111 protein-coding genes (2 of these 111 cut by a window edge) are annotated in these 109673 nt (G+C 71.9%); 49 read left to right on the top strand and 62 right to left on the bottom strand.

The features are described from left to right. Both ACIBH1_RS23700 and ACIBH1_RS23695 read left to right on the top strand, forming a co-directional pair. Nucleotides 1-1084, top strand: the 3' portion of a protein-coding gene (locus tag ACIBH1_RS23700) for a hydantoinase B/oxoprolinase family protein (protein ID WP_397316057.1). The gene continues 758 nt to the left of window position 1, outside the view; the window shows 1084 of its 1842 coding nt (coding positions 759-1842); its start codon lies off the left edge, out of view; it ends in the stop codon at nucleotides 1082-1084. After that, nucleotides 1081-1701 (top strand): isochorismatase family protein, encoded by a 621-nt coding sequence (locus tag ACIBH1_RS23695; RefSeq protein WP_397316056.1) that lies wholly within the window; start codon nucleotides 1081-1083, stop codon nucleotides 1699-1701. The genes ACIBH1_RS23700 and ACIBH1_RS23695 overlap by 4 nt, the downstream gene beginning before the upstream one ends. Here ACIBH1_RS23695 and ACIBH1_RS23690 read toward each other — a convergent pair. Continuing rightward, a complete protein-coding gene (locus ACIBH1_RS23690; protein WP_397316055.1) occupies nucleotides 1674-2369 on the bottom strand; it encodes a FadR/GntR family transcriptional regulator in 696 nt (231 codons plus the stop codon). The two genes, ACIBH1_RS23695 and ACIBH1_RS23690, sit on opposite strands and share 28 nt — an antisense overlap. Before the next feature lie 59 nt (nucleotides 2370-2428). Between ACIBH1_RS23690 and ACIBH1_RS23685 the strand changes: the two genes are divergently transcribed. Further along, a complete protein-coding gene (locus ACIBH1_RS23685) occupies nucleotides 2429-4009 on the top strand; it encodes a class I adenylate-forming enzyme family protein (RefSeq protein WP_397316054.1) in 1581 nt (526 codons plus the stop codon). Further along, a complete protein-coding gene (locus ACIBH1_RS23680) occupies nucleotides 3993-5252 on the top strand; it encodes a DUF4437 domain-containing protein (RefSeq protein ID WP_397316053.1) in 1260 nt (419 codons plus the stop codon). The genes ACIBH1_RS23685 and ACIBH1_RS23680 overlap by 17 nt, the downstream gene beginning before the upstream one ends. Nucleotides 5253-5320: 68 nt before the next feature. Here ACIBH1_RS23680 and ACIBH1_RS23675 read toward each other — a convergent pair whose 3' ends face one another. The 7 genes from ACIBH1_RS23675 to ACIBH1_RS23645 all read right to left on the bottom strand — a co-directional run bounded on the left by ACIBH1_RS23675 (nucleotide 5321) and on the right by ACIBH1_RS23645 (nucleotide 12766). Further along, nucleotides 5321-6052 carry an ABC transporter ATP-binding protein gene (locus tag ACIBH1_RS23675; RefSeq protein ID WP_397316308.1) on the bottom strand — a complete coding sequence of 244 codons (732 nt, stop codon included), beginning with the start codon at nucleotides 6050-6052 and terminating at the stop codon, nucleotides 5321-5323. 2 nt (nucleotides 6053-6054) lie between these two features. Beyond that, nucleotides 6055-7971, bottom strand: coding sequence for an ATP-binding cassette domain-containing protein (locus ACIBH1_RS23670; protein ID WP_397316052.1), 1917 nt, complete (start codon nucleotides 7969-7971; stop codon nucleotides 6055-6057). After that, a complete protein-coding gene (locus tag ACIBH1_RS23665) occupies nucleotides 7971-8840 on the bottom strand; it encodes a branched-chain amino acid ABC transporter permease (RefSeq protein ID WP_397316051.1) in 870 nt (289 codons plus the stop codon). The genes ACIBH1_RS23670 and ACIBH1_RS23665 overlap by 1 nt, the downstream gene beginning before the upstream one ends. Nucleotides 8841-8855: 15 nt before the next feature. Further along, nucleotides 8856-10046 carry an ABC transporter substrate-binding protein gene (locus tag ACIBH1_RS23660; protein ID WP_397316050.1) on the bottom strand — a complete coding sequence of 397 codons (1191 nt, stop codon included), beginning with the start codon at nucleotides 10044-10046 and terminating at the stop codon, nucleotides 8856-8858. 100 nt (nucleotides 10047-10146) lie between these two features. After that, the gene (locus ACIBH1_RS23655; protein WP_397316049.1) at nucleotides 10147-11586 is read right to left on the bottom strand and encodes a dihydroorotase family protein; all 1440 of its coding nucleotides are present in this window, start codon (nucleotides 11584-11586) and stop codon (nucleotides 10147-10149) included. Then, a complete protein-coding gene (locus ACIBH1_RS23650) occupies nucleotides 11528-12394 on the bottom strand; it encodes an IclR family transcriptional regulator (RefSeq protein ID WP_397316048.1) in 867 nt (288 codons plus the stop codon). The genes ACIBH1_RS23655 and ACIBH1_RS23650 overlap by 59 nt, the downstream gene beginning before the upstream one ends. A gap of 27 nt (nucleotides 12395-12421) precedes the next feature. After that, complete coding sequence (locus ACIBH1_RS23645; RefSeq protein ID WP_397316047.1) at nucleotides 12422-12766, bottom strand: hypothetical protein; 345 nt, start codon at nucleotides 12764-12766, stop codon at nucleotides 12422-12424. Nucleotides 12767-12872: 106 nt separating this feature from the next. Between ACIBH1_RS23645 and ACIBH1_RS23640 the strand changes: the two genes are divergently transcribed. The 4 genes from ACIBH1_RS23640 to ACIBH1_RS23625 all read left to right on the top strand — a co-directional run bounded on the left by ACIBH1_RS23640 (nucleotide 12873) and on the right by ACIBH1_RS23625 (nucleotide 16975). After that, on the top strand, nucleotides 12873-14084 hold the full coding sequence (locus ACIBH1_RS23640; RefSeq protein ID WP_397316046.1) for a CaiB/BaiF CoA transferase family protein: 1212 nt from the start codon (nucleotides 12873-12875) through the stop codon (nucleotides 14082-14084). After that, nucleotides 14084-14884, top strand: a complete 801-nt coding sequence (locus ACIBH1_RS23635) for a cyclase family protein (RefSeq protein ID WP_397316045.1) — start codon at nucleotides 14084-14086, stop codon at nucleotides 14882-14884. The genes ACIBH1_RS23640 and ACIBH1_RS23635 overlap by 1 nt, the downstream gene beginning before the upstream one ends. Beyond that, nucleotides 14881-16287, top strand: coding sequence for an MmgE/PrpD family protein (locus ACIBH1_RS23630; RefSeq protein ID WP_397316043.1), 1407 nt, complete (start codon nucleotides 14881-14883; stop codon nucleotides 16285-16287). The genes ACIBH1_RS23635 and ACIBH1_RS23630 overlap by 4 nt, the downstream gene beginning before the upstream one ends. Before the next feature lie 82 nt (nucleotides 16288-16369). Beyond that, nucleotides 16370-16975: a LuxR C-terminal-related transcriptional regulator gene (locus tag ACIBH1_RS23625; protein ID WP_397316042.1), complete on the top strand. Its 606-nt coding sequence runs from the start codon at nucleotides 16370-16372 to the stop codon at nucleotides 16973-16975. A 66-nt stretch (nucleotides 16976-17041) separates the two neighbouring features. On the opposite strand, the gene ACIBH1_RS23620 is transcribed toward ACIBH1_RS23625, so the two are convergent. From ACIBH1_RS23620 to ACIBH1_RS23565, 12 genes are all read right to left on the bottom strand, one after another. Further along, nucleotides 17042-17947 (bottom strand): alpha/beta hydrolase family protein, encoded by a 906-nt coding sequence (locus ACIBH1_RS23620; protein WP_397316041.1) that lies wholly within the window; start codon nucleotides 17945-17947, stop codon nucleotides 17042-17044. 99 nt (nucleotides 17948-18046) lie between these two features. Then, entirely contained in the window at nucleotides 18047-18868 is an 822-nt protein-coding gene (locus ACIBH1_RS23615) for an HpcH/HpaI aldolase/citrate lyase family protein (protein WP_397316039.1), read from the bottom strand. Continuing rightward, nucleotides 18865-20019, bottom strand: a complete 1155-nt coding sequence (locus ACIBH1_RS23610; protein ID WP_397316038.1) for an acyl-CoA dehydrogenase family protein — start codon at nucleotides 20017-20019, stop codon at nucleotides 18865-18867. The genes ACIBH1_RS23615 and ACIBH1_RS23610 overlap by 4 nt, the downstream gene beginning before the upstream one ends. A 1-nt stretch (nucleotide 20020) precedes the next feature. Further along, nucleotides 20021-20374, bottom strand: a complete 354-nt coding sequence (locus ACIBH1_RS23605) for a Zn-ribbon domain-containing OB-fold protein (protein ID WP_397316037.1) — start codon at nucleotides 20372-20374, stop codon at nucleotides 20021-20023. Next, nucleotides 20371-21495, bottom strand: coding sequence for an acetyl-CoA acetyltransferase (locus tag ACIBH1_RS23600; RefSeq protein ID WP_397316036.1), 1125 nt, complete (start codon nucleotides 21493-21495; stop codon nucleotides 20371-20373). The genes ACIBH1_RS23605 and ACIBH1_RS23600 overlap by 4 nt, the downstream gene beginning before the upstream one ends. After that, the gene (locus ACIBH1_RS23595; RefSeq protein WP_397316034.1) at nucleotides 21492-21857 is read right to left on the bottom strand and encodes a MaoC/PaaZ C-terminal domain-containing protein; all 366 of its coding nucleotides are present in this window, start codon (nucleotides 21855-21857) and stop codon (nucleotides 21492-21494) included. The genes ACIBH1_RS23600 and ACIBH1_RS23595 overlap by 4 nt, the downstream gene beginning before the upstream one ends. Beyond that, nucleotides 21848-22282 carry a MaoC family dehydratase gene (locus tag ACIBH1_RS23590; protein WP_397316033.1) on the bottom strand — a complete coding sequence of 145 codons (435 nt, stop codon included), beginning with the start codon at nucleotides 22280-22282 and terminating at the stop codon, nucleotides 21848-21850. The genes ACIBH1_RS23595 and ACIBH1_RS23590 overlap by 10 nt, the downstream gene beginning before the upstream one ends. Next, nucleotides 22279-23265, bottom strand: coding sequence for a RidA family protein (locus tag ACIBH1_RS23585; RefSeq protein ID WP_397316032.1), 987 nt, complete (start codon nucleotides 23263-23265; stop codon nucleotides 22279-22281). The genes ACIBH1_RS23590 and ACIBH1_RS23585 overlap by 4 nt, the downstream gene beginning before the upstream one ends. Then, a complete protein-coding gene (locus ACIBH1_RS23580; protein ID WP_397316031.1) occupies nucleotides 23262-24545 on the bottom strand; it encodes an MmgE/PrpD family protein in 1284 nt (427 codons plus the stop codon). Before ACIBH1_RS23580 ends, ACIBH1_RS23585 begins: the two co-directional genes overlap by 4 nt. Then, nucleotides 24542-25741 carry a CaiB/BaiF CoA transferase family protein gene (locus tag ACIBH1_RS23575; RefSeq protein ID WP_397316030.1) on the bottom strand — a complete coding sequence of 400 codons (1200 nt, stop codon included), beginning with the start codon at nucleotides 25739-25741 and terminating at the stop codon, nucleotides 24542-24544. The genes ACIBH1_RS23580 and ACIBH1_RS23575 overlap by 4 nt, the downstream gene beginning before the upstream one ends. After that, a complete protein-coding gene (locus ACIBH1_RS23570) occupies nucleotides 25738-26724 on the bottom strand; it encodes an LLM class flavin-dependent oxidoreductase (protein WP_397316029.1) in 987 nt (328 codons plus the stop codon). The genes ACIBH1_RS23575 and ACIBH1_RS23570 overlap by 4 nt, the downstream gene beginning before the upstream one ends. Beyond that, entirely contained in the window at nucleotides 26721-27239 is a 519-nt protein-coding gene (locus ACIBH1_RS23565) for a MaoC family dehydratase (RefSeq protein ID WP_397316028.1), read from the bottom strand. Before ACIBH1_RS23565 ends, ACIBH1_RS23570 begins: the two co-directional genes overlap by 4 nt. 103 nt (nucleotides 27240-27342) lie before the next feature. Between ACIBH1_RS23565 and ACIBH1_RS23560 the strand changes: the two genes are divergently transcribed. The 3 genes from ACIBH1_RS23560 to ACIBH1_RS23550 are packed head-to-tail and all read left to right on the top strand — an operon-like array spanning nucleotide 27343 to nucleotide 30200. Beyond that, the gene (locus tag ACIBH1_RS23560; protein WP_397316027.1) at nucleotides 27343-28368 is read left to right on the top strand and encodes a nitrilase-related carbon-nitrogen hydrolase; all 1026 of its coding nucleotides are present in this window, start codon (nucleotides 27343-27345) and stop codon (nucleotides 28366-28368) included. Nucleotides 28369-28373: 5 nt separating this feature from the next. Then, entirely contained in the window at nucleotides 28374-29732 is a 1359-nt protein-coding gene (locus ACIBH1_RS23555) for an aldehyde dehydrogenase family protein (protein ID WP_397316026.1), read from the top strand. Nucleotides 29733-29747: 15 nt separating this feature from the next. Next, a complete protein-coding gene (locus tag ACIBH1_RS23550; RefSeq protein WP_397316025.1) occupies nucleotides 29748-30200 on the top strand; it encodes a DUF3598 family protein in 453 nt (150 codons plus the stop codon). On the opposite strand, the gene ACIBH1_RS23545 is transcribed toward ACIBH1_RS23550, so the two are convergent. Both ACIBH1_RS23545 and ACIBH1_RS23540 read right to left on the bottom strand, forming a co-directional pair. After that, nucleotides 30197-32125 (bottom strand): FAD-dependent oxidoreductase, encoded by a 1929-nt coding sequence (locus ACIBH1_RS23545; protein WP_397316024.1) that lies wholly within the window; start codon nucleotides 32123-32125, stop codon nucleotides 30197-30199. The two genes, ACIBH1_RS23550 and ACIBH1_RS23545, sit on opposite strands and share 4 nt — an antisense overlap. A gap of 43 nt (nucleotides 32126-32168) precedes the next feature. Then, nucleotides 32169-33380, bottom strand: a complete 1212-nt coding sequence (locus ACIBH1_RS23540) for an MFS transporter (RefSeq protein ID WP_397316023.1) — start codon at nucleotides 33378-33380, stop codon at nucleotides 32169-32171. Nucleotides 33381-33479: 99 nt separating this feature from the next. On the opposite strand from ACIBH1_RS23540, the gene ACIBH1_RS23535 reads away from it, so the two are divergent. Continuing rightward, nucleotides 33480-34556 (top strand): DUF5937 family protein, encoded by a 1077-nt coding sequence (locus ACIBH1_RS23535; RefSeq protein WP_397316022.1) that lies wholly within the window; start codon nucleotides 33480-33482, stop codon nucleotides 34554-34556. A gap of 75 nt (nucleotides 34557-34631) precedes the next feature. Here the strand turns inward: ACIBH1_RS23535 and ACIBH1_RS23530 are convergent, their stop codons facing one another. Beyond that, nucleotides 34632-35300 carry a TetR/AcrR family transcriptional regulator gene (locus tag ACIBH1_RS23530; protein ID WP_397316021.1) on the bottom strand — a complete coding sequence of 223 codons (669 nt, stop codon included), beginning with the start codon at nucleotides 35298-35300 and terminating at the stop codon, nucleotides 34632-34634. 91 nt (nucleotides 35301-35391) lie between these two features. Here ACIBH1_RS23530 and ACIBH1_RS23525 point away from each other — a divergent pair, with 91 nt between their 5' ends. The 4 genes from ACIBH1_RS23525 (at nucleotide 35392) to ACIBH1_RS23510 (ending at nucleotide 38831) form a co-directional block, all read left to right on the top strand. Continuing rightward, nucleotides 35392-36306: an SDR family oxidoreductase gene (locus ACIBH1_RS23525; protein WP_397316020.1), complete on the top strand. Its 915-nt coding sequence runs from the start codon at nucleotides 35392-35394 to the stop codon at nucleotides 36304-36306. Between the two features lie 157 nt (nucleotides 36307-36463). Beyond that, a complete protein-coding gene (locus ACIBH1_RS23520; protein ID WP_397316019.1) occupies nucleotides 36464-37009 on the top strand; it encodes a hypothetical protein in 546 nt (181 codons plus the stop codon). Nucleotides 37010-37316: 307 nt separating this feature from the next. After that, nucleotides 37317-37898, top strand: a complete 582-nt coding sequence (locus ACIBH1_RS23515; RefSeq protein WP_397316018.1) for a cysteine hydrolase family protein — start codon at nucleotides 37317-37319, stop codon at nucleotides 37896-37898. Nucleotides 37899-37928: 30 nt separating this feature from the next. Next, a complete protein-coding gene (locus ACIBH1_RS23510; protein ID WP_397316017.1) occupies nucleotides 37929-38831 on the top strand; it encodes a GlxA family transcriptional regulator in 903 nt (300 codons plus the stop codon). A gap of 101 nt (nucleotides 38832-38932) precedes the next feature. Here ACIBH1_RS23510 and ACIBH1_RS23505 read toward each other — a convergent pair whose 3' ends face one another. The 4 genes from ACIBH1_RS23505 to ACIBH1_RS23490 all read right to left on the bottom strand — a co-directional run bounded on the left by ACIBH1_RS23505 (nucleotide 38933) and on the right by ACIBH1_RS23490 (nucleotide 41693). After that, nucleotides 38933-39277 (bottom strand): STAS domain-containing protein, encoded by a 345-nt coding sequence (locus ACIBH1_RS23505; RefSeq protein ID WP_397316016.1) that lies wholly within the window; start codon nucleotides 39275-39277, stop codon nucleotides 38933-38935. Nucleotides 39278-39388: 111 nt separating this feature from the next. Continuing rightward, nucleotides 39389-39802, bottom strand: a complete 414-nt coding sequence (locus ACIBH1_RS23500) for an ATP-binding protein (RefSeq protein WP_397316015.1) — start codon at nucleotides 39800-39802, stop codon at nucleotides 39389-39391. A 289-nt stretch (nucleotides 39803-40091) separates the two neighbouring features. Next, nucleotides 40092-40970 (bottom strand): phosphotransferase, encoded by an 879-nt coding sequence (locus ACIBH1_RS23495; protein WP_397316014.1) that lies wholly within the window; start codon nucleotides 40968-40970, stop codon nucleotides 40092-40094. An 84-nt stretch (nucleotides 40971-41054) separates the two neighbouring features. Next, a complete protein-coding gene (locus tag ACIBH1_RS23490) occupies nucleotides 41055-41693 on the bottom strand; it encodes a TetR/AcrR family transcriptional regulator (protein ID WP_397316013.1) in 639 nt (212 codons plus the stop codon). Nucleotides 41694-41754: 61 nt separating this feature from the next. Here ACIBH1_RS23490 and ACIBH1_RS23485 point away from each other — a divergent pair, with 61 nt between their 5' ends. From ACIBH1_RS23485 to ACIBH1_RS23475, 3 genes are all read left to right on the top strand, one after another. Continuing rightward, complete coding sequence (locus ACIBH1_RS23485) at nucleotides 41755-42381, top strand: class I SAM-dependent methyltransferase (protein WP_397316012.1); 627 nt, start codon at nucleotides 41755-41757, stop codon at nucleotides 42379-42381. Nucleotides 42382-42462: 81 nt separating this feature from the next. Continuing rightward, nucleotides 42463-42933, top strand: coding sequence for an SAM-dependent methyltransferase (locus ACIBH1_RS23480; RefSeq protein WP_397316011.1), 471 nt, complete (start codon nucleotides 42463-42465; stop codon nucleotides 42931-42933). A gap of 25 nt (nucleotides 42934-42958) precedes the next feature. After that, complete coding sequence (locus tag ACIBH1_RS23475) at nucleotides 42959-43330, top strand: DoxX family protein (RefSeq protein WP_397316009.1); 372 nt, start codon at nucleotides 42959-42961, stop codon at nucleotides 43328-43330. Nucleotides 43331-43410: 80 nt separating this feature from the next. Here ACIBH1_RS23475 and ACIBH1_RS23470 read toward each other — a convergent pair whose 3' ends face one another. Beyond that, nucleotides 43411-43968 carry a TetR/AcrR family transcriptional regulator gene (locus tag ACIBH1_RS23470; protein WP_397316007.1) on the bottom strand — a complete coding sequence of 186 codons (558 nt, stop codon included), beginning with the start codon at nucleotides 43966-43968 and terminating at the stop codon, nucleotides 43411-43413. Between the two features lie 83 nt (nucleotides 43969-44051). Between ACIBH1_RS23470 and ACIBH1_RS23465 the strand changes: the two genes are divergently transcribed. Next, nucleotides 44052-45017, top strand: coding sequence for an SDR family NAD(P)-dependent oxidoreductase (locus tag ACIBH1_RS23465; protein WP_397316006.1), 966 nt, complete (start codon nucleotides 44052-44054; stop codon nucleotides 45015-45017). Here ACIBH1_RS23465 and ACIBH1_RS23460 read toward each other — a convergent pair. The 3 genes from ACIBH1_RS23460 to ACIBH1_RS23450 all read right to left on the bottom strand — a co-directional run bounded on the left by ACIBH1_RS23460 (nucleotide 44959) and on the right by ACIBH1_RS23450 (nucleotide 46986). Further along, nucleotides 44959-45486 (bottom strand): hypothetical protein, encoded by a 528-nt coding sequence (locus tag ACIBH1_RS23460; RefSeq protein ID WP_397316005.1) that lies wholly within the window; start codon nucleotides 45484-45486, stop codon nucleotides 44959-44961. The two genes, ACIBH1_RS23465 and ACIBH1_RS23460, sit on opposite strands and share 59 nt — an antisense overlap. A gap of 33 nt (nucleotides 45487-45519) precedes the next feature. After that, nucleotides 45520-45975 carry a RidA family protein gene (locus ACIBH1_RS23455; RefSeq protein ID WP_397316004.1) on the bottom strand — a complete coding sequence of 152 codons (456 nt, stop codon included), beginning with the start codon at nucleotides 45973-45975 and terminating at the stop codon, nucleotides 45520-45522. 78 nt (nucleotides 45976-46053) lie between these two features. Continuing rightward, on the bottom strand, nucleotides 46054-46986 hold the full coding sequence (locus ACIBH1_RS23450) for an NADP-dependent oxidoreductase (protein ID WP_397316003.1): 933 nt from the start codon (nucleotides 46984-46986) through the stop codon (nucleotides 46054-46056). A gap of 75 nt (nucleotides 46987-47061) precedes the next feature. Here ACIBH1_RS23450 and ACIBH1_RS23445 point away from each other — a divergent pair, with 75 nt between their 5' ends. After that, nucleotides 47062-47457 (top strand): winged helix-turn-helix transcriptional regulator, encoded by a 396-nt coding sequence (locus tag ACIBH1_RS23445; protein WP_397316002.1) that lies wholly within the window; start codon nucleotides 47062-47064, stop codon nucleotides 47455-47457. A 4-nt stretch (nucleotides 47458-47461) separates the two neighbouring features. Here ACIBH1_RS23445 and ACIBH1_RS23440 read toward each other — a convergent pair whose 3' ends face one another. After that, nucleotides 47462-48349 (bottom strand): LysR family transcriptional regulator, encoded by an 888-nt coding sequence (locus ACIBH1_RS23440; RefSeq protein WP_397316001.1) that lies wholly within the window; start codon nucleotides 48347-48349, stop codon nucleotides 47462-47464. Nucleotides 48350-48465: 116 nt separating this feature from the next. On the opposite strand from ACIBH1_RS23440, the gene ACIBH1_RS23435 reads away from it, so the two are divergent. Next, nucleotides 48466-49146, top strand: a complete 681-nt coding sequence (locus ACIBH1_RS23435) for an NADPH-dependent F420 reductase (protein WP_397316000.1) — start codon at nucleotides 48466-48468, stop codon at nucleotides 49144-49146. 30 nt (nucleotides 49147-49176) lie between these two features. On the opposite strand, the gene ACIBH1_RS23430 is transcribed toward ACIBH1_RS23435, so the two are convergent. Further along, the gene (locus ACIBH1_RS23430) at nucleotides 49177-49479 is read right to left on the bottom strand and encodes a helix-turn-helix transcriptional regulator (protein ID WP_397315999.1); all 303 of its coding nucleotides are present in this window, start codon (nucleotides 49477-49479) and stop codon (nucleotides 49177-49179) included. Nucleotides 49480-49692: 213 nt separating this feature from the next. Between ACIBH1_RS23430 and ACIBH1_RS23425 the strand changes: the two genes are divergently transcribed. Beyond that, complete coding sequence (locus ACIBH1_RS23425) at nucleotides 49693-50082, top strand: STAS domain-containing protein (protein ID WP_397315998.1); 390 nt, start codon at nucleotides 49693-49695, stop codon at nucleotides 50080-50082. Nucleotides 50083-50187: 105 nt separating this feature from the next. Here the strand turns inward: ACIBH1_RS23425 and ACIBH1_RS23420 are convergent, their stop codons facing one another. Genes ACIBH1_RS23420 through kduI form a run of 7 tightly spaced genes read right to left on the bottom strand, consistent with a single transcriptional unit; the run spans nucleotide 50188 to nucleotide 57766 of the window. Continuing rightward, nucleotides 50188-51654: an aldehyde dehydrogenase family protein gene (locus ACIBH1_RS23420; RefSeq protein WP_397315997.1), complete on the bottom strand. Its 1467-nt coding sequence runs from the start codon at nucleotides 51652-51654 to the stop codon at nucleotides 50188-50190. Nucleotides 51655-51666: 12 nt separating this feature from the next. Beyond that, on the bottom strand, nucleotides 51667-52641 hold the full coding sequence (locus ACIBH1_RS23415; protein ID WP_397315996.1) for an ABC transporter permease: 975 nt from the start codon (nucleotides 52639-52641) through the stop codon (nucleotides 51667-51669). A 1-nt stretch (nucleotide 52642) separates the two neighbouring features. Beyond that, complete coding sequence (locus ACIBH1_RS23410; RefSeq protein ID WP_397315995.1) at nucleotides 52643-54130, bottom strand: sugar ABC transporter ATP-binding protein; 1488 nt, start codon at nucleotides 54128-54130, stop codon at nucleotides 52643-52645. Next, complete coding sequence (locus tag ACIBH1_RS23405) at nucleotides 54127-55080, bottom strand: ABC transporter permease (RefSeq protein ID WP_397315994.1); 954 nt, start codon at nucleotides 55078-55080, stop codon at nucleotides 54127-54129. Before ACIBH1_RS23405 ends, ACIBH1_RS23410 begins: the two co-directional genes overlap by 4 nt. Next, the gene (locus tag ACIBH1_RS23400) at nucleotides 55077-56156 is read right to left on the bottom strand and encodes a sugar ABC transporter substrate-binding protein (protein WP_397315993.1); all 1080 of its coding nucleotides are present in this window, start codon (nucleotides 56154-56156) and stop codon (nucleotides 55077-55079) included. The genes ACIBH1_RS23405 and ACIBH1_RS23400 overlap by 4 nt, the downstream gene beginning before the upstream one ends. A gap of 42 nt (nucleotides 56157-56198) precedes the next feature. After that, complete coding sequence (gene kduD, locus ACIBH1_RS23395; protein ID WP_397315992.1) at nucleotides 56199-56957, bottom strand: 2-dehydro-3-deoxy-D-gluconate 5-dehydrogenase KduD; 759 nt, start codon at nucleotides 56955-56957, stop codon at nucleotides 56199-56201. Next, a complete protein-coding gene (kduI, locus tag ACIBH1_RS23390; protein ID WP_397315991.1) occupies nucleotides 56954-57766 on the bottom strand; it encodes a 5-dehydro-4-deoxy-D-glucuronate isomerase in 813 nt (270 codons plus the stop codon). The genes kduD and kduI overlap by 4 nt, the downstream gene beginning before the upstream one ends. Nucleotides 57767-57869: 103 nt before the next feature. On the opposite strand from kduI, the gene ACIBH1_RS23385 reads away from it, so the two are divergent. Then, entirely contained in the window at nucleotides 57870-58637 is a 768-nt protein-coding gene (locus ACIBH1_RS23385) for an IclR family transcriptional regulator (protein WP_397315989.1), read from the top strand. A gap of 17 nt (nucleotides 58638-58654) precedes the next feature. Beyond that, on the top strand, nucleotides 58655-58882 hold the full coding sequence (locus tag ACIBH1_RS23380) for a tautomerase family protein (RefSeq protein ID WP_397315988.1): 228 nt from the start codon (nucleotides 58655-58657) through the stop codon (nucleotides 58880-58882). A gap of 63 nt (nucleotides 58883-58945) precedes the next feature. On the opposite strand, the gene ACIBH1_RS23375 is transcribed toward ACIBH1_RS23380, so the two are convergent. Next, nucleotides 58946-59539 carry a MerR family transcriptional regulator gene (locus tag ACIBH1_RS23375; RefSeq protein WP_397315987.1) on the bottom strand — a complete coding sequence of 198 codons (594 nt, stop codon included), beginning with the start codon at nucleotides 59537-59539 and terminating at the stop codon, nucleotides 58946-58948. 258 nt (nucleotides 59540-59797) lie between these two features. On the opposite strand from ACIBH1_RS23375, the gene ACIBH1_RS23370 reads away from it, so the two are divergent. The 4 genes from ACIBH1_RS23370 (at nucleotide 59798) to ACIBH1_RS23355 (ending at nucleotide 65014) form a co-directional block, all read left to right on the top strand. Further along, nucleotides 59798-61261, top strand: a complete 1464-nt coding sequence (locus ACIBH1_RS23370; protein ID WP_397316307.1) for a SulP family inorganic anion transporter — start codon at nucleotides 59798-59800, stop codon at nucleotides 61259-61261. A gap of 635 nt (nucleotides 61262-61896) precedes the next feature. Next, a complete protein-coding gene (locus ACIBH1_RS23365) occupies nucleotides 61897-63114 on the top strand; it encodes a Cmx/CmrA family chloramphenicol efflux MFS transporter (protein ID WP_397315986.1) in 1218 nt (405 codons plus the stop codon). A 225-nt stretch (nucleotides 63115-63339) separates the two neighbouring features. Next, a complete protein-coding gene (locus tag ACIBH1_RS23360) occupies nucleotides 63340-63942 on the top strand; it encodes a helix-turn-helix domain-containing protein (protein ID WP_397315985.1) in 603 nt (200 codons plus the stop codon). Between the two features lie 136 nt (nucleotides 63943-64078). Further along, on the top strand, nucleotides 64079-65014 hold the full coding sequence (locus tag ACIBH1_RS23355) for a phosphotransferase family protein (protein WP_397315983.1): 936 nt from the start codon (nucleotides 64079-64081) through the stop codon (nucleotides 65012-65014). 508 nt (nucleotides 65015-65522) lie between these two features. Here the strand turns inward: ACIBH1_RS23355 and ACIBH1_RS23350 are convergent. Then, nucleotides 65523-66080, bottom strand: a complete 558-nt coding sequence (locus ACIBH1_RS23350; RefSeq protein WP_397315981.1) for a GNAT family N-acetyltransferase — start codon at nucleotides 66078-66080, stop codon at nucleotides 65523-65525. A gap of 656 nt (nucleotides 66081-66736) precedes the next feature. Further along, on the bottom strand, nucleotides 66737-67129 hold the full coding sequence (locus ACIBH1_RS23345; protein WP_397315980.1) for a hypothetical protein: 393 nt from the start codon (nucleotides 67127-67129) through the stop codon (nucleotides 66737-66739). A gap of 216 nt (nucleotides 67130-67345) precedes the next feature. Between ACIBH1_RS23345 and ACIBH1_RS23340 the strand changes: the two genes are divergently transcribed. Next, nucleotides 67346-71284: an AAA family ATPase gene (locus tag ACIBH1_RS23340; RefSeq protein WP_397315979.1), complete on the top strand. Its 3939-nt coding sequence runs from the start codon at nucleotides 67346-67348 to the stop codon at nucleotides 71282-71284. Between the two features lie 41 nt (nucleotides 71285-71325). On the opposite strand, the gene ACIBH1_RS23335 is transcribed toward ACIBH1_RS23340, so the two are convergent. From ACIBH1_RS23335 to ACIBH1_RS23325, 3 genes are all read right to left on the bottom strand, one after another. Next, nucleotides 71326-71850, bottom strand: a complete 525-nt coding sequence (locus ACIBH1_RS23335; RefSeq protein ID WP_397315978.1) for a hypothetical protein — start codon at nucleotides 71848-71850, stop codon at nucleotides 71326-71328. A gap of 284 nt (nucleotides 71851-72134) precedes the next feature. Next, on the bottom strand, nucleotides 72135-74975 hold the full coding sequence (locus ACIBH1_RS23330; protein ID WP_397315977.1) for a BTAD domain-containing putative transcriptional regulator: 2841 nt from the start codon (nucleotides 74973-74975) through the stop codon (nucleotides 72135-72137). A gap of 735 nt (nucleotides 74976-75710) precedes the next feature. Continuing rightward, nucleotides 75711-76919, bottom strand: a complete 1209-nt coding sequence (locus ACIBH1_RS23325) for an acyl-CoA dehydrogenase family protein (RefSeq protein ID WP_397315976.1) — start codon at nucleotides 76917-76919, stop codon at nucleotides 75711-75713. Between the two features lie 91 nt (nucleotides 76920-77010). On the opposite strand from ACIBH1_RS23325, the gene ACIBH1_RS23320 reads away from it, so the two are divergent. Further along, nucleotides 77011-78126, top strand: coding sequence for an MCE family protein (locus tag ACIBH1_RS23320; RefSeq protein ID WP_397315975.1), 1116 nt, complete (start codon nucleotides 77011-77013; stop codon nucleotides 78124-78126). 176 nt (nucleotides 78127-78302) lie between these two features. Here the strand turns inward: ACIBH1_RS23320 and ACIBH1_RS23315 are convergent, their stop codons facing one another. After that, nucleotides 78303-79445, bottom strand: a complete 1143-nt coding sequence (locus tag ACIBH1_RS23315; protein WP_397315974.1) for an MFS transporter — start codon at nucleotides 79443-79445, stop codon at nucleotides 78303-78305. A 135-nt stretch (nucleotides 79446-79580) separates the two neighbouring features. On the opposite strand from ACIBH1_RS23315, the gene ACIBH1_RS23310 reads away from it, so the two are divergent. Next, nucleotides 79581-80177 (top strand): TetR/AcrR family transcriptional regulator, encoded by a 597-nt coding sequence (locus ACIBH1_RS23310; RefSeq protein WP_397315973.1) that lies wholly within the window; start codon nucleotides 79581-79583, stop codon nucleotides 80175-80177. Between the two features lie 233 nt (nucleotides 80178-80410). Here ACIBH1_RS23310 and ACIBH1_RS23305 read toward each other — a convergent pair whose 3' ends face one another. Next, entirely contained in the window at nucleotides 80411-81544 is a 1134-nt protein-coding gene (locus ACIBH1_RS23305) for a winged helix DNA-binding domain-containing protein (RefSeq protein ID WP_397315972.1), read from the bottom strand. 45 nt (nucleotides 81545-81589) lie between these two features. Then, entirely contained in the window at nucleotides 81590-82300 is a 711-nt protein-coding gene (locus tag ACIBH1_RS23300) for an alpha/beta fold hydrolase (protein ID WP_397315971.1), read from the bottom strand. Between the two features lie 53 nt (nucleotides 82301-82353). Here ACIBH1_RS23300 and ACIBH1_RS23295 point away from each other — a divergent pair, with 53 nt between their 5' ends. After that, nucleotides 82354-83079 carry an SDR family oxidoreductase gene (locus ACIBH1_RS23295; protein WP_397315970.1) on the top strand — a complete coding sequence of 242 codons (726 nt, stop codon included), beginning with the start codon at nucleotides 82354-82356 and terminating at the stop codon, nucleotides 83077-83079. Here the strand turns inward: ACIBH1_RS23295 and ACIBH1_RS23290 are convergent. Next, complete coding sequence (locus tag ACIBH1_RS23290; protein ID WP_397315969.1) at nucleotides 83069-83995, bottom strand: glucosyl-3-phosphoglycerate synthase; 927 nt, start codon at nucleotides 83993-83995, stop codon at nucleotides 83069-83071. The two genes, ACIBH1_RS23295 and ACIBH1_RS23290, sit on opposite strands and share 11 nt — an antisense overlap. 45 nt (nucleotides 83996-84040) lie before the next feature. Beyond that, nucleotides 84041-85504, bottom strand: coding sequence for a helix-turn-helix domain-containing protein (locus tag ACIBH1_RS23285; protein ID WP_397315968.1), 1464 nt, complete (start codon nucleotides 85502-85504; stop codon nucleotides 84041-84043). Between the two features lie 229 nt (nucleotides 85505-85733). Between ACIBH1_RS23285 and aceA the strand changes: the two genes are divergently transcribed. Continuing rightward, on the top strand, nucleotides 85734-87020 hold the full coding sequence (aceA, locus tag ACIBH1_RS23280) for an isocitrate lyase (protein WP_397315967.1): 1287 nt from the start codon (nucleotides 85734-85736) through the stop codon (nucleotides 87018-87020). A gap of 183 nt (nucleotides 87021-87203) precedes the next feature. Here the strand turns inward: aceA and ACIBH1_RS23275 are convergent, their stop codons facing one another. Further along, nucleotides 87204-87530, bottom strand: a complete 327-nt coding sequence (locus ACIBH1_RS23275; protein WP_397315966.1) for a DUF4180 domain-containing protein — start codon at nucleotides 87528-87530, stop codon at nucleotides 87204-87206. Between the two features lie 103 nt (nucleotides 87531-87633). On the opposite strand from ACIBH1_RS23275, the gene ACIBH1_RS23270 reads away from it, so the two are divergent. The 3 genes from ACIBH1_RS23270 to ACIBH1_RS23260 are packed head-to-tail and all read left to right on the top strand — an operon-like array spanning nucleotide 87634 to nucleotide 89701. Beyond that, nucleotides 87634-88236 (top strand): TetR family transcriptional regulator, encoded by a 603-nt coding sequence (locus tag ACIBH1_RS23270; protein WP_397315964.1) that lies wholly within the window; start codon nucleotides 87634-87636, stop codon nucleotides 88234-88236. Continuing rightward, nucleotides 88233-88424: a ferredoxin gene (locus tag ACIBH1_RS23265; protein WP_397315963.1), complete on the top strand. Its 192-nt coding sequence runs from the start codon at nucleotides 88233-88235 to the stop codon at nucleotides 88422-88424. The genes ACIBH1_RS23270 and ACIBH1_RS23265 overlap by 4 nt, the downstream gene beginning before the upstream one ends. Before the next feature lie 8 nt (nucleotides 88425-88432). Further along, nucleotides 88433-89701: a cytochrome P450 gene (locus ACIBH1_RS23260; RefSeq protein WP_397315962.1), complete on the top strand. Its 1269-nt coding sequence runs from the start codon at nucleotides 88433-88435 to the stop codon at nucleotides 89699-89701. A gap of 39 nt (nucleotides 89702-89740) precedes the next feature. Here the strand turns inward: ACIBH1_RS23260 and ACIBH1_RS23255 are convergent, their stop codons facing one another. From ACIBH1_RS23255 to ACIBH1_RS23245, 3 genes are all read right to left on the bottom strand, one after another. Further along, nucleotides 89741-91339, bottom strand: a complete 1599-nt coding sequence (locus tag ACIBH1_RS23255) for a protein kinase (RefSeq protein WP_397315961.1) — start codon at nucleotides 91337-91339, stop codon at nucleotides 89741-89743. 121 nt (nucleotides 91340-91460) lie between these two features. Next, nucleotides 91461-92126: a response regulator gene (locus ACIBH1_RS23250; protein WP_397315960.1), complete on the bottom strand. Its 666-nt coding sequence runs from the start codon at nucleotides 92124-92126 to the stop codon at nucleotides 91461-91463. Beyond that, on the bottom strand, nucleotides 92123-93148 hold the full coding sequence (locus tag ACIBH1_RS23245; RefSeq protein WP_397315959.1) for a sensor histidine kinase: 1026 nt from the start codon (nucleotides 93146-93148) through the stop codon (nucleotides 92123-92125). Before ACIBH1_RS23245 ends, ACIBH1_RS23250 begins: the two co-directional genes overlap by 4 nt. 72 nt (nucleotides 93149-93220) lie before the next feature. Between ACIBH1_RS23245 and ACIBH1_RS23240 the strand changes: the two genes are divergently transcribed. Further along, entirely contained in the window at nucleotides 93221-93898 is a 678-nt protein-coding gene (locus tag ACIBH1_RS23240; RefSeq protein WP_397315958.1) for a helix-turn-helix domain-containing protein, read from the top strand. 63 nt (nucleotides 93899-93961) lie between these two features. Then, nucleotides 93962-94300 (top strand): hypothetical protein, encoded by a 339-nt coding sequence (locus ACIBH1_RS23235; protein ID WP_397315957.1) that lies wholly within the window; start codon nucleotides 93962-93964, stop codon nucleotides 94298-94300. A 4-nt stretch (nucleotides 94301-94304) separates the two neighbouring features. On the opposite strand, the gene ACIBH1_RS23230 is transcribed toward ACIBH1_RS23235, so the two are convergent. Further along, on the bottom strand, nucleotides 94305-95108 hold the full coding sequence (locus ACIBH1_RS23230; RefSeq protein ID WP_397315956.1) for a siderophore-interacting protein: 804 nt from the start codon (nucleotides 95106-95108) through the stop codon (nucleotides 94305-94307). 39 nt (nucleotides 95109-95147) lie between these two features. Continuing rightward, a complete protein-coding gene (locus ACIBH1_RS23225) occupies nucleotides 95148-96104 on the bottom strand; it encodes an alpha/beta hydrolase (protein ID WP_397315955.1) in 957 nt (318 codons plus the stop codon). Nucleotides 96105-96245: 141 nt separating this feature from the next. Between ACIBH1_RS23225 and ACIBH1_RS23220 the strand changes: the two genes are divergently transcribed. From ACIBH1_RS23220 to ACIBH1_RS23210, 3 genes are read left to right on the top strand one after another with little or no spacing between them, the layout of a single operon-like run. After that, nucleotides 96246-97031 (top strand): ABC transporter permease, encoded by a 786-nt coding sequence (locus ACIBH1_RS23220; protein WP_397315954.1) that lies wholly within the window; start codon nucleotides 96246-96248, stop codon nucleotides 97029-97031. Next, nucleotides 97024-97806, top strand: a complete 783-nt coding sequence (locus ACIBH1_RS23215; RefSeq protein ID WP_397315953.1) for an ABC transporter permease — start codon at nucleotides 97024-97026, stop codon at nucleotides 97804-97806. The genes ACIBH1_RS23220 and ACIBH1_RS23215 overlap by 8 nt, the downstream gene beginning before the upstream one ends. Nucleotides 97807-97810: 4 nt before the next feature. Beyond that, nucleotides 97811-98548: an ATP-binding cassette domain-containing protein gene (locus ACIBH1_RS23210; protein WP_397315952.1), complete on the top strand. Its 738-nt coding sequence runs from the start codon at nucleotides 97811-97813 to the stop codon at nucleotides 98546-98548. Here the strand turns inward: ACIBH1_RS23210 and ACIBH1_RS23205 are convergent. Further along, nucleotides 98542-99021: a hypothetical protein gene (locus ACIBH1_RS23205; protein WP_397315951.1), complete on the bottom strand. Its 480-nt coding sequence runs from the start codon at nucleotides 99019-99021 to the stop codon at nucleotides 98542-98544. The genes ACIBH1_RS23210 and ACIBH1_RS23205 overlap by 7 nt on opposite strands. 85 nt (nucleotides 99022-99106) lie before the next feature. On the opposite strand from ACIBH1_RS23205, the gene ACIBH1_RS23200 reads away from it, so the two are divergent. Beyond that, complete coding sequence (locus tag ACIBH1_RS23200) at nucleotides 99107-99634, top strand: MFS transporter (protein WP_397315950.1); 528 nt, start codon at nucleotides 99107-99109, stop codon at nucleotides 99632-99634. A gap of 43 nt (nucleotides 99635-99677) precedes the next feature. Then, entirely contained in the window at nucleotides 99678-100406 is a 729-nt protein-coding gene (locus ACIBH1_RS23195; protein WP_397315949.1) for a YcnI family protein, read from the top strand. A 58-nt stretch (nucleotides 100407-100464) separates the two neighbouring features. Here the strand turns inward: ACIBH1_RS23195 and ACIBH1_RS23190 are convergent, their stop codons facing one another. From ACIBH1_RS23190 to ACIBH1_RS23180, 3 genes are read right to left on the bottom strand one after another with little or no spacing between them, the layout of a single operon-like run. Beyond that, the gene (locus ACIBH1_RS23190; protein WP_397315948.1) at nucleotides 100465-101316 is read right to left on the bottom strand and encodes an ABC transporter permease; all 852 of its coding nucleotides are present in this window, start codon (nucleotides 101314-101316) and stop codon (nucleotides 100465-100467) included. Next, nucleotides 101303-102274: an ATP-binding cassette domain-containing protein gene (locus ACIBH1_RS23185; RefSeq protein ID WP_397315947.1), complete on the bottom strand. Its 972-nt coding sequence runs from the start codon at nucleotides 102272-102274 to the stop codon at nucleotides 101303-101305. Before ACIBH1_RS23185 ends, ACIBH1_RS23190 begins: the two co-directional genes overlap by 14 nt. Nucleotides 102275-102300: 26 nt before the next feature. Then, complete coding sequence (locus tag ACIBH1_RS23180) at nucleotides 102301-103398, bottom strand: outer membrane lipoprotein carrier protein LolA (protein ID WP_397315946.1); 1098 nt, start codon at nucleotides 103396-103398, stop codon at nucleotides 102301-102303. A 136-nt stretch (nucleotides 103399-103534) separates the two neighbouring features. On the opposite strand from ACIBH1_RS23180, the gene ACIBH1_RS23175 reads away from it, so the two are divergent. The 5 genes from ACIBH1_RS23175 to ACIBH1_RS23155 all read left to right on the top strand — a co-directional run bounded on the left by ACIBH1_RS23175 (nucleotide 103535) and on the right by ACIBH1_RS23155 (nucleotide 107086). After that, the gene (locus ACIBH1_RS23175) at nucleotides 103535-104347 is read left to right on the top strand and encodes a hypothetical protein (protein WP_397315945.1); all 813 of its coding nucleotides are present in this window, start codon (nucleotides 103535-103537) and stop codon (nucleotides 104345-104347) included. Then, nucleotides 104344-104784 (top strand): hypothetical protein, encoded by a 441-nt coding sequence (locus ACIBH1_RS23170; protein ID WP_397315944.1) that lies wholly within the window; start codon nucleotides 104344-104346, stop codon nucleotides 104782-104784. Before ACIBH1_RS23175 ends, ACIBH1_RS23170 begins: the two co-directional genes overlap by 4 nt. Before the next feature lie 36 nt (nucleotides 104785-104820). Beyond that, nucleotides 104821-105495 (top strand): response regulator transcription factor, encoded by a 675-nt coding sequence (locus ACIBH1_RS23165; protein WP_397315943.1) that lies wholly within the window; start codon nucleotides 104821-104823, stop codon nucleotides 105493-105495. After that, nucleotides 105488-106861 carry a sensor histidine kinase gene (locus ACIBH1_RS23160; protein ID WP_397315942.1) on the top strand — a complete coding sequence of 458 codons (1374 nt, stop codon included), beginning with the start codon at nucleotides 105488-105490 and terminating at the stop codon, nucleotides 106859-106861. Before ACIBH1_RS23165 ends, ACIBH1_RS23160 begins: the two co-directional genes overlap by 8 nt. Before the next feature lie 75 nt (nucleotides 106862-106936). Next, nucleotides 106937-107086 (top strand): hypothetical protein, encoded by a 150-nt coding sequence (locus ACIBH1_RS23155; protein ID WP_397315941.1) that lies wholly within the window; start codon nucleotides 106937-106939, stop codon nucleotides 107084-107086. Between the two features lie 12 nt (nucleotides 107087-107098). Here ACIBH1_RS23155 and ACIBH1_RS23150 read toward each other — a convergent pair whose 3' ends face one another. Beyond that, nucleotides 107099-109673, bottom strand: the 3' portion of a protein-coding gene (locus ACIBH1_RS23150) for a BTAD domain-containing putative transcriptional regulator (RefSeq protein ID WP_397315940.1). 284 nt of this gene lie beyond the right edge of the window; 2575 of the gene's 2859 nt are visible here — the last part of the coding sequence; its start codon lies off the right edge, out of view; its stop codon occupies nucleotides 107099-107101.

Here is a 109673-nt window from a genome sequence, read left to right as displayed (position 1 = left end):
CGACGGCGTCGGGCACGGCCCCTACGAGCTGGTGCTCTCGCTGACCCGCACCGGCGACAAGGTGCTGCTGGACTTCACCGGATCGGCGCCGCAGGCGCAGGGGCCGATCAACTACTACCTCAACGAGAACCTCGTCCGGATGTTCTTCGGCATCTACCTGATCACGGTGGCCGACCCGCAGATCCTCTGGAACGACGGCTTCTACCCGCTGGTGGACGTGCACATCCCGGACAAGACGTTCTGGAAGCCGGAGTACCCCGCCGCGCTCAACGCCCGCAACCACGGCGTCGGACGCATCTTCGACCTGTTCGGCGGCCTGCTCGGGCAGAAGACCCCCGACCTGCTCAACGCCGCGGGCTTCTCCTCCTCGCCGCACTTCATGTACGCGGGCGAGGGCTTCCAGCTCTACTCGATCGGCTTCGGCGGCATCCCGGGCAGGCCCATCGGCGACGGTCCCGACGGGCACTCGCTCTGGCCGTCGTTCACCAACATCCCGTGCGAGTTCCTCGAGTCGTACTACCCGCTGCGCATCGAGCGCTGGGAGACCGTCGCCGACACCGGCGGCGCGGGCCTGCACCGCGGCGGCAACGGCGTGGACGTCTCCTACCGGTTCCTGGCGCCCGGCACGATCGCCATCCACGACGACCGCTGGCTGACCTACCCGTGGGGGGTCAACGGCGGCGCTCCGGGCGCGCGCGGGCGCAAGTGGATCGAGCGGTCCGACGGCCGGGTCGAGACCCTGCCCAGCAAGATCCACGACGTGCCGGTCGCTCCCGGCGACGTACTGCACTTCGTGACCTGGGGCGGCGGCGGCTGGGGCGACCCGCTGCGGCGCGATCCCGCCCTGGTCGCCCTGGAGGTACGGCGCGGCCTGGTGAGCGGGGAAGGCGCCCGCCACTACGGCGTGGTGTGCACGGCCGAGGGCGCCGTCGACGAGGAGGCCACCGCCGGGCTGCGCGAGGAGCTGGAGCGCACCCGGCCGGAGCCGGCGGTGTTCGACATGGGGCCGCCGCTGGCCGAGATCCTCGCCCGCTGCGAGGAGGAGACCGGCCTGCCCGCCCCGCTCCCCCCGGTGTCGCGGTGATCCGGCCCCACGAGGAGGTGTACGGGCGCTCGCTCCCCTTCGGCGAGCGCCCGGCGCTGCTCCTCGTCGACCTCATGCGCGCCTACTTCGAGCCGGGCGAGGAGCTGTTCATCGGCTCGCGCGAGTGCCTGGAGTCGGCCGCGCGGGTGCTGGCCGCCGCGCGGGCGGCCGCCGTACCGGTCGTGCACACCCGGGTCGCCTTCGGCGCGGGCGGCGCGGACGGCGGGCTGTTCTTCCGCAAGGTGGCGCCGCTGCGGCACCTGGTCGGCGACGGACCTCTGGGCGAGCTCATGCCGGAGGTGGCGCCCGCGGACGGCGAGCTGGTGGTGGTCAAGCAGTACGCCAGCGCCTTCTTCGGCACCACGCTCGCCTCGACCCTGCGGGTCCAGGGCGTCGACACGGTCGTGCTGGCCGGGGTCTCGACCAGCGGATGCATCCGCGCCACGGCCGTCGACGCGATCCAGCACGGCTTCGTGCCGATCGTGGTACGGCAGGCGGTCGGCGACCGTGACCCGCGCCCTCACGAGGCCAACCTCTTCGACATCCAGGCCAAGTACGGGGAGGTCTGGGAGGAGCCCGACGTGGTGGCTCAGCTGGCGCGGTCTATCGCCAGGTAGGTGGAGCGCAGGTGCTCCAGGTGCGCCCCGGCGGCCTCGCTCGCGCCCTTCTCGTCGCCCGCCTCGACGCGGGCGAGGATCTCGCGGTGGTCGCGGTCGACCTCGTGCCAGAACCGGTCGGGCGCGCGCTCACGCAGGAAACGTTCGTCGAGCACCTGGAAGACCGGCTGGGCGACGACCTCGAGCACCGGGTTGCCGGAGGAGCGCAGCAGCAGGGTGTGGAAGCGTTTGTTCGGCTCGTGCATCTCCTCGAACGGCAGCGTCGCCGGGTCGAAGAGCGCGGCGCGCAGCTCGTCGAGGTCGTCCTGGCTGCGCCGCAGCGCTGCCAGGCCGGCCGCCGGCACCTCCAGCAGCGCGCGGATCTCCAGCAGCTGGTCGACGGTGATCCGTGTGTCGGCGGCCAGCAGGTTGAAGCTGGTGTGGAGGTAGTCGCCGATCTGCTCCGGCCGGGGCGCCACCACGAAGCTGCCCCCGCTCACCCCGCGCAGCGTGGCGATGAGGTTCTGGCTGGCCAGCAGCCGCAGGGCCTCGCGCACGGTGCTGCGGCTGACGCCGTAGCCGGCCGACAGCTCGGGTTCGACGGGCAGGCGGTCGCCGGGGCGGAACTCCCCGGCGAGGATGCGCTCCCGGAGGCTGGTCGCGAGCCGGTGATAGGCGGGAATGGACACCCGAGCATCCTAGGCGAAAACGTCAGACTTTCCATTGACGAGCGACGTCGCCACACGACATGATTTTGAAATGGCGTTTCACCCTGTGGAACAAGGAGGTCACGATGCCGCTCCTGCCAGGAGGCGCCCCGCTGTCCATCGCCGGCGGAGTCCGTGAGTTCGGCGCCGCCACGCCCGGCGCGATCGCCGTGGCCGACGGCGACCGGAGGCTGAGCTACCGAGGGCTGCACGACCACTCCAGCCGGCTGGCCAACCTCCTGCTCCGCGAGGGCCTGCGACCGGGCGACCGGGTGGCGGTCCTGCTCGGCAACCGCATGGAATACCCCGAGATCGCCGCAGGCATCGCCAAGGCCGGGCTGGTCATGGTGCCGATCGCGCCGCGGCTCACCCCCGCCGAGGCGGCCTACATCATGGGCCACTCCGGCAGCCGGGCGCTCATCCTGGACAACGCGCTGGCCACGATCGTCGAGGACTGCGCGCCCGCCACCGTGCTGTCGATCGGCGGGACCGGCCTCGGCCCCTCCTACGACGCGATGCTCTCGATGGTGCCCGCCACCGACCCGCGCATCGCCGTCGACGAGCGCGACCCGTTCTGCGTCGCCTACACCTCCGGGACCACCGGCCGCCCCAAGGGCGTCGTGATCAGCCACCGCTCCCGGTCGCTGACCTTCCACGCCGCAGCCCTGGAATGGGGTCTGGGCCTGGGCCGGCGCACGATCGCGGTGGCGCCTATGTACCACGGCGCGGGCTTCGCCTTCGGCTACGCGCCCGTCTTCACCGGCGGATCGGTGGCGATGCTGCGGTCCTGGGATCCGGAGCGGCTGCTCGCCATGATCGAGCGCGAGCGCGCCCAGTCGGTCTTCCTGGTCCCCACCCACGCCCACACGATCCGGGCGCTGGGCGAGGCGGCGCTGCGCAAGCACGACCTGTCGTCGCTCGACACGCTCTACTTCAACGCCGCCGCATTACCCGGTCCGCTCAAGGAGTGGGTGATGGACGCCTTCCCCGGCGTCGGCGTGCACGAGCTGTACGGCTCGACCGAGGCGGGCATCGTCACCAACTGCCGTCCGGCCGACGCGCGCCGCAAGATCGGCTCGGTCGGGCAGCCGTGGTTCATGACCGACGTGCGCGTCGTCGACGACGAGGGCAACCCGGTCGGCCCCGGCGAGCGCGGCGAGCTGTTCAGCCGCTCGCCGTACCTCATGAACGGCTACCTCGACGACCCGGAGGCCACCGCCGCGTGCGTCACCGACGACGGCTACCTCACCAGCGGAGACATCGTGGTGCGCGACGAGGAGGGCTACATCTCCATCGTCGACCGCAAGAAGGACATGATCATCTCGGGCGGGGTGAACATCGCGCCACGCGAGGTGGAGGACGTCATCGCCGCCTTCCCCGGCGTCGCCGAGGCGGCCGTGGTCGGCCTGCCGGACGAGCGCTGGGGCGAGGTGGTGGCCGCCTTCGTCGTCGCCCTTCCCGGCGCGTCCGTGGCGGCCGAGGCCCTCGACACGCACTGCCGCACCACCCTGTCCGGCCCCAAGCTCCCCCGGCGCGTGGAGTTCGTCACCGCGCTCCCCCGCAACGCCGCGGGCAAGATCCTCAAGCGCACCCTGAAGGAGAGTTATGCGCCCCCACGTTGAACTGATCCAGGAAGACGACTACATCTGGCACGGCGCCGAACTCGTCGCCGGCGAGGGCCGCGCCAGCGAGCGGCGGCTCTCGGTGGACGAGGAGGACGGCTCCTCCTCGCTGCGCGTCGACTTCCACACCGACTGGGGTCGCGGTCCCGGCGTGCACCACGCCAACACCGAGTACTACGTGCTCGACGGCTCCATGACGTACGGCGGGCGGCACATCGGCAAGGGCGGCTACGTCCACGCGCCCAAGGGCGTGCCGACCGAGGCCATCACCTTCGCCGAGGGCACGAGGATCCTGCACTACCGGGAGTACGGCGACGCGGGCTTCGACCTGGGAGCCGCTCGCTGGGACAACGCCCGCGAGGAGATCATCGTGATCGACAGCGAGGCGATGCAATGGGACGCGGTGCCCAACCCCGGCCCCATGCCCGGACTTTTCATCAAATACCTCCACGTTGACCCCGTGACCGGCTTCTACACCCGCCTCGTGCACGCCCAGGAGGGCTGGGCCGACCACCGCCTGGCCCACCACCCCTGCTACGAGGAGGCCTACACCGTCCAGGGGCACATGGAGTACAACTTCGGCACCCTCGACCTGGGCACCTACTTCTTCCGTCCCGCCCGGGTCAAGCACGGCCACTTCACCACCATGGAGGGCGGCGCCACCTGGCTGCTGCGCTCCGACGGCGAGCTGCACAACTGGTACACCCAGAACGAGTGGGTGCGCTGGGGCGGCGAGGCGGTCAACTACGGGCCGAACGGCGGGCGCATGCGCTGGTCGCAGTCCACCCACGACCTGGCCTCCCGGCCGACCTGGCGCAGCGAGCGCGACCTGGAGGAGCTGGCCGCGGCCTGGCGCTTCCAGCACGAGCAGGGCCAGCCCGACGTGGAGTACGTGCAGCACGGCATGGGCACGGACAAGAGCCTGATCGCCATCGCCAAGGCCATGGACGCCGCCCGCCTCCAGGGCGGCCACGGCGACCATGAGCACGGACATGAACACGGGCACGACCACTCCCACGACCACTCCGACTCCCACACCCATGAGGATGGTCACGGGCACGGCCCCGACTGGGGCACCGACCCGCGCGACCTGGAGCACCCCGACGAGCGCACCGACGCCCACGCGCACAACTGGGGGCGCGGCAGGACCTGGAAGCCGGGCGACCCCATCCCCGCGCCGATCGTCTCCAGCATCCCGGTCCGCAGCCGCTCGCGCGGCCGCTGGGACGGCGACGGCATGTAGCCCTCAGCGCACGACGATGGGGCCCCTGGTCGACGACCAGGGGCCCCATCATCACGCTGACGCCGTTGTCAGCCGCCGGCAGGCGAGATCTCCCCGCCGAGATAGACGGCCCGCACCCGGGGGTCCTTCCGCACCGCCTCCGACGTGCCCGAGATCGCCACCCGCCCGCGCTCCAGGACGTAGGCACGGTCGGCGAGGTTGAGCGCGGTCGCCGCCTGCTGCTCCACCAGCAGGACCGACAGGCCCCGCTCGGCGTGCAGCCGCTTGATGTAGCCGAACAGCTCGGCCACCTTCAGCGGGGCCAGGCCCAGCGAGGGCTCGTCGAGCACGAGCAGCCGCGGCCCCGACATCAGCGCGCGGCCGACCGCGAGCATCTGGGCCTCGCCCCCCGACAGCGTCCCGGCGAGCTGCTCGCGCCGCTCGTCCAGGCGCGGGAAGAGCGCGAGCACCTCGTCGAGCAGTTCCTGGCGCCGTGCCCGCGAGCGGCGGTGCACGAAGGCGCCGAGCTGCAGGTTCTCCAGGACCGTGTGGTCGGGGAAGACCTGCCGCCCCTCGGGAACGTGGCCCAGGCCCAGCCCGGCGCGCCGCCAGCCCGGCAACGTCGTGATGTCCTTGCCGCCGAGCGTCACCCGTCCCGCCGACGGCTTGATCAGGCCCGACAGGACGCGCAGCGTGGTGGACTTGCCCGCGCCGTTGGGTCCGAGCAGGGCCACGAACTCGCCCTCGCCCACGGTGAGCTCCACGCCGAACAGGGCCTGGACGCCGCCGTACCCGGCGGCCAGGGCGGTGATCTCCAGCAGGCTCATGAGCTCTCCACGAGGTCGGGCCGTCCGAGGTAGGCGGCCAGCACGGCGGGATCGGCGCGGACCTGGGCGGGTGCGCCGCGCGCGATGACGCGGCCGGTCTCGATCACGGTGACCTCGTCGCACACCTTCATGACGAACTCCACGTTGTGCTCGATCAGCACGACGGCCAGGCCGCGCTCGCGCAGCGCGGCGCACAGCCTGGCCAGCGCGTCGATCTCGCCCGGGACCAGGCCCGTGGCGGGTTCGTCGAGGATGAGGACCCGCGGCCGCGTCGCCACCGCGCGCACGACCTCCAGCAGCCGCTTCTGCCCGTGCGACAGGGAGTCCGCGGGCCACTCGGCGCGGGCTGCCAGACCGGCGAAGGCCAGCAGCTCCATCGCGAAGGCCCGCGCCTCCCGCTCGGCGCGCAGGCAGGACGGCAGGCGCAGGACGGCGGCGACCCAGGAGTACGGCGCGCGGATGCCGGTGAGCACGTTGTCCAGCACGCTCTGCCGCTCGAACAGGTGCGGCACCTGGAAGACACGCGTGACCCCCGCGCCCGGCACCGCCCAGGAGGCGGCGGGCGCGGGCTCGCCGAAGATCAGCACCTCGCCCTCGTCGGCGCGGTGGAACCTGGTCAGGCACGAGACCAGGGTGGACTTGCCGGAGCCGTTGGGGCCGATGACGCCGTGAACGGTCCCGGCGTGGACGGCGATGTCGACGCCGTCGAGGGCGCGCACCCCGCCGAAGTGCTTGACCAGCCCGCGCCCTTCGAGCGCAGGGACGCTGGGATCCGCGGCCCGCTCGCCGGCCCCGAAAGCAGCGGGCACCTCGGGGTCCGCGGGCCGCTCGCCGGACCCGAGAGCGGCCGGCATCTCGGGGTCTGCGGCCCGCCCGCCGTCGGCGAGAGCGGCGGGCACCTCGCCCCCCGGCCCGGCCGGGGGCGCCGGGTCGGCCCCGGTGTCTGGGGCGGGCTTGGGGCGGCCGAAGCGGGAGGCCTGCCAGGTGCCCACGATGCCGCGCGGGATCACCATCATCGCCACCAGCAGCGCCACCCCGAGGATCAGGGTCGTGTAGCGCGCGTGGTCCTTGCCCAGCTCCACGATCACCGTGATGAACGCGACCCCGAGGAGCGGCCCGGCGAGCGTGCCGATGCCGCCGAGGAACAGCCCGACGAAGAAGACCAGCCCGTTGTCCAGCAGCCCGACGTCGGGGTTGATGAAGCCGAGCTGCAACGCGTACAGCCCGCCCGACAGCCCGGCCAGCCCGCCGGCCACGCTGAAGGTCAGCAGCTTGGTGGTGGCCGGGCGGATGCCCATGGCCGCGGCCGACTCGGGGCTCTCGCGCACCGCCATCGCGGCGCGCCCGGCCGAGCTGCGCACGAAGTTGCGCTGCACCAGGTAGGCGGCGACCAGCGCGGCGATCACCACGTAGTAGAAGGCCCGCTTGGCCATGCCGGGGTCGACGCCGGTGATGCCGTTGATCCCGCCGGTGACGTCGTCCCACTCGCGGCCGATCTCGATGACGATCAGGTTGGCCGCGAGCGTGATCATGCCGAAGTACAGGTAGGTGGCGCGCAGGCTGACCAGGAGCAGCAGCGCCGAGAGCAGGGCGGACAAGATCACGGCCAGGCCCAGGCCCACCGGCCAGGGCAGCCCGGCCTTGACCGTGACGAAGGCCGTGCCGTACCCGCCGAGCAGTTGCAGGCCGGTGTGGGCCATGGACAGCATGCCGCCATAGCCCATGGCGAGGTTGAGCGAGATGGTCAGCACGGCGGCGATGGCGGCCGAGGCGACCAGGCCGTCGTAGTACTGCGCGTTGTAGCTGTAGTAGTCGGTGACGAACGGCCAGGCGAGCAGCAGCGCCACGACGGCGGCGGTCGCGGCGGCGGACACGGGGGCGGACACGGGGGCGGACCTGAGCGGTCTGGACATCAGTGCGCCTCCATCGGCTTTCCGAACAGGCCGGACGGATAGACGAGCAGGATCAGCGCGAGCAGCCCGAAGACCACCAGGTTCCCGGCCGTCGCGTTGATCTCCGTGCGGACCACCGAGTCGAGCACGCCGACGATGAGGCCACCGGCCAGCGCGCCGCGCGGCGAGCCGACGCCGCCGATGACGGCGGCGGTGAAGCCCTTGATGGTGAAGATCAGGCCCGCCGCGGGCCCGATGAACAACACCGGCGCGGCCAGCAGCCCGGCCAGGGCCGACAGCACGGTGGCGACCACGAAGCTCAGCACGATGATGCGCTGTACGGGGATGCCCATCAGCACCGCGGTGTCGGGGTTGTGCGAGGCGGCCCTGATGGCCCGGCCGTAGGTGCTGCGGCGCAGGAGCAGGTCGTAGCCGGCCATGACCGCCAGGGCGATGGCGACGGTGAGCACGATCTGCCACGACACCTGCTCGCCCGCGAGTGTGAAGCCGCCCTCGGCCATCGGCGCGGGGCGCAGGGCGTCGACGTCCCGGTAGCCGAGCGTGAAGATCGACTGGAAGATCAGCGCCGCGGCGAGGGTGGCCACGATCCAGGCGAAGCGCGAGCCCGACAGGCGCACCGGGAGCATGATCATGCGCTCCGACAGCACGCCCATCAGGGCCGCCAGGGCGAGCGTGGCCAGGATGGCCACCACCCACCCCAGCTTGCCCAGGCTGATCACCTGGTAGCCCACGACCGCGCCGAGGATCAGCGCCTCTCCCTGGGCGAAGTTCATCACTCTGGTGGGCTGGTAGACGATCGCCAGGCTCAGCGCCACCAGCGCGTAGATCGAGCCGGTGAAGACACCGTCGATCCAGGCCTGCAAGGTCATCGGCCGTGCTCCTGCTCAGTTGGGCAGTTCGCGGGTGAACCAGCCCTTGTCGTCCTTGTCCCACTGGTAGAGCCGGATGTCCTGCTCGCCGTAGAACTCGTGGGCCTGGCCCGGCTTGATCGAGTTGCCGGACGGGGTGGTGTCGGCGGCCAGGTCCAGCTTCTCCATGGCGGCGGCGACCTTGTCGGGGTCGGTGCCGCCGGCCGCCTTGACCGCTTCGGCGTAGGCGAAGACGCAGTCGGCGGCCAGGGCGGTGCCCTTGGGCGAGGTCGCTCCGGTCTTGGGGCCGGTGTTGACGCCGTACTTCTGCTCCACGGCCTCGATGTGCTTGCGGTAGCCGGGGCGCCACTGCTCGCGGTCGCGGGTGGGGTACTGGTAGTTCGGCGCGGGGAAGACGATGCCCCTCGCGGCGTCGCCGGCTCCCTCGATGAAGGAGATGTTCTGCGCGCCGGAGCCCGCCCCGATGAGGATGCCCTTGTAGCCCGCGGCCCCGGCGGCGGCCAGCGTCTTGGCGCCGCCGACGTTGCTGGAGTAGAAGATCGCCTCGGCGTCCTTGAAGGCGTCCATGTAGGCGCTGTGGCTCTGGTCGTCGGGCCGGGTGGACTGGAATCCGAGGTAGGTCATCCCGGCCCCGCCGGCCTCCTTGCCGAGGATGGCGTCGACCGACTTGCCGGTGTCGTCGCCTTCGTAGATCAGGCCGACGTTCTTGACGCCCTTGCTCTTGAGGTATCCCAGGGCCTTGGCGACGTCGAGCTCGGTGGCGTCCTGGGAGCGGAAGCCGTAGCCGAGTTCGGCGAAGCTGCCCGAGGCGACGCCGGGCTGGCAGTTGATCTTCTTGTTCTGCTCGAAGACGCCCTTGGCCGCGTTGTAGAAGGCGGTGAGCGACGGGCCGACGACCAGCTTGATCTGCTGGTCACCGGCCAGTTCCGTGGCCGCCTGCACGGCCTTGCCGGGGTCGAGGCCGCTGTCGCGGGTGACCAGCTGGAGCTGGGATCCGTCGATGCCACCCGCCGCGTTCAACCGGTCGATCTCCACCTGGATGGAGTTCTGCTGGGAGATGCCCAGGACGGCCAGCGGCCCGCTCATCGGCCCGATGAGGCCGATCTTGACCGGGGGCTTGCCCCCGGCCTCCTTGCCGGAGCAGCCGGTCGCGGTCAGGGCGACAGCGACCGACAGCACCACGATTCCGACAGTTGACTTGTGCACGCCGGGCCTCCAATCCCAGTCGACGTTCCGCTTATAGGAACGCCGTTTCAGCATGGTGGCCCCGGCCCTCCTGCACTGTCAATAGGTCAGACGTTTCGGCTCAGTTGCGCTGGAGATAGGCTCCCGCCGGCTCGCCGACCACCTCGCCGTCGCGGTAGGCGACGCGCCCGCCGACCACCGTCGCCACCGGCCAGCCGGTGACCTCGGCGCCCTCGAACGGGCAGTGGTCCTGCGCCGACAGCAGCAGGTCGGTGGTGACGGTCCTGGTCAATTCCGGGTCGACCACGGTCAGGTCGGCGTCGAAGCCGACCGCCAGGCTGCCCTTGCGGCCCCACAGGTTGTAGGCCTTGGCCGGATTGGCCGAGGCCACCTCGGCGATCCTGGTGAGGGGGATGCCCCGGCGCAGGTGGCCCTCGGAGACCAGCACGGGGTAGAGCAGCGCCGTTCCGCCGAATCCGGGCCGGGCCGGCCACAGCTGGTCGCCCTTGTGCTCCTCCATGCAGCAGGCGTGGTCGGAGGCCACCCAGCCCACCGCGCCGTCGCGCACGCCGCGCCACAGCGCCTCGTTGTGCTCGCGGGTGCGGATCGGCGGGTTGACCTTGCCGCCCAGCCCGCCTCGCGCGTCGAGCTCGTCGTGGTCCAGGCACAGGTGGTGCAGCGTGGTCTCGAACCTCATGTCCACGTGGCCGTACAGGTCGCGCGCGGTGACCGCGGCCGCCAGCGCGTCGGCGCTCGACAGGTGGAGCAGGTTGAGGTTGGTGCCGGTGTGGCTGGCCAGCGTGGTCGCCTCGGCGATCGCCACCCGCTCGGTCAGCGGCGGACGGCCCTCGCTGTAGGCGCGCAGGTTCTGCGGGGCGCCGCTGCGCTGGACGCGGTCGATGAAGACCCGCATCAGCTCCGACTGCTCGCAGTGCAACGACAGCGACAGCCGTACGTCGGGACGGGCGGCCTGGACCGCGGCGAGCTGCTCCATGATCAGGAAGAGGTGGCCGAGGTCGTACTCGTCGCCCATGGTGAAGGCCTGCGCGTCGCGGCTGTTGGCCGCCAGGTCGAAGCCCTTGTAGAACATGTAGTACTTGTAGGAGGTGATCCCGTGCTCCTCCACGAGCTGCGGGATCTCGCCGATCTGCTCGACCGTCATCGGGGCCAGGTGGAAGCCGTAGTCGGTGAAGCAGCGCCCGGCCACCGCGTCGAGCACCTCGGGGAAGATCTGCTTGTACGGGCCGGTCCTGTCGAGGTAGTGCTGCCCGGTGCGGAAGTACGACAGGACCGTCGTGGCCCCGCCGACCAGCGACGAGCGGGTCTCCTCGAAGGCGTCCAGCGCCATGTCGCGGTAGATGCCGATGTGGAAGTGCGCGTCGACGGCGCCCGGCAGCACGATCTTGCCGGAGGCGTCGATGACCTCGGCGGCCTCGGAGGCGGGGATCTCCGTGGCGATGGCGGCGACCTTGCCGCCTGACACGGCCAGGTCCGCGCGGATCTCACCGTGATAGGGAAGGACGATCAGCCCGCCCTTGACGAGCAGGTCGTAGCGGTGCATCAGGGGATTCCTTTCGAAAACCGAGCTGGGCGGAGAGCCGGTCGGAGGCCTCCAGGAGCGCGGCCGCGCACGCGTCGGCCTCGCCGATGAATCGTTCCGCCGGCCCGCAGACGCTGACGACGGCGGCGGGCCGGCCATGGTGGTCGAGGATCGGGGCGGCGACGGAGGCGGCCCCGCTCTGCCGTTCCGAGATGGACATGGCGTAGCCGCGGCGCCGGATGAGCGCCAGTTCGGTGCGCAGCCGGTCGTGGTCGGTGACCGTCGAGGCGGTCAGGGGGACGAGGGGGTTGCTCAGGTAATCAGCGATCTCGTCGTCGGCCAGGAAGGCGAGGAAGGCCTTGGACGACCCGCCGGCGTGCAGGGGGTACGGCACGCCGAGCGACACCGACATGATCACCTCGCGCTGGGGCGTCACCTGGTCGATGTAGACCCTGGTGTCGCCGGTGCGGATCGACAACGTCGCCGTCTCCTGGGTCCGCCTGCTCAGGTCGATGAGCTCGGGGGCGGCCAGCCGTCGCACGTCGATCCGGTCGAGGTAGGCCAGGCCGAGTCGCATCGCCGTCAGGCCGAGGGAGTAGCGCCTGCTCTCCTCGTCGAGGTCGACGAGCCCCCTGGTGCGGAGCGAGGCCAGGACCCGGTGCACGGCCGCCTTGGACATGCCCAGGCTCTCGGCGATCTCGGTGACGCCGAGCGTGAGCGCTCCCGACTCCGCGAACAGGACGAGGACGTCGGCGGCGCGCTCGACCGTGGCGACGGTCTGGCTGCCCACGTCGTTGGCGGCGCGTTCAACAGGCACGTTGGCAGGCATGTCGGCTCCTCAGCCTCGCAGATCCCGTCACTCGCGCCGGAATCCGACGGTGACGGGAGGGTCGGTCATGATCCTCGTGTCGAGGAAATCCCACCACTCCTCCTGGGAGACCCGCTCGGATTCCCAGGAGGTGTCGGCCTTGAGCGTGCCCAGGGCCGCCCGGTAGGCGCCCCACGCGGCCTCGTCCTCGAAGGCCGCCCAGTTCTCCAGCGTGTAGACGTCGCCGATCACGCTGTAGTACCAGCGCACCTCCTTGACCATGGGCAGGTCGCGGTAGAACCAGCGTTCCCGGTCCTCCAGCCACGCCCAGAACGCCTTCATGTCCCGGCGCGCCCGCGGCGACAGTCGCATCCGGTAGACGAGATAGAGCATTAGAGTTTCCCATCACGTGACACTGTTTCCTTCTGATGGACCAGCCCGCCCATCATTGAGTACAGTTTGAAACATCATTCCGCAAAACGGAACACTCGCCCTGGAGTTGTGCGTGCAGAACGGATCAGTCGCCGGCCCGCTCGACGGCATCGTGGTTCTCGACGTGGCCACGCTCTTCGCCGGGCCGCTGGCCGCGACGGTGCTGGGCGACTACGGCGCCGAGGTGATCAAGGTCGAGCATCCCCGCCACGGCGACCCCTCCCGCAAGCACGGCCACACCAAGGACGGGGTGGGCCTGTGGTGGAAGATGCTCTCGCGCAACAAGAAGGCCGTCACCTGCGACCTGGGCACCGCCGAGGGCGCCGCGCTGATCCTGCGCCTGGCGGCCGGAGCCGACGTGCTGATCGAGAACTTCCGGCCCGGCACCCTCGAACGCTGGGGCCTGTCACCCGAACGGCTCCACGATGCCAACCCGCGCCTGGTGATCGCCAGGGTGACCGGGTTCGGGCAGGCCGGGCCGTACGCGCACCGGCCGGGGTTCGGCACCCTCGCCGAGGCGATGAGCGGGTTCGCGGCGGTCACCGGAGAACCCGACGGGCCGCCCACGCTGCCCCCGTTCGGCCTGGCCGACGGGGTCTCCGCGCTCACCTGCGCCAACGCGGTGACGATGGCGCTGTACGAACGTGAACGGTCGGGGCGCGGCCAGGTGATCGACCTGGCCATCATCGAGCCTCTGCTGACCCTGCTCGGCCCACAGCCCCTGTGGTGGGACCAGCTCGGCGTGCTCCAGGAACGCACCGGCAACCGCAGCGTCAACAACGCGCCGCGCAACACCTACCGCACCCGCGACGGCCGCTGGGTCGCCGTCTCCACCTCCTCGCAGAACATCGCCGAGCGGGTGATGCGCCTGGTCGGCCACCCCGAGGTGATCGAGGAGCCGTGGTTCGCCGGAGGCGCCGACCGGGCCAGGCACGCCGACCTGCTGGACGCCCACGTCGGCGGGTGGATCGCCGAGCGCGACCTGGACGAGGTGGTGGCCGCCTTCGAGCGGGCGCAGGCGGCCGTCGCGCCGATCTACGACATCCGCGACGTCTTCGACGACCCCCAGTACCGCGCCCTCGACACGATCACCACCGTCGACGACGCCGAACTCGGCCCGCTGCGCATGCAGAACGTGCTGTTCCGCCTGTCACGCACCCCCGGATCGATCCGCTGGGCCGGTCCGCCGATGGGTGCGCACAACGACGAGGTGTACGGCTCCCGCCTGGGACTGGACGCCGACGAGATCGCGCGGTTGCGCGAGAAGGGTGTGATCTGATGACCCTGTGGAGCGCCGTGGCGGCCGCCACAGTGTTCGATCTCGCGCAGCCCATGCGCAAGGGCATGCCGCAGTCGCCCAACCATCCGCCCTTCCGCATGGCGCTCGAACGACGCCACGGCGACCTGGTCCGCCCCGACGGCGGCTCGGCCGCCAACGAGGTCATCGTCACCGGCGGCCACGTCGGCACCCACGTCGACGCGCTGGCGCACGTCTCGCAGGAAGGGCGGCTGTACGGCGGGCTCGACGCGGCCGAGCTCACCTCGCACGAGGGCTTCGGCGCGCTCGGCATCGACGAGTTCGCCCCCTACGCAGGACGCTGCGTGCTCCTGGACGTCGCCGCCGCGCACGGGGTGCCGGTGCTGCCCGCCGGATACGAGATCACCCCGGAGGACCTGGACAAGGCGGCCGCCGGGGTGGAGATCCAGGAGGGCGACGCCGTCCTGATCGGCACCGGCTGGTCCCGCCTGTGGGACGACGGCCCGGCCTTCGTCGGGCACCAGGACGGCGTTCCCGGCCCCGGCGAGCGGGCCGGGCGCTGGCTGGCCGAACGCTCACCCCGCCTGGTCGGCGGCGAGACCATCGCCTTCGAGCACATCGCGCCCGGCCGCGGCCACGCCACCCTGCCGGTGCACAGGATCCTGCTGGTGGAGTCGGGCATCAACATCGTCGAGACCATGCGCCTGGCCGACCTCCTCGACGCGGGCGCCCGGGAGTTCCTGCTGGTCCTGGCGCCACTCCCGATCGTCGGGGCCACCGGCGCGCCCGTCCGCCCCCTGGCCTTCGTGAGCGCCGCATGACCACTCACGTGCAGCGGCTGGCGGCGTTCGCCGCCGGATGCCGGGACGACGGCGTGCCCGCCGCCATCGGCGACGACGTGACCAGCCGGATCCTCGACGTCCTGGGCAACTGCCTGGCCGCCTACGGCGAGCCCGACGGCGACGCGGGTCCCGCCGTCCTGCGCGCCGTGCGCCGCTGGGGCGGCACGCCAGAGTCCACCACGATCGGCAGCGGCGACCGGCTGCCCGCGCCCTCGGCCGCGCTGGTCAACGGCACGCTCGCGCACGCGCTCGACTTCGACGACACCCACCTGCCCTCCGTGCTCCACCCCAGCGCCCCCGTCGTCCCGGCCGCCCTGGCCGCCGCCGAGGCCGCCGGCGCGAGCGGAGCCGGGCTGATCGCCGCCGTCGCCGCCGGCATCGAGGTGTGCAACCGGCTCGGCATGGCCTCCTACCTGCCCGAGGCCCGCAACTCCCTCTTCTTCGAGAACGGGCAGCACGCCACCTCCATCTGCGGCACCATCGGCGCCGCCGTCGCGGCCGGGCTCGTCACCGGCCTCGACTCCGAAGGGATCGCCCACGCCGCGGGCATCGCCGCGAGCATGGGCTCCGGCCTGCTCGAGGCCAACCGCACCGGAGGCACCGTCAAGCGCGCGCACTGCGGCTGGGCCGCCCACGCGGGCGTCTCTGCCGCGGTCATGGCCGCCGAGGGGCTGACCGGGCCGCCGACCGTGCTGGAGGGCAGGTTCGGCTTCTTCCAGGCGTGGATCGGCGGGCGCTTCGACTCCGAGGCGCTGCTGTCGGGGCTGGGCGAGCGGTGGGAGCTGACACGCACGGTCTACAAGCCCTACCCGTCGAACCACTTCACGCATCCGGCCATCGACTGCGCCCTCGCCCTGCGCGCCCAGGGAGTGGACCCGGCCCAGATCGAGGAGATCGAGCTGGGGGTGCCCGCGCCGGTGCTGCGCACCATCGCCGAGCCGTACGAGGAGAAGATCCGGCCGCGCTCGCCCTACCACGCGAAGTTCTCCGGGCCCTACACCGTGGCGGCCGCGCTGCTGGGCGGGGGCGGGCTCGGGCTGGCGCTCGACGACTTCGCCCGGCTGGACCCCGAGCGGCTCGCCCTGGCCGCCCGGGTACGGTGCGTGGCCGACGAGCGGGCCTCGGAGATCTTCCCCACGGCCTTCCCCGCCGTGGTGCGGCTGCGGATGAAGGACGGCTCGACCAGGGAGCACCGCGTCGACTCCTCGCGCGGCGGGCCCGAGCATCCGCTCTCGCACGAGGATCAGGCCGCGAAGTTCCGCTCCAACGCCGGCCGCGTGCTGGCGGAGGGACAGGTCGAGGAGCTGATCGCCACCGCCCGCGGACTCCCGGACGCGGCCTCCGTGGCGGAGCTGGCCGAGCTGACGGTGGTGCGTAAATAGGACTCGCCGGACGCCGGGCATCGCTCGCCGCCGGTCGCCGGTCGGGATGGACCTCGCCGCGGAGATCGCCTACGGTGCGGACATGGAGGGACCCTACCGGGTGTACTTCGACCGCGTGCCGGTGCCGATCGCGGCGGTGGACGGGCTGGGCCGTGTCCGTGACGCCAATCCGGCCTTCCGCCTGGCGCTGGCGCGCACCGCGGAGGAGCTCGACGGCCTGCACGCCGAGGAGCTGCTGGCGGACGGCGAGCTGGAGGTGCAGCGGCCGTACTGGCTCGGGCTGGCGCTGGGACGGCTCAACGGCTACCGCAGCAGGATGCGGCTGGTGCGCGGGGACGGCGCGGTGATCCACGCGCGGGTCAGCGCCCGGGTGGAGCCGCGCGCCAACGGCCTGCCGTGGCGGGCGGTCGCCGTCCTGGACGAGATCTGCCCCGTGGCCGAGGCGCTGAGCCCGTTGCAGGGGGAGGTCCTGCGGCTGGTGGCCGCCGGGGCGTCGAACGCGCAGATCGCCCGCCGCCTGCACCTGACGCGGCAGGCGGTCGACTACCACCTGGTGCGGCTGCGCGCCCGGCTCGGCGCCGACAGCAGGTCGGCGCTGGCCGGGCGGGCCTTCGTGCTGGGACTGTTCGTGCCGGGGACCTGGCCCCCGGTGCTGCGCACGCCCGCGAGCGCAGGCGACCACGACTGAGCTACGGCACGCCGGGCTGCTCCACCCCGGGCTACGGGCTACCGCGTCCGGCGGACTGCGGCCGGGCTACGGCACGCCGAGGAACTGGACGGCCGGGTCGTTCTGTGCCGCCGCGCCCCACACGGCGTCGTGGTGGGAGGCGTCGTCGTGCAGGTAGTACAGCAGCCAGGCCGTGGTCACCCGCTCGGTGATCGACTGCTGCACGGCCCGGCTGATCGAGCCGCTGTCGCAGCCGAGCCCGCCGGAGTCGGTGAACCCGCAGTGGAAGCCGCCGACGATGGTGCGCAGCTGCTTGGGCGCGAGCTTGGCCTGGTAGATGGGGATCTGGTGGCCGGAGGGCCCGGCGACGCCGTCCTGGGAGCCCGCGAGCAGCTGCATGGGAACCGTCGTGGTGGCCGCCGCCGCCTTGGCCGAGGGGTTGGTCTCGGCGGCGGCCAGGTTCGTCACCGCCTGCACCGCGGGGTTGCGCGCGGCCGCCAGCACGCTGGCGCCGCCGCCCATCGAGTGGCCCGACAGGCCCAGCCGGTCGGTGCGCACGTGCGCGTTGAAGCGTGATCCGGTGCTGATGTCCTGGGCGACCATCCAGGTGAGCGCCGCGTTCAGGTCGTCGGCGAAGGCGCTGTGGCTGGGGAACAGCCCGCCCTGGGAGGTGGGCATGATGGTGATCGTCCCCCAGGAGGCCCAGTGGTTGCCCAGGGAGGCGTACTTGCCGATGCTCTGGAAGAAGCCGTGCCCGAAGGCCACGACGGGGAAGCGCCCGTCGGCCACGGTGCGGTTGCTGCCCGCGGTGGTGGCCGGGTAGTAGACCCGGGCGTTGAACGAGCGGCCGGAGGCCGAGACGCTGACGTCGGAGTAGCCGACCGCGTACGAGCCGGGTGCCGACAGGTCCGGGGCCGCCTGGGCGGGCGTGGCCGTGAGGAGCAGGAGCGGGGCGAGGAGGATCGCGCCGACCCTGGTCAGCCGGAGGCGCATGACCATTCACCAGCTTTCGCGCTAGGGAAACCGTCCCCTGGATTTTGGAAACGACGGTTCCCCTATGGCAACAGCCACGCGGCAGAACTAGGCAAATGCCTAAGACTCCCGAAGGTCCGCCAGAAGACGGCGGGCCTGGCGGATGACCGCCTCGTCGACCATGCGGCCCGCGTCGTCGAGCACCACGCCCGACTCCGCCGCCTCGAACCGCCCGATCAGCTCGCGCGCCCGCTCGACCTCGGCGGCCGACGGGGTGAACACCTCGTTGACCACCGCGACCTGGGCCGGATGGATGCACGCCCGCCCGCGAAATCCCAGGCGCCTGAGCGCCTGGGTCGAGGCGCGCAGGCGGTCCAGGTCGCGGAAGTCGGTGCTGACCGGGCCGAGCGGCGGCCCGATCCGGGCAGCGGCACTGGCCAGGACCACCTGCGAGCGTGCCCACAGCAGCTCGCGCTCATCGGGTCCCGGCTCGACGCCCAGGTCGGCCCGCAGGTCGGCCTCGCCGAGCTGGAGCCTGCTCACCCGGGGCGCCCTGGCGATCTCGGCCGCGGCCAGGACGGCGGCGCCGCTCTCCAGCAGCGGGCAGACCTTGATCCAGGGAGAGTCACGCAGCAGCTCGTCGATCGCCACCAGTTCGGCGGCCGACTCCGTCTTGGCCACGCACACCCCCGCGACCGCGGGCAGCGCCACGGCCCGCAGGTCGGCGTGGCCGAGCTCTCCCGGGTTGATCCGCACCCAGATCTCGCACCCGCCCGCCGTGGGCGTGTTTCGCAGCCACTCGGCGACCTCCGCGCGGGCCCGGTCCTTGGACGCGGGCGCGACCGCGTCCTCCAGGTCGACGATGAGGGCGTCGGCGCCGCGTCCGAGCGCCTTGCCCAGCTTGCCCGGCTGGTCGCCCGGGACGTACAGCGCCGACCTCACCAGCCCACCCTGCCCTTGCCCGCCAGCAGCGACCGGGCGATGACCATGCGCAGCACGTCGTTGGTGCCCTCGCCGATGGCCATGAGCGGCGCGTCGCGGTAGAGGCGCTCGACGACGTACTCCTGCGAGTAGCCGTACCCTCCGTGGATGCGCATCGCCTCCAGCGAGGCCCTGATCGCGGTCTCGGAGGCGAAGTACTTGGCCATGCCCGACTCCATGTCGACCCGCTTGCCGGAGTCGGCCCGCGAGGCGGCCCAGTAGGTGAGCAGGCGGGCCGCCTGGATCTCGGTGGCCATGTCGGCGAGCTTGAGCTGGATGGCCTGGAAGTCGGAGATCGGCTGCCCGAAGGCGGTGCGCTGCTGGGAGTAGGCCAGCGCGGCGTCGTAGGCGGCCTGGGCGATGCCGATCGCGCGGGCGGCGACGTTGATGCGGCCGCTCTCCAGCCCCGACAGCACCTGCTGCAGGCCGCGCCCCTCGACGCCGCCGAGCAGGTTGGCCACCGGCACGCGCACGTCGTCGAGCACGACCTCGCACGACTCGGTGCCCTTGTAGCCGAGTTTGGGCAGGTCGCGGCTGACGGAGAAGCCCTCCTCGACCAGCAGCACCGACATGCCCTTGTGCGCGGGCTCGGTGGCCGAGGTCTTGACCAGCACCGGCAGCGGGCTGGCGTGGCGGGCGTTGGTGATCCACGTCTTGGTGCCGCGCACGATGTAGTGGTCGCCGTCGCGGCGGGCGGTCGTGGTGATGCCCTGCAGGTCGGTGCCGGCGCCCGGCTCGGTCAGGGCGATGCCGGTACGGCGGGCGCCGGTGGCCAGGTCGGGCAGGTAGGCGGCCTTCTGCTCGGGCGTGCCGTACCTGGCGATCATGCCGCACGACAGCGAGTGCGAGCCGAGCACGCCGGCCACCCCCATCCAGCCGCGCGCGATCTCCTCGAAGACCAGGGCGAAGGAGACCAGGTCGGCGCCGAGCCCGCCGTACTCCTCCGGCACGGTCAGCCCGAACAGCCCCATCTGCTTCATCTTGTCGACGATCTCGGTGGGATAGCGGCCGGAGCGCTCCCACTCGCCCGCGACGGGCACGATCTCCTTGTCGACGAAGTCGCGCAGCGTCTCGCGGAAGGCGCGCTGCTCGTCGTTCAGCTCGAAGTCCATCTCACTCCTGTTCGAACACGGGCAGGCGGCGGCCGTCTTCGAGGGTCCGCCAGGCCAGCCGTACACGCTGGTCGCAGTGCCAGTCGGCGGCGCCGACGAGGTTGGTCAGCAGGATCGGCCCCTCGTCCAGGCGCACGCGTGCCACGACGTAGGGCGGCGGGTGCTCGGGCGAGGGCGAGCGGTGGACCACGGTGAAGGAGTCGACCGCGCCGCGCCCGGCCGACTCGTGCCAGCCCAGGTCCGTGCCGCCGCACGCGGTGCACAGCGCGCGCGGGTAGTGCTGCAGGTGGCCGCAGCCCTCGCAGCGTTGCAGGAGCAGCCGCCCTTCGCGGGCCGCCTCCCACCATGGGGTCATCGGTCCACCCCCAGCAGGACGGTGGCGTGGGTGGACAGGATGCCGCCCGTGCCGTGCGCGAGGGCGACCTGCGCGCCGTCGACCTGGCGCCGCCCGCACTCGCCGCGCAGTTGCCTGACCGCCTCGATGAGGAGCAGCAGGCCGTACATGCCGGGGTGGCAGTAGGACAGGCCGCCCCCGTTGGTGTTGTACGGCAGCGCGCGGCGGCGCACGAAGTCGCCCGCCTCCCCCGGCCCGCAGAAGCCCAGCCCTTCCAGGGTGAGCAGGACGGTGATGGTGAAGGAGTCGTAGAGCTGCGCCACGTCCACGTCCTGCGGCCCCAGCCCGGCCATGGCGAAGGCGCGGCGGCCCGAGGCGACGGAGCCCGGTTCCAGCAGGTCGGGGGCCGAGGCCATGCCGGTGTTGGTGGTGGCCTCGCCGTACCCGAGCACCACGACGGGCGGGCGGCGCAGGTCGCGGGCTCGTTCGAGGCTCGTCAGCACGATCGCGCCGCCGCCGTCGGTCACCAGGCAGCAGTCGGCGACCGTGAGCGGCGAGGAGACCATGGGCGAGGCGAGCACGTCGTCGACGGTGAGCGCCCCGGCGTCGTGGCGGTAGGCCTTGGGGTTGAGCAGCGCCCATTCGCGGGCGGCGACGGCGACCTCGGCCAGGTCCTCCCGCTTGGCGCCGTGCACGTGCAGGTATCTCTGGGCGGCCATCGCGTAGTACGAGATCGGGTAGAGCGGCCCGTACGGCGACTCGAACTCCGTCTCGGGCGTGTGCGGCTCCAGCACGCCCGACAGCGACCGGGACCGGGCGCTGCGCTGGTTGGAGCCGTAGGAGATCAGGACGGTCGTGCACTGCCCCGCCTCGATCGCCTGCGCGGCCCTGGCGACGTACATCTCGAACGCGGAGCCTCCGGCGAACGTCGAGTCCGTCCAGGCGGGCCGGATCCCGAGGTAGTCGGCCACCTGGGTGGCCGAGAAGCGGGAGACGCCGGCGGTGGCCAGCCCGTCGACGTCGGCGAGGGTCAGCCCGGCGTCGGCCAGCGCGCCGGTGATGGCCTGGGTCTGCAGCTCCATGATGGTCTTGCCGGTCACGCCCAGGTCGGATTCCGCGGCTCCGACGACGGCCACGCTCATCGCGGCACCACCGTGGCCCCGGCGGGAGCCACGGCTGTGCGGCCGTCGTCCACGACGTCGATCCGCTGCTCGACGGTGATGACGCCGTTGTCGCGGCCGGTCACCCGGCCGGTGCAGCGGACGGTCTCCCCGGCGAAGACCATGCTGCGGAAGCGGAAGTGCAGGCGGGTGATGCGGTGTCCTGGGCCGAGCCAGTCCTGGAGCTGCTCGGCGAGCAGGGCGCCGAAGAGCTGGCCGTCGACCACCGGGCGGTCGAGGCCTTCGGGGGCGTAGTGCAGGCGGTGCCAGTCCCAGGTCGCCCCGGCGTAGGCGATCATGTCGGGGAGCTCGATGCGGCGCTCCAGCGGCGGGATCAGATCCACACCACCACCTCCTCGTTGACGGCCAGCAGCTCGCCGTGCTGGTTGGTGTAGGTGGCGCGGGAGGTCACGAAGACCTTGCCCGCCTTCTCCTCGACCTTCTCCACGCGCCAGGTCGCGGTGATCACGTCGCTGGGCCGTACCGGCTGGTGGAACTCGTAGCTGTTGCCTCCCCTGACCTGGCGGCGGCCGGGGTATTCCTGGGGCCAGCTGTGACCGGGGTAGCCGTGCTCGTCCCTGGGCAGGCCGGTGTACTGGTTGGTCTCGCAGATCAGGGTCGGCGGGGCGATCACGCCGTCGTAGCCGTGCTCGCGGGCGTAGGCGTCGTCGGTGTAGAGGGGGTTGTCGTCGCCGACGGCCTGGGCGAAGTAGCGGATCGCGGCCCTGCCGAGCTCCTCGGGGGCGGTGTAGCTCACCTCGTCGTTCACTGGAACACCGCCGTGGGCACGACCTCGATCAGGAACTCCGGGCGCAGCAGCGCCGAGCACACGACCGAGGTGAGGGCAGGCCGGCCGGGGAAGTACCGGTCGCGGATCGCCGCCACCTCCGGATATCTCGCCACACCGTCCGGGGTGACGTACTCGACGAGCCGCACCACCGACTCCCCGGTCAGTCCCGCCTCGCGCAGCACGGTGGCGATCGCCGCGTAGGTGAACTCCGCCTGCGCCTCCAGATCGCCGTCGAAGATGGCCCGCTGCGTCGCCGGCTCCAGCGCCCCGAAGCCGGACATGAACAACATGTCACCCGCCGCCACGCCCGGCTTGTAGGTGAGCGTCTCGTAGCGCCGCCAGCCGGGGTTGACCGTGCGCAGCGGGCGCCGGGAGGCGACCGCGTCGAGCCAGACCATCGCGCCCGGGACCGGCGGCCGGTCCACCAGGATGCCCGCCGCTCCCGGGTGCACCGCCAGCCCGTCGGTGCCGGTGCCGCCGAGCAGCTCGCGGCGCGGACGCCCGCAGCGGGGGTATTCCGCGCGGGTGGCGGTGGCGGTGTAGTCGGTCGTCTGCACCAGCGCGTCGAGGCCGGTCCCGGCCGCCTTGAGCAGTTCGCCGGCGACCTCCAGGCAGGAGCGGTACTGCTCGCGGAAGCCCGCCGTCAGGTCGGCGGGCAGGATGCCGGGCAGGTAGACGATCTCGTCGGCGACCGTGACGACGCCGTTCGGGGTCGGGATGCGCTCGCCGCCGCCCGGGTGCGCGGTCAGCTCGATCGCGGCCGTGCCGTCCAGGAGTCCTTCCACGGACACCGTCGAGACGGTCACCCCTTCGGGTGCCCAGGCCGCCGCGGGGTCGGTCAGGTACTGCACCACCTGGACGACGTCGCCGGCGGACAGGCCCGCCCTCTCCAGGTCGCCCAGGGCGCGGGCGTAGGCCTCCCGCGCGGTGGCGCCGGTCACGGCCGAAAGCCGTACGGTCATACGATCAACTCCTGGATCAGGGGCCGGAGGGTGGGCAGGTTCGCCAGGTCGAGCACCAGGCCGATCGCGCGCTCGCCGAGCCCGTTGCCCCGGGCCTTGGCGCGGACCGACTCCTCGGCGTCGGCCGGGCCCGCCGGGGCCAGCGCCACCGTCGATGTCCCGTCGGCGAAGCGGACGCGCAGCCGTCCCGGCTGCTCGGCGGCCACCCCGGGGAAGGCCACCACCTCGTGCCGGATCTTCGCGGCCAGCGCCGCGACCTCCGGCCGGTCGACGTCGGCGTAGGTGCGCACGGTGACCTCGCCGTCCACGATCATCGCGGCGACGCTCCACGGGAGGCTGAACTTCGCGTCGTACGGCGTGCGCGGACGGTCCTTGCCCTCCCCGCAGACGATCGGCGCGGTGTCGGGGTGCACCTCGGCGACGATCTCCTCGATGTCGCCCTTCAGGCCGCGCGCCGCGTCGAGGCTGGCGTGCAGGAGCTGGCAGGCGGGGTACGGCTTGACGCCGATCCGGGTGACCTCCCAGCGCTCGCCCAGCTCCGTGACCGGGTCGAGGCCGGGCAGGCCGAGCAGGGCGCCGTACAGGCCGTACGGTCCTTCCAGCACGGTTGCGGGGCCCGAGGCTCCCGCCCTGGCCAGCCGGGCGGCCAGCACCCCGGCCTGCGCGGCGAAGCCGGGGTGGAGCTGCTTGGTGGAGGAGCCGGTGTTCAGGAACTCCAGCAGCCCGCCCGCCTGGCTGCCCGCGATGCCGAGCGCGTCCACGGTCTCGGCGTGGGTCAGGCCGTACAGCCGGGCGGCGGCCAGGGCGGCGGCGAACACCCCGCAGGTCGCGGTGGCGTGCAGGCCGCGCGCGTGGAAGCCGTGGGGGACGGCGGCGCCCAGGCGGCAGATCGTCTCGTAGCCGGTCAGGGCCGCCGCGAGCACGTCGGCGCCGCTCGCGCCGGTCTCCTCGCCCACGGCGAAGGCGGCGGGGAGCACCGGCGCGGTCGCGTGCACGAGGCCGCCCGCGTGGGTGTCGTCGAAGTCGAGCGCGTGGACGAGCATGCCGTTGGCCAGCGCGGCGGCGGGGGCGCCGACCTGCCAGGCGGTGCCGAGGATGGTGGCCTCCGGGGGGCCGCCCAGCTCGCGGGCGACCGTGATCGCGGGCAGGTCGGTCCCGGCGGCGACGGCGCAGCCCAGGCCGTCGAGCAGGTGGCGCAGCGCCGCGTCGGCGGCCTCCTTGGGCACCTGCTCCAGGCTCAGGTCCAGCGCCCAGCCGGCCAGCCGCTCGGCCGCCGTCATCGCGGCGTCCCGAAGGCGCCCGCCGCCGTCAGCGCCTCGACGCGCTCGGCCGAGTAGCCGAGCAGCCCGCCGACGACCTCCTCGAAGTGTTCTCCTCGCTGCGGCGCCCGCCGGTGCTCGACCGGCTCGGCCCCCACCCGCACCGGCGAGGCGAGCTGCCTCAGCCTGCCGTACCGGGGATGGTCGGTCTCGGCGATCAGCCCGCGCGCGGCCGTGTGCTCCTCGGCGAGCGCCTGCGCCACGTCGTTGACGGGCCCGCACGGGATGCCCGCCGGCGTCAGCACCGCCAGCCACTCGGCCACGGTCCTGGTCAGGAAGACCTCGGCCAGCCGGGGCAGCAGCTCGCCCGCGGCCTCGCGGCGCAGGGCGAAGGTGGCGTAACGCGGCTCCTCGGCGAACTCCGGCCCGAGGATGGCGGCCAGGCGCTGCCAGAACTTCTCCTTCGCGCACCCGACGACCAGCCAGCCGTCCTTGGCGGCGAAGTTCTGGAACGGCACCAGCGACGGGTGGGCCGAGTGCGGCGTGCGGGCGGGCCGGTAGTCGGTGTTGAGCGCCCAGGTGCCGACGTAGGTGAGCATGCTGATCGCGGTGTCGTACAGCGACAGGTCGCAGTCCGTGCCCACCCCGTCGCGGCGCGCGGCGTGCAGCGCCGCCAGCAGGGCGATCGCCGCCACGAAGCCGCCGGAGTAGTCGACCAGCGACAGGCCCGACTTGGTGGGCGGACCCGACGGGTCGCCGGTGAGCTCCATCCAGCCGGCGAGCCCCTGCAGGATGTAGTCGTAGCCGGGTTCTGCCGCCCGCGGGCCGGTCATGCCGAAGCCGGTCAGCGAGCAGCAGACGATCGCCGGGTTGAGGTGCCTGAGGTCGTCGTAGGTGATCCGCATCTTGGCCGGGACGTCGCCGCGCAGGTTGGAGTAGACGGCGTCGCCGTGCCGTACCAGGTCCTCGAAGACCTCGCGTCCGGCCCGCGTCGCCAGGTCCAGGGAGAGCGACTTCTTGTTGCGGTTGAACGTCTCGAAGAACAGCGAGTCCTCGTCCTCGGTGTAGGGCGGCACGTAGCGGCCGACGTCTCCGCCGGCGCGCGGATCCTCGATCTTGATGATCTCGGCGCCCAGGTCGGCCAGGTGCACGGTGCCGAAGGGTCCCGCGCCGTACTGCTCCAGGCTGATGATCCGGACGTCCTGCAGCGGTCTCATGCGGTCAGCTCCCTGATGAGCGTGATGAGGCGGGCCTGGTTCTCGCGGATCTGCGCGGGGCTGTTGCCGTACACGGCGGGCGTGAGCTTGATCGTGTCGGCCAGGCCGTCGTACTCGGCGATCCTGGCGGCCACCTGGTCGGGCGTGCCGGTGAGCACCAGCGGGTCGACCATGTGGTCGGGCACCTCGGCCCGGCGCCCGGCGCGGAAGGCCTCGACCATGCGGGCGTGCTCGTCGGCCAGGCCGTGGAAGGCGAAGAAGTCCTTGTAGGTGGCGACCGAGGCGTAGAAGGCCAGCACGCCGGAGGCGCGTTCGCGGGCCAGCGCCGGGTCCCGGTCGATCGAGCAGCAGCCGGAGACGACGACGTCGAAGCCGTCGCGGCGGCCGGCCAGGTTGGGCAGCACGTGCTCGCGCAGGTAGGCCGGGGAGCACAGCTCGTGGGAGATCCATCCGTCGGCGATCCGCGCCGCCATCCGGGTGAGCTGGGGTCCGACCGCGGCCAGGTAGATCGGGATCTCGGTGCGGACCGGCTGGTATGGCCGGCGGAAGCCGCGCACGCTCAGGCGCTGCCACTCCCCTTCGTACTCCAGCGGCTGCCCGGTGTGGGAGGCGGCGACGATGGTCCTGATGACCTCCACGGTCTCCCTGAGCTGGGCCAGGGGCTTGTCCCAGCGGGCGTTGTGCCAGTTCTCGTTGAGCCTGCGCGCGCCGGAGCCGAGCCCGAGGACGAACCGGCCGCCGGTCAGCTCGTCGAGGTCGAGCGCCTCCAGGGCGGTGATCATCGGGCTGCGGGTGAAGGCGAGCGCGATGGCGGTGCCGACCCCTGCCCGGGTGGTGGCCGAGGCCACGGCGGCGGCGGTGACGGTGGCGCTGCGGTGCAGTTCGGGCACCCAGATGAGCTCGGCGCCCGCCTCCTCTGCGGCCCTGGCGGCCGAGGTCAGCTCCTCCAGGCTCTCGCCCCATGGCCCGTAGGTGATCCTCATGCGGTCAGCGGCCCGGTCTTGGCCTGCGGGAAGTAGCCCTTGTCGTGGGGCGCGTCGCGCCGGTAGACCATGACCGCGCGCTTCCACGACATGATCTCGTCGCCGTCCTGGTTCAGGCCCCTGGTGCGGCAGGAGACGATCCCGGCGTAGGGCCGCGATGCGGACTCGCGCTTGTCGACGACCAGCGACTCGGCGTAGATCGTGTCGCCGACGAAGACCGGGTGGGTGAGCTTGATCTCGTCCCAGCCGAGGTTCATGATGGCCGTCTGGCTCATGTCCATGACCGACAAGCCCAGCACGACGGCGACGGTCAGCCCCGAGTTGGCGATGATCCTGCCGTAGGGGGCACGTTCGGCGAAGTGGGCGTTGAAGTGGTTCTGGTTGGTGTTCATGGTCAGCAACGTGAACCACGTGTTGTCCGCCTCGGTGATGGTGCGGCCGAGCGGGTGCTGGTGGATGTCGCCGACCGTGAAGTCCTCGAAGTATCGGCCGATGCTGGCCTCGTGCACGGTCACGGGCACTCCTGGGATCGCGAAAAGTCAGACCATTACGCTAATGGTCTGACGTTTTGGGCGTCAATGCTTGCGCGGCCGCAGGCACGGGGCTATGTTCCAACACGTGGAACGGCGTTTCAAGACTGAGATTCCCGCTTTCCGTGCCCTCGCCCTGCAGATCGCGACGAAGGCGGTCAACGGCACGGCGGACCCGCGCGAGGAGATCATGCGGGCCATCGGCCGGGCGGGCACCGCCGTCGCGGGAGCCCGCGCCTGGGCCGGGCCCGAGCTTCGGCTCGTCGTGCTGCCGGAGTACTTCCTCACCGGCTTCCCGATGGGCGAGAGCGTGGCCGGGTGGCGTGACCTGGCGGCCATCGCCCCGGACGGTCCCGAGTACGCGGCGCTCGGCGAGATCGCCTCCCGTCACCAGGTGTTCCTCTCGGGCAACGCCTACGAGAGCGACCCGCACTTCCCGGAGCTGTACTTCCAGACCTCCTTCATCCTCGACCCCGCGGGCGAGGTGATCCTGCGATATCGGCGGCTGCACTCGATGTACTCCCCGTCGCCCTACGACGTCTGGGACCGCTACCTGGAGATCTACGGGATCGACGCGGTCTTCCCCGTGGCCCGCACCGAGATCGGCGCGCTGGCCTGCATCGCCTCCGAGGAGATCCTCTACCCCGAGCTGGCCCGCGCGCTGGCGTTGCGCGGCGCCGAGGTCTTCTGCCACTCCACCTCGGAGATCGCCTCCCCGTCGCTGACCCCCAAGGCCGTCGCGCGGCGCGCCCGCGCCGTCGAGAACCTCGCCTACGTCGTCTCGGCCAACTCCGGCGGCCTCGACGGCATCCCGATCCCCCGCGACTCGACCAACGGCGGCTCCGAGCTGCTCGACTTCGAGGGACGGGTGCTGGCGCAGGCGGGCGGCGGCGAGTCGATCGTGGCGGCGGCCGAACTGGACCTGGCCGCCCTGCGGCGCGCTCGCTCGCGGCCCGGGATGGGCAACCTGCCCGCCCGCGTCAAGACCGCCCTCTGGGCGCAGGAGTACGGCAGGCACGACGGGGAGCGGCCCAACGGGCTGGCGCACGCCGTACCCGACCGGGCCTGGTTCACCCGGCGGCAGCAGGACGTCATCGACAGGACCGTGTCATGACGGGCGTGCGCGATCCCCTGACCGGCCGCATCGAGCGGGAACTGGCGCCTCCCGCCGATCTCGCCCCGATCGTGGCCGGGCTCCGGGCCGCGCAGGCCGCCTGGGCGCTCGCCGACCGGGGCGAGGTGCTGCGGCGGTTCGGGCGGGCGATCGCCGGGGACGCCGCGCTGCTGGAGGCGCTGATCGCCGACACCGGGCGGCGCACCGAGTCGGAGCTGGAGGTGCGGCTCGTCGCGGGCATGATCGAACGCTGGTCGGCGGCCACGGTGGAATCCCAGGAGCAGGCGCCCTCGGCCGTCGTGCCCTCGGTGGTGCTGGGCGGAGCCTGGCGGCCCTACGAGCTGGTCGGCGTGATCAGCCCGTGGAACCTCCCCCTCCTGCTCGGCCTCATCGACGCGGTCCCCGCGCTGGCCGCCGGCTGTTCCGTGCTCGTCAAACCCAGCGAGGTGACCCCGCGCTTCATCGAGCCGCTCATGCGGCTCGTCCCGCCCGAGCTGCCCCTGCGCGTGATCGAGGGCGACGGCACCACGGGCGCGGCCATGGTGGAGGTGGTCGACGCGGTCGCCTTCACCGGGTCGGTGCCCACCGGCAGGCGGGTCGCCGAGGCAGCCGCCCGCGCGTTCATCCCCGCCTTCCTGGAGCTCGGCGGCAAGGACCCGGCGATCGTGCTCGACGGCAGCGACCTGGACCGGGCCACCTCGGCCGTCCTGTGGGGCGGCACCGCCAACGCCGGCCAGTCCTGCCTGTCCGTCGAGCGGGTCTACGTGCAGCGGACGATCTACGAGCCGTTCGTCGCCCTGCTGGCGGCCAAGGCCGCGAAGGTGGGGCTGACCTGCGAGGGCGGGCCGATCGGGCCGCTCATCGACCCCGCGCAGGCCGGCGTGATCGAGCGCCACCTGGCCGACGCCGTCGCCCGCGGGGCGACCGTTCTCACCGGCGGCCTCATCGAACACCACGGCGGCGGCCGCTGGTGCCGCCCCACCGTGCTCACCGGCGTCGACCACCGCATGCTCGTGATGACCGAGGAGACCTTCGGCCCGGTCCTGCCGGTCATGCCGTTCACCACCGCCGACGAGGCCGTGGAGCTGGCCAACGACTCCGACTACGGCCTGTCCGCGGCCGTCTTCGGCCCGACGGAGCAGGCGGCCCTGGAGGTGGCCGCCCGCCTCGAGACCGGAGCGGTCAGCATCAACGACGCCGGCCTCACCGCGATCATCCAGGAGGGCGAGAAGAACGCCGTGAAGCTCTCCGGGCTCGGCGGCTCCCGCATGGGCCCCGCCGCGCTCCGCCGCTTCCTGCGGCGCACCTCCTATCTGATCAACCGTTCCCCCGACCCCGACCCCTGGTGGCACCCCGCCCCCTGAGGAGTGATGACCCCCATGAGCATCAAGCAGGACATGCCCCTGCTCGCCCGGCACGAGGGCGAGTGGGAGGGCACCTACACCGTCGTCGACCCGGAGGGGAAGGTGACCGACCGGCACCGCTCCCACCTGACCTGCTCGTTCCCCTCGGACGGCTCGCACGACTACTACCAGGTCAACCGCTACACCTGGGACGACGGGCGCACCGAGGAACACCGCTTCCCCGGCCGCTACCTGGGCGGCGGCCGCATGGCCTTCGACACCGAGCGCATCAAGGGCGAGACCTGGGAGCTCGACGACCAGGCCGTCTACCTGCACTGGATCTACCGTGCCGAGGGCCAGGACCTGCAGCTGTTCGAGCTCATCGTGCTCAGCCAGGACGGCAGGCACCGCAGCAGGGTCTGGCAGTGGATCAGGGACGGGGTGTGCGTGCAGCGCACCCTCATCGACGAGGTGCGGCTGGACGGCTAGTCGCAGGCCGCCCGCCGCCGCTCGCCCAGCCGGTGGGCGCCGCTGAGACGCCGCGCCCCCAGAGCGGTCTCCAGCTCCTCCCACCGGGTCACGAGGTCGGCGAGCATCGTCATCATGACGTCGGGGAAGGCGCACAGGAACGTGCGGTAGCGGTGGTGGTCGAGGTGGTAGAGGGTGACGTCGCCGAGCGCCGACACGCTGGCCGTACGCCCGTTGAAGAACAGGTCGTGGGTGCCGAGCACGGTCCCCCTGCCGAGGACGGCGCGCTCGTAGACGCCGCCGAAGTCGACCTCCACCTCGCCGTCGGCCACCAGGAAGACGCCGCGCGCGGAGTCGTCCTCGCGGCAGACGCTCTCCCCCGCGCCGAACGTGAGCTCGTCGAACATCGACGCCAGCGTCTCCAGCTCCGCGTCGGCCAGCAGCTCGAACAGCCGCACGCCGTACGGGTCGCTGCTCGACCGGAGGCACTCGGCGCGCCCGCGCAGCTCGTCGCCGTCGATGTTGCCGATGCGCATGCGGGCGAAGCGCTTCATCCGGTCGATGTCGCGCTGCTGGCGCCGCGGGGTCTCCGTCGACGGCGGCCGGTAGAGGGAGGCGTCGCCGCTGATGCGCGCGGCCTCGCGCAACCCTGAGTCGTAGGCGCTGTGCACGCAGCCCCAGTGGTAGCTGTTGGTCGCCTCCCCGGCGAAGAACAGCCGCCCGCCCACGGGTTCGGCCAGCGTGTCGAGATCCTTGGGCGAGGCGTCGATCCCGATGCAGGTGTAGGAGCCGCGCGAGAACGGATCCGACGACCAGGCCGTTCGGGAGATGTGGCCGGGCGCGGGGGCGTCGGGGCCGAAGATGTCGCCGATGACCGTCGCCGCGTATCCGGCGACGTGCTCGTCGGTCCAGGTCTCCAGCTCGCGGCCGAGCGAGGCGCCGAGCAGCATGACGAGGATCGGCTTGCCGTGCGACTTCCACATGTTGACGAGCACGGTGGGATAGCGGTCGGTGTCGCGGCACAGGTAGCCGAAGACGTACTGGTCGCCGGGCCAGAACCGCTCCGGGTAGTGCAGCGCGATCTTGTTGAGCGTGCCGAACCCGAGCCGCTCGATCGCCGCCCGTTTCCCCTCCGGCAGGGGCGGCTCGAAGCTGACGGCCCCCGCCTTGAGCACGCCGAGCGGCACCGTGACCAGCACCGCGTCGGCCTCGAAGGCTCCGCGATCGGTTTCGACCCGCACCGGGAGCGTCTGGTCGCCGTGGTCGATCCCGGTCACGACGTGACCGGGCCTGATGTCGAGGTCGCGGGCGAGGGCGTCGACGACGGACTGGTAGCCCTGCTGCAGGACGCAGTCGCCGTGGCCGTAGATCAGATAACCCTCCTCCCAGAACTTCAACGACAGGTTGGCGGCGTCCTCGGCGACGTCCTCGCGCAGGATGACGTTGAGGTGGAACCGGATCGCCTGCTCGTCCTCCGCGCTGTAGCTGCGCGCCCGCAGCACCTGGCCGATCGCCTCGCCCAGCGGCACGTCGGGCAGGCCGAGGCGCCGCGCCAGCCCGGCGCGCTGCTCCAGCTCGTGCAGCACCTCGTCGGCCAGCTCCAGAGTCCGGCCCTTGTCCGTCTGGCTGGTGAGCCGCCCGCCGGCGCCGAACAGCTGCAGGCTCTCGAAGCCGCCGGTGTAGGAGCTGTTGCCGCCCATGTAGTGGTGGGGGATCTCCAGGCGTTCGACCAGGGTGGTGAGCGGGTTGCCCTCGGTGCCGTGGATCCAGTGCGCGCCCAGGTCGACGCCGTGCCCGTCGGTCCAGATCCGGCCGCCGACCCGCTCCCTGGCCTCCAGGACGGTGACGGCGTGGCCGCGCTCGGCGAGCGCCCTGCCCGCGGCCAGGCCGGCGATTCCCGCGCCGATGATCAGCACACGGTGCGCGGGATGCTGAAGGGAGTCCACCGGGACGCTCCTTTACCGAGCAGACACTTTCTGTGATCGGAGATTAACATTTCGTAGTCGATGCCGGTAGTGGAGCGCCCGCGACGGCCGAGGCGGATAGGAGTGTCGCACCCGCGAGCCCGCCCCACAGCGCCGCCGAGCCGTACGACGCCAGGGCGGTGATCACCGCGGGCGACACGGCCAGGCCGAACCCCGTCGAGATCTGGAAGCGCGCCATGGCACGCCCCACGAGGTGAGCCGGAGCCAGGGCGGCGACGAGCGCCGTGGCGCTGCCCGCGTACAGGATCTCCCCGACGGTGCAGACCACCGACACCGCGGCGACCGCCGGCGCGCCCCATCCGGGCCCCAGCGAGGATGCCGCGAGAAACCCGAGGTAGGACGCGGCGATCACCACACCGGCCAGAGCCAGTACGGCCCGGCGGGAGAAACGGGACATCCCGACGGTGACCGGGACCTGCAGCGTCACCACCAGCACGGTGTTGGCCACGAAGATGCCCGCCGTCCACATCGGGGATGCCTGCAACTGGGTCATCAGCACCAGCGGGATCGCGACCTCGGTGACGTTGAGGCAGAAGACGTAGATCACGTTGGCCGCCAGCAACTTCCCCATCCGCGGCGCGGGCTCAGCCTGCCCGGCCCTCGCCACGGCGGCCGGATCCGCGTGCACGCGCACCGACCCCGCCAGGGCCGCCGCGACCAGGTAGGCGACACCGGTGACGGCCGCCAGCGCCTGCAACACGGTGGCGCCGCCCGCCAGGCACGCGGTGGCCAGGAGGCCGCCCGCGCCCAGACCGGCGTTGCGCAGGGCGCGGCCTCCTGCGAGGGCTGCGTCGCGTTCGCGTCCGCGCGCGACCGTCGCCACCAGGGCGGCGTGGGCGGCCGGCCACGCCTGGTTGCCGATGCCGAGGAAGAGCGCCGCCGCGCCGAACAGCCACACGTGCCCCGCCGGGGCGGCCAGCAGCAGCGCCACGCCCAGCACGCGCACGAGCATCGACGCCGCCACGACCGTGCTGCGCGCGCCCCGGTCCAGCCACCGGCCGACCGCGGGCATGCAGACCAGAGCCGTGACGGTCCCGGCCGTCATGGCGACCCCGGTGGCCGGAGCCGACAGCCCCAGCACCATCACCCCGTAGATCAGCAGGAAGGGCCGGAGCAGGCCGGTGCCGAGCGCGTCCACGGCCAGGGCGACGGCGTACCTGGGCCCTCCGGAGGCACGGACGAGGGCACGCGGCCGGATCTTGCTGATCGTTGTCATGGCGCCAACGATGCGTCCGACCGCCGCGCCCGGCGCGTCGGTTGACGGACACCGTCAACTGACGGAAGCACCGGCCGCCCGACCAGCGAAGATGGAGGGATGACGTTGAGGATCGACATCGGCGGCCTGCCGCACGGGCGAGTGCGGTTCGCCGCCTCCCCGCTGGCCGAGCTGACCGCGATGCTGCACGTCCTGGCGGAACCCGGCCACCACCCGCAGCTCGCCGGCTGGGCCGCCGACGTCTGGGCCGGCATGCCGCCCGAGCTGGCCGAGCGGCTGCGGGAGGCGGAGTTCCTCTGGCGTTCCTCACGAGCCGACTTCCTGGTCCCCGCCCGGCCCCGGCAGACCCTCGCCGAGGAGCTGGACGACCTGGACCGGATCGACGACGAGACCTACGTGGCCGCCGCGCTCATCACCACGTGCGGCAGCAACCGGGTCCGGTTCGGCGCCCCGTCACCCCTCGCCGACCAGGCCGCCCGCGAGCGCGCCCTGGACCTGGCCCAGGCCCGCGGCCCGCTCCAGGAGGCGTTCGCCGAACGACTGCTCGCCGCCCCGTCCGCCGTGCGGGCGCGAGTGCGTCACACGCTCGAACAGTGCGCCGGGGCCTTCTTCGACGCCGCCTGGTCCGGCGCCGCCGCGCAACTGGCCACCGACGTGCGCCTGAAGACCGACCTGCTCAAGCGCCAGGGCCTCGGCGCCGCCCTCGCCTCCGTCTCCGGCGCCGTCACCCTGTCGCCCGACGGCGGCGGCATCGTCGTGGACAAGCTCCAGGACAACGCCACCGCCGCCCACGACGGCGTCACCTTCCTGCCCAGCGTCTTCGGACGGCCGCACCTGGTGGTGATCCACGCGCCCGGCTGGCAGCCGGTGGTGCAGTACCCCGTCGCGGAGGCGGCCGAGCCGGTGTCACTGGAGACGGTCACGCTCCGGCTGGAGGCGCTCGCGCATCCGGTACGGCTGCGCCTGCTGCGCACCCTTGCCCGCGGTCCGCACACGACGGGCGAGCTGGCCCACGCGTGGGGGCTCACGCCGCCGGAGGTGTCGCGCCACCTGGCGATCCTGCGGCGGGCGGGGCTGCTGACGGGGCGCAGGGAGGGGCGCTACGTTCGGTACAGCGTGAACCTGCCCGATCTGACGGCGCTGGGCGCCGACGTGCTGACGGCCGTGCTGCGCTGAAGGGCCTGTAGTCGGTCGCGCTAGATGGCGAGGAACGTCCAGCGTCCAGAAGGGTCCCGCCGATCGAGCTGACGATCAGTCCTTCACGGCGCGTGCCAGGAGCCCCGAGGCGGCCACCTCGACGGTGCGTCGCATCAGGTCGGCGAAGTCCAGCCGCATGGCGGCCAGCTCAGGATCGGAGTCGTAAGCCGCCCGCAGAGCCTCAGCGGGCCGCGCGCACGGCCAGGCGGCCATGGCCGTCACCAGAGCCATCTCCACCAGCCGACCGGCTCCCTCCTCGCCGAGCTCGGGCAGGTGCCCGGCGACCAGCAGGGTCAGCGCCTGGAGCGAGGCCCGGGCAGCGTACTTGTGGCGGATCGCGACCTCGGTCGAGATGTTGTGCTCCAGCACCGTGGCCTGGGAGCTGAACAGATCGCACAGGACCGGCCGCCGCGCCAGCGAGGTGGCGAGGATCTGCGCGAGGCGGTCACCCCGCTCACGAGCGCTCCCCTCGCCAGGCGGCGCGGATCGCTCCAGGTCGGCGATCCACTCCCGCACCTCGGCGTCGAGGAGATCGAGCAGAACAGCCTCACGAGACTCGAAGTAGCGCAGCACGTTGGACTTGGCGAGTCCCACCCGGCGGCTGAGCTCGTTGAGGCTCAGCTGGGCGACCGGCGTCTCGGTCAGCATCTCCGCGGCCGTCCGCAGGATCTTGGTGCGGCGTTCGGCTCTCTGCTCGTCGGTGCGGGCACGCTGGAACTCCATACCCCCATGTTACATACCGCCGGTCTTTTGTTTTCAGACCATCGGTCTGCTACGTTCGAGTTAGAGACCGACAGTCTTTTAGGAGCCAGTCATGTATCGAGTGCCCGACCAGAGCGGAAAGCTCGCCGTGGTGACCGGAGCGAACAGCGGCACCGGCAAGGAGGCGGCCAAGCGCCTGGCCGCAGCGGGCGCCCGCGTGATGCTTGCCGTACGCACCCCCGCCAAGGGAGAACAGGCCCGCGCCGAGATCCTCGCCGCCCACCCCTCCGCCCAGGTCGAGGTCCGCCACCTGGACCTGGCCAGCCTCGCCTCCATCCAGGAGTTCACCGACACCCTCGCCTCCGAGAGCCCGACGCTGGACCTGCTGGTCAACAACGCGGGCGTGATGCACGTCCCCACCCGCCACGAGACGGCCGACGGATTCGAACTGCAGCTGGGCAGCAACTTCCTCGGCCCGTTCGCCCTCACTCTCCGGCTGCTGCCGCTCCTCCTCGCCGCCGACGCGCCACGGGTGGCGACGATGAGCAGCGGCACCGCGAACAACGCCCGCATCGACTTCGACGACCTCCAGTCGCTGCGCGCCTACAGCCCGACCCGGGCCTACGCCCAGTCCAAGCTCGCCGACCTGCTGATGACCCGGCGGCTGGCGGCGATCGCGGACGAGCGAGGCTGGCCCCTGCTGTCGACCGGCGCCCACCCCGGCTACACCCGCACCAACCTGATGACCTCCGGCCCCGGCCTGGGCGGCGCCCGTCCCGGCCTGCTGACCACCATCGCCTACAAGGTCGTCCCCTCCCAGGGAGTGGAGCAGGGCACCGAGCCGCTGCTGTACGCCGCGGCCGACGCCGAGGCCGTCCAGGGCGGCTACTACGGCCCGCGCTGGGGCCTGGTCGGCCCGACCAGGCCCGTCCGGCCGCCGCGCCCCGCCCGTGACACCGCCGTCGCCGCCCGCCTGTGGACCGAGGCCGAACGCCTCACCGGCGTCTCCCTCGCCACCCAGGTCTGACCTTCCGAACCCCTTCTGCGATGGTCCGCACCCCACGCAGCCCGCAGAACTTCCGTACGGTGAAAGCGTGTTCTTCGAACCCCCTCCAGCCCAAGAAGAATCCGCTCGCCCACCCAAACCCGGATGGCCCGCCTGGGCCGCTCCGCCGGCGGAGGAGATGGGCGCCGTAATGATCAGCGGCCTGGTCCTGGCCCGCGTCCCGAACGTCGCCATCACCGTGCCGACGCTCCAGGCCTTCAGCACCGGCTGCCTGATCAACGTGGACATCGTCACCCGGCGACACACCCTGTCCCCCGAAGACTTCCAAGCCCTCCAGCTGTCGGTGTTCCCGCACATGGTCACCGGGGTGAAGGCCGACCAGCCGCTACCGGACCAGCTGCTGCGCTTCGGCGTGCGGTTCGCCGACGGCGCCAAGGCAACCACCGTCGGACAGAACCTGGACAGAACCCAGCTCCGGCAGGATCCGCCACCGGGCCCGCAGCTGACCTCGCTGCTGCCGGGCATGTCCATGCGCGCCGGCGACGAGGACGCGGGTGTCATGACCTGGGGGCTGTGGTTGTGGCCCTCGCCTCCCCGGGAGCGCTTCGAGCTCGCCGTGGAGTGGCCCGTCGGCGGGGTCGGCCTGAGCATCGTCGAACTCGACGGCGCCGCCATCGCGACCGCCGCCCAGCAGGCGGCCCCGTACTGGCCGGACTCCGGCTGATCGGTGCCGTATTCCAGCATCCGTTCAGCCACTGCGGCGAATCTGGAATCCCCCACGAGGAGAGGAGGCGACGATGAGGAAGAGAGACTGGCAGTGGTCCACCGACCGCGGCCACGACTGCGGATGACGCGACACCGGTACGGCACAGAACGGGAGCAGGTGCCGCACCCATAGCCAGCTGACAGAAGGTGGCGCCGGCTTTCGCCGGCGAAGGCCGGCGCCACCGCCGGCACGTCTGTCCAGATCCGTCCGCCAGCTGACCTGTCCATGCCTTCTGCCCACCCCTCGCCCGGCAGCAAGCTGAAGCATGACCACAGCACTGATCGTCATTGACGTCCAGGAATCCTTCCGCCACCTCCCCGACTGGAAGCACGTCTCGGAGCCCGACATCGTCCACCAGGTCAACCGCCTCGTCGACGCCGCCAGGGAACGCGAGCAGCACGTGGTGTGGGTGCTCGGCTCGCGCCCGGGCGCCGGCACGGTCTTCGACCCCGCCCTCGGACACGTGCGGCTCATGGAAGGCCTGCACCCCCTCCAGGGCGAACCGGTGCTGACCAAGACGGCGCACAACGCCTTCACCACCACCAGCCTCCACCAGTTGCTCACCGCCAGAGGCGTGCGCAGGCTGACCGTGTGCGGCATCAGGACCGAGCAGTGTTGCGAGACCACCGCCCGGCTCGCCTCCGACCTGGGCTTCGAGGTCGACTTCGCCATCGACGCCACCGCGACCACCCCGATCCCCGACCCCGACGCGCCCGCCGATCTGCCCTACGACGAGCTCGTCCACCGCCCCGGCACGCTGACCCCCTCGGAGATCATCACCCGCACCCGGTACGCTCTGTCCGGGCGGTTCGCCACCATCCGGACCGTCGACCAGCTGACCCGCTGACCCTCTGACCCGGCAGAACCTGGGGCCCGCATGCCGCGCGTCGTCTTCCTGCTCGTCCCGCACGTGCACCTGCTCGACCTGGCCGGGCCCGCCCAGGTGTTCTCCGCCGCCGACGACCTCGGCTACAGCCACACCCTGCACTACGTCTCCGAGCGGCAGCAGGTGCCGACCGTGCAGGGGCTGGCTCTCGGAGCGAGCACCACCTGGCCGGACCTGCACGCCGGCGACCTCGTCGTCGTGCCCGGCTGGCGGGCGCCCGTCCACACCCCCACCAAGGCCACCCTGCGCCGACTGTCCGATCACCACGCCGCGGGCGGAACCGTCGTCGGCGTGTGCGCGGGCGCCGACGCCCTGGGTCAGGCCGGGCTGCTCGACGGCAGGCGCTGCACCACCCTGCACACCGTGCAGGACGAGCTGGCGCGCCGCTATCCCAAGGCCCGCGTGCAGCGCGACGTCCTCTACGTCGACGACGAGCGGGTCGTCACCTCGGCGGGGGTCGCCAGCGGCCTCGATGTCGCCCTGCACCTGGTCAACAAGAGACACGGCCCGTACGCGGCGAGCCGGGTGGCCCGCGCCATGATCGTGCACGCCCGGCGTTCCGGTACGGCCGAGCAGGTCAGCATGCTGCTGCGGCGCCGATCCCACGTCGACGAGACCGTCCACCACCTCCAGGACGTGATCGAGTCACGTTTCACCGAGGCGCTGCCGCTGCGCGACCTGGCCGTCATCGCGCGGTGCAGCGAGCGCACCGTCACCCGGCTGTTCCGGCAGGCGACCGGCCTGACGCCCCTGGCCTACCAGACAGCGCTGCGCCTGGAGCAGGCCGAGTACCTCATCGGGCAGGGCGCCACCATGGACAGCGCCGCCCGGCAGGCCGGCTTCCACGACGCCCGCACCCTACGCCGCCTGCGCAGCCGTACGCACACCGGCTGATCTGGCCGCGGCCAGTGAGAACTACTACGCCGGATACACATCCGGCCGCCCGCTACCCGTGGCTCGACGACCCACGATCCACGCCCGCCGTACGGCACGCGTCAGTCCAGCGCCTGAACCTGCTCCAGGGCCGCCTCCAGGCTGTCGTGCAGCGGCAGGAACTTGTCGAGGTGCGTCAGCCAGATCACCCGCAGCCGGACGGGGTCGGCGCCGATGACGGCCAGCCTGCCGCCGTTCTCCCTGCTCTGGTTGGTTGCCCTGACCAGCAGGGCCAGCCCGGTGGAGTCCAGGAACGCCACCGTCGACAGATCGATGATGAGGCGCTGGCGGGGGCGACCTAGCAGCTTGAGCACCTCGACGCTCAACGGGGGCAGTGTGGCCGCGTCGATCTCGCCGCTGGCCGTCACGATGGTGACGTCACCGATCTCGCGCAGCGAGTACTCCACGTCGGCCTCCCGGGTGATCTCTGCTCTCAGCTTAAGCCCGGTCGGGCGCCGTGATCAGTCGCCGGACCGGCAGAATGACATCGGTGAAAGCTCAGCGATTCGGCAGCGAGTTCAGGTCAGGGCGAATCTCAGGGTGACCCGGGTGCCGAAACGGTCGGTGTCCACGGTCAGCGTCCGGGCGACCGCGCGGGCGATCCACAAACCCCGGCCGCCGGGGACGGTCTCAGGAGGCAGCTCGGAGGGCAGTTCGGCCAGGGCGGCGTCACGCCAGTGACCGGAATCGCGCACCTCGACGACCAGGTCGCCGGCCTCGCCCCAGATGCGCAACCAGGCCGGCGCGCGGCCGTGGGTGACCGCGTTGGTGGCGATCTCGTTGATGGCGATGAGGACGTCAGGTACGGCGCTCGCGCGCATGCCCAGCCGGTGCGCGGTGGCCGCGGCCAGCTCACGCAGGTCCGTCAGCCGGGCCAGGGTCACGACGGCGCTGACCTGTCCGAGGGGTTCCGCTTCTGGACCCAGCCTCATCGTTCCTCATCACCCCCGCTCCTCCAGCAGAATGACACCAGTGCCCCTACCCCTGCCGGGTCGGATAGACCCTCAACTCGGATATGGCGCACCATTCCACCAGCTCCCAGCTGCGGGGACAAGCCAAGAGAGCACTCTCCCATCATGTCGAGACCAGGAGAGGCCGACTCGGTCAGACTGTTTCCGGGTTGCCCCGCCCCGCCTCGGCGAAACAGAAGCGTTGAAAATGACGGCCGCTGTTCGCGTCGTCATCCCGAAGGCGTGACCTCTGGCGACCGGCCCGAGTCGCTCAGGGGTTGGCTCCTCCGTGGCGGCTCTGCCCCGCGGCGGCGTGCTCCCGGTGATGGAGGGCGGCCCGCAGTTGGTCGAGCCATTCCCGGCCCCTTCGGCGCCCGTCGGGGAGCTGGTCGTCGCGGTCCCAACGCCAGGAGATCACCAGCGCGAGGCTGAGGATCCGGCAGTCGGCGAGCAGCTCGAAGTCGGCGTCCGGGTAGTGCGCGGCGACGGCCTCCGGAGCATGCGCGAGGTCGAACTCGACCGGTCCGCGGCAGACGGTCTCCAGGTCGACGAAGAGCGGCCCGTCGGCGGTGATGAGCAGGTTGCCGGGGTGCGGTTCGCCGTGCAGGAGCTGTTGACGCGGGCCGCGGTCCAGGATCGCGCGGGTGGTCCCGTGCAGGGTGTCAGTCAGCAGGGCACGTTCCGCCGCGCCGAGCTCCGGGCTGACGGCCGGATCCTCCACCACCCGGAGGGCGTCGGTGACGCGGTCGGTGAAGTGCGGTGCGACGAGGTCGACGCCGCGCAGGCGGGCGTGCAGGCGAGCCAGGGCGTCGGCGTAGACGGCGGGCGGGTGGTCCTCGGGCGCGGCGATGGGCTGGTGGTAGGTCCAGAGGGTGACGGCGAAGCCGTCGCGGACGTGCACGCGGGGCTCGGCCCTCGGATCGAGCCCGGCCACCGGGCTGCCGGTCCCGTCGAGGTGCCGCGCGATCTCGACCTCGAAGTCGGGGCGGTGCGCGAGGGGCGCCACCCGGGCGAGCACGCCGCTGGGCCGCAGCCGGACGGCGATGCGGCTCGAGTTGTGCAGCACATCGGCGTCGTCGGCGGCCAGGCCGTACTCGGCGGCCGTGTCGACGGCAGCGGCCACCGCCCGAGGGATGTCGGTGTCCTTCACGTGTTCGGTGCCTTTCTGGAAGTCCAGTGAGCTCCTATGCCTGCTGTTCGTCCATGATCCAGGACCATCGTGACGCCCGTCCGCCTAACCGGGATCGGCGCAGAGCTGGGAGGTCAGAGCGGTGCGCGCCCACTCCTCCCACCTGTCCGGCGACCAGCCACGGTCGCGGACGAAGATCAGATACAGCTCCGGGCTGAGCAGGCCGTACAGCAGATCCGCCGCCATCTCGACGGACACCCCAGGACGGGCGTCGGGCTTGCCGACCAGGGCTTCGGCAGCCGCGTACTGCACGGTGTAACGCGGGTCGGCACCGTCCGGCCACAACGCGGCGATCTCGGGATCGGTGGCCGAGGCGGCCGCGATCAGCGGCATGATCGGGGCGACCCTCCCCAGGACCTCGCTCGCGCCGCGCACGTGCGCGCGCACGTGCCCGGCGGCGGTGGGCTCGTCACACGCGGCGCGAAACCACTCTCGGTCCATGGTGGCGACCGGCTCGGTGTCCCCGGCGATGGACGCGTCGACGACGTCCTTGAACAGCGTGCGCTTGTTGCGGAACACGAAGTAGACGGTCTGGACGGCCACGCCCGCCCGGTCCGCGACCTCCTGCAGGCTCGTCGCCCCGTATCCCTGCAGGACGAACAGCTCGCGAGCCGCCGCGACGATCTTCTCGTGTGTACGGCGTGAGCGCTCTGCCCGCTTGTCCGGCCGCTTGACTCTGTCCATGGCTCAAGTGTATCTCTAGATTCCGTCACTAGAGTTCACCTCTAAATTCATGGAGATGCCGATGACCACCCAGGAACACCAGGAAGAAGAATCCGTGCACCGCGCACTGGAGCGTTTCTACCGCGCCGGCAAGGCACCGTGGGACACCGGCGTGACGCCGCCCGAGCTGGTCGCCCTGGTGGAGGGGCACGGGGCCCTGCCGCCCGGACGCGCCCTCGAACTCGGCTGCGGCACGGGAACCAACGCCATCTACCTGGCGCGCCACGGCTGGCAGGTGACGGCCGTCGACCTGATCGACAGCGCCGTCGACCAGGCCAGGCAGAAGACCGAGGCGGCCGGCGTGGCGGTCGACCTCCTGCACGGCGACGCCACCCGCCTCGACGACCTGGCAGTGGCCGGCTCCTTCGACCTGTTCTTCGACCTGAGCTGCTACTGCGGGATCCCCCTGCACCGCCGCGACGCCTACGCCACCGGGCTCACCCGGCGCGCCGCCCCCGGAGCACGGTTGCTGATGTTCGGGTACGGCCCCGAGCCGGCCGGCAATCCGCTCCCCCCGGTCAAGTCATGGGCGGAGGGCGTCACAGCCGACGAACTCCGCGCCAGGTTCCCCGGCTGGGACCTCCTCGACGTCACCCCGGGCACCAACTCGGTGCCGACCTTCTGGTTCACGCTGCGCCGCGCCACCTAGCAGGCCGAGCACTTACGCCACAACGGTCAACATGCCGGGTGACGACCTTGTGCGCCGCCCGGCCCGAAGGTGGAGATCACCATGACAGCCGACACCATCACCCTGCGACCAGTCGGCCGGGTCATAGGCGGCCGCAGCGAGATGGTCGAAGACGACTGGCACGACGTTCGAGCCGTCATCCGACTGGACGGCGAGACCTTCACCGCCTCGGCGGTCCTCGGCCTCGAAGACTTCTCCCACCTGGAAGTCGTCTTCCACTTCGATCGGATCGCCCCGTCCGAGGTACGCACCGAACCTCGGCCCCCACGGGGGAACCCGAGCGCGGCCCTCGTAGGACCCTTCGCCCACCGAGGGCCCTACCGCCCCAATCGCCTAGGCGTCTCCCGCTGCCGGCTCCTCGCCGTGGACGGCCTGGACGTGCACGTCGCCGACCTGGACGCCCTGTCAGGCACCCCCGTCCTGGACATCAAGCCCTACCTGATCGAGTTCGCCCCGCGCCACCCGGTGACCCAACCGGCCTGGGCCACCGAACTCATGAGCGCCTACTACTGACGGACGACAACCAGAGAGCTGCCGCATGAACGTTTTCCTGTGGATCCTGCAGGCCATCCTGGCCGCCGCTTTCGCCCTGGTCGGGATCATGAAGATCACCCAACCCAGGGAGAAACTGCGCCCCACGATGCCTTGGGTGGAGGACTTCACCGCCACGCAGGTCCGCCTGATCGGCGTGGCCGAACTCCTCGGCGCCGCAGGCCTGATCCTGCCCGCCGTCACCGGCATCGCCCCCACCCTCACCCCGCTGGCCGCCACCGGCCTGGCCATCACCATGCTCGTCGCAGCCGCCACCCACGCCCGCCGCAAGGAGTGGCCGGGCATCGCCCTCAACGTGGTCTTGCTCGCACTGTCGGTTCTCGTCGCCTGGGGCCGCTTCGGTCCCCACGCTTTCTGACCGAGGCCCGGATCACCGGCGGCGCAGCGCCAGGCGTGGTCGTGACAGGTGGAGGAGCCGCTGGCAATGCCTCGGCGGCGTCAAACCCTGATCCCGTCGAAGAGGACCTGCAGGTAGCGGTCGAGGCATGTGTTCGGGTCGGGGGTCAGGCGCAAGGCGAACGCGGTGCCGCAGACCAGGTGGTGCAGGTCGTCGGGCGTGAGGTCGGGGCGCAGCGCGCCTGCCTGCCGGGCCCGTTGGAGTACGGCTTGCGCCAGAGCCGCGAAATCCTCACGGCGTGAGGTGGTGTCCGGGGAGGCGTCCAGGTCCGGGCTGGTGGATATCACCTCGGTGAACGCCGGGTCGGACAGCTGCTGGACCAGCAGGGTCCGCAGGATGTGCTGGAGACCGGTCCAGGCGTCCGGGTGCCGGCTCGCGGTCCGGGCGTCGTCGAGCAGGGCGGTGAAGGCGGGTTCGGCCAGGGATTCGAGGAGCGCGCGGCGGGTCGGGAAGTGCCGGTAGACCGTCCCGACGCCGATGCCGGCCCGGCGGGCGATGTCGTTGAGCTGCAGCGACAGGTCTCCTTCCGCCATCGCCTGGCGCGCCGTCGCCAGGACGAGGTCGCGGTTGCGGACGGCGTCGGCACGCATGGAGGTCATATCGGCACTCTACCTAAGCGGATTGACAATCCGCTTAGTCGTCGAGTCTAATCGGATGACTTATCCGTTTATTGGAGGAACCCATGCCCCCATGGAAGATCGCTCATCTCGCGAACCAGACCGGCCGGACGTTCGTCGTCACCGGTGCCAGCAGCGGCCTCGGCGCCGAGATCACGCGCCATCTCGCAGCGCGCGGCGGCCGGGTGATCATGGCGGTCCGCGACCCCGCCAAAGGCCATCGCGTCCGCGACCTGCTGCGTGCGGACGGGATGAAGGCCGACCTCGCCGTCCGCCGGCTCGACCTGCTCGATCTCGACAGCGTGCGCCGATTCGCCGACGAGCTCGACGCCGACGCAACCACCGTCGACGTGCTCGTCAACAACGCCGGCATCGGCACGGTGCCGCGGCGGCTCAGCCCGCAGGGCGTGGAGAGCCAGTTGGCGACCAATCACCTGGGACACTTCGCCCTGACCGGCCTCCTCCTCGACCGCCTGACCGCAGGACGCGACCCGGCCGTGGTGACCGTCGGATCCAGCCTCTACCGGCTGGGCCGTCTCGACCTGGACGACCTGGCCGCCGAACGCGGGTACTCACCCGGAGGCGCCTACGCGGCCTCCAAGCTCGCCAACGTGCTGTTCGCCCTCGAACTCGACCGCAGGCTGCGCGCCATCGGGTCGCCCGTGCGCAGCCTGCTCGCGCATCCAGGGATGGCCAGGACCGATCTGGACCGGAACGCACCGGCCTCGGCCCGCGTGACCGCGGCGGTGCTGGGCATCGTGTTCCGTCGGCCGATCGCCGACGCGGTGGCGCCGATCCTCTACGCGGCCACCGAGACCGCGGCGCCCACGGGCTTCCACATCGGCCCTGGCCGCCCTCTGCGCCCGGCCCGGCCGACGTTCGAGACCCTGTCCGGACCGGCCACCGACCACGGTCTCGCCGCGCGACTCTGGTCACGGTCTGTCGAGCTCACCGGCATCGACCCCACCTCGATCAGCGCCGGGAGCCACGGCGTCCCCGGCCGCGCGGCCGGATCCCGATCACCCAGGTGACCCAGCTCCCCGCGAAGGTCCCCGACGTCACCGCGAGGGCCGCGATGATCCACCGGTACAGGTCGGCGGCCTCGGTGTACCGAAGGCCCCGCGCCAGGACGATGAACAACGACGCGGTGAAGATCCCCACAGCCACGGCGCAGACCAGACCCAGCGACACCGCGAGCAGGGTGAGCGGCCAACGGGAGCGGGACGGGCCGGGGACGACGAACCGCAGCCGGTCGGCGATGATCTCGGGAGCCTCGTCGACCCGCCCCAGAATGCCCTGCGCCTCGACACCCGAGGCACTCTCGCTCAGGCACACCCACTGCTGCTCGTGCACGAACAGAATCGCCCGCCCACCGCCGGGATGCCTCAGCCGTACATGGCGCTGCCCTTCGGGAAAGGTCTTCACGCGATAGCTCACCTGCGGCCGGCGCGTGTCCAGAGCGTCGAGGATCTCCTCGATGCGGGTGTCCTTGAGAGTCATGACGACACACCTTTCGAGCTCCGGCCGGTCTCCTCAGCGAAGGGCCATGATGACGTCGAGTTCCACGGGCATCCCCGCGGGAAGCGAGGCGGCGCCGAAGGCCAGCCGGGCGTGCCGGACGGGTGCGAAGGCGAGGTCGAACACCCGGGACGCGCCGTCGGCGACCGCGGCGTGGCCGTGGAAGGCGGGCGGGCACGCGATGTGCACCGCCAGCCTCACCACGGCCGCCACCTCAGCCAGACCGACCTCGGCGTGAGCGACGGCGAGCGCGTTGAGCGCCGCGGCCTCCGCGGCGGCCCGGCCCGCGCCGACGTCCAGGTCCTCACCCACGAGCCCGGTCGCCAGCGGCTCGCCGTCACGCAGGGGCAGCATGCCGCTGAGGTACAGCAGGCCGCCCGCACGGAACGCGGGCACGTAGGAGCCCAGGGGTCGCGGCGCCTCGGGAAGCCGCAGGCCTGCTTCGTGCAGGCGTTCCAGGGGTTCGTTCATCACTCCGACCGTTCTCTGCTAGTCCTGACGATGCCTTCCCAGCACTAAGACGACCCAGCCCCGCCGAATGTGACACGTTCACGGGGTGAGAACCACCCGGCCGCGAATGCCGCCGCGTTCGAGCAGCTCGTGAGCCGTACGGCTGTGCGCCAGTGGCAGGGTCCTGGACACGCGCGGCGTGAGCGCACCCGCGTCGACGAGGGCGGAGAGCTCGGCCAGCCGCCGCCCGTCGGCGTACACCTCCTGGACCACCACGCGCGTGCCGCGGATGGGCGGCGGCGCGTAGGGGGCCACCAGCGCGACGAACGTGCCCTCGCCGCGCAGGGCCTGGTGCGCCTGGATGCCGAGCACGGCGGCGTCGATCACGGCGTCGACGCCGCCGGGGACGATCGCGCGTACGGCGGAGCCGAGGTCGTCGGCCGAGGTCAGGATGTCGGCGGCGCCCAGCGTGAGCACCCAGGCGGCGTCATCGGGACGGGCGAGCGCCACCGTCCGCAGCCCGGCCAGCGCGGCGAGCTGGACGGCGAAGCCGCCGACGCCGCCCGACGCGCCGGTGACCAGGAGCGTCTGCCCTCGCTCGAGCCCGGTCAGCCGCAGCGCCCGGTCCGCAGTCAGCGCGTTCAGCGGGAGCGCGGCCGCCTCGACCGGCGACACCGAGGTGGGGGCGGGCGCCACGGCCGCCTCGTCGAGCACGACGTACTCGGCGTGGGCGCCGCCCGCGAAGAGCAGGTCGCGAAGCCCGATCACCGGGTCGCCGGACCGGAACCGGTGGACTCCCGCGCCGACGGCGTCCACCGTGCCGGACACGTCCCAGCCGAGGCCGAGCCGCTCGACGGGGGCCACGAGCCCGGCTTGGGTGAGGCGCCCGGCACGCGCGGACAGGTCGATCGGGTTGAGCGCAGCTCCGGCCACCCTCACCCGCACCTGACCGGGACCGGGCTCCGGCATGGGGGTGTCGATCACTTCGAGGACGTCGGGGCCGCCGAACCGGCGGACGATCACGGAATGCATACGATCGACGCTAGGAAGGCCGGGGCGCGGCGGGAAGGCGGCACCCGGAAGTGCCTACGGTACGCGGGAGAGACGATGGCCACGATGAGCGCCGCCGACCGGCGGGAAGTCCTGAGACGCGAGTACAACGCCAACCTCGCCGAGTGTCCCGGCCACGAGATCCTGGCGACATTGAGCGACAAGTGGGTGACGCTCGTGCTCAGCGCGCTGGCGGACGGCCCGCTGCGCCACAGCGAGATCGCCCGCATCGTCGCGGGGGCTACACAGAAGATGCTCACCCAGACGCTCCGCAAGCTCGAACGCGACGGGCTGGTCCAGCGCACGGTCACGGCGTCGGTGCCGCCGCGCGTCGACTACGAGCTGACGGAGCTCGGGCTCGGCCTGCTCCCGATCCAGCGCGCGGTCAAGGCCTGGGCCGAGAGCCACATCGCCGAGGTCCACGCGGCCCGGGCCCGCTACGACAAGGAGTAGCCGGTCACCCGTCCGTGCGGAAGACCTCCCGCAGCACCTCCGACACCCTGTCCACCACCGGCTCGACGTCCTCGCCGTCCCGCGCCACGAGCAGCACCCTGGGCGACGGCAGCCCCGGCGCCTCGATCGTGGCCAGCCGCCCTTCGCGCACCGCGTCGTCGACCGTGACGCGGGGCACGACGCTGAGCCCGAGCCCGGCCGCGACGCAGGCGCGCACCGCGTCGATGTTGCCAAACCGGCTGACCTGCGCCCGTCCCCTGGCCGCCATAGCCAGCCGTCTGGCGACCACGTCGCTGTAGCTGCACCCCTCTTCGAGCAGCATGAACTCGTGCTCGGCCAGCCGCTGCCAGCCTGCCCGCCGCCCCGCCAGCGGATGGGACGGCGCGCAGATGACGGTCAGCCGCTCGGCCCCGACCCGCTCGCCCTCCACCCGGGCGCCGGACGACCATTCGCAGTCGAAGATCAGCGCCACGTCGGCCGAGCCGTCGCCCAGGGCCTCCAGCGCCCGCGCGGTGCCGGCGGCGGCCACGGAGATCTGCACCGGCGGCGCCTGCCCGCGCAGGATCGACGCGGCCCGCGGCAGCCGATGGCCGCAGATGGTGCCCGGCGCGATGATGCGGACCGGGTGACCGCCGGCGGCCGGGTCGCCGATGCGCTCGGCGCGCTCCACCAGCTCCAGCATCTGCCGGGCGATCGGCAGCAGCTGCCGCCCGTGGGCGGTGAGCAGCGTACGGCTGGGCAGCCGGTCGAACAGCCGCACCCCGAGCCGTTGCTCCAGCGCCAGGACGTGGGCCGTCACCGTCGACTGCGCGTAGGCCAGTTCCTGGGCGGTGGCGGTGAAGCTCCCGGTGGTGTGCAGGGAGAGGAACGTACGCAGCAGCCGCGTGTCCATGCGCCCAGCCTATCGGCGTTGCCGATAGGCCTGAGCGAAATCTTTCGTTGGACTCGATAGGCAGTCCGGCGGCAGGCTGGCCGGGTCCCCCACATCCACTTCCGAGAGGACCCTTCATGAAGATCGGGATCCTGGGCACAGGGCGCATGGGCGTCCGGCTCGCGATCATGTACAGCGAGGCGGGGCACGAGGTCGTCCTCGGCTCCCGCCACCCGGCGCGCGCGGCCGGCATCGCCGAAAAACTGGACCATCCGCTGCTGACGGGCGGCGGCTACCGCGGCGCCCTGGAGGCTCCGGTGGTGCTGCCGGCCATCTTCATCCGCGATGGCCTCCTCGACCAGCTCGAGGACATGCGCGACCGGCTCGCGGGCAAGATCCTCATCGACATCACCAACCCGTTCAACGACGACTACTCCGACTTCGTCACCCCATGGACCACCAGCGGCGCCGAGCAGATCGCGGCCCGCCTGCCCAGGACCCGGGTCGTGGGAGCGTTCAAGAACGTCTGGTGGGAGGTCTTCGACGCCCCCGACTTCGGCGGCAGGCGCAGCGACGTCTACGTGGTCTCCGACGACGACGAGGCCAGGACCGAGGTGATCCGGCTCGGCGCGGGCACCCCGTTCCGCCACCTGGACGCCGGGGCCCTGGTCAACGCCCGGACGGTGGAGCGCATGACGTTGCTGAGCGGCGAGCTCGGCACCAGGTACGGGTTCTTCCCCCGGATGAACTACACGCTGCTGGGCGAGCCGTGGACCCCCGGCCAGGCCGACCACACGGTCGGCCCGCTGATCGCCTGAGCCGGAGCGCGCTCGATGACACCGGGTGCCCTAGGAACGCTCGGCTGCGGGATGTCCGTCACCGGCATCCAGGCCGACCCGTTGGATGGTCGCTTCGAAGGCGGCGAACAACTCCACCAGGGCACGAACCGGTGCATGAGCTTCGGTGTGGTGGCGGAAGTGCCGATCGAGGTTGAGGTGATAGCGGTTGCGGCGTCCGACCCGGTCACGGGTCAGATAGCCGGCCTCGTGCAGGTCGGACACGATGTTCTGCACGGCGCGTTCGGTGATGCCGATGTTCTGGGCCACGTCACGCAGCCGTATCTCGGGATCGCGCGCGATCTCCAGCAGCACACGGGCGTGGTGGGTCAAGAACGTCCAGGTCGACCGATCTTCTGAGCGACTCATCGGCCCATCATGCTCTCCGCCTCGTCTCGACCGCCAAGTGGCCTGCCTCGCTTGTCCAAGCAGGCCACTTTCACCTTCCCATAAGGCACCCACTTTCACGAAACCTGCTTCGTGCATTAAGGTTGCCGCACCGGACCTCTGCCGACAACGGAGGGTGCGATGACCAGCCTCACGCTGACCATCGACGAGCGAGCAGACAGCACCGTCATCCGCGTCTGCGGCGAGGTCGACGCCACCAACCACGCCAGGCTGGCAGCGGCTCTCAACGAAGCACGACGCCTTGGCGCTCCCATCGTCATGGACCTCAGCGCCATGACCTTCCTCGACAGCAGCGGCTTGAATGTCCTGCTCCGGGCCTACAATCAGTCAGCGCACGACGGCCTCCACCTTCGCCTGGCGGCCCTGCATCCCCGGCCGCACCGGCTGCTGGAGATCGCGGGTCTCCTGCCGCACCTGCGGACCTGCACGACCGTCGGGCAGGCACTCGCCGAAATATCGGCTCACCGGCCGAAGCCCCTCACCACGCCCTCGCCGGCACCGCCACGCTGACGCTGTCGCCGCTCCGGTGCGCCGCCGTACCGGCACACCGTCGGCCGGCCGCGCGCAGGCCGCGGCGGCCGGCGCGCCCGGTGCTGCGCGCGGTACCCGGGACGCTTACGGGGTGATGTCGGTCACCACCGTCTTCAGCTCCGTGAAGTCGTCCAGCCCGAACGACCCCAGTTCCCGCCCCCACCCCGACTCCTTGTAGCCGCCGCGCGGCAGGGTGACGTCGTCGGCGTGCCAGGCGTTGATCCACACCGTCCCGGCCCGCAGGGCCGCCGCGGTCCGGTGGGCGCGCCCGATGTCGCGCGTCCAGACGCCGGCGGCCAGGCCGTACCGGGTGTCGTTGGCCAGGGCGACGACCTCCTCCTGGGAGTCGAAGGCGACCGCGGTGACCACGGGTCCGAAGATCTCCTCCCGTTGGACCGGCATGTCCTCGGTGACCGAGGTGAGCACCGTGGGGTGGACGAAGTAGCCGACCGGGCGGGCGCGTTCGCCTCCGCCGGCGGCGGCCAGGGCGCCCGCGGCCAGGCCGCCGCGCACGTAGCCCAGCACCTTGTCGTGCTGCTCGGCCGACACCAGTGGCCCCATGTCGGCTTCGTCGGTTCCGCTGCCGAGCCTGATCGACCGGGCGGCCTCGGAGATCCCGGCCACCACCTCGTCGTAGACGGAGCGTTCGATGTAGAGCCGCGAGCCGTTGACGCAGCACTGGCCCTCGTTGAAGAAGGCGCCCAGAGCGGCGCCCGCGACGGCTCGTTCCAGGTCGGCGTCGGCGAAGATGATGTTGGGCGCCTTGCCGCCGAGTTCGAGGGAGACCTTCTTGAGGTTGCCCGCCGCCGCGGCGACGATCTTCTTGCCGACCTCGGTCGAGCCGGTGAAGGCGACCTTGTCGACGCCGGGGTGGGCGACGAGGGCGGCGCCGGTGTCGCCGAAGCCCGGCAGGATGTTGACGACGCCGGGCGGGAAGCCGGCCTCCAGGAACAGCCGGCCCAGCCATAGGGCCGTCAGCGGGGTCTGCTCGGCCGGCTTGAGCACGACCGTGTTGCCCGCCGTCAACGCCGGGATGATCTTGAAGCAGGCCATGAGGAGCGGGAAATTCCACGGCACGATCGCGGCGACGACGCCGAGCGGCTCGCGGCGGGTGTACGCATGGTAGGTCCGCTCGGACGACATGGGGATCGTCGTGCCCTCGATCTTGGTGGCCCAGCCGGCGAAGTAGCGGAACAGCTCGGCGGCGGTCGCCACGTCGCCGTCCCTGGCCGCACGCACCAGCTTGCCGTTGTCCAGCGACTCCAGCCTGGCCAGCTGGTCGGCGTCGCGTTCGATCAGCTCGGCCATGCGCCACAGCAGCCTGCCGCGCTCGCGCGGAGTCGTGCGGCTCCACGGCGAGCCCGGCTCGAAGGCGGCGCGCGCGGCCCGTACGGCGCGGTCGACGTCGACGGCTGACGCCTCGGCGACCTGGGCGAGCTCGCCCTCGGTGGCCGGGTTCACCGTGGCGAAGGTCCGGCCGTCGGCGGCGGGCGCCCAGTCGGGGCCGATCAGCAGCTGCAGATCACCCTTGAGGAAGTCCTCGACAGTCATGGTCACTCCCGGCTATTTCACGATGGACAACTTGGATCGGTCGATGGTGAGGGCGACGGCCGCGATGATCAGCACGCCGTACAGGATGGACTCGTAGGCCGCGTCGATCCCGGCCAGCGACAGGCCGACGCGGAGTAGTGTGACGATGCCCGCGCCGACGAGGGTGCGCCAGAGCGCGCCGTGCCCTCCGGTGATGGCGGTGCCGCCGACGACGATGGCGGCCACCGCGGGAAGCAGCAGGCTGTCGGCGAGGGTCGGCGCTCCGCTGAACGTCCTGGCCACCAGCAGGGTCCCCGCCAGTCCCGCGCACGCGCCCGACAGGGTGAAGGCCAGCGTCTTCACCCTGGCGACGGGCACGCCGGCCAGCCGCGCCGCGGGTTCCGCGTGGCCGATCGCCGCGACGTAGCGGCCGAGCGGGCTGAGCCGCATGGCCACCGTCAGCAGCGCGAGCGCGGCCAGGGCGACCAGCACGGCCGACGGGACGATCCCGCCGAGCCTGGTGAACGCCCAGTCCGTGGGGCTGCTGTCGGCCATCGGCACGGTCGCCGCGCCCGACGCGAGCAGGGCGAGCGCCGACCACAGGGTCATGCCGCCGAGTGTGACCACGAAGGAGGGGATGCGGAAGGCGACGTGCACGCTTCCTTGCAGCGCCCCGGCCAGCGCGGTGGCGGCGATCACCGCGGGCACGGCACCCGCGCCCAGCGCCGGCGCCCAGCTGGCGAGCAGCACCGAGGCGAGCGAGGCCAGCGCCGCGATGGACAGGTCGATCCCGCCGCACAACACCACGATCGTCGCCCCGGCGGCCAGCGTGGCCAGCGGCGCGGCGGAGTCGGCGAGCGCGAGCAGGCTCGCGACCTGGAGGAGGTCGGGATTGGCCACGGCCAGAGCGGCCAGCAGCGCGAGGAAGGCCGCCGCCGGCATGAACGCCGTCGCGTGCCGCAGGACCCCGGGGGACGGCACGGCCGCCTTGTGTTCCGTCGCCGCCACCTCAGACCATCTCCCTGACCACGTCCACCTGCTCCGGCTTCGCGCCGGGCGGCGCCTCCAGTTCGGCGGCCACGCGCCCTTCCCGCATCACGAGCACGCGGTCGCTCATGGCGATGCACTCCTCCAGGCTGTCGGCGAGCAGGACGACGGCCACCCCGGTCGCGGTGAGGTCGCGCATGAGCTTGTAGACCTCCGACTTGGCGCCCACGTCGAGTCCCCGGGTCGGGTGGTCGAGCAGCAGGACCTTCAGCTCGCCGGTCAGCAGCCACCTGGCCAGCACGACCTTCTGCTGGTTGCCGCCCGACAGGGCGCCCACGCTCGACGAACCGGAGGGCGTCCTGATACGCAGCCGCTCGATCCACTCCTCCACCAGCTCGCCCTGCCGGGCGCGCTTCAGCCTGGACAGGTGCGGCAGAGCCATGTTGTCGGCCACGGACATCGCGGCCACCACTCCTTCGACCTTGCGCTCGGCCGGGACGTAGCCGATGCCCGCCCGCAGCGCGTCGCGCGGTCCGCCGAGCCGTACGGGCTGCCCGTCCAGGACGATCTCGCCGGTGGTGGAGCCGCCGCAGTACAGGGCGCGGCACAGCTGCTCGCGCCCGGAGCCCTGGACCCCGGCGATGGAGACGACCTCGCCGGGCGCGGCGTCGAAGGTGACGTCGTGGAAACCGTCGCCGCTCAGCCCGCGCACGCTGAGCCGTACGGCGGAGCGGTCGGGTGTGACCTGCAGGTGCTCGTGGAAGTGGCCGCCGGGCGAGGTGTCGCCGATCATCATCTGGTGCAACGTGCCGGCGCCGACGGCGCGAGGATCGACCTCTCCCGCCACCTGCCCGCCTCGCAGCACGTAGACGCGGTCGCACACGCGCAGCACCTCGTCGAGCCGGTGGGAGACGAAGACGACCGAGGCGTGGCGGCGCAACCGGTCGATCTGGGCGAAGAGCGTCTCGACCTCCTCGGGCTCCAGCACCGAGGTGGGCTCGTCGAGCAGGACGACCGGTTCCGCGCTGGTGCGCTCCTCGATGGCCAGCACCTTGGCGATCTCCACCATCTGGCGTTCCGCGAAGGTGAGCGTGTCGGTTCGGGCCAGCGGGTCCACCTTCGAGCCGATCTTGTCGAGCTGGACTTGAGCCAGTTCGCGCAGGCGGCGCCACCGGTAGACGCCGTGCCGTACGCCCTGCCCCTCGCATCCGAGCAGGATGTTCTCCGCGGCGGTGAGGTTGGGCACCAGCGACTGCTCCTGGAAGACCATGCCGATGCCCTCGGACGCGGCGTGCGCGACGCCGCGCAGCCGCAGCTCGCGTCCGCGCACGCGGATGCTGCCCGCGTCAGGGCGCACCAGCCCCGTCAGGGCCTTGAGCAGGGTGGACTTGCCCGCCCCGTTCTCTCCGGCCAGGCCGACGACCTCGTGCCGGCGCACGTGCAGGCTGACGCCGTCCAGTGCCACGACACCGGGATAGGCCTTGCGCAGGCCCTCGACCTCCAGGATCACTTGACGACCTCCAGCCGGTGACGCAGCGGCCAGAGGGTGGCGCCGACGGCGACCACGACGATCACTCCCTGTACGGCACGCTGCACGTACGGGCTGACGCCGACGAGGACCAGCCCGTTGGCCAGCACGGTGAGGATGAGGACGCCCACCAGCGAGTGGACCACGCCGCCCTTGCCCCCGGTGAGTGCGGTGCCGCCCACGACCGCCGCGGTGATCGCCGCGAAACTCAGGCCCGCTCCCGCGTGCACGATTCCCGAGGCGAGCTGGGCGGTGACCATGGCGGCCGCCAGCCCGTAGCAGGCCCCGGCGACGGTGAAGGCCGCGATCTTGTAGGTGCCGACGGGCACGCCGGACAACTTCAGGATGTCCTCGCCGCCGCCGATGGCGGTGGCGTAGCGGCCCAGCCTGGTGTGGCGCTGTGCCCACCAGGCCAGCGCGACCACCGCCGCGGCCAGGTAGGTCAGCCGGGTGAAGCCGAACCACCGGCCGCTGGCCCACTGCAGCAGCCACGGATCGGTCACCGCGGGCTGCACCCCCGCGAACAGCACCGTCGCCACCCCGAGCCCGATCGCGGAGACGCCGAGCGTGGTCATGAACGACGGCACCTTCAGGCCGACCGACAGCGCGCCGCTGGCCAGCCCGAACGCGGCGCCCAGCACGACGGCGAGCACGACGCCCAGCCCGCCGAGGTCGAGGGCGGTGCGGCTGTTGGCCACCAGCAGCGACACGGCCAGCGCGCAGGCGCCCATCACGCCCGCGGTCGACAGGTCGATGCAGCCCAGCAAGAGGACATAAGTCGCGCCGACGGTCACCACGGCCAGCACGGCGGCGGCGTCGAGCAGGTTCTGCAGGTTGCCGAGCGTACGGAACTGGGGGCTCAGCGCCGCGAACAGCAGCACCAGCGCCCCCAGCGCCGCGGCGGGGCCGTACGACTCGAGCCTGCTCGTCACCCGAGTGCTCCGGCGACCCGGCTGAAGACGTTGGCGCACTCGAACTCCGACGCCTCCACCTTCGGGGTGGCGAACTGCTGGGCGTTCTCCTTGGTGATGAGGAACTGCTTGGCGAAGAAGGCCCGGTTCTGGGCGGGGATGGTCTTGACGTCGAGTTGGCCGGTGGCCGCGCAGAAGCCCATGGCCAGCCCGATCCCGCCCTGCCAGGGGCCGTCGCTGGAGACCGTCGCGGTCATGGTGCCGTCGCTGACCGCCTTGATCGCGTCGGGGACGGCGTCGATGCCGACGACGGCCACCGTGCCGGACTTGCCCGCGGCCTCGAGTGCCTGCAGCGCCCCGAGCGCCATGTCGTCGTTGGCCGCCCAGATGCCCTTGATCGCGTCGCCGTGCTTGGTCAGCAACGTCTTGGTCAGGTTGAGCGCCTTGGTGCGGTCGAAGTCGGCGGTCTGCTCGTCCAGGAGCTTGACGTTCGGGTTGGCCGACAGCGCGGCCTGCAGCCCGGCGAAGCGGTCCTTGGCGGCGGCGGTGTCGAGGATGCCCTGCAGGGCGACGATGCCTCCGCTGCCGCCGATGGCCTTGATCAGCGCGTCGCCGATCTGCTTGCCCGACTCCTTGCCGTCGTAGGTGATGTGGGCGATCCACTTGTCGTAGTCGGCGGGCTTGAGGTCGGCGGGCTTGTTCCACTGGGTGACCAGGAAGGCGCCCGCGGCCTGCGCCTGCTTGACGATCGGGGTGGTGTCGGAGTCGCCGTTGGGCAGCACGTTGAGCACGGTGCACTGGGCGTTGCCGGTGGCCAGCACCTGCCGGATCTGCTCCTGCTGCTTGGCCGACTCGCCGTCGTAGGTGAGCCGCTGCTGGGCCAGCCCGACCTTGGTGGCGAAGGCGTCGCCGCCGGTCAGCCAGGCGGCCTCGTACGGGTTGGTCTGGTTGCGTACCTGGCCGATGAGCTTGACGTCCTGGGGTTTGCAGCCGCTCGCGGCCGGGGCCGCCGCCGTGTTGCCGTTCCCCGAGCTCCCGCAGCCGGCGAGCAGGAGCGAAGCGATCAGGAGGAGGGAGGTGGTGCGTAAGGTGGTCATCTGTGCCGCCTCTGGGGGGTGGGTGATTCTGGGGAGCCGGGGTCAGCGGGCGGTCCAGCCGCCGTCCACGACGAGGACGTGGCCGCTGACGTAGTCGGAGGCGCTGGAGGCCAGGAAGACGGCCGCGCCGACGAGGTCGGCGGGCTCGCCCCAGCGTCCGGCGGGGATGCGGGAGGTGATGTCCTCCGCGCGAAGGGGGTCCTCGCGCAGGGGGCGGGTGTTGTCGGTGACGATGTAGCCGGGGGCGATGGCGTTGACCTGCACGCCGTGTGTGGTCCACTCGTTGGCCAGGGCCCGGGTGAGCCCGGCCACGGCGTGCTTGGTCGCCGTGTAGGAGGCCACCCGCAGTCCTCCCTGGAAGGAGAGCAGGCTCGCCACGTTGATCACCTTGCCGCCGCCGCGGTCGATCATCGGGCCGGCCAGCTGCTGGGTGAGGAAGAACAGGCTGCTGAGGTTGACGGCGACCACGCCGTCCCAGTCGCCGTGGCCGATCGCCCGGGCCTCCCGCCGGTCGATCACTCCGGCGTTGTTGACGAGGATGTCGACACGTTCCCGCTCGGCCAGGCACTCTCCGGCCTGCCGTACCCTCTCCGGGTCGGCGAGGTCCAGGTCGACGATCTTGACGGTACGGCCGGCCTGCTCGATCTGCCTGGCGGTCGGCTCCTGGGAGGCACGGCGGCCCAGCAGGATGAGGTCCGCCCCCGCCTCGGCCAGGCCCACGGCCAGCGAGCGGCCGATGCCGCGCCCGGCACCGGTGACCAGGGCCGTACGGCCTTCCAGGGAGAACAGCGCAGTGCTCACAGGCTCTCCAGGGAGACCGGCGCCAGGTCACCGTAATCGGTGTTCTCGCCCGCCATCGCCCACACGAAGGCGTACGGCGTGCTGCCCGCGCCCGCGTGAATCGACCACGACGGGCTGATGACCGCCTGCCGGTCGGCCACGACGAGATGGCGGGTGGCCCCGGGGCGGCCCAGCAGGTGCACCACCCGCTCCCCCGGAGCCAGCCCTGTATAGAGGTAGATCTCCGTGCGCCGCTCGTGGAGGTGGGGCGGGATGGTGTTCCACACCGAACCGTCGGCGACCACGGTGACCCCGAACTGCAGGCGGCAGGAGGGATGCCCGCCGCCCCAGACGTAGCGGTAGAGGCTGCGCCTGCTGGCCTTGCCGTCCTCGCCCAGCTCGACGGGTTCGATCTGGTCGCGGCCGAACCTGGCCACCGGGTAGGTGGTGTCGGCGGGAGCCGAGACCAGGTAGAAGCAGGCGCCGGAGCCGCTCATCAGCACCTCGCTGCCCTTGCCTGCGTACAGGCCGTCGAGCGGTCCGAGCTTGTGGGCGACGCCGTCGACGGTGACCTCGCCGGGGTCGCCCAGGTTGACGATGCCGAGCTCCCGGCGTTCCAGGTGCCGGGCCGTGCCGACCGGCTCCCACGACGGGATCGCCAGAGGCTCGCCGTCGGGCATCGCGCCGGCGATCACCATGCGGTCCTCGTGCGTGTAGACGCCGCGCACCTCACCCGGCACGAACAGCTCCTCGACCAGGTAGCGGGCGCGTAGTTGCGCCATGGTGGCGGTTTCCACCGAGTCGGGGGCGGTGGCATGCCTGGCCTCCATGACGATCCCTCACATTCATTGACATGAATCGAATTCAAGGATCAGGATGGGCGGGGAGAGGAGGGAAGTCAAGGATGTGAATGAAATCCTGTATCCTGAACGCATGGGTGAGAATCCGGGGGCTCAGCCCGTCAAGTCCGCCGCGCGCGCACTCGACATCCTCGAAGACCTGGCCGCCAACGGGCAGGCGTCGCTGCACGAGCTGACCACCAGGCTCGGGCTGCCCAAAAGCAGCCTCCACGCGCTGCTGCGCACCATGGAGGGGCGCGGCTGGGTGGAGACCGACGCCTCCGGCACGCTGTACGGCCTGGGCATCCAAGCGCTCCTGGTCGGCTCCGCCTACCTCGACGGCGACCTGGTCGTGGGCCGCACCGCGCCACTGCTCGACGACCTGGCCCAGGCGACGGGCGAAACCGTGCACCTGGCCAGGCTGGAAGGCAGCCACGTCGTCTACACGGCCAAGCGGGAATCGGTCCATCCCCTGCGCATGTTCTCGGCCGTCGGGCGGCGCCTGCCCGTCTACTCCACCGCGCTCGGCAGGGCACTCCTGGCCGACATGGACGACGAGCAGGCACGCGCCGCCCTGCCGCCGGCCATCGAACCGGTGACCCCGCACACCATCACCGACCCCGACAAGATCATGAGCCTGCTGCCGGAGGTCCGGCAGCGGGGCTACGCCGTGGAGAACGAAGAGTCCTGCGTCGGGCTCACCTGCATCGCCGTCTCCCTGCCCTTCACCCAGCCGGGCCGCTACGCGATCAGCGTCTCGGTCCCGCTGGCCCGCCTGAACGACACCACCCGCGCGACCATCGCCGAGCACCTGCTGGAAGCCCGCCGCCGGCTGGAGCGGCAACTGACGAGAAGGCCCTGACCCCCCGGGAGTCCCCCATGCCCAACATCACCGTCGAACTGCTCCGCGGCCGCACCCTCGACCAGCGGCGCGAGTTCGTCGCCGCCGTCACCGAGCAGGCCGTCGACATCCTCGGGGCACGCCGGCAGGACGTGCGGATCGTGTTCACCGAGATCGGCGGTGACGACGTGGCCAACGGCGGCGTCCTGGCCGTCGACGACAACTCGCGGGCGGAGGTGCTTGCGCGGGTTCATGGCTCTGAGTAGAGGGCGATTCTCGAGCGGGTCCCGTCTCGAACCCTTCCGGCCGCCAGGTCAACAACACGCTGTTCATGCGCGAACTCGGCTGGGATGAGGCCCTCCACCCGGTACGGCCGGTTCCCCCGCGCGGCTCGGCCGGTTCCCCCGCGCGGCTCGGCCGGTTCCCCTGCGCGGCCGCTCGAATCGCCGGACGTGTGAGGGCGAACCGGCCCACGGGCCGAAGGCTGCCCCGCGCGGAGCAGTTGCTCCGGCCGCCAGAGACGGCTTCGCCCCTCGCCGCGTCGAGCCGGCGCGTGCACCAGCTCGACGACCAACCAGCCAAGTGACCTGCCGCCCCCCTCCATGGATCCACCGGCCACCAACGCCCCGCTGCGGCTCCTTCACCGCCCTGATCGCCGAGCGCCGCGCTCCCGCCCGCCAGGGCCCGGGGGCGACATCGAGGCGCTCGACGATCTCCATCCGGCCGCGCATCTGCTCCACGGAGAAGCCGAGCGGCTTCAGCCGGCGGACCACCATCAGGCGCGCGACGTCGGACTCGGTGTAGAGGCGGAAACCTCCCCGAGAGCAGGCAGAGGGAACGACCAGATAGAGTTGCCGTGGCGAGGTCGGCCTGCCGCCGTCCAGCCCTTGTCCGGTCAGGGGCGGTCGCCCTGGTGAGTCCAATCCCCGCAGGAGAGATGCGTGCGCGAGCCCAGGATGCCCGGCGCCGCCGCCTGCCCGCCATGATGAGGCCGCGCCGCCGGATCTGAGCAGGCCTCCAGCTCCGCTCCCCGCCCTGGCTTGCGCCAGGCCTCCCGCCGACGTGCCGTCCCGGCGCCGGTTTCCTCTCGCATGTCCCGGCCTGCCGCCGGGCCTGCCCCGAGTACGACAGGTACCTGTTCTTTGTCTCCCGCTGTCTCTGTCGCCGCACGGCTCAACGGCCTGAAGCCCGACTGGCTGTCCGATCCGAAGGTCTGGCGCACCGAGGTGCTGGCCGGGCTGGTGGTCGCGCTCGCACTGATCCCCGAGTCGATCTCCTTCTCCATCATCGCCGGAGTCGACCCCGCCGTCGGCCTGTTCGCGTCCTTCACCATGGCCGTGGTCATCTCTGTCGTCGGCGGCCGTCGGGCGATGATCTCAGCTGCCACCGGCGCTGTCGCCCTGGTCATCGCGCCGCTCAACCGCGAGCACGGCTTCGGCTATCTGATCGCCGCGGTCATCCTGGCCGGTGTCTTCCAGGTGATCCTGGGCTCGCTCGGAGTGGCGAGACTGATGCGGTTCGTCCCCCGCTCGGTCATGGTCGGCTTCGTCAACGCGCTCGCCATCCTGATCTTCATGGCCCAGGTCCCCGAGATGAGCGACGTCCCCTGGGCCGTCTACCCGCTCATCGTCGGCGGCCTCGCGCTGATGGTGTTCTTCCCCAAGATCACTACCGTGGTTCCGGCGCCTCTGGTGTCCATCGTGATCCTGACCCTCATCACCGTCGCAGCGGGCATCGCCGTACCGACCGTGCGCGACAAGGGCACCCTGCCCTCCTCCCTGCCGATGCCCAGCCTGCCCGACGTGCCGTTCACCCTCGGTACACTGGCCATCATCGCTCCGTACGCGTTCGCGATGGCACTCGTCGGGCTGATGGAGTCGTTGATGACCGCCAAGCTTGTCGACGACATCACCGACACCCACTCCAACAAGACCCGCGAGTCGATCGGCCAGGGCATCGCCAACATCGTGACCGGCCTGGTCGGCGGCATGGGCGGCTGCGCCATGATCGGCCAAACCATGATCAACGTGAAGGTCTCCGGCGCCCGTACCCGCCTGTCCACCTTCCTGGCGGGCTCGTTCCTCATGGTGCTGTGCGTCGTCTTCGGCCCGGTCGTCTCCGACATCCCCATGGCCGCGCTGATCGCCGTCATGATCATGGTGTCGTTCGCCACCTTCGACTGGCATTCCGTCGCGCCGAAGACCCTTCGGCGGATGCCCGCCGGGGAGATCTCCGTCATGGTGGTCACGGTGGTGGCGGTGGTCGTCACACACAACCTCGCGATCGGCGTCGTGATCGGCTCGATCACCGCCATGGTCATCTTCGCCAAGCGGGTCGCCCATCTGGCCGAGGTCACCGCCATGACCCACCCCGACGGTGCCACGGTCGTCTACCGGGTCACCGGGGAGTTGTTCTTCGCCTCCTCCAACGATCTGGTCGGCCGGTTCCACGACGCCACCGACCCGGACAAGGTGATCATCGACCTGAGCGCTGCGCACATCTGGGACGCCTCGTCCGTCGCGGCCCTGGACGCGATCGAGACCAAGTACGCCCAGCGCGGCAAGAGCGTCGAGATCACCGGCCTGAACGACCCCAGCGCCGACCTGCACGGCAAGCTCACCGGCGAACTCGCCGGCAGCCATTGACCGACCGAGCCGGCGCGCGGAGGCCAGATCACGAGCGACTCCGCCGCAGCTGAACAAGCATCCCTGGAGTCGCTCCGGGAAGGAGATCCTGAGCGCCGCCGGCCTCGAGTCGCATCCCACCGGAGAGGTTCTCGTTCTGGGTGAGCCCGTCGTGGCCGTTCACATCAGCAGCGACGGACAACAACCGTGGCGGCAGGTCCGGACAGCACTGCGAAATCACCATCCCGTCCTCACGTTGGACCGGACAACCGCCTCGGAACGGCAGCTCTTCTTTCCCACCGACCCCCGCAACGCATCGGCCGATGAGCCGACCAGAGCCGCAGCGGTCGACGTCGACGCTCGCATCGCCGCGATCAGCGCTCAGAGGGCCCTGGATGGTTATGACGTCGCTCATCCCGTCGGTCCCCCGCGCGTCCCGGATTCGGCAACAAATCTTGGCCGTCCGCCACGCTCGCTCCCAGGATGGGAGTCAGTGGTGATCACCGTGGACCGGCGGATCCCCGCGGCGTCCGGCGGTGCCGGAAGACACGCCCGGAAGACCGGCGCACACCCGCCATGAACCGCCCACCCCGATCCGTCCGAAGAAGGAACTCCCCTATGCGTCCGACCGCTCCCCCTCCCCTCGACGGCCGCCGATGAGCGTCCAGGCCGATACCCACGAAACCACCTCGCGCGGCCGGCTGCCGTTCGCGGTCTACCTGCTGGCGTTCAGCCTGTTCGCGATGGGTAGCGCCGAGTTCCTGCTGGCCGGCGTCCTGCCCGACGTCGCCGACGACCTCAACATCTCGCTCTCCTCCGCTGGCGCCCTGATCTCCGCGTTCGCCATCGGCGTGGTCATCGGCGGACCGCCCCTGGCGGTCCTGACGCTCCGCTGGCCGCGGCGCACGACGCTGGTCGTCTCGCAGGTCGTGTTCGCCGTCGGCGTGGCGATCGGCCTGGTGACCGACGACTTCGGCGTCTTGATCGTCACCCGCTTCCTGTGCGGTCTGGCCTACGCCGGATTCTGGGCGGTCGCCGCCGTCACCGCCATCGGGCTCGTCACCCCCGACCGTACGGCCCGCGCCTCCGGGGTGGTGGTCAGCGGACTCAGCATCGCCATGGTCGGCGGCGGACCGGCCGGCGCCTTCCTCAGCCACTTCACCGGCTGGGAGGGCGGTTTCTGGGCGGTCGTCGCCCTGACCGTGCTCGGCGCCGTGTCGACGGCTGTCGCGGTCCCCGCGACCACGGCCGCGCAGGAGCCCAGTGTCAGCCGCGAACTGCGCACCATGCGGCAGCCACAGCTGTGGGTGGTGTACGCCGCGACGCTTCTGAGCACCGCGGCGTACATGATCTCGTACAACTACCTCGCGGCGTTCCTCACGGACATCACCGGAGTGGACTCTGTGTGGGTGCCGCCGATCCTCGTCCTGTTCGGTGTCGGCGCCTTCGTCGGGCTGTCGATCGGTGGCCGGATCGCCGACGGGCGACCCCACCACGCCCTTCTCATCGGAGCCGTCGGCATCCTCGTCACCTCGGTGCTGCTCGCGCTCCTCGCCGGACAGCCGATCGCCGTCGTCGTCCTGGTGCTGCTGCTCGGCGTCGCCGGCTTCGTGCTCAACCCGGCCGTCTACGGGCGGGTGTTCACCGTCGCGGCCGGCGCGCCGACGCTCGCCGGAGCCACCGCCGTCTCCATGTTCCAGCTCGGCATCAGCCTGGTCCCGGTCCTCGCGGGAGTCGCCCTCAGCTCCGGCGCCGGCCTGACCGCCATTCCCTGGCTGGGCGCCGGCCTGGCGCTCATCACCATCCCGGTCGTTCTCATCGACCGGACGACGGCCCGCGGTCGGGCGCGGAGCCCGCAGACGAGCGAGAACTGACCTCGCGCTGCACTCCCCGGTCCACGCTCTGAACAGACAAGGTCCTGTACGGCCGGCGGCCGCGGCCTCACCCTGCTGGCCGCCGGGCTTTCGCGACTACGACTGAGCACCATCGAGAGCGGGGCTGGAAGGCCGATCGGCATTCAACCTGATCACAGCCACGCCGTACGTCCGAAACCGCACCCGTTGTTGCGCCTTCAGCAACAGATCGGTCTAATGCACCAGGTGGAGCAGTCACCAGCGATCACCCAGGCTCTGTCCGCCGTCGGTCCCCGCCTCAAGCGGGTCCGTACCGCTCGAGGCGTCACTCTCGCCGCGCTGTCGGAGGCCACCGGCATCTCCAAGAGCACGCTGTCGCGCCTCGAAACGGGGCACCGCCGCCCCAGCCTCGAACTGTTGCTGCCCATCGCTCAGGCTCACCAGGTCCCCCTCGACGAACTGGTCGGCGCTCCGGAGGTGGGCGATCCGCGCGTCCGGCTCAAGCCGCACGCCGTGAACGGCAACACCGTGCTGCCGCTGACCCGCCAGCCCGGCCCGCTGCAGAGCTACAAAATGGTCATTCCGGCGGGCCGCTCCACCCCGGACCTGTGCACCCACGAGGGCTACGAGTGGCTGTACGTCCTCTCCGGACGGCTCCGGCTCGTCCTGGCCGACCACGACCTCGTCCTCGGCCCCGGCGAGGTGGCCGAGTTCGAGACCCGGCTACCGCACTGGTTCGGCAGTACGGGGGACGGACCGGTCGAGGTTCTCAGCATCTTCGGCCGCCAAGGCGAGCGGATGCACATACGTGCCCGCCCGACAAGCCGAACGCCCGCCACCGGCGAGTGAGCCAGGGGCAGGGCGAAGGCGGGGCACGCGACAGCGCGAGCGGAAACCGCCCCAAGCGGCAGTCGACCGCCTGAGCCGCGCCCGCTGCCGAAAAGCGTGGGACCCCTCTCACCCATCCATGCCAACATGCTCGATCATGGTGGAATACGAGACGAGCGACCAGACGCTGGCCGCCATCGCCAGCCAGTACGGGACCACCATCGAGCAGGTACGGCCGCTTCCCGCCGGGATGGCCAACCATGTCTTCCTGCTCGGCGACGACCTGGTCCTGCGCATCCCGCGGACCAAACGGTTCCTCCGGGACCTGGTCAAGGAGGCCGCGGTCATCCCCGTCGCCCGGCAGGCTGGCGTGCGCACTCCGGAAGTTGTCACCTTTGACGACACCTGTTCCCTGGTGGACGTGCCCTACATGGTGCTCACCCGAACGCAGGGAGTGGATCTCGCCCGCATCGAACCACCCACCACCGACATCGAACATCTCCACCGGCAAGTGGGGCGGGAACTGGGCAAACTACACCGGCTCACTCCTGGCGCCTCACCGCCCCTTGCTATCGTCCCGATGGACAGTGGCGCCACAGACCCCTGGGCCCTGACCAGCCACCTCCTCAAAGAAGGCTGGATCGATGCGGAGACCGCCCGCTGGCTCACACACTGGTTCGACCGGCTCTCATCGCACCTCCCCGCGAGCCCGCCCCCAGTCCTGATCCACGGCGACATCGCGCCACAGAACCTGCTCGTCTCCTGGAAGCCGGCTCAGCTCAACGGGATCGTGGACTGGGGCGATGCCGAGTGGGCCGACCCTGCCGTTGACTTCGCCAAGATGCCCCTCACCAGCATCCCGGCCATGCTCGACGGCTACCGGCAGGAGACCGGCCAGGAAGCCTCGTCGAGCACACCGGCTTGGGAAGCTCGCGTGTTGTGGTTCCATCTCACCTGGGCTCTCGGCCGCTTGAAGGATCCGCTCCCGCGCCCGGGCGAACGCCATTGGACCGCGCCGCCGGGCAGCCGGCTTCTCGGCCTGCTCCGCTTCTTCACATCGGCTCCGCCGTACCCCTGGGCCGATCTGTCCTGACGGCCTCAAGCCGCCTCCCGCGACGGGACATCGACCGCCGGGCCTGGTGCCTGCGCCGGGTCCAGGAGAAGGCACCCGTGACGGGGCTCACTTTCTGCTGCGAGAGGACCCCGAAGAGGCCCGATCTCGACCACGACGAGCAGACCCGGCGCCTGGTCGAGGCCGCCGAGGTCCACGAGCCCGAGTGCCTCGACGTGTGCGACGGTCGGCGCCGCCATTGCCGAACGGCACCTCGCGCGCCGTGCCTCGCGCCCTCCAACCTCCTGCCCGCGCAGCCCGCGGCCCTCAAGGCCCTGCGCCGCTCACGGATGCTCGCGGTGGTCACCGCCCACTCGACGCCCTTTCTCCGGGTACTGCAAGCAAGACCGGCACCGCCGAGTACGGCTCGGGTACCGGGGGATGTGGCCTCCTCGGTGGAGGTGGAAGGCGGCGGTGCGGGCTCAGCCATGCCCGCGCCCATCGCCGCGCGGTTCCTCAACTGGCTAGGGCGACTTCGCCGGTTGCGCGGTCATGCTGAAACGGGCTTCCACTCCCGCCTGAGCAGCCCGTACACCCACGAGTCGGAGACCACGCCGTCTACGACACAGTCTTCGCGCAACGTCCCCTCGCGCACGAACCCGACCTTCTCCAGAACCCTTGCGGATGCCACGTTGCGCGTGTCGGCCTCGGCCTGCACCCGATTGAGGTCCAGCGTGTCGAACCCCCACCCCAGCAAGGCTTGCATGGCTTCCGTCGCATAGCCGTTGCCCCACATCGCCTCCTCGATGCAGTAGCCCAGCGACGCACTGCGGAAGTCGGGATCCCATTCGATCAGTCCGCCCCACCCGACGAAGACCCCATCGGAGGCACGGTCGATGGCCACCCGCACCCCCTCGCCCTCATCGGCCAGCTTCTGGCACCTGGCGATGAACAGCTCGGCACGAGAGCGCTCCTTCCACGGCGCGGAGTCCCAATATCGCATCACGAGGGGGCTGCTGTGCATGGCGTAGAGGCGGTCGGCGTCGGCGTTCGCGACGGGGCGAAGTCGCAGGCGGGAGGTGTGCAGGGTGGGGGTCGTCAAAGACATGCGCGACATCGTGTGACATCGCGAGGCGGACGGGCAACCGAATATTCTCCGCGGGATCGTGGCCTCATCCCGATGAAGAGGGCGTCGAGGGCATCGGCTCCGGCGAGTACGCTGAGGCGCTCGCGGACGCTATGACCGCCGGAGGGCGCACGCTTCGCGCTGATCAAGGCAACGGCCATCCCCGGCCAGGTAGCTCTCCAAGTTCTCGGCCATTTACCGCTGGAATTCACACACTTCGTCGGCAAGACCGTCAAACGCGGCCGCACACTCGCAGAACTACAACGATCTGGAGGACAAGGATCAAGCTATGCCGGGGCGGGCCGGGGCCGACATGCCGGCCATCAGGCCCTCCGCCTCGGCCCGCAGGTCCTCCTGCACGGAACCACGGCATCCACCCGCCGTTGCAAGCGCCGACCCCAGGGATCTCCGGGGCTACCAGATGATGGCCGCACTCTGGGGGACCCCCGGGATAGGTGCCCCGAGGCCAGGAGCGCGGATGCGCCGGGTCTGGCCCCTGGAGCGGATCGAACGTCCTACGCGTTGCTGCTCGTTTCCCGTTCGCACGACGCGCCCTCGCCGTATCGGCGTCGGCGTAGGCGGGCTCGTCGTAGCCAGGCGGGACGTGAAGGGCTCGGTCTGCGGGAAGACCCACCGGCTCAGCCGAGGAAGACCACCTGGAAGCCGATGTTCGACAGTGCCGTGAACATGCAGGGCTGGGTGCCGAACACGTTGTGGCAAGGGCCCGGACCCCAGGAAGTGACGTCTCCGTCGGGGGTCAGGCGCACGGTCGCTCCGGCGGGCACCATGTGCAGGCAATGCCAGACAGAGCAGGTGCCGGTGGGTGTTCCGTTGACGTGGACGCTCACCGAGCCGTAGGCGCCGCGCAGGTCCAGGCTCACGGCGACGTCCGCGTTGGCGCGGGCGGTGCCGGCGGGGAGGACGGCCGCGGCGATCAACGCGGAGGCGAGGAATGAGCCTGCCCGCCGCCGGATCCGCCGCATTCGCCGCTGGTCGAGCCGGCTCGGAGCGAAAGTCGATGCTGTGGTCATGGGTGTGGACCCTCCGTGATTAGGGATGGGGGTGACCAGCTTCGGGTGCTGGTCGTCGATGTTTCGACGGTGAGGTGTCATGCCGCCGCTCCGCCACGGTCGCCGGATCATCCGTACAAGCCCGTACAAGACGGCTGTAACCAGTTGTGATCGGGCGGCGACATACAGGGGGCGCCGGTCGACGGCGCCTAGCCGGGCGATCGTAGAGGAGACCGTGTGTCCAAGTCCGCCGACGCCGATCAGGACGGTCCTGATCGGGACCGTCCTGATCCGAGCCCTTCCCACGCGGGGCGCCCCGATCCGGACGGGATCGCCACCCGCCAGGAGTTCGCGCGCGAGCTCTCCTCCCTGCGCGATCAGGCCGGGCTGACCGTACGGCAGGTGGCGGCCAAGGCCGGTGCGTACGGCTCGCACAGCACCCTCGGCGACTGGTTCGCGGGCCGCGGGCTGCCGTCAACGTCCTCGCGCGACCTGCTGGTGCGGGTGCTGGAGGTGTGCGGCGTGGCCGATCCGGCGGAGGCCGGCGCGTGGCTGGCCGCCTGGCGGCGGGTGCGGCGAGCGCCCGGCCGCCGCGTCGCCGGGCCCGAGCCGTACCGGGGACTGGCCGCCTTCCAGCCGGAGGACTCGGGCTGGTTCTTCGGGCGGCGCGCGCTGACCGGCCGGCTGCTGGAGCAGGTGGCCGGGATGCGGGCGGAGGGCGGAGGGGTACGGCTGGTCGTGGGGGCCTCCGGGTCGGGCAAGTCCTCCCTGCTGCGGGCCGGCGTGGTCGCGGCCCTCCGCGACGGCGCCCTGCCCGGGTCGGCGAACTGGCCGGTGGTCGTGACCGTTCCCGGCGCGCGGCCGGTGGCCGAGCTGGCCGACCGGCTGGCGGCCCTGACCGGCGGGCCGGCGGCCGAGATCGCCGCGACCCTCCGCGAGGACCCCGGCGCCGCGGCACGGTACGCCGCCCGCGCCGGAGCCGGGGACCGGCCGCCGGTGCTGGTGGTGGACCAGTTCGAGGAGGTGTTCACCGAGTGCGCGGACGAGGCGGAGCGGCGAGCCTTCATCGCCGCCGTGGATGCCGTGGCCACGCCGCCCGGTGGCGCGCTCGTGCTGCTGGGGCTGCGTGCCGACTTCTACGCGGCGGCGCTGCGGCATCCGGAGCTGGTCGCACTCGCGCAGAGCGGCCAGCTCGCCGTCGGCCCGATGGAGGAGGCGGAACTGCGCGAGGCCATCGTGGAGCCGGCCAGGCGTGCCGGCGTCGAGATCGAGGACGCTCTGGTCGAGCTGCTGCTGCGGCAGGTCGCCCCGTCCGGGGGCGTCGCCACGGACGACGGCGCGCACGAGGCCGGCGTGCTCCCGCTGCTGTCCCACGCCCTGTACACCACCTGGCGCCAGGGGCAGGGCCGGAGCATGACCGTGGCCGCCTACCACGCGGTGGGTGGCATCGAGGGCGCGGTGGCGGCCAGTGCGGACGCCGTCCACGACGGGCTCGGCGCCCGTCGCCGCGAGCTGGCCCGACGGCTCTTCCTGCATCTGGTACACGTCGCGCCCGACGCCGCCGACACCCGGCGCAGGGCCACCGTGGCCGAGCTGCTCGACGGCTGCGACGGCGAGGAGGCGGCCGAGATGGAGGAGGTCCTCGACCGGTTCGTCGCGCGGCGGCTCATCACCGCGGGCGCGGACACCGTCGAGATCAGCCATGAGGCCCTGCTGCGCGCCTGGCCGCTGCTGCGGTCCTGGGTGGACGCCGACCGCGCCGGGCTGGTCGTCGCGCGCCGGCTCGCCGCCGACGCCGCGGCCTGGGCGCGCCTGCACCGCGATCCCGACGCGCTCTATCGCGGCGGGCGCCTCGTCGCGGCGCGGGAATGGGCCGACGACTACGGCGGGCGGCTTCCGGCGGACGCGCGGGAATTCCTGGAGGCGAGCGTCCGCCAGTCCCGGCGGCGGACCCGCCGGTTGCACCAGGTCGTCGCCACGCTGGCGACCCTGCTGGTACTGGCCCTGGTCGCGTCAGGGGTGGCGGTACGCGCCCAGCGTGCCGCCACCGACGCCGAGCGCACCGCCACTTCCCAGCGCGACCAGGCGCTCTCGCGGAAGGCGGCGGCGGACGCGGGCGCGCTGCGCACCGGCGATCCGGGCTTGGCCGCGCAGCTCGCCCTGGCCGCCTACCGGCTGTCCCCCACCGCCGACGCCGAGGGCGGCCTGCTCAGCGCGGTGGCCGGGATGCCGGCGACCCTGCTGACCGGCCACGAGAACGCCGTCTACGGGGCGGCGTTCCAGCCCGGCGGGGGCCTGCTGGCCACGGCGAGCACGGATGGCACCACGCGCCTGTGGGACGTGCGCCTCCCGCAGCGCTCACAGGGGCTGGCGGTGCTGCGCGGCCACGTCGGGCCGGCGCTGGCGGTGGCGTTCGCGCCTGGCGGGCGTGTCCTGGCCACGGCCGGTGACGATCGCACCGTCCGGCTGTGGGAGGTGAGCGACCCGCGCGCTCCGCGCACGCTGGCCGTACTGCCCGGCCACACCCAGGGCATCCGGTACGTGTCGTTCAGCCCGGACGGCCGCACCCTGGCGTCGGCGGGCCATGACGGCGTCCCGCGATTGTGGGACGTGTCCGACCCCTTACGCGCGCGCCTGGCCGCCGAGCTGCCCGTCGAGCCCGGCTCCATGACCACGGCGGCCTTGGCCCCCGCCGCGGACATCCTGGTCAGCGCCGGGCCCGGCGGGGCCGCGCGCCTGTGGGACGTCGCCGATCCGCGCCGTCCCCGCCCCCTGGCCGACCTCGACGGCCACACCGCCACGATCCTGGCCGCCCGGTTCAGCCCGGACGGCCGCACCCTCGCCACCGCCGGCTTCGACAACACGGTACGGCTCTGGGACGTCGGCCGCCCCCGGGAGCCGGAGCCGATCGGCACCCTCACCGGGCGCACCAACGGCGTCGCGGCGCTGGCGTTCAGCCCGGACGGCCGGCGGCTCGCCAGCGGCGGCTATGACATGACCGTCCGGCTGTGGGACCTCCAACGGCCGGCCAGCGTCCCGCTGACCCTGACCGGGCACGCCGAGACGGTCCTCGGCGCGGAGTTCCGGCCCGGCGGCGAGACGCTCGCCACCACCTCCAGGGACGGAAGCGTCCGGTTGTGGGACCTGCGGGCGCCGCTGATCGGCGGGCAGGACGGCACCGTCTTCACGGTCGCCGTCAGCCCCGACGGCCGCACCCTGGTCACGGGCGCGGACCGGACGGCGCGGCTGTGGAGCCTCGTCCCGGGACGCCCGCCCGCGCCGGGGCCCGTCCTGGCAGGCCACACCGACGGCATCGTGAGGGCGGTGTGGCGGCCGGACGGCGAGGTGCTCGCCACCGCCGGCCTCGACTTCACCGTACGGCTCTGGCAGGCCGGCGCGGGCGGGAAGGACGGCCCGCTGGCCACCATCGAGGCCCACACCGACAACGTGTACTCGGCCGCCTTCGACCCGTCCGGGCGGATCCTGGTCACGGTGGGCGCCGACCGCGCCCTGCGCACCTGGGACGTCTCCGACCCGCGCCACCCGAGGCCGCTGGCGACGGTCACCGGGCACGGCGACACCGTCCTCGCGGTGGCCTTCTCCCCCGACGGGCGCGCCCTGGCCACCGGCGGCGCCGACCGTGCCGTCCGGCTGTGGGACGTCACCGACCCTCGCCGCCCGGCCGTCACCACCACGCTGGCCGGCCACCGCAACGCCGTCAACGACGTGGCGTTCAGCCCGGACGGCCGCCGACTGGCCTCGGCGGGCGCGGACGGCGTGGTCCTGCTACACGACCTCGCCGCCCGGCCCGCGCGGGCGCCCGTGCCGCTGACCGGCCACACCAGCGCCGTCGCGGCCGTGGCCTTCCACCCGGAGGGGCGCCGGCTGGCCTCGGCCGGCTTCGACGGCACCGTGCACCTGTGGGACCTCACGCGGGCCGGTCGGCCGGACGCCGCCGTCACTCTGCGCGGCCACACCGGCCGGGTGTACGCCGCCGCGTTCAGCCCGGACGGCCGCACGCTGATCACCGGCGGCGTGGACGCGGCCGTCCGGCTCTGGGAGACCGACATCGGCCGTGCCGCCGGGCAGGCCTGCGCGCTCGCCCATCCGGTGATCAGCGCGGCGGAGTGGGCCCGCCGCCTGCCCGGGCTGCCCTACCGTCCCCCGTGCCCGTGACCGAGGCGCACGGGGTCATGTCCCGGGGCTCCCCGCCCGGCTCAGGGCTCGACGACGCCGACGGCGAACGCGTAGTCGTCGAGGACGAACTGGCTGATGCCCGAGATGCGCAGGGCCTGCACCCGCACCGTGTAGTTGCCCGGGGCCAAGGAGGGGGAGAACCGTTCGAGGGCGCGCGCCTCCTCCTCACCGTCGGGGGTGTCGAACTTGTAGTCGGTGCTCGCGACCGGTTGCAGCTCGATGGTCGTCCCGGCGGAGTTGACCGCGACGATGCGGACCGAACACCAGGCGCCGGCCGCGCCTGCGCAGAGCGACTCGGCGGTGAAGCGGGCGTCGACGAACCGGGTCGTCCCCGCGGGCACGGTGATGTTGACGGCCGCCGTCGGGATGTTCCCCCAGGCACCGATGGTCTGGGCGGTCCAGGGGCTGCTCTCGCCGGCGAAGTGCTGCACGCTGGTGTGCGTGCCCGATTGCGAGCTGGCCACGGCCTGGGCCGCCGTGACCGTCAGGGCGAGAACTCCGGATAGCGCCGCCGCGGCGGACACGACCTTGACGAGACTGGGCAACGGGTTCCCCTCTCTGGTGGCGCGAAGCCATGCGCTCCGCGACGGGTGGTTACCGGAACCACGTTGACGAGAACGCGGCGGCCGAAGAAGCCCTGGCGGCATCATCCGTACAAGCCCGTACAGGGACCGACGGCGCGTACATCGCCGTTCTGTCGATCACATCCCAGAGCCAGATTCGCGCCAGACCGCCATCACCTGGGCGTACTCCTCAGGCGGGCCTCACCGATGCTCATGATGGATTACGTGTTGGGGGGTGACAGGCTGGTCGACGACGTCCTTGCCGGTCAGAGCATGTTCTTGATGGGCTGGGGTGTTTCCGGCACGGGCTGGGCGAGGAGTCCGTCCGCCTCCTTTGGGGTGAGCAGGCGAGCGTCACGCAGGAGGCGGACGGACTCCTCCCACTGTTCCCGGGCTTCGCCGTACCGTTCGAGGTCGTGCAGCGTGGTGCCGAACCACCATCGTGAGATGGCTTCCTTCAGGCGGTATCCCGACTCGCGGAGCAGCCGTACGGCCGTCGCGTAGCTCTCCACCGCCTCGGGCAGCCGACCGGCGTGGCGGTAGACGTCACCCAGCGAGTCGTGTGCCGAGCCCCCACCGGTGCGCGGGTCCGCCTTCGGCCACAGCTCCACCAACTGGTGTGCTTCGGCGATCGCCTCGTCGAAGCGCCCCTGGCGTGAGTAGACGTGAACCCTGTTATTGCGGATCGCGGCCGTGGCCGCAGGGCGCTCGACGTGGTCGATGAGCGTCAGAGCGGACTCCAGGTAGGTGAGCGCGTCGTCGAGACGACCCATGATCGTGTGGATGACGCCGAGGTTGTTGAGGGCTCCCACCTTCCTCTGGGGGAGTTCCGCACGGTCCCAATCGGTGAGAGCCGTCTTCAGCTGCTCGATCGCAGCGTCGTAGTGGCCCTGGTCCCGGTAGACCCAGCCGAGGAAGCTACGGAGCTGGGCCTTGTCCTCCCATGCCGCGATGCGGTCGGCCATGTCGATGGCGTGCGTGTAGATGTCGGCCAGTTGGGTGTGCCAGCCCTGGTAGCTGAAGGGCCAGTGGAGTCCGATGACCAGGCCGATGGCGGTCGCCGGGTCGGGGCCGGCCAGCGCCTGCTGCGCGGCGACGAGCAGGTTGTCCCGCTCGTCCTGGACCCATCGTTCCGCCTCGGCCGAGTCCTCGAAGATGATGTCGGGCAGCTCGACGGGGGGTCGCGGGACGGGGTCGATGGCAAGCATGGTGCTCGCCATCCAGATGGTGATCAGGTAGTGGTGAAACGCGCGCCGTACGGCGGCGGTGCGCTCCTCCTGCGGCAGGTCCTGGCGCGCGCGTTCGCGGGCGTAGAGTCCGACCAGGTCGTGGAACCGGTAACGGTCGAGTCCAGCGGCCTCAAGGAGACGGGCGTCCTGCAAGCGCTCCAGGGCGGCTTCGGCGCGGTGGTGCGGCCAGCCGGTCAGGGCGGCGGTGGCCGCAGGGGTGTGGATGGGCAGGCCCAGGAGGCCGAGCAGGGGCAACAGGTGGGCGGCGTCACGGCCAGCGGGTTCTTCTCGGAGGTGGTGGTGGCTGACCGCAATACTGGCGCGGACGGCCAGATCGGCGTACTCCAGCACGTCCAGGCGGCGGGTGGCGTCGGCCAGGCGGGCTTCCAGGTCGGACAGCGCCCAGTCGGGTCGGGCGGCCAAGCGGGCGCCGACGATCCGCAGGGCGAGAGGGAAACCGCCGCACAGGCGGACGATCCCCTCGGCCGCCTGCGGTTCGGCGCGGACCCGGCCGGGTCCGGCCAGGCGGGACAGCAGCGCAGCGGCGTCGGCGGCGTTCAGGTTGCTCAGCCGGAGGTGGCGGGCGTTGTCCAGGGTGGTCAGCGGGTCGCGGCTGGTGACGAGGACTCGGCAGCCGGGTCCTGCGGGGATGAGCGGGCGGATCTGGCGAACGTCGCGGGCGTTGTCAAGGATGACCAGCAGGTTGCAGGTCGTGGTCAGGGAGCGGTAGCGGGCGGCGGCCTCACCCGGGTCAGCGGGGACGGCGGCACCGTCCAAGCCGAGGGAGCGCAGCAGGTGGCGCAATGCTTGGGCCGGGGTCAGCGGGTCGAGGCCGGGGGTGGAGCCATGCAGGTTGAGGTAGATGACGCCGTCGGTGAACCGGGCGGCCATCGCGTGGGCGACATGGACGGCCAGGGCGGATTTGCCGACGCCGCCAGGCCCGTCGATCACGGTGACGGCAGGGGCGTGGGCGGGCTCATCGGCGGGGCCGAGTGCAGTGCGCAGGCGGTGGATCTCGGTGGCGCGGGCGGTGAAGGCGTGGGTGTCGGCGGGCAGTTCGGCCGGGACGTACGGCTCGCTGACCGTGACCTGCTGGGCCGGGGTGGTCAGGTCGAGGACGGGGTCCTTGACCAGGACGGCCTGCTGCAGGCGGCGCAGTTCGGTGCCGGGTTCGATGCCGAGCTCGGAGATCATGATGCGGCGAGTGGTCTGGTAGACGGCGAGCGCCTCGGAGGGGCGGCCGGCACGGTGCAGGGCGAGCATGAGCTGGGCGGCGGGGCGTTCGCGCAGGGGGTGGGCGCGCACGTGTGCGGCCAGGTCGGCGGCCGCCGCATGGTGGTCACCTGCGGCCAGGCGGAGATCGGCGTGGTCTTCCAGGACGGCTAAGTGTTCCTCTTCTAGGCGGGTGGCTTCGATCCGTGCCCAGGGGGCGGTCAGTCCGGCCAGCGGCTCGCCGCGCCGCAACTGCAGGGCCGTGCGGAACAGGGCGTCCGCGGCGGCGCTGCCGCCTTGTGCCTGGGCGGTGCGGGCGCGTTTGACCAGCCGGGTAAACAGGTGGGCGTCGACCTGGTCGGGTTCGAGCGCGAGCCGGTAGCCACCGGGCACAGTCTGGATGATCTCTTCGGCGGTGTGCGGCGCGAGGGTTTCACGTAGTTTGGAGATCACGATGTGTAGCTGCTTGGCCGCGGTCGCCGCGGAGCCGTCTTCCCAGATGTCAGTGAGGATCCGCTCGGTGTGGACGACCTGCCTGACGTTCAGCGCGAGTCTGGCCAGCACGCCGATGCGTCGGTGCCCGGCGATCCGGACCGGCTCGCCACCGGCCAGGACCTGCCACGGGCCGAGGAACCTGATCTCCAGCGCCATGCGGAGCGCCTCCATCCTTCAACGGAATCGGCATTGTAACGAGATGATCGGGCTCGTTCGCGGCAATGGCGGAGGAACGCCGCCTTCGCGCGCATGCCGGTGCCTTGTAGGACATACGTGTGTCTAGACCTGCAGACTTAGGGGACTTTGCAGCAGGCTCAGCAGGTTGCCGATCATCGAGATGATCACAGCTGGACAGCCCCATGGCGGTTTTCCTACCGGCCCGCGTCTGGCAATCCGCCGATCTCGTCGGGGTGCGCAGATCGGTGGCGCAGCACTCCACGTGATGCCTCGATCACCGACCGTTCTCCAGCGCTGCGAGCGTTCGCGCGATACGAGGCTGGCCGTACACAGACCTTTGGGACAGGTGCATGCCCAAGATCGGGGCTTCCTGCGGCCTGCACGAGGGAGAGATCTTCGGTCTCGCGCTGGAAGACTTCGACTTCACACAGAGGGTCGTTCGAGTACGGAGACAGATCAAGTACCGGACCTACAGCGAACAGATCTGGAACCCGCCCTTGTCGCCTCGGGCATCACCGCCCCGCCCATCCGCACACCCAAGCCGGAACAGCCCGGCCGCGACGGCCAACCCCGTACTCGCCCGCGCTATCTGACCACCCGCCGCGAAGGAACTCATCAGCTCCGCCACTACTACGCCAGCATCACCCTCGCGGGAGGCGTCTCGACCAAAGAACTCACCGAGCACCTCGGCCACGCCGACCCGGCAGGGGCGCGTTTTCGCTGGTCAACCTAGCGAACAGGGAGTCCAGTAACCGCGCGCCCGATGATCAACCGCTGGATCTCCGAAGTCCCCTCGAAGATGGTGTAAATCTTCGCATCCCGATGAAACCTCTCCACCGGATGCTCCCGCGTGTACCCCGCCCCGCCCAAGATCTGCACCGCCTGCTCCGTCACCCACACCGCCGTCTCCCCCGCCACCAGCTTCGACATCGACCCTTCCGCCTGGTCGAACTGCCGCCCGTTCCGCGCCATCCACGCCGCTCGCCACGTGAGCAGCCGCGCCACGTCCACGCGCGTCGCCATGTCGGCGAGCATGAACGCGATCGCCTGGTTCTCGCCGATCTTGCGGCCGAACTGCTCGCGCTCCCGTGCGTAGTCGCGGGCGTATTCGAAGGCGGCGCGTGCGATGCCGACGGCCATGGCGGCGACGGAGGGCCGGGTGGTCTCGAAGGTGCGCATGGCCGCCTGGTGGCCGGTGCGTTCGCCGGCGCGGGCGCGGGCGAGGCGGGCTTCGAGCTTGTCCAGACCGCCGAGCAGGCATGATTCGGGCACGCGGACGTCTTCGAGCACGACCTCGGCGGTGTGGGAGGCACGGATGCCGTGTTTGCGGAACTTCTGGCCCATCGAGAGTCCGGGTGTGCCGGGCGGGATGACGAAGGTCGCCTGGCCGCGGGTGCCGAGGGAGGGGTCGACCGAGGCGACGACGACGTGGACCTCGGCGATGCCGCCGTTGGTGGCCCAGGTCTTTACGCCGTTGAGCACCCAGTCGGAGCCGTCGCGTACGGCACGCGTGCGGATGGCGCCGACGTCGGATCCGGCGTCGGGTTCCGAGGCGCAGAAGGCTCCGAGCTTGACGTCGTCGGGGGTGCCGAACATGCGCGGCAGCCACTCCCCCATCTGCTCGTTCGTGCCGTTCGCGGACAGGGCCGCGGCGGCCAGGCCGGTGCCGACAATGGACAGGCCAATGCCGGCGTCGCCCCAGAAGATCTCCTCGAAGGCGACCGGCAGGGCCAGGCCCGAGGGCTCGAACCACTGGGTGGCGAAGAAGTCGAGCGAGTAGAGCCCGATCTTGGCGGCTTCCTGAATGACGGGCCACGGGGTCTCTTCGCGTTCGTCCCATTCGGCGCCGGCGGGGCGGATGACGTCGCGGGCGAAGGTGCGCACCCAATCGCGGACCTCGATCACGTCGGGGCTGAGTTCCGGGTTGAAGCCGGTCATGGGGGACTCCTTACGTGTTACTTCGGGTAACACCCTACCGGTCGGTAGAAGCCCGGGAGAAGCCTTGCTGTGAGTAACATGGCCGTCACTCATGAAGCGCTCGATCGTCGCCCTGCTCGCCCTGGCAGCCGGATTCCTGCTGCTGCCGGGTCACGACGCCACGCGGGCGACGGCCTGGTTCGACAGCGCGGTGGGGCTGTATCCCGGCTCCGACGTGCGGGTGCTCGGCGTGAAGGTGGGCCGGGTGGCCGAGGTCACGCCGATGGGGACCCGGGTGCGGGTGGTGCTGGAGTACGACGGCAAGGTGCCCGCCGACGCCGAGGCGGTGCTGGTGGCCAGGTCCGTGGTGGCCGACCGATATGTGCAGCTGGCTCCGCCGTACACCTCGGGGCCGGTGCTGGCCGACGGCGGCACGCTCGGGCGGACGCGGGTGCCGGTGGAGATCGACGAGGCGATGGCCGCCTTCGACGAGCTGGCGCGGGCGCTCGGACCGGACAGCGGCGGGGGGCTCGCCCGGTTGCTGGGGGTTTCGGCGGAGACGTTCGAGGGCCAGGGCACGAAGGCCGCCGAGACCGTCGAAGGGCTCGCGCGGGCGGCAGAGGCGCTGACGTCCGGGCGGGAGGAGTTCGGGCAGACCGTGCGCAACCTGGCGGCGATCACCGAGACCATGGCGCGCGACGACGCCGCTATCCGCCGGTTCATGGGCGATCTGGCCACGGTGTCGGGGCAGCTCAAGGGTGAGCGCGAGGAGTTGCGCGCCATGCTGGTAGCCCTGTCGGGCACGCTGACACGGGTGGCCGGGTTCGTCGAGGACAACCGCGGCGAGATCAGCGCGAACGCGAAGGACCTGTCTCGGATCACGGGGCTGCTGTCCAGGCACCGGCGCTCGATCGAGACCTTCCTGAGTACGGCTCCGCTGGCGATCAACAACGCGAGCAACGCCTACGATCCGCAGTCGGGGACGTTCCGGGCGCGGATCGATCTCAACGGGCAGACCGATGACATGGCGATGTGGTTGTGCTCGCTGGCCTACTCGCTCGGCACGCCGCCCTCGCAGTGCGAGCCCCTGCTGGAACCGCTCAACCCGCTCGGGCGGGCGCTCGGCTCCGCAGGGATCGACCTCTCCGGGCTGGTCGCGCGGGACGAGCCCGGAGAGAAGACCGATCTGACGCTCGGCGGCCTGGCGAGACCGCCGGGAGGACGCTAGGTCCGCCGGGGGGTGACGCTAGCCTCGTCCAGATGGCGCTAGGTCTGCCTGGATGCCGCTAGGGTCGCCCGGACGGCGCTAGGTCTGCCCGGATGGCGCTAGGTCCACCCGGAATGCCGATAGGGTCGCCCGGATGGCGCTAGGTTCGCCACGATGACGCGAAAGCCCGCATGACGCTAGGGCCGCGTCGCCGGTGTGGTGCTGCGCGTGGTCGGCAGTACGGCGAGCGCCGCCAGCACCATGAGCGCCGCCAAGCCGTACATGAGCCAGGCGAATCCCGGGAACAGGCCCGCGACCTGCGGCCCGAGCGCGCCACCTGCAGCGATCGACGCCGAGAACAGGGCGATGGCGGTGCCGCGCGCCGATCCGGCGCCCTCCGAGACGGACTCGTTGAGCGACGGCAGGCCCGCGGTGATCGCCGCGATGTAGACGGCCAGCAGCACCGCCAGCCCGACCGTGCCGGGCATGATCCATCCGGTGAGCGCCAGCGCGGCGGCCGCGGCCAGCAGGAACACGACCGCGCGGCGAGGCGCGCGCACGTCACGCACGAACGGCATCAGCAGCGGAACCAGGATCATGGACGGCAGCCCTGCAGCCCGCAACCACAACAGCTCGCTGGATGACGACATGACGCCCGAGAGCTGCAACCCGGTGTAGACCGCCACGAATCCGGCCAGGAGCAGCAGGCTGGCCAGGTATCGCGGGCCGAGGGTACGACTGACCAGCAGCGACGGCATGATCCGGTACGTCGCCCAGATCGAGCGTGCCCGGGTGGGCGGCACGTCGGGGAGCATGACCGCGGGCAGAGCGGCTGTCGCCGCGGCGAGTCCGGCGGCCGACAGCAGGAACAGCCCTCGCCAGCCGATCAGGCCGCTGAGCGCCTGGGCGGCGATCTGCAGCAGCACGGCGGAGGCGAGGAAGGCGCCCGTCACGGCGGTGAGGGCGACCGTGCGGTGGCGCGGGTCCAGGCGGGTGGCCAGGTAGGCCATGCCGACGGGCGGGAAGGCGGCGACGAGGAGGCCCTGCAGCACGCGCAGGGCGATCGCGGCCTCCGGCCCTGGGCTCGCGGCGACCAAGGCGGTTGCCAGGGCGGCCAGCGGCATGCCCCACATCAGCACCCTGCGCTGGCCGTACCGGTCGGAAAGCGGTCCGAACAGCAGGAACCCGGCGCCGTAGCCGAGGGCGAAGGCGGTCACAAGCCAGGTGAGGCCGCCGGCGCCTCCTCCCCAGCCGCCGGCGCCTCCTCCCCAGCCATCGGCCATGGCGGGCAGAAGGGGGATCACGACGTAGAGCTGGCCGGAGACGATCAAGGCGGTCAACACGAAGAGGTTCAGGGTCGGCGCCGTTCTGGCGTGCCGTGATTGCGCATGCGTGGCGGTCTTCATGGTTCACGGACGCTAGCCAACCAACCAGTTGGATGTCAACCAACTGGTTGGTAGCGCTAGGATGGCCTCATGCCGCCCAAGGACTCCACCTCCGCCACCCGCGCCGCCCTCCTCGACGCCGCCCGTCGCGAGTTCGCCGCTCACGGCATCGCCGGCGCCCGCGTCGACCGCATCGCCGAGCTGGCAGGGGTCAACAAGGAGCGCATCTACGGGCATTTCGGCAACAAGGAGAAGCTCTTCGACGCGGTGATCACCGACGCGCTCGACGACCTCACCGCGCAGATCGCCCTGCCAGGAGCCGATCCCGTCGACTACGTCACGCGGCTGAGCGGCTACTACGACAAGCATCCCGAGGTGGTGCGGCTGCTGATGTGGGAGGCGCTCAACTATCGCGGGCAGGAGCTGCTGCCCGGGCAGGAGACCCGGGTGGAGCGGTGCCGCCGCAAGAACGCCTCGCTGGCCGAGGGGCTGGGCCAGGAGCCGTCGGAGAGTACGGCTCGCACGTTGTTCGTGCTGACGGGGCTGGCGTTGCTGCCGTCGATGTTGCCGCAGCTGGCCCGCATCATGGTCGGGGAGGGTGACGGGGAGCACGAGGCGCTCCGGGAGCATGTCAGCGCCTTCACCGCGGCCGCCCTGAACGGCGGTCGGCAGGGCCCGCCTTCGTAGACGAAGAACCCGCCGTACCGCGCAGGGCGCCCGCTGGACACGGCCGATGCGTCCTCCGCCGCGAGCGGGAGGCACTCGTCGGATCGCCGCCACGCGGTCGAGCGGGAGAGCGCGGGGCCCACCTCTCGCTCCCGGCGGAGGAGGGTGCGGGAGGTGCGCACCTCCCGGACCCCACGGAGGAGGGTGCGCATGCCAGTGACCTCCTGGCCAACCGCGGCCTGCGGGGGCGGCGACTACGAGGACCGACCAGCCCCCAGCACGCGCACCTCCCCTTCCGGCAACTTGCCCCACCAGTGGGAGTACCGCCGGTAGACCGCCGGATCGCGCCCCCACAGGAACGCGACCAGCGCCCGGGCCTCCATCTCGAGCTCCGCCCACCCGCGATCGCCGATCGGCCGGAAGGCGGTCGCCTCGATGCCGCCCTCGACGGGCCGCCACACCCCGGCCACGTAGCCGTCGACGAGCAGGGTCGGCAGCACGTCGCCGTTCTGCCGGATCACCAGCCGCCGCAGGTCGGGCGGGATCACGCGGCTGCGGTCGGAGTAGGCGAGCAGGACGCTGTCCCACATGGGCAGGAGCCGGGCGGGCGCCTCCACCTCCTCGCCGGGCAGCAGCCCGCCTGGCACGTCGTACAGCACGGCCCCGCCGGGCCCTTCGAGGGTGTCGAGGCCCGCCACCGCCTCGCGGACCACCGCCCTGCCGAGCAGGCTGAACTGTGCGACGTCGAGCACCGAGGCCGGGCCGAACGCCTGCAGGTAGCGTCTGACCAGCCGGCGCACCGACTCCTGCCTGCTCTCGTCGGGCAGGATCGGCAGGCGGGTGGCGGCGTAGGAGCCGCGCGGGCCGAACGACCAGGGGCCGCCGGTCGGGATGTGGTGGAGCGGCGCGAAGGTGCGCAGCGCCCACCACAGGCGGGGCTGGGCGATGCCGAGGCGTTCGCGGATCAGCTCCTCCATCTCGGCCTTGGCGCGCGGGGTGGCCGCGAAGCCGAGCAGGTGCGGCAGGAGCGCGTCGGCGTCGGCGACGGTGAGTCCGGCGCCGGTGTAGCGGCGGTCGTAGAGGCGTGAGCCGCGCAGGCTGGGCACCATGGCGTTGTGCAGGGCCGGGTAGTCGTCGGCGTAAACGGCGTGCAGGGTGATGCGCATCAGCGTCGCCTTGACCACCTCGCGGGCGGCGAAGGCGGCGTCGAGGTCGGCGGGGTCGAACCCGGCGAGCCGGTTCCACAGGGCGAGGTACGGCGAGGCGGCCTCCTGCGCCTGCAGCGCGCCGACGCGCCGGACGGCCTCGGGCACCGGCAGCGGCTCACGGCTCAGCAGCAGCTGCCGCGCGAGCGTCGCCCGGTTGAGCCGGCGCATGGTCAACGCCACGTGATCGTCTCCAAGTCGGTCGGCGGGCGGAGGGGCCGTCTGCCCTCAGGACCCGTGTCCCTTGGCCACGTCACCGATGATCGCCGCCAGCTCCTGCGGCCGCGACCACATCGGCCAGTGGCTCGTGGGCAGGTCGATGTACGTCACCTGCCGCAGCTCCAGCAGCCCCGCCACCCAGGCATACCCCTCCCCCGCCGCCGCCTTGACCTGCTCCGAGGGAAAACCCGTGCAGACGACCACGGACGGCACGTCGAGCCGCGCCTCGTTCGTCAACTCCGCCGCTTCCCGCTGTGTGCACGCGGGCTGGGGCACGGCCCGCTCGCGGAACCGCGCGAGGTGCTCCTCGGTCAGCCCGTCGAGGTTCTCGCCGTCCTCCTTCAGCGCCTCGAAGGACGGCAGCGCGTGCTCCACTCCCTTGAACGTCGGGTCGAGCGCCCCCTTGGCGGGCGCCGAGTCGACGTAGACCATCGCCGCGACCAGCTCGGGCACGCGGTCGCTGGCGCCGTAGCCTGGCGCGCCGGAGCTGCTGTGCACGGCGAGGACCACGGGCCTGCCGGCCTCGCGGACGGCGGCGCAGATGGCCTCGACGTGGTCGTCCATGGTGATGGCCGACCGGTCGGCGTCGGGGGACTCGAGGCCGGGCAGCGTGATCGCCGTGACGTGGTGGCCCGCGGAGCGCAGCTGGGTGGCGACTTCGTCCCACGCCCAGGCGCCGAGCCAGGATCCGGGGACCAGAATTACGGGTGCGGCAGTCATGCCCGGCACTCTAGGGTCGTCCACCGACAGAATCCTGAGAGGATCATGGTGGGATGACGGAGAAGAAGACAGTACTGGTCACGGGTGTCGGCAGGACGGCGGGCATCGGCGCGGCGGTGGTGCGCCGGCTGGCGGAGCAGGGATGGGCGACGGCGGCGACCTATTGGCATCCCTACGACGACCGTATGCCGTGGGGCAGCGACGACGGCGCGAAGGACGCCGATCTGGCGATCGAGGCGGACCTGTCCGACCCGGGAACGCCGGCGAGGATCTTCGACCAGGTGGAGAGCACGCTCGGCAAGGTCACGGCGCTGGTCATGTGCCATGCCGAGTCGGTCGACTCCTCGATCCTGACCACCAGCGTGGAGAGCTTCGACCTGCACTTCGCGGTCAACGCCCGGGCCACGTGGTTGCTGATCAAGGAGTACGGCACGCGCCATGCCGTACCTTTCGGCGAGGGCCGGATCATCGCTCTCACCAGCGACCACACGGTCCACAACCTGCCCTACGGCGCGAGCAAGGGCGCGCTCGACCGCATCACCCTGGCGGCGGCCCGCGAGTTCGCGGAGATGGGGATCACCGCCAACGTCGTCAACCCGGGACCCAACGACACCGGCTGGATGGACGAGGAGCTGAAGAAGCACATCGTGCAGGCCACGCCGCTGGGCCGGCTGGGCGTGCCGAGCGACAGCGCCGACCTGGTGGCCTTCCTGTGCTCGCCGGCCGGCGGCTGGATCAACGGCCAGCTGCTCAAGAGCGACGGGGGGATCAGCGGTTGATCGTGATCATCGGGGGTCGCTCGGCGATGGAGACGTCGCGGTCGACCACCCGGTGCCCCGAGGCGCTCCGGTGAAACTGCGTCAGCCGTACGGACGGTTCTTCCAGCATGAGGGCCTTGCCCTGACGGTCGAGCCGTGACCAGGCGGCGAGCATGATCTGGGCGGCCATGCCGCCCAGCGCCTCGGTCGACTGGTGGGAGTGGGCGCGCGAGCCCAGGTCGACCTGGGCGAGCGCGTCGAGCCCCGACAGCTCCAGCAGGTCGACCAGGAGCCCGAGCTCGACGCCGTAGCCGGTGACGAAGGGCACGCGCTCCAGGACGGAGCGGCGCCCGGCGTATTCGCCGGCCAGCGGCTGCATGAAGCCGGACAGCAGGGGCCAGTGCAGGTTGAGCAGCGGCCGGGCGACCAGCTCCGTCACCCGGCCGCCGCCGGTGGGAGCGTTCCCGAGCGGGCGGTCGTAGTGTCCCTTCACATAGTGCACGGAGGGGTCGGCCAGCAGCGGCCCGAGCAGTCCCGCGACGAACGACGACCGGAAGTCGCGCAGGTCGGCGTCGATGAAGACGATCAGGTCGCCGTGCGTGACGGCCAGCGACTTCCACAACGCCTCGCCCTTGCCGTCGAGGGGCTTGAGCGAGGGCAGGATCTCGTCCTGCGCGTGGACCTCGGCTCCGGCGCGCGCGGCCACGGCGGCGGTGTCGTCGGTGGAGCGCGAGTCGATCACGACCACCTGGTCGACCAGCCCGGCCAGCTCGCGCCGGATGACGCGGACGATCTCGCCCACGGTGGCGCTCTCGTCGCGCGCGGGCAGCACCACGCTGACCGTGGTGGAGCCCTTCAGCTCGTGGAGGCGCGGAAGCGACCAGCCGGACGCCGAGAAGCTCCGGTCGCGCAGCCACGACTCAACCTCAGGCAGCACGCCCGCCCCTCCCCCGACACCCTGATCAGTGTCCAGGATAGGGGCTCACGCGTGACGCTCCAGGAAGGAGTAGACGTCGGCCTCGTCGACGCCGGGGAACGAGCCGGGTGGCAACGCGGCCAGCACGTGCGAGTTGGCCCGCGCCGACGGCCACGCGTAGCCGTCCCAGCGCTCGGCCAGCTCGACCGGCGGCCGGCGGCAGCACTCGCCGCTGGGGCAGGTCGACTTGGTGCGGTTGGTGGTCTCGCGCCCGCGGAACCAGCGTGACTCCTTGTACGGCACGCCGAGCGTGATGGCGAAGTCGCGCTCGCGCGAGGGGTCGACGTGGGCCACGCAGAAGTAGGTCCCGGTCGGGGAGTCGGAGTACTGGTAGAAGACCGAGAAGCGGTCGGGTGACAGGAACACCTGCCGGCCAGACCACTGCAGGCACATGCGCTGCCCCTCGATGGCGCCCTGCTCGTCGGCGGGGAAGACGATGCCGTCGTTCTCGTAGGCCTTGTAGATGATCCCGCCCGCGTCGTTGCGCACGAAGTGGCAGACCAGCCCGAGGTGGGTGGTGGCCAGGTTGGTGAAGCGGTGGGCGGCCATCTCGTAGGAGACGGCGAAGACGTCGCGCAGGTCCTCCACCGACAGCGCCCTGTCGTGCTTGGCCTCGGCCAGGAAGGAGGCGGCGGTCTTCTCGGGCACGAGCACGGCGGCGGCGAAGTAGTTGGCCTCGGTGCGCTGGCGCAGGAAGTCGGCGAAGTCGCGCGGCTTGCCGTGGCCGAGCGCCAGGTGCCCGATGGTCTGCAGCAGGATCGTGCGCGGGGTGTGCATGCCCAGCTGCTCGTTCTTGACGTAGATGCGCCGGTTGCGGGTGTCGGCGATGGAGCGCACAGAGCGCGGCAGGTCCTGGGCGGTGTGCACGGTGTAGCCGAAGTGGGTGACCAGCGCCTGCACGGTCGACTGCGACAGCGCGCCGGTGCGGTAGCCGACCGAGGCCAGCGCCTCGGCGGCGGCCAGCTCGATCTCGGGAAAGTAGTTGCCCAGTTCGCGCTGGCGGCGGCGCAGTTCGGCGTTGGCGGCGCGGGCCTCCTCGGGGGTGGCGGTGCCGCGGGCCTGGCGTGAGCGCAGCTCGCCGTAGAGGCCGAGGATGTGCTCCAGCACGTCGTTGGGGACGCGGGCGGAGACCTTCAGGCGGGGCAGGCCGAGGCCGGCGTAGAGGGGATCGCGCTGAGCCTCCTCGAGCGCGATCTCCAGCTGGGCGCGGCGGTTGGGCGCCTGGCGGCGCAGCAGCTCCTCCACCGGCACGTTGAGCGCGGCGGCCAGACCCTTGAGCAGCGTCAGCTTCGGCTCGCGTTTGCCGTTTTCCAGCAGGGACAACTGCGAGGGTGCGCGCCCGACCCGCTCGCCCAGGTCGGACAGCGTCAGGCCGCGCTGTTTGCGCAGGTGGCGCAGCCTTTGACCGAAGGCGATCAGATCCAGCTCCTGCGTCAAAGACAACGGTTCTTCGCTGAGCAAGGAGGCCATGTCCGCATCATAGACAGAAATTCTGCCGTTCTTCCATGGCTTGTCCCGACCTCGCTGGATTGGTCTAGGCCAACGGGAAAAGTTGCGACTTTTTCTCTTTGGAATACCCGTGAGTATTTTCTCTAGCAGAATTTTCTACGTTCTTCACTCTCGATGAGGGGGTGTCAGGGGGTTGCACGGGGACACACACTCATCAACAAGCACCCAGGGGACGACATAAGGAGCGAACATGAACGATCGCCTCAAGGGAGCGGCTGAGGAGCTGCGGCACGAGTGGGAGACCGACCCCCGCTGGGCCGGCATTGAGCGGTCCTACACGGCCGAGGACGTCATCCGCCTGCGCGGCAGCGTCCAGGAGGAGCACACGCTGGCCCGGCGCGGCGCCGAGCGGCTGTGGAACCTGCTGCACACCGAGGACTACGTCCACGCGCTCGGCGCGCTGACCGGCAACCAGGCGGTCCAGCAGGTGAAGGCCGGCCTGAAGGCGATCTACCTGTCCGGCTGGCAGGTGGCTGCGGACGCCAACCTCGGCGCGCAGACCTACCCCGACCAGTCGCTGTACCCGGCCAACTCGGTGCCGGCCGTCGTGCGCCGCATCAACAACGCGCTGCTGCGCGCCGACCAGATCACCTGGTCCGAGGGTACGGCCGACGCCCCCGACGACTGGTTCGCCCCCATCGTGGCCGACGCCGAGGCCGGATTCGGCGGCGTGCTGAACGCCTTCGAGCTCATGAAGGGCATGATCGCGGCCGGCGCGGCGGGCGTGCACTGGGAGGACCAGCTGGCCTCCGAGAAGAAGTGCGGCCACCTCGGCGGCAAGGTGCTCATCCCCACCGGCCAGCACATCAAGACGCTCAACGCCGCGCGCCTGGCCGCCGACGTCTGCGGCGTGCCGTCCCTGGTCATCGCGCGGACCGACGCCCAGGCCGCGACGCTCCTGACCAGCGACGTGGACCCCCGCGACCAGCAGTTCACCACCGGCGACCGCACCGCCGAGGGCTTCTACCGGGTGCGCAACGGCGTCGACGCCTGCATCGCCCGCGGCCTGGCCTACGCGCCCCACTCCGACCTGCTGTGGATGGAGACCTCCACCCCGGACCTGGACGTGGCGCGCGAGTTCGCCGAGGCCATCAAGGACGTCTACCCGGACCAGATGCTGGCCTACAACTGCTCGCCGTCGTTCAACTGGAAGAAGCACCTCGACGACTCCACGATCGCCAAGTTCCAGAAGGAGCTGGGCCACATGGGGTACAAGTTCCAGTTCATCACGCTGGCCGGCTTCCACTCGCTGAACTACTCGATGTTCAACCTGGCCCAGGGCTACGCGCAGGACGGCATGACCGCCTACGTGGAGCTGCAGGAGGAGGAGTTCGCCGCCGAGTCGCGCGGCTACACCGCCACCAAGCACCAGCGCGAGGTCGGCACCGGCTACTTCGACCTGGTCAGCACGGCCATCGCCCCCGACTCCTCCACCACCGCGCTGCGCGGCAGCACGGAGGAGGAGCAGTTCCACTAGAAACAGGCTCCCTCCTGGGCTGAGGAGGGTTCGCACCCCCGGCTGTCCACGTCAGCCGGGGGTGCACCAACAGACGCTTCCGCGGACCCGCCCAGGGAACCGGCCCGCGGAAGTCAGATGGCCACCCCATCTGCACCCGAAGGCCCGGACCGCGACGGTCCGGGCCTTCCGCGGTCGAGGGGGTCAGGCCAGGCGGCCGGCCAGCTCCGCCTCGTCGGCCACGAACCACAGGTGGCTGCCCTGGTTGGCCTCGTACACGTAGTCACGCAGGGCCGTGCTGCCCGCCACGTGGGCGGCGATGTCGCCCATCACGACCAGCCGCAGCCGGTAGTTGACGAACTTCTGCGTGATCTCCCCCGCCAGCCGCGTCGAGAGCCGGAAGAAGTCGGGCCCGAGCCGCCCGGCCGGGATGACCACCATCTCGGCCTGCTCGCCGAAGGCCTCGCCGATGAGGTCGAGGGCGTCCTGCTCGCCCGCGATCGGCGGCCCGTCGGCCGGGACGGTGAGCACGCGGACTCCGTGAGTGACGGCGATGGGCACTGCGAACCCCCAGTTGATCAGGAAATGTCACCATACCGTTGACGAATGAAATGAACACTCATTTAATTCGCCTATGGGGCGTATCGCCGGTGTGACCGCAGCGGAAACCCGAGAGCGGCTGTTGCAGGCCGCTGCCGAGGTCTTCGCGGAGCGAGGCTACGACGGGACCCGGGTGGCGGACATCGCGGCCGCCGCCGGGGTGAGCAACGGCGCGCTCTACTCCCACTTCGGCTCCAAGGCCGAACTCATGGTCGCCGCCCTGCGCAGGCACGGTCCCGAGCTGCTGGCCGACCTGTTCGCGGCCGACCCCGACCGCTCGATCACCGAGCTGCTGCTCGTCGTCGGCAGGTGCCTGCCGCGGCGGCGCGAGGCGGCCGGCTACCTGATCGTCGAGGCCCTGGTCGCCGCGCGCCGCGACGAGGAGGTCGCCGCCCCCATGCGCGGCTACGTCGGCGAGCGCACCGACTGGCTGGCCGGGCTGGTCCAGGTCGCGCAGAGCGCGGGCGAGCTCGACTCCGGCCTGTCCCCGGAGGCGCTGGCGCACTTCTGCCTGCTGCTCGCGATGGGCAGCGCCCTCGTCACCCCCGACCTGCACGAGGTGTCCGACGCCGACTGGAGCGCGCTGCTCGGCCGTCTCGTGTCCGCTCTCGCACCACCACCACGGAGCCACGAATGAAAGTGCGCATCGACAGCGAACGATGCCAGGGCCACGGCCGCTGCTACGACCTCGCCTCCGAGCTGTTCGGCGAGGACGACGAGGGCTACGGCAGGGTCCTGGCCGCCGGCGAGGTGCCCGACGGGCAGGAGCGTACGGCCCGGCTGGCGGTCGCCAACTGTCCCGAGCGCGCCATCGAGATCGTCTAGGAGTCCCCATGACCGTGGATGACCGCTTCGCCCAGCTCAGCAAGGAGCCGGACGACCGCATGCCGGCCATCATCAACGAGGTCGTCACCGGCCCGGTCTCCGACTGGGCGACCGACTTCTCCCACGCCGAACCGGAGTGGGCCGCCGATCCCTATCCCATCCAGGACGACCTGCGGCAGCGCTGCCCGATCGCGCACACCGACCGGTTCGGCGGCGCCTGGCTGCCGACCCGCTACGAGGACGTCTCGGCGATCGCCTACGACACCGAGAACTTCTCCTCCCGGGCGATCATCGTCAGCAACGTGCGCCCCTCGCTCGACCTGGCCCCCATGGGCGCCGTCCCGCCGATCTCCTCCGACCCGCCCTTCCACCAGCACGCGCGCAAGCTGCTGCTGCCCGCCTTCACCAAGACGCGGGTCGCGGCGCTGGAACCGGCCACCCGGGCCTTCTGTCACGGCCTGATCGACAAGCTGCAGGGACAGGAGGTCGTGGACGCCGCCCACGACTACGCCCAGCACATCCCGATGCGGGTGATCGCCGACATGCTCGGCTTCCCGCCCGAGGACGGCCCGCAGTTCCGCGAGTTCGTGGAGAGCGCCCTGGAGGGCATCAACCTGCCGCCCGAGCAGCGGCTGCAGAGCTCGAACGAGCTGTTCGACTACCTGATGAGGCAGATCCACGACCACCTGGACAACCCGCGCGACGACCTGACGACCTACCTGATCGAGGCGGAGATCTTCGGCAGGAAGCTGGAGCCGAACCACGTGGCCGGCACGATGGCGCTGCTGCTGATCGCCGGGATCGACACCACGTGGAGCGCGATCGGCGCCTCGCTCTGGCACCTGGCCAAGACCCCGGCCGACCGGGAGCGGCTGGTCTCGCAGCCGGACCTGCTGCCCACGGCGATGGAGGAGCTGCTGCGCGCCTTCGCGCCGGTCACCATGGCGCGGCTGGTCAAGCACGACATGCACTGGCGTGGTGCCGACATGAAGGCCGACGACTGGATCCTGCTGTCGTTCCCGGCGGCCAACCGCGATCCCGGGCAGTTCGACCGGGCGGACGAGGTGGTGATCGACCGCGAGGTCAACCGGCACGCCGCCTTCGGGCTGGGCATCCACCGCTGCGTGGGCTCGCACCTGGCGCGCATGGAGCTGCGGGTGGCGCTGGAGGTGTGGCTGGAGCGTTTCCCGGACTTCGAGCTGGCCGACCCGGAGCGGGTGACCTGGGCGACCGGGCAGGTCAGAGGGCCGCGCACGCTGCCGCTCAGGATCGGCTGACCACGTAGGCCGGGAGCCGGGCTGTACGGGCCGTACGGCTCACGATCCGGTGGCCGACGGGACCGTGGAGGTCGTCGGGGCCGGGGACTCCTCCCCCGGCCCTTCCTGCGGGATCGTGGTGATCGACCCGCTGGGCGTCGGCGTGGGCGACTCCTCGCCCGGACCCTCCTGCGGGATGCTGCTGATGCTCGACGACGGCTCGGGGCACCGCTTCGAGTTGCCCCGCCGGTTCCCCGCCGGGTTCAGGCACCCGTCGGGCGGCGGCTCGTCGTCGCGCCCGTCGCCCCGCGGCGTGCCGTCCTGGAAGCCGGGCATCGACCGGCTGCTGACCACGGACGACGGCTTGACCGTGGCCGTCCTGGTCACGATGATCGTGGGCTCGCCCGAGCCGGGCGCCGACGGCGTGGCGATCTGCGAGGTGCCCGCGACGATCGGCCGGATGGTCGACTCGGCCGACCCGTGCGGCCGGATGATCGGCACGGTCTCCGGGGCGGGCACGGCGCCGAATCCGGTGACGCCGCCCGAGGCCGCGGCCACGGTGAGCGCGGCGATGGAGACCGTGGCCAGCGCCGCGAAGCTGGCGTGCGACAGGTGGGCGCTCTGCCGCGCGCGGCGGCGGCGCGGCGCGGTCTGGCCGGTCTGCCGCTCCTCCCGCCGGGGCGGCTGCGACACCGACACGGCGGGCACGGCGGTCCAGATCTCGCCCAGCACCCGCGCGACGGCCTCGCGCAGGTCCCACGGGTCGCCGACGCCCCCGGCGGCCAGGAGCGCCCGCAGCAGCTCGGCCGAGCTGGGCCGGTCCTGCGGCGCCTTGGCCAGCGCGGCGGAGACGGCGGGCCGCAGCAGTTCCGGCACGCCCGCCAGCCGCGGCGCCTCCAGCAGCATGCGGCGGATGAGCGTCTCCTGCTCGCCCGAGCCGAACGGGTGGTGGCCGGTGGCGGCGTAGGCGACCAGGCAGCCCCAGGAGAAGACGTCGGAGGCCGGTACGGCGGGGCCGCCGGTGAGCCGCTCGGGCGCCACCCAGCCGGGGCTGCCCATGACCTGCCCGGCCTGGGTGAGCGGGTCGGACTCGCCCCCGGAGCCGTGCAGGTCGCGGGCGATGCCGAAGTCGATCACCCAGGGCCCGCGCGGCGACAGCAGCACGTTGGCCGGTTTGAGGTCGCGGTGCACCAGTCCCGCGTCGTGCACGGCGACCAGGGCGGCGGCGGTTCCCAGGGCGACGCCGTAGGCCAGGTCGGGGGTGAGCGGCCCGCGTTCGGAGACCACCTGGTTGAGCGCGGGCCCGCGGATGTACTCGGTGACCAGGTAGGGCCGGTTGCGGTCGAGCCCGTCCTCGAGCACGGCCGCGGTGCAGAAGGGCACGATGCGCCGCGAGGAGGAGATCTCCTCGGCGAAGCGGGCGCGCAGGGTCGCGTCGTTGAGGTGGACCGCGTGGGGTGTCTTGAGCGCGACCAGCCCGCCGCGGGGGTGCTCGGCCAGGTACACCACACCCATGCCGCCGACGCCGAGCCGGCCCAGCAGCAGGTACCGGCCGATGATGACGGGATCGCCCACCGTGAGCGGTCGCACGCCGGGCGGCATGCCCTCACCCGATCCGCCTCGCGCCATCCGGTCTTCGCCCCTCCGGTCGGTGTGCACGACAAGGCACACTCTGACCCCGACGGGAGGCCGATTTCTCCGGACTTTCCTATGCGGTATGGCGGGTAAGCGACATCTTTCTCAAAGGTAAGTAAATGCCAGTGACACCTGCGAAAACTGGCTACTCACGGAGCCAGCGGGGTGTGATCATGCCGGCCTCGTAGGCGATCACCACGAGCTGCGCCCGGTCACGCGCCGCGAGCTTCGTCAGGATGCGGCTCACATGCGTCTTGACCGTGGCCGGGCTGAGCACCAGCCGCCGCGCGATCTCCTCGTTGGCCAGGCCGGTCCCCACCAGATGCAGCACCTCGCGCTCGCGCGCGGTCAGCCCGCCCAGCTCCAGCGGCGCGTCGGCCCGCTCGCGGCGGACGAACTCCGCGATGAGCCGCCGGGTCACCGCGGGCGCGATGAGCGCGTCGCCCCTGGCGGCCACCCGCACCGCGTGGATGAGCTCCATCGGCTCGGTGTCCTTCAGCAGGAACCCGCTGGCCCCCGCGCGCAGCGCCCCGTAGACGTATTCGTCCAGGTCGAAGGTGGTCAGGATGACCACGCGGCACCCGGCCAGGCGAGGGTCGGCGACGATGCGCCTGGTCGCCTCGATGCCGTCGACCGTGCGCATGCGCACGTCCATGAGGACCACCTCGGGCCGCAGCTCGAGCACCTGCCGTACGGCCTCGGGACCGTCGTCGGCCTCTCCCACCACCTCCAGGTCGGGCTCGCCCTCCAGCATCAGCCGGAAGCCCGCCCGCACCAGGCGCTGGTCGTCGGCGAGCAGCACCCGTGTCATGCGCCCTCCCCCAGCGGCAGCGTGGCCAGCACGCCGGGACCGTACCTCAGCGATCCACCCAGAGCCCCCACCCGTTCCTCCATGCCACGCAGCCCGTCCCCGGGCACCCAGCCGCCCTCGCCCGCACCGTCGTCGGTCACCGATACCACCAGCTGACCGTCCCGTACGGCCAGCGCCACCCGCGCCCGGCTCGCCGAGGAGTGACGGGCGGCGTTCGTCAGCGCCTCCTGCACGATCCGGTAGGCGGTCAGGCCGAGCTGCGGCGGCAACTCCAGCTCGGGCAGCGACAACTCCACCTCCAGCGGGCTGGTGGCCGCCAGCCGCCTGATGCCCGCGGGCGAGCCCTCCCGCAGCTCGCCGACGACGCCGCGCAGGTCGCGCAGCGCCTCCTGGCTCGACTCCTTGACCGCGGCCAGCGCCTCGCGCGCCTTGTCGGGACGCTCGTCGAAACGCAGCAGCGCCGCCCCCGCCTGCACGCTGATCAGCGACAGGTGGTGGCCGACGGCGTCGTGCAGGTCACGAGCGATGCGCAGGCGCTCCTCGGCGACCGCGCGCCGCCTGCTCTCGGCCGCCAGCACGCGCCGGTCACGCAGCGACGCGCCCGCAACCACGACGAGCAGCAGCCCGGTTCCGATCAGCACCGTGTCCTGGCGCGGCACGCCGTCCGCGAGCTCCTGCCAGACCATGCCGCCCACGCCCGCCAGCGCGAACAGCAGCGCCACCCACGTCCCGCGCAGGTCGGCCACGGTGTACAGCGCGACCACGGTGCCGAGGTAGACCGGCACCTCCGGGTAGCCGAGCAGGAAGTAACTCCAGGTCAGGACCATCTGGAGGGCCAGCACCACGACCGGCGCGCGGGTGCGCGCCGCCAGCAGCGCGCACGCAGCGGCCAGCAGCACGTGCCCGAACGGCCACGCGGGCCGCAGGTCGACCTGCCCGACGAAAACGGCCAAGACGATGACAGCCGCGACCACGGCGGCGATGATGAGATCAGCGACGAAACGGCGCGGAGGGGGCACCATACCGCGCAGCCTACGTCGCACACTGGCACTGGCCCGGGGGACGGCGACGTGCACACAACGAGGGTCGGTTCCGTGCTGGTCCACAGGACCGGCTGCGCTCCGCGTCCGCGCACCGGCGGGCCCGGGCACTACCAGCTCTGGCTGGGGCCGGGCGAGCTGGTGCTCGACGACGCCTCGCGCCCGCTCCTGGCGCCGTGCGGGCTGCTGCTGGCCTTCCCGCGCGCGCTGCTCCCGCTGCCGGAGCGGCGGGTGCGGCCGCTGGTCCCCCTGAGGCTCGCGGGCGATCGCGGGGTGGGCGCGTTGCTGACGCAGTTCGTGCTGACCCTGGCCGCCCACGGCCGCGAGCTGACCGAGACCGACGCGCCCCGGCTGACCGCGGTGCTGATGGACCTGCTGGCCGCCGCCATCGAGCATGCCCCCGACGACGCCACCCACCCTCTCGTACGGCAGGCGTACGCCTACATCGAGGCGCACCTGCACGACCCGGCCCTGACGCCCGGCCGGGTGGCGAGCGCCTGCAGCATCTCCACCCGCTACCTGCACCGCCTCTTCCAGCGCGAGGGCGGCACTGTGTCGGGGGTGATCAGGCGAAGGCGCCTGGAGCGCTGCCGCCGCGACCTGGCCGACGGCGACCGTTCGATCGCCGCCGTCGCCTCGCGGTGGGGCTTCCGCGACGCCGCGCAGTTCAGCCGCGCCTTCCGCTCGGCCTACGGCATGCCTCCGAGCCTTTACCGCCAGTCAGTGCGCTGACTGCAGGCAACAGGTCGTCATGTGCCAAGGACGAGCGGCGCGCCGGGTCGGCATCCTGGCGCCATGAGAGTTCTGACAGCAGCGTTGGCGGCCCTGGTGCTCATGATCGGAGCCTCGCCCGCCGGCGCCGAGAAGTACGGCTTCACCCTCTATTCGGACACCGGCTTCGCCAACCCGATCGTCTCCCACGAGCTCACCGAGTGCGTCGACTTCATCAACCCGGTGCCCGGACGCGTCGTCGGCTCCTACCGCAACTACCCGCCGCCCGGTTGCCAGGTCAAGCTGCTGACCACCGGCGGCACGCTGGAGTTGTGCCAGGGCGCCCGCGAGGTGCCGGCCGCCTACCGCACGGCCTACTTCTGGCAGATCGACTTCCGGCCGACGCCGTTCTGCACGCAGTGACCCCTCAGGTGAGGGCCGCGGCCTCCTCGGCCTCGATCGCCTGGTTCCAGTCGCGCTTGACCTGGCGCCAGCCCTCGTCGTCGACGCCGAGCCGCCAGTAGCCCGAGATCGACAGCTGCGCCATCGGCAGCCCGTGCTCGACGCGCAGGTGGCGGCGCAGCACCTTGACGAAGCCCGCCTCGCCGTGGACGAAGGCGTGGACCTGCCCCTCGGGGTGGTCGAGGGCCAGCACCGCGTCGACGAGCCGCTCCCCCACCGGCGCGTCGCCGCGGTGCAGCCACGTCACCCTGGAGTCGAGCTTCTGCTCCTCGGCCGGATCCTCCACCTCGATGAAGGCGTGCACGAGGGCGTCCTCCGGCAGGCTCTCGAGCGCGGCGGCGATCGCCGGCAGCGCGCTCTCGTCACCCACCAGCAGGTGCCAGTCGGCCTCGGCCGAGGGCGCGTAGCCGCCGCCGGGGCCCAGCATGTAGATCTCGTCGCCCGGCCGCGCGGCGGCCGCCCACGGCCCGGCGAGGCCCTCGTCGCCGTGGTAGACGAAGTCGAGGGTGAGCTCGCCCGCGTCGGCGTCCCACGCGCGCACGGTGTAGGTGCGCAGCTTCGGCCAGAACTCGCGGGCCACGCTCTCGCGGCAGGCGTCGATGGAGAAGGGCTCGGGGTAGTCGACCCCCTCCTGGAGGAAGACCAGCTTGACGTAGTGGTCGGTGAGGCCCGAGGTGGCGAAGCCGGCCAGCCCGTCACCGCCGAGCACCACGCGGATCATGTGCGGCGTGATCCGCTCGGTTCGCAACACGACACCTCGGTGCGCCATCCTGAACCCCCACGAGACTAGTTAGGTAACCCTAACTTATCAGGCGGCGGCCGCGGATGCCGAATCGGCGGCCCCGAGATCGGCGACGAACTCCGCGATGTGCCGGTAGGCCAGCCTGGCCTCGGGTAGCACGTCGGCCAGCATCGGGAAGACGTGCGGCATGCGGTCCCACTCCTCGTAACGCACCGGCACCCCGGCCGCTCGGGCCCGCACCGCGACCCGCCGGTCCTCCTCGCGCAGCACCTCCGTCGACCCCGTGACGATCATGAGGGGCGGCAGCCCGGCGTAGTCGCCCAGCACCGGCGAGACAAGCGGGTCGCGCGCGTCCAGCCCCGCCGTCCACCGCCTGGCCAGCCACCGCACCCGCGAGGCCGACAACATCGGGTCCTGCCACCGGTTGGCCCGGCGCGGGAAGTCGGTCAGGTCCGCCCACGGCGACAGGCAGATCGCGCCCGCGGGCATCGGCCTGCGCCGGTCGCGCAGCGCCAGCAGCGTGGCCAGGGTCAGGTGCCCGCCGGCCGAGTCGCCCGCGAGCAGGATGTCGCCGGGCTCGTGCCCGCGCTCCAGCAGGCACTCGTAGGCGTCGAGCGCGTCCTCCAGCGAGGCCTTCAGCGGATGCATCGGCCCCTGGCGGTAGTCGAGCGCCAGCACCGGCCTCCTGGCCGCCACCGACAGGCGCCACGTGATAGGCCGGTGGGTGGCGGGCGAGCAGGAGAAGTAGCCGCCACCGTGGAAGTAGAGCAGCGCCTTGCGCTCGTCCAGGCCCAGCCCGGCGCGCACCCACTCGCCGCCGCAGCGCGCGAACCGGTGCGGGACGATCCCGACATGGCTCGGCGGGCGCATCGGGACGGCCTTGAGCAGCGAGCACGCCGTCAGCGCGAGCGGGTGACGCAGGAACAGGGATCCGATCGGCTTGACCGCGCCGCGCAGCACGTGGGTGAGCGCGCGGGCCTGCCAGCTGAGAGGGTGACGGGGAAAGAGGTCCTGGTCGAGCATGCGAGCCTCCATAAGGAGGGGTTCCCCCAGAACATCGTTTTAATCGGGTTGCCGACCCGCGACCGCCGCGCGGATAATCGCGCCCGTCGACCCGTGTCCACCCGTGGGCACGGGCTGTCGTCGTTCCCTCACGCTCCGGAGGTGACCGCCATCTACCTCTATCCCACCCTCGTCCTGTACGGCTTCCGCAAGCACGCCACCTACGTCTGGGCCGCCCTGGCCGGAGCCTTCACCAACTCCGTCTTCGGCATCCTGCGCGCCTACGTCCTCATCGCCCTGTGGCAGGCCAGGCCGCACCTGGGCGGCTACGACGTGGTCGACGCCGTCACCTTCTGCTTCATCACCCAGGCCATGATCGGCCCGATGCAGCTGTTCGGCGGCGGCCTGGGCATCCCCGAGCGCATCCGCAGCGGCGACATCGCCCTCGACCTGGTCAGGCCCGCCTCGCTCCAAGCCTGGACACTGGCCGAGGACCTGGGCAGGGCCGGCTACCTGCTGGTCGTGCGCGGTCTGCCGCCCACCCTCCTGGGCGCCCTGCTGTTCGGCCTGACCCGTCCCGACAGCCCCGGCCGGTGGGCACTGTTCGCCCTGTCGTTCGCGCTCGGCGTCGTCGTCAGCTTCGCCTGGCGCTACCTGGTGGCGCTGTCGGTCTGCTGGCTGATCGACGAGCGCGGCGTGGCCACCGTCTCGATGGTCCTGATGACCTTCTTCAGCGGCCTGGTCCTGCCGCTGACCATCTTCCCCGGCTGGCTCGGCGAGCTGGCCCGCTCGCTGCCGTTCGCCGCCATGGTCCAGGTCCCGATGGACGTCTACCTCGGAAAAAGCGACGGCCTGGTCTTCCAGGTGGTGTGGGCGGCGGTCCTGCTCGCCCTGGGCGCGGCCGGCACCCGCCTGATCCGCTACAAGGTGGTGATCCAGGGTGGTTAGGAGCTACGTCCTGCTCGCGTGGACCTGGACCAGGGCCGCGACGGCCTACCCCGCCTCCTTCGCCCTCATGACGGTCTTCGGCTTCGTCGTGGCCGGCATCGACCTGGCCGTCATCCTCGTCATCTTCGCCAACACCACCTCGCTCGGCGGGTTCGGCAGGGAGGAGGTGCTGTTCCTGTACGGCACGGCCTCGCTCGCCTTCACCCTGGCCGACCTGCTGTTCAGCAACATCGACCGGGTCAGCCAGCACATCAGGGACGGCAGCCTCGACACCGTGCTCATCCGCCCGGTCAGCGCCTGGATCCAGCTGGCGACCGACCGGTTCTTCCCCGCGCGCATCGGCCGGGTGCTGCAGGCCGCCGCGGTGCTCTGGTACGCCGTGGCCGCGCTGGAGCTGGAGCGCCCGTGGATGATCCCGGTGATGGTCCTGTGCGGCCTGGCGATCTTCGCGGCGTTGTGGACCTTCGCGGGGGCTCTGCAGTTCGTGCTCACCGACGCGCCCGAGGTGGTCAACGCCTTCACCTACGGCAGCGGCACCTACGTGCAGTATCCGCTCAGCATCTACGGGCGCGACCTGGTCAGGGCGACCACGTTCGTGCTCCCGCTGGCCTTCGTCAACTGGCTGCCCGGCCTGTACGTCCTGGGCCGCCAGGACCCGTTCGGCCTGCCCTCCTGGGCCGGGCTGCTCGCGCCCGCCGCGGCGCTCATCCTGCTCGCGCTGTCAGGGCTGGCCTGGCGTCAGGGCATCCGCCACTACCGTTCGACGGGGAGCTGAGAAGATGATCGAGCTACTGGGCGCCGGGCGCTCCTTCAAGGTCAAGCGGCAGGTCGTGCATGCCGTACAGGACCTGAGCTTCCGCGTGGAGCCGGGCGAGTTCGTCGGCTACCTGGGGCCCAACGGCGCCGGGAAGTCGACCACGATCAAGATGTTGTGCGGCATCCTCACCCCCACCTCGGGGCGGGTGCGCGTGGCCGGGCTCGATCCCTCGCGCAAGCGCACGACGCTGGCCCGGCGCATCGGTGTGGTTTTCGGGCAGCGCACCACGTTGTGGTGGGATCTGCCGCTCAAGGACAGCTTCGAACTGATCCGGCTCCTTTACAAAGTAGATCGCAAGCTCTTCGCGACCCGGCTGGAGGAGCTGGTCGAGACGCTGGACCTGGCGGAGTTCCTCGCCCGGCCGGTGCGTCAGCTCAGCCTCGGCCAGCGCATGCGCGGCGACCTGGCCGCCGCGCTGCTGCACGGGCCCGACCTGCTGGTCCTCGACGAGCCGACCATCGGCTTGGACGTGGTGAGCAAGGCGGGCATCCGCGACTTCCTGCAGCGGACCAACGCCGAGCGGGGCACGACGGTCCTGCTCACCACCCACGACCTGGGCGACATCGAGCGACTGTGCCGCCGGGTGATGGTGATCGACCACGGCCGGCTCGGGTTCGACGGCACGCTGGAGGATCTGATGGCCGGGGAGTCCTCACTGGAGGAGGTCGTCACCCGGCTCTACACCGGCTCTCTTCAGTAGTACGCGCCCTGCGTGGACTCGTAGTCGTCCTCTTCCAGGTCCTCGTCACGGCGTGCCCAGCGCGAGGGCATCAGCACGGGCAGGAAGAGGGCGACGCCCAGCAGGGCGTAGACGCCGGTCGTCAGCAGGGTCTGGTTGCCCAGGCCCGCCTCCCGCAGGAGCTGGTGCACCGACGGCTCCTTGGGGATGAAGGACAGAGCGCGGTTGATGTCGAGCACGTAGACGACGGTCCAGGCGAGCAGGACCATCGACGGCACGAAGGTGGCCAGCGGGGAGATCCGCCCCGACATCACCAGTCCGAGCACCAGGCCGACGGCGGCCATGGCGCCCAGGGCTATCCACATGGGCCGTCCCCCGGGCGGATTGGCCAGCGCGCTGGCCGTCGCCTGGTACACAGCCCAGCCGCCCCCGCCGAGCAGGATGGCGCTTACCACCAGCCCGACGAGCAAACCTGCGAAATGCCGCACGAACATCACCTCTGCTCCGACCCTAGCGACAAAGCACACAAATCGGCCAGGGATTGCACGCCTTGGTACACGTGAGAGCATGGGTTCGCCCATGAACGCACACGCCCCCTTGCGAGCCATCCGCGCGGCGGCCTTCTCGGCCGTGTGCGTGCTGCTCGCCGCCCTCGCGCACCTGGTCGCGGAGGGTGCGGCGCCCACCGCGGTCACGCTGGCCCTGGGCACCGGCGCGGTCTTCCTCGTGGCGCTGACGCTGGGCGGGGCCGAGCGCGGCCAGCCGGTCCTCACCGTGGCGCTCGGCGCCACGCAGCTGGGCCTGCACGAGCTGTTCGGCACCCAGACCGACTACCTTCCCGCCCACCACGGCGGCGGCGGGCTGAGCGTCAGCGTCGGCATGCTCCTGGCGCACCTGGGCGCCACCCTGGTCACCGGATGGTGGCTGGCGCGCGGCGAGAGCGCGTTGTGGTCGCTGCTGCGGCGGCTGTTCCTGCGCCTGGCGTTGTTCGTCCTGCCCGGCCTGCCCATGACGCGGCAGGCTCCCATCCTCCCGGTGCCCGTGCTCGCGCGTCAGAGCGAGCTGCGGCACATCGTCAGCAGGCGCGGTCCTCCACTGCCCGCCTGATCCCCTGACACCCCGTTCGCGTATCTCTCCCAGTGGAGTTCTCATGTCCTACATCCGCCGTGGCGCGAGCGTGCTCGCCGCCGCCACCGCTCTCACGCTCGGCCTGGCGATGCCCGCGCTGGCCCACGTCACCATCCAGCCCGGCACCGCCCCGCAGGGCGGCTTCACCAAGGTCGCCTTCCGGGTGCCGAACGAACGCGACGACGCCGGCACGACCAAGCTGGAGGTGTCGTTCCCGACCGACCACCCGCTGGCCTTCGTCTCGGTGAAGCCGCTGCCCGGCTGGAAGGCCGAGGTCGTGGAGAGCAAGCTGCCCACCCCGGTCAAGGTCGAGGACGGCGAGCTCGAGGAGGCCGTCACCAAGGTCGTCTGGTCGGGCGGGAAGATCAACCCCGGCGAGTTCCAGGAGTTCGAGGTCTCGATGGGCCGCCTGCCCACCGGCGTCGACCAGCTGGTCTTCCCCGCCACCCAGACCTACTCCAGCGGCGAGGTCGTCAAGTGGGCCGACCCGCCCGCCGCGGACGGCGCCGAGGTGGAGCACCCGGCTCCCGTGCTGAAGCTCACCCCGCCCACCGGCGACGGCCACGGGGCCGCTCCCGCCACGACCGCGCCCGCCGCCCAGGCGTCCACCCAGCCGGCCGGGCCGTCGGTGACGCCCGTGGCGGCGTCGGACACCACCGACGGCACCGCCCGCCTGCTCGGCGGCGCCGGGCTGGTCGTGGGCGTGGTCGGCGTCGTGGTCGGCGTGCTGGGCCTGCGCCGCCGCGCCTGACGTGCCCGGGAGCGGCGGGCCGGGCGAAGGCCCGCGTCCGCCGCTCCCCCGGTCGCCTTCAGGAGGTGATGTCCTTGCCGCTGAAGCGGGCCCAGGCCAGCGAGCAGAACAGCACGATGTAGGCGCCGAAGGCCAGCAGCGACTGCCAGATCTCAGCCACCGGCACCGGGTCGCGCAGCAGTCCGTCGAAGCCGGTCCACCGGGTGGGCAGCAGGTACGGCGCGAGCCAGTCGAGCTGCGGGATCGCCCGAAGCACCTGCGTGACGATGATGAGCACCACCGTCGCGGCGATGGCGCCGATGGCGACCTCGGTGAAGGTCGACAGGGCCACGGCCACCGCGGCCAGCGCCGCCATGCCCGCCGCGACGTAGCCGACCATGGCCAGCACCCGCAGCAGCCCCTCCCCCAGCGAGATGGTCGTGCCCGACAGCAGCGTGACGTCGCCCGCGGGGAAGAGCACCAGGCCCGTCAGCAGCGCGGCGGCAGCCACGGTGAGGGTGAGCGCCAGGCCGAACAGCACGGCGTTCAGGTACTTCACGGCCAGCAGCCTGCCCCGGCCGGCCGGAGCGGTCAGCAGGTAGCGCAACGTCCCGGTGCCGGCCTCCCCGGCGATCGCGTCGCCCGCCACCACCGCGACCGCGACCGGCATCAGCAGCGGCACCAGGACGAACAGCGACACCACGGTGAGCATCAGGCTGTTGCCCGCGGTCTGGGCGATCATGCCGCTCGCGTCGCCCTCGGAGCCGACCAGCCGGATCACGACGCCGATGATGATCGGGACCGCCGCCAGGATGGCCAGCATGACGAGGTTGCGCGGCCTCCGGAAGGTCAGGGCCAGCTCGGAGCGCAGCAGCCGCCAGGTGACGGACGTGCGGGTGGCGGGCAGGACCAGCGCCTCAGCCGTCGACATCGAAACCCTCCCCGGTCAGTCCGACGAACACCTCTTCCAGGCTGGGCCGGGCCACGGCCAGCCCTCGTACGGCCACGCCCTGCCGTACCAGCTCGGCGTTGACCTGGTCGGGCGCGTGCTCGCCCAGCTCCGCCGTGACCTGTTCGCCCGCGGCGCGCACGTCGGCCAGCCCGAGCGCGGCCAGGATCCCGGCCGCGTGGGCCAGGTCGGGCGTCTCGACCCGCAGCCGGGCCGAACGGCCCGCGTGCAGCTCGTCCAGGGTGCCGTGGGCGACGAGCCTGCCGTGGCTCATGATGCCCGCGTGCGTGCACATCTGCTCGACCTCGGCGAGCAGGTGCGAGGAGACGAAGACGGTGGTGCCGTCGGCGGCGATCTCCTTGACCAGCGTGCGCACCTCGCGGGTGCCCTGCGGGTCGAGCCCGTTGGTGGGCTCGTCGAGCACCAGCAGGCGGCGCGGCGTCAGCAGGGCCGCAGCGATGGCCAGGCGCTGGCGCATGCCCAGCGAGTAGGCCCGGTACCGTTTGCCCGCCGCCGCAGACAGGCCCACCCGCTCCAGCGCCTGGCCGACCCGCCTTGCGGCGTCGCGTCCGGAGGCGGCGGGGTTGGCGGCGTCGAAGCGCAGCAGGTTGGCCGAACCGGACAGGTAGGGGTAGAAGGCCGGGCCCTCGACCACCGCGCCGACCGCGGGCAGCGCCCTGGCCAGCGGCAGGCCGAGCAGCTCGTGCGTGCCGCCGGTGGGGGCGACCAGGCCGAGCAGCATGCGGATGGTGGTGGTCTTGCCCGAGCCGTTGGGCCCGAGGAAGCCGAAGACGCTGCCCGCCGGCACGGTCAGGTCGAGGCCGTCGACGGCGACCTGGCCGCCGCGGAAACGTTTGGTGAGCCCGCGCGTGACGATCGCCGCGCCCGCTGGGTCCCCGGCTGCGGGCGGGGCGGCGGGCGCCCTTTCGGGCGCCCGCACAGTCAGCTCCGCAGGTGACTCCACGGTCACCGGGATCCGGCCAGCTCGGTGAGCTTGTCGGGCGTGACCGCCCCGACCAGCACCCGGCCGTCGTCGGTCAGCAGCGCGGTGAGCAGCTTCGTCTTGATCAGCTTGCCGCTCCCCCACGTGCCGCTGACGGGCGTCGCCCCCTTGAGGAAGGAGTCGACCGCCTGCTTGGCCTGGGCGTCGGACGGCAGCTCGAAGGGCACGACCGCGACGGTGCTCCAGCCCTGGCCGACCGTCTTCAGCGCCGGCACGCGGTCCACGCGCTCGGCCTTGGCCAGCTCGGCGCCGGTGATCGTCTGGTCCTTCACCTTCACCCCGGCCGGCGGGGTGAAGGTGAAGTTCTCCTCCGCCGGAGGCGCGAAGCTGAGCTGGGTGAAGCCCACCTCGAAGGCGGGTTCGGCCGAGTCCTTGGCGTAGATCTGCACCCGGAGCGGGACGTAGGTCTCGCCGTCGAGCGCGACCTTGATCTCCTTGACCAGGGTGGACGGGTCCTTCGGCGCCAGCGACACCTGGTAGACCGCGCGGCCGGCGACCTGGTCGGTGTTGGTGACGCTGACGGTGCTGTGCTGCTCGGCGTCGGCCAGCACCTTCTCGGCCACCTGCTGCGGCGTCACGTCGGTGGGCCGCGGGGTGGGCGGGGTGTGCTGGGCCTGCGGCCCGAGGTCGATCTTCAGGCGGGTGGCGGTGTTGCTGGCGCTGTCCCACAGCCAGGCCTGGCCGCCGTTGACGATGAGGTTCTTCTCGCTCATCTCACCGGGCAGGGCCAGCCTGAACCGGTCGCCGCTGCCGTACCAGACCTTCACCTCGTGCGCCCCCGTCAGCAGCGAGAGGGGCGAGTCTCCCCCTCCGGCGTCCATGCCGGGCAGCGCCGGCAGGCCGAGCGAGGCCGTCTTGGTGACGGTGCCCGACATGGGCTGGACGCCGGACTGGCGCTCCGCGGCCGCGGCGGCGTCGGCCAGGAGCTGGCCCGCCGTACGCTCGGGCAGCACCGGATCGGATCCGACCGCGGCGATGACCGGTCCCGCCGCCACGGCGGCGCCGATCACGGCGGCGGCGGCCACTGGCACTCCCCATCTCACGAGCTTGCCTGTTCGCATGTCACTCCTTCACGGTATTGCGTTCACCCGGAAGCCTGCGCGAATGATCCTGTGCGGAGACTGAGAGGCGCTGAGAGGCCTCTCAGATAGCGGGAGCAAAGCCCGCGCATAACGGCCGCGCCTACGGTCGCGGGCTGTGAGAACGATCGGGGTGCTGGGGCTCGTCATGCTCGCCGCCGTCATGGCCGCGATGCTGGCGATCATGCTGGCGGGCTGCGCCGCCGGCGAGGGGTGGCGGGGGCAGCCGCTGCGTCCGGTGAGCGGGGAGGAGTACGAGCTGCTCGACCAGGCGGAGAAGCGGCTGACCGGGCGGTGCATGGCGGAGGAGGGCTTCGTGCTGGCCGCCGTGCCGTACCGCAGGGACTTCCCGTACGGCGTGACCGACGAGCGGTGGGCCGCGGCCCGGGGGTACGGCCCGCCCGGCGACGACGTGAACGGCCGCTACCTGCGCTCGCTGACCCCGCAGCGCAGGAGCCTGGCGCTCACGCTGCTGCACGGCCGCGATCCGGAGGGGCTGGCGGCGCCGATGCCGTCGGGCGGGGTGCTGACCGCCTCCGACACCGGCTGCGTGGCCTGGGCGCAGGACGAGCTCTACGGCGACGTGCGCGCCTGGTACCGGGCACGCAACGTCGCCGTCGCCCTGGACCTGCAGATCAGGCAGCGGGTGACGGCCGACCCGGCCTACCGGGCGGCGCTGGGCCGGTGGTCGGCGTGCATGGAGGCGGCGGGGCACCCGCTCGCCGCGCCCGCCCAGGAGGGGCCGCCCGCGCGGGCGCTCGCCGAGGCGCGCTGCGCCGCGTCCACCTCCTACGGCGCGACCGTCCAGCGGCTGCACGCGCGGCTGCTGGCCGCCGCGCCCGCGCTCTTCAGGACCGAGGCCGACAACAAGGTCCGCCTCGAACTCGCCGCGCTCCCGCGCGCGAGACAGATCATGAGAGAGGCACGATGAGGAAAAGTATCCTGGCCGGCCTGGTCGCGGCGGCGATCGGCGGCGGCGGACTGCTGACCGGCAGCGCGAGCGCCCAGACGGCCGCCGGGCCCGACGGCAACCTGTGGGCCTGGACCGGCAGCTTCACCGGGGCGTCCTGCGCGTGGTCGGGCGACGACCTGAGCTGGTCGTCCACCCACTGCGGCAACTTCAACAACAAGGCGTCCTCGCTGCACAACCGCGGCTTCGACGACGGCTGGGGCGACGTCATCGTCTACGACAACGGCGCGCCCGACACCGGCAGCGGCGGATGGCGCTGCATCCCCAACGGCTCGCGCTTCAGCCTCAAGCCCGTCTCCGTCCCGGGCGGCAACACCAGCTACCCGACCTTCAACGACGGCAGCAGGCTCGACGACGACATCTCGGGCCACCGGTGGGTGCGCAGCTCCACGTGCTGAGAAGGTTCTCAGTCGTGATTGCCTAAACTCCACGCCATGAGAGTTCTGGTGGTCGAGGACGAGCGGCGCATGGCCGCGGCCCTGCAGCGGGGCCTGCAGGCCGAGGGGTTCGCCGTCGATCTCGCCCACGACGGCGAGCAGGGCCTGCACATGGCCAGGGTCGGCGACTACGACGTGGTGGTGCTCGACATCATGCTGCCGCGGCTGTCCGGCTACAACGTGTGCAAGCAGCTGCGCGCGGAGGAGAACTGGGTGCCGATCCTGATGTTGTCGGCCAAGGACGGCGAATACGACATGGCCGACGGGCTCGACCTGGGCGCCGACGACTACCTGACGAAGCCGTTCTCGTACGTGGTCCTGGTGGCCCGGCTGCGCGCGCTGCTGCGGCGCGACGCCGGCCGGCGTCCCGCCGTGCTGGCGGCGGGCGACCTGACGCTGGACCCGGCACGGCGCCGGGTCCAGCGCGGCGAGGAGCCCGTGGAGCTCACGCCCCGCGAGTTCGCGCTGCTGGAGTACCTGATGCGCCGCCACGACGAGGTGGTCTCCAAGTCGGAGATCCTGGAGCACGTCTGGGACACCTTCGACACCGACCCCAACGTGGTGGAGGTGTACGTCGGCTACCTGAGGCGCAAGATCGACGCCCCGTTCGGCAGGGGCGCGCTGCAGACCGTGCGCGGGGCGGGATACCGGCTGGCGGGCGACGGTGGCTGACGTCCTGCCCCGCCGCCGCGCTCGCGCGCCGGGCAGCCCGCTGTCGTGGTGGCGGCGGCAGAGCCTGCGTTTCCGGCTGACCGCCGTGGCCGCCACCGTGCTCGCCTTCGCGCTCGCCTTGTCGGCGTCGGTCTTCCTCAGCGTGCTCACCACCTCGCTGACGGACGCCAGCGACGAGGCGATGACGCAGCGTGCCCAGGCGGTGCGGGTGATGGCCGACGCGGGCACCATCCCGCGCGTGCTCACCTCCACCGAGGGCACGATCATCCAGGTGCTCGACGCCGGCGGCCGCATCACGCACGCCACGCCGGGCGCCGACCGGCTGGTGCCGCTCCTCAACGCCGAGCGGCGCGGCGGGGCGCTGGCCTCGGGCGATCCGGCGTTCTCCCACGACTCCTCCGGTCCGCTGCGTGTCATCGCGCTGCGCGCCGACCGCGGGCAGACCGTGCTGGCCGCCCGGCCGGTGCGCGGGCTGGACCAGAGCGTGCGGGTGGCGGGCCGGGTGCTGCTGATCGGCACGCCCGCGCTGACGATCGTGCTGGCCGTGGCGAGCTGGCTGATCATCGGCCGCACGCTGCGCCCGATCAGCTCGCTGCGCGAGGGCGCCACCGAGATCACCCACACCGCCCGCTCGCGCCGCCTGCCGGTGCCGGTGTCGCGCGACGAGGTGCACGCGCTGGCCACGACGCTCAACGACATGCTCGCCCGGCTGGAGGAGGCCGAGCGGCGCCAGCGTGCGCTGGTCTCCGACGCCGCCCACGAGCTGCGCAGCCCGCTGGCCAGCATCCGGCTCCAGCTGGAGGTCGCGCTGGGCCATCCGGAGGGCGCCGACTGGATCGAGACGGCCGAGGGTGTCCTGGAGGACACGCTGCGGCTGTCGCGCCTGGCCGAGGACCTGCTGGCGCTGGCCCGCCTCGACGAGCGCGGCGGCACGCCCGCCCGTCACGACCCGGTCGAGCTGGAGTCGGTCGTGCGGCGCGTCGCCGAGCGTTATCCGTCGGTGCGCGTCGCCCGCTGCGAGCCGGTGCTCGTCGAGGGCGACGAGCTCGACCTGGGCCGGGTGCTGACGAACCTGCTCGACAACGCCGTACGGCACGCCGACGGCACGGTCGAGGTGCGCCTGACCTCCGACGGCACCCTGACGGTCACCGACGACGGGCCGGGCATCCCCGAGGCCGACATGGAGCGGGTGTTCAACCGTTTCACCCGGCTCGACGAGGGACGCGGCCGGGACCAGGGCGGCGCGGGGCTCGGGCTGGCGATCGTGCGCGAGACCGTGCGCGCCCACGGCGGCAGCGTGCACCTGGAGGACGCCGGCCCCGGCCTGCGGGCGGTGGTGAGGCTGCCGGCCTTCCGCATGGGGTGAGGCGCGCAAAGCGGATCGAAAGCGGCGCCGCCTAGAGTGTCGCCCGTCGCCGTCCACGCCTCATCGGAGCACACGTTGCGCAAGCCACTCACCGTCGCCCTCCTCGCCGCCGCCGTCCTGGCGGGCGTGCAGTTCCCGGCGGCGGCGAAGCTCGACCCGATCTACTGCCAGAGGGACGTCCTCTACCCGTGCGACATGTACTGGACCGACGACCCTCCCCGGTAGCGGCGAGATCGTTCACAGGCGGGCGAGGGCCTCGGCGGCCCTGGCCCGCCATTGTTGTGCCCCCATCGCGCTGAACAGCTCGTGGGCCCGATCCAGGTGCCGGCGCTCCGCCGCGTGGTCACCGAGGCCGGGCAGCGACCCGAGCCCGAGGTGGGCGCGGCCCTCGATGAGGCGCTCGCCCACCGTCTCGGCGATCGTGAGCACCTGGCCGAGCGTCCGCCTGGCCTCGGGCACGCGCCCGAACGCGATGAGCGCCTCGGCGGTGCCCTGCAGCACGTAGGCCTCGCCGATCGTGTCGTGCTCGGCCCGCACCAGCGTGCCCGCCTCCTCGTACAGCTCCAGCGCCCGGTCCTGGTCGCCGCGCCGTACGGCCAGCAGGGCGATCCTGGTCAGCGCCTGCGCCTGGCCCCGGCCGACGCCCTCCGCGCGGAAGATGGCCAGCGCCCGGCCGAGCAGCGCCTCCGCCTCGTCGAGCCGGTCGGCGTCGACGTGGATGGCCGCCATGTTGACCAGCACGTGGGCCTCGCCCGCCCGGTCTCCGGCGATCCGCAGCAGCGGCAGCGCCCGCGTGTAGGAGTCCAGCGCGGGTTCCTGCAGTCCCCTGGTCCGCTCCAGCAGAGCGACGTTGCGCAGCGCGAGGGCGCGGCCGTGCAGGTCGCCGATGGCGTCGAAGACCGTCAGCGCCTGCGACAGCGGCTCCTGCGCCTCCGCGTACAGCTGGCGGAACAGCAGCATGGAGCTCAGGGAGTAGAGCATCGCCGCCTCGCCCCTGGTGTCGCCCGCCGTACGGCAGGCCTCCAGGGCGGTCTCGCAGGCGGTGCGCCAGTCGTCGAAGTAGCCGCGTGTCTCGAACAGCACGACGCAGGTCATCGCCAGGTTCCAGCACAGCTCGTGCAGGCCGTGCTCGGCCGACAGGCGCACGGCGGCCATCAGGACCTCGCGCTCCTCGTCGAGCCGTCCGATCGGGTCGTCGCCGAGCAGGGCGTCGGCCTCCCGCTCGGGCAGGCCAGGCGGGAGACTCCCGCCGCGCAGCAGGGTGAAGTGACCGCCGTAGTGATGCACGTGGGCGCGGCCCGCCAGGTGCAGCACGGCCGAGCAGAACCGTTCGACCAGCGCGGTGCGCCGGTCGTGGGGCTCCTGCGCGGCGGCGCGCTCGCGGGCGAAGGCGCGTACGAGGTCGTGCAGGCGCAGGCGCCCTCCCGTGACTTCGAGGAGCGAGGCCTCCACCAGCTCGGCGACGACCCGATCGGACGGCTCGACGAGGAGCGAGGTCAGCCACGCCCCGCTCTGGGAGCAGTCGAGGAGCCCGAGCCTGCGCAGCAGCCGGCGGGCCTGCGGCGACAGGCTGTCGTAGGCGACGCGCAGCCCGGCGCGCACCTCGCTGTCGCCGTAGCTGAGGGTGTCGAGGATGGAGTGGGTGTCGCCGAGCATCGTGACCATGGTCTCGATGCTCCACTGCGGGCGCGCCGCCAGCCGGGCCCCGGCGATGCGCAGGGCCAGGGGCAGGCCGCCGCACTGGGCGGCCAGCTCCCGCAGCGCGCCGGGGGCGGTGCGCGCCCTGGCCGGTCCGATGTCGCGGGTCAGGAGCGCGACCGCCTCGGCGGTGCCGAGCGGCGGCAACGCCAGCACCAGGTGGTCGGGCAGATCGGCCGGGCGCCGCCGCGCGGTGACCAGGACGGCGCTGGAGTCGCCGCCGGGCAGCAGGGCGCGGATCTGCTCGGCCGACTGCGCGTTGTCGAGCAGCACGAGCACCCGGCGTCCGGCGGTCACCGAGCGGAAGGCGGCGGCGCGTTCCCGCTCGGTCTGCGGGACGGCGGTGGTGCCGAGCGCCCGCAGGAAACGGTTGAGCACGTCGGAGACGCGCGGACGGCTCTCGCCGAGGTCGGCGTAGAGCTGGCCGTCGGGGTAACGCGCCGCCAGATCGTGCGAGACCTGCAGGGCCAGGGCCGTCTTGCCGATGCCGGGGCGGCCCACGACGACCGCGAGCGGCACTCCGCCCTCGCCGTCGCCCTGGAGGGGGGCGAGCAGTGCGCGCAGCCGCTCGCGGTCCGCCGACCGGCCCACCAGCGGGTCGATCAGCGGGGGCAGCTGGCGCGGCGCGCGGGGCGAGCGCGAGACGCCCGCGCCCGGCAGGTCGAGCCCGGGGTGCTGGTTGAGGATCGACATCTCCAGCGTGCGCAGCTCGTCGCCGGGTTCGAGGCCGAGCGTCTCCAGCAGCGTCTCCCGGTAGGCGCGGAAGACCTCCAGCGCCTCGGCCTGCCGTCCAGAACGGTAGAGCGCGGTCATCAGGAAGCCGTGCACCCGCTCGCGCAGCGGATGCTCGCGCGCGAGCCCCCGCAGTTCCGCCACCAGCTCGTCGTGGCGTCCCTCGGCCAGCTCGATCGCGACGCACGCCTCGTGCGCCACCAGCCTGCGCTCCTCCAGGTCCTGCGCGACCGGCGCGAGCAGCGGGCTGTCGAGCCCGGCCAGGACCGGGCCGCGCCACAACGCCAGGGCCTGCCGGAGCGTCGCGGCGGCCGCCTTCGGCTCCTCGGCCCCGGCCCGCGCGGTCAGCTCCTCGAACTGCGCGAGATCCAGCTCGCCCGGC

The sequence above is a fragment of the Nonomuraea sp. NPDC050663 genome, from assembly GCF_044456985.1.
Taxonomy (GTDB): domain Bacteria; phylum Actinomycetota; class Actinomycetes; order Streptosporangiales; family Streptosporangiaceae; genus Nonomuraea.
This window is presented reverse-complemented; position numbering and strand designations above follow the sequence as displayed.

Bases quoted from the DNA above. Each gene is read 5' to 3' on its own strand.
- ACIBH1_RS23685 (WP_397316054.1), top strand. From the start codon at position 2,429: ATGATTTTGAAATGGCGTTTCACCCTGTGGAACAAGGAGGTCACGATG.
- ACIBH1_RS23680 (WP_397316053.1), top strand. From the start codon at position 3,993: ATGCGCCCCCACGTTGAACTGATCCAGGAAGACGACTACATCTGGCAC.
- ACIBH1_RS23670 (WP_397316052.1), bottom strand. From the start codon at position 7,971: ATGTCCAGACCGCTCAGGTCCGCCCCCGTGTCCGCCCCCGTGTCCGCC.
- ACIBH1_RS23665 (WP_397316051.1), bottom strand. From the start codon at position 8,840: ATGACCTTGCAGGCCTGGATCGACGGTGTCTTCACCGGCTCGATCTAC.
- ACIBH1_RS23655 (WP_397316049.1), bottom strand. From the start codon at position 11,586: ATGCACCGCTACGACCTGCTCGTCAAGGGCGGGCTGATCGTCCTTCCC.
- ACIBH1_RS23650 (WP_397316048.1), bottom strand. From the start codon at position 12,394: ATGCCTGCCAACGTGCCTGTTGAACGCGCCGCCAACGACGTGGGCAGC.
- ACIBH1_RS23645 (WP_397316047.1), bottom strand. From the start codon at position 12,766: ATGCTCTATCTCGTCTACCGGATGCGACTGTCGCCGCGGGCGCGCCGG.
- ACIBH1_RS23635 (WP_397316045.1), top strand. From the start codon at position 14,084: ATGACCCTGTGGAGCGCCGTGGCGGCCGCCACAGTGTTCGATCTCGCG.
- ACIBH1_RS23630 (WP_397316043.1), top strand. From the start codon at position 14,881: ATGACCACTCACGTGCAGCGGCTGGCGGCGTTCGCCGCCGGATGCCGG.
- ACIBH1_RS23625 (WP_397316042.1), top strand. From the start codon at position 16,370: ATGGAGGGACCCTACCGGGTGTACTTCGACCGCGTGCCGGTGCCGATC.
- ACIBH1_RS23620 (WP_397316041.1), bottom strand. From the start codon at position 17,947: ATGCGCCTCCGGCTGACCAGGGTCGGCGCGATCCTCCTCGCCCCGCTC.
- ACIBH1_RS23610 (WP_397316038.1), bottom strand. From the start codon at position 20,019: ATGGACTTCGAGCTGAACGACGAGCAGCGCGCCTTCCGCGAGACGCTG.
- ACIBH1_RS23605 (WP_397316037.1), bottom strand. From the start codon at position 20,374: ATGACCCCATGGTGGGAGGCGGCCCGCGAAGGGCGGCTGCTCCTGCAA.
- ACIBH1_RS23600 (WP_397316036.1), bottom strand. From the start codon at position 21,495: ATGAGCGTGGCCGTCGTCGGAGCCGCGGAATCCGACCTGGGCGTGACC.
- ACIBH1_RS23585 (WP_397316032.1), bottom strand. From the start codon at position 23,265: ATGACCGTACGGCTTTCGGCCGTGACCGGCGCCACCGCGCGGGAGGCC.
- ACIBH1_RS23580 (WP_397316031.1), bottom strand. From the start codon at position 24,545: ATGACGGCGGCCGAGCGGCTGGCCGGCTGGGCGCTGGACCTGAGCCTG.
- ACIBH1_RS23575 (WP_397316030.1), bottom strand. From the start codon at position 25,741: ATGAGACCGCTGCAGGACGTCCGGATCATCAGCCTGGAGCAGTACGGC.
- ACIBH1_RS23570 (WP_397316029.1), bottom strand. From the start codon at position 26,724: ATGAGGATCACCTACGGGCCATGGGGCGAGAGCCTGGAGGAGCTGACC.
- ACIBH1_RS23550 (WP_397316025.1), top strand. From the start codon at position 29,748: ATGAGCATCAAGCAGGACATGCCCCTGCTCGCCCGGCACGAGGGCGAG.
- ACIBH1_RS23540 (WP_397316023.1), bottom strand. From the start codon at position 33,380: ATGACAACGATCAGCAAGATCCGGCCGCGTGCCCTCGTCCGTGCCTCC.
- ACIBH1_RS23535 (WP_397316022.1), top strand. From the start codon at position 33,480: ATGACGTTGAGGATCGACATCGGCGGCCTGCCGCACGGGCGAGTGCGG.
- ACIBH1_RS23530 (WP_397316021.1), bottom strand. From the start codon at position 35,300: ATGGAGTTCCAGCGTGCCCGCACCGACGAGCAGAGAGCCGAACGCCGC.
- ACIBH1_RS23525 (WP_397316020.1), top strand. From the start codon at position 35,392: ATGTATCGAGTGCCCGACCAGAGCGGAAAGCTCGCCGTGGTGACCGGA.
- ACIBH1_RS23520 (WP_397316019.1), top strand. From the start codon at position 36,464: ATGGGCGCCGTAATGATCAGCGGCCTGGTCCTGGCCCGCGTCCCGAAC.
- ACIBH1_RS23515 (WP_397316018.1), top strand. From the start codon at position 37,317: ATGACCACAGCACTGATCGTCATTGACGTCCAGGAATCCTTCCGCCAC.
- ACIBH1_RS23510 (WP_397316017.1), top strand. From the start codon at position 37,929: ATGCCGCGCGTCGTCTTCCTGCTCGTCCCGCACGTGCACCTGCTCGAC.
- ACIBH1_RS23500 (WP_397316015.1), bottom strand. From the start codon at position 39,802: ATGAGGCTGGGTCCAGAAGCGGAACCCCTCGGACAGGTCAGCGCCGTC.
- ACIBH1_RS23490 (WP_397316013.1), bottom strand. From the start codon at position 41,693: ATGGACAGAGTCAAGCGGCCGGACAAGCGGGCAGAGCGCTCACGCCGT.
- ACIBH1_RS23485 (WP_397316012.1), top strand. From the start codon at position 41,755: ATGACCACCCAGGAACACCAGGAAGAAGAATCCGTGCACCGCGCACTG.
- ACIBH1_RS23480 (WP_397316011.1), top strand. From the start codon at position 42,463: ATGACAGCCGACACCATCACCCTGCGACCAGTCGGCCGGGTCATAGGC.
- ACIBH1_RS23475 (WP_397316009.1), top strand. From the start codon at position 42,959: ATGAACGTTTTCCTGTGGATCCTGCAGGCCATCCTGGCCGCCGCTTTC.
- ACIBH1_RS23470 (WP_397316007.1), bottom strand. From the start codon at position 43,968: ATGACCTCCATGCGTGCCGACGCCGTCCGCAACCGCGACCTCGTCCTG.
- ACIBH1_RS23465 (WP_397316006.1), top strand. From the start codon at position 44,052: ATGCCCCCATGGAAGATCGCTCATCTCGCGAACCAGACCGGCCGGACG.
- ACIBH1_RS23460 (WP_397316005.1), bottom strand. From the start codon at position 45,486: ATGACTCTCAAGGACACCCGCATCGAGGAGATCCTCGACGCTCTGGAC.
- ACIBH1_RS23455 (WP_397316004.1), bottom strand. From the start codon at position 45,975: ATGAACGAACCCCTGGAACGCCTGCACGAAGCAGGCCTGCGGCTTCCC.
- ACIBH1_RS23450 (WP_397316003.1), bottom strand. From the start codon at position 46,986: ATGCATTCCGTGATCGTCCGCCGGTTCGGCGGCCCCGACGTCCTCGAA.
- ACIBH1_RS23445 (WP_397316002.1), top strand. From the start codon at position 47,062: ATGGCCACGATGAGCGCCGCCGACCGGCGGGAAGTCCTGAGACGCGAG.
- ACIBH1_RS23440 (WP_397316001.1), bottom strand. From the start codon at position 48,349: ATGGACACGCGGCTGCTGCGTACGTTCCTCTCCCTGCACACCACCGGG.
- ACIBH1_RS23435 (WP_397316000.1), top strand. From the start codon at position 48,466: ATGAAGATCGGGATCCTGGGCACAGGGCGCATGGGCGTCCGGCTCGCG.
- ACIBH1_RS23425 (WP_397315998.1), top strand. From the start codon at position 49,693: ATGACCAGCCTCACGCTGACCATCGACGAGCGAGCAGACAGCACCGTC.
- ACIBH1_RS23420 (WP_397315997.1), bottom strand. From the start codon at position 51,654: ATGACTGTCGAGGACTTCCTCAAGGGTGATCTGCAGCTGCTGATCGGC.
- ACIBH1_RS23400 (WP_397315993.1), bottom strand. From the start codon at position 56,156: ATGACCACCTTACGCACCACCTCCCTCCTCCTGATCGCTTCGCTCCTG.
- kduI (WP_397315991.1), bottom strand. From the start codon at position 57,766: ATGGAGGCCAGGCATGCCACCGCCCCCGACTCGGTGGAAACCGCCACC.
- ACIBH1_RS23385 (WP_397315989.1), top strand. From the start codon at position 57,870: ATGGGTGAGAATCCGGGGGCTCAGCCCGTCAAGTCCGCCGCGCGCGCA.
- ACIBH1_RS23380 (WP_397315988.1), top strand. From the start codon at position 58,655: ATGCCCAACATCACCGTCGAACTGCTCCGCGGCCGCACCCTCGACCAG.
- ACIBH1_RS23365 (WP_397315986.1), top strand. From the start codon at position 61,897: ATGAGCGTCCAGGCCGATACCCACGAAACCACCTCGCGCGGCCGGCTG.
- ACIBH1_RS23355 (WP_397315983.1), top strand. From the start codon at position 64,079: ATGGTGGAATACGAGACGAGCGACCAGACGCTGGCCGCCATCGCCAGC.
- ACIBH1_RS23350 (WP_397315981.1), bottom strand. From the start codon at position 66,080: ATGTCTTTGACGACCCCCACCCTGCACACCTCCCGCCTGCGACTTCGC.
- ACIBH1_RS23345 (WP_397315980.1), bottom strand. From the start codon at position 67,129: ATGACCACAGCATCGACTTTCGCTCCGAGCCGGCTCGACCAGCGGCGA.
- ACIBH1_RS23330 (WP_397315977.1), bottom strand. From the start codon at position 74,975: ATGGAGGCGCTCCGCATGGCGCTGGAGATCAGGTTCCTCGGCCCGTGG.
- ACIBH1_RS23325 (WP_397315976.1), bottom strand. From the start codon at position 76,919: ATGACCGGCTTCAACCCGGAACTCAGCCCCGACGTGATCGAGGTCCGC.
- ACIBH1_RS23320 (WP_397315975.1), top strand. From the start codon at position 77,011: ATGAAGCGCTCGATCGTCGCCCTGCTCGCCCTGGCAGCCGGATTCCTG.
- ACIBH1_RS23310 (WP_397315973.1), top strand. From the start codon at position 79,581: ATGCCGCCCAAGGACTCCACCTCCGCCACCCGCGCCGCCCTCCTCGAC.
- ACIBH1_RS23300 (WP_397315971.1), bottom strand. From the start codon at position 82,300: ATGACTGCCGCACCCGTAATTCTGGTCCCCGGATCCTGGCTCGGCGCC.
- ACIBH1_RS23295 (WP_397315970.1), top strand. From the start codon at position 82,354: ATGACGGAGAAGAAGACAGTACTGGTCACGGGTGTCGGCAGGACGGCG.
- ACIBH1_RS23285 (WP_397315968.1), bottom strand. From the start codon at position 85,504: ATGGCCTCCTTGCTCAGCGAAGAACCGTTGTCTTTGACGCAGGAGCTG.
- aceA (WP_397315967.1), top strand. From the start codon at position 85,734: ATGAACGATCGCCTCAAGGGAGCGGCTGAGGAGCTGCGGCACGAGTGG.
- ACIBH1_RS23270 (WP_397315964.1), top strand. From the start codon at position 87,634: ATGGGGCGTATCGCCGGTGTGACCGCAGCGGAAACCCGAGAGCGGCTG.
- ACIBH1_RS23265 (WP_397315963.1), top strand. From the start codon at position 88,233: ATGAAAGTGCGCATCGACAGCGAACGATGCCAGGGCCACGGCCGCTGC.
- ACIBH1_RS23260 (WP_397315962.1), top strand. From the start codon at position 88,433: ATGACCGTGGATGACCGCTTCGCCCAGCTCAGCAAGGAGCCGGACGAC.
- ACIBH1_RS23250 (WP_397315960.1), bottom strand. From the start codon at position 92,126: ATGACACGGGTGCTGCTCGCCGACGACCAGCGCCTGGTGCGGGCGGGC.
- ACIBH1_RS23245 (WP_397315959.1), bottom strand. From the start codon at position 93,148: ATGGTGCCCCCTCCGCGCCGTTTCGTCGCTGATCTCATCATCGCCGCC.
- ACIBH1_RS23235 (WP_397315957.1), top strand. From the start codon at position 93,962: ATGAGAGTTCTGACAGCAGCGTTGGCGGCCCTGGTGCTCATGATCGGA.
- ACIBH1_RS23230 (WP_397315956.1), bottom strand. From the start codon at position 95,108: ATGGCGCACCGAGGTGTCGTGTTGCGAACCGAGCGGATCACGCCGCAC.
- ACIBH1_RS23225 (WP_397315955.1), bottom strand. From the start codon at position 96,104: ATGCTCGACCAGGACCTCTTTCCCCGTCACCCTCTCAGCTGGCAGGCC.
- ACIBH1_RS23210 (WP_397315952.1), top strand. From the start codon at position 97,811: ATGATCGAGCTACTGGGCGCCGGGCGCTCCTTCAAGGTCAAGCGGCAG.
- ACIBH1_RS23205 (WP_397315951.1), bottom strand. From the start codon at position 99,021: ATGTTCGTGCGGCATTTCGCAGGTTTGCTCGTCGGGCTGGTGGTAAGC.
- ACIBH1_RS23200 (WP_397315950.1), top strand. From the start codon at position 99,107: ATGAACGCACACGCCCCCTTGCGAGCCATCCGCGCGGCGGCCTTCTCG.
- ACIBH1_RS23195 (WP_397315949.1), top strand. From the start codon at position 99,678: ATGTCCTACATCCGCCGTGGCGCGAGCGTGCTCGCCGCCGCCACCGCT.
- ACIBH1_RS23190 (WP_397315948.1), bottom strand. From the start codon at position 101,316: ATGTCGACGGCTGAGGCGCTGGTCCTGCCCGCCACCCGCACGTCCGTC.
- ACIBH1_RS23180 (WP_397315946.1), bottom strand. From the start codon at position 103,398: ATGCGAACAGGCAAGCTCGTGAGATGGGGAGTGCCAGTGGCCGCCGCC.
- ACIBH1_RS23170 (WP_397315944.1), top strand. From the start codon at position 104,344: ATGAGGAAAAGTATCCTGGCCGGCCTGGTCGCGGCGGCGATCGGCGGC.
- ACIBH1_RS23165 (WP_397315943.1), top strand. From the start codon at position 104,821: ATGAGAGTTCTGGTGGTCGAGGACGAGCGGCGCATGGCCGCGGCCCTG.